The following is a 115,343-nucleotide window of genomic DNA, read 5'->3' as shown; positions in this document are numbered from 1 at the left end:
CTACGCAACCCGCTTGTTACCACAACTTATGGAACTGGCGAATTAATCAAAGCGGCGCTAGAGCGCGGTGTGAAGCACATTATTGTTGGTATTGGCGGCAGCGCTACCAATGACGGTGGTATAGGTATGGCGCAGGCTCTTGGTGCTAAATTGCTGGACCAACAAGGTAATGAACTTGGCTTTGGTGGTGGAGAACTCGATAAGCTAGCCAGCATTGACCTATCAGGCCTTGATGCTCGCCTGAAAGACATCCACTTGGAAGTCGCGTGCGACGTTGATAATCCTCTGTGTGGTCCTAAAGGCGCCTCGCACGTGTTTGGCCCACAAAAAGGCGCAACACCAGAGATCGTGGCAACTCTCGATAGCAACCTTGCGCATTATGCCAATGTCATCAAAGCTACTAACGGTCGTGATGTCATTGATACCGCAGGCGCCGGTGCTGCTGGTGGCCTCGGAGCAGCGCTACTTGGTTTGTTTGATGCATCACTACGTCCAGGTATCCAAATTGTGATGGATGCGGTGAACCTAAGCGAAGTGGTAAAAGATGCAGACCTTGTGATTACCGGTGAAGGCCGAATTGACAGCCAAACCATTCATGGTAAGACGCCTATCGGTGTGGCACGTACTGCGAAGCAATACGACATTCCTGTGATAGCCATTGCAGGTAGCACAGCAAAAGACTGCGCAGTGGTTCACGAACACGGTATTGATGCAGCGTACAGCGTAGTACTAGGTGCGACTGACCTGCCAACCGCCTTGAAAGAAGCGGCATTCAACGTTGAAATGACCTCTCGTAATATTGCAGCGGCAATGGCGATGAACTTCAGCAAATAATCCGCTTTAGAAACACAAAATGCCCACTCAATTGAGTGGGCATTTTTTATTATCATTCCTACCGTCGCGTTAAGCGCAAGAAATGCTATTAGAACTCGATGTTACGACCGAAGCTCATTGGCCATTCTGTTGGGTTTTTCTTACCTTCGCGGATGTGGCGACATTCAGCTAGCCATACTAGAAGCTCCCAACCAAATGCAGCAGTAAGCAGCGCATCTTTCTCGTCAGAGTTTTTCTGAGGCGCAAACTCGGCAATATCAGCACCCACTAAATTAATACGCTTAGTCGCGCGAAGTTTACGGAAGATGTCGTAATACATGCGAGCAGAAACACCAAATGGATCTGGGCTTGAGTTTGCACTGTGATCAAGAAGATCTAGGCCATCTAAGTCAAAGGTTAGGTACACCGGACGACCGTCACCTTGTTTCTCAAGGATCTGTTCTACGATGTAATCCACGCCTAAATCGTAAATTTCATCAGCCAAGTAGAAGTTACCGCCAATCGCCTTCGCTTTGCCTTGTTGAGATGCACACCAGCGACCGCGCATACCCATGCTGACACTGGTCGTTGGGTCGATAGCACCTTCTGATGCTAGGCGGCAATACCAGTTACCTGAATATGACTCGTAATCAAAGTCAGCACGTGTGAGTAGGTCAAAGTGACCATCAATATGAATAAGTGAAACCGGACCGTGCACTTTCGCCAGTGCCGCAGGCCCCGGGTAAGCAACAGTATGGTCGCCACCAAAGAAGAATGGAGTACAGCCGTGGTTGATCACCATGTCATCAACCACTTTCTGCGCATTGCGCATTTCTTCATCTAAGTTGAACTGACCAAGGCCATCCCAGTTTCCGTAATCGATGATGTTACATAGTTCAAATGGCATCGTGCCATCTTGGTGAATAAGGCCCATACCAGTTTTAGAGGCATCACGAATCGCACCAGGACCAAATTTATGACCACCAGCATTTGGTGAACACTTATCCATGGTCAAGCCATACATAACAATGTCCGCGTTTTCAAAGCTGTTCACATAAGGTGCGCCAAATGCACCAACATGCTCTTTACCCAGTAAACTGAATGCTTCTACACCTTGTTCCGCCATACGCTGCTGCATTGGAGCGATGTCTTCATTGATATAAAAGTCTGCATCCGACTTATTCCAATAAATATCTTGGTAAAGTTCGAGTTTCTCTTTTGAAATTTCTACACGTTTTGGCTTGAACATATTGTTGTCCTCATTGTTTTTTCTGCTTTTCAGCGATGTCTATATTGTATCCACTCACCTCGCTTACTATAATTACATTTCCGGCCAATGAGATTACATTTCAGGACAACAACATGAGCTCACTACATCAGCAGCAGTTTTTGCAAGCCATTGTTGGCCACTGGGAATCATTACTCAGAGATTTGGCGAAACAGCCACTGGCTATCGATCCGTTTCTTCGCCGCGCTAAAATCAGACGTATTAGCTATGGTCATTATGAATTGATGACGACTCAACAAGTGCTGACGTTAATGAAATTGTCCATGGAACAGTTGAACATCGATGGTATCGGATTACGCATCGCAAGTAGGCTTACCATTGAAGACACCGGAGCTTTGGGCTTTGCCATGCTAGGCTGTAAGACACTTAAGCAGCTATTAGAAACGATCATTCATATACCCTGGATGACCAGTGACTACGTGGATATTCGTATTGCCTACGACCGAGAATATGCCTATATCACTGCCGAAGATCGTTCCGCATTTTGGACGCCGCAGCCCTACACTATCGAAGACAGTATTGGTCATTACTACCTTGGAATAAAAAAGCTCTTGGGAGAGCAATTTGATAAAGATAAAGTCTCAATTTCCCTTAGTTATGCCGCGCCAAGTTATAAACACCTCTATCACCAGTATTTAGGTATCATGCCGACCTTCAACGCAGCGAGTAATCAAATTAGGCTCCCCATTGAGTGGATCGATATGCCCATCTCTGCGAATGAATCCTTAGTCGCCAATATCGCAGCGAAGCACAGTGCGGAGATGAACCAGCAATCACGAGCCAGCACCAGTTGCGATCAGATAAGAATGCGCCTGTACGCTCTTCTCTCTTCCGGAGTACCCACCATGGAACAAATGGCTGAAGATTTAGGCTTCACCGCAAGAACCTTACGACGACGACTTCATGATGAAGGTAAAACTTACAAACAACTCGTGCTCGACGTTCGAATGCAAATGGCCAATGAGTATTTACTGAAGACTTCATTATCGTTATCCGATATTGCCAACCTCCTCGACTATCACTCGGCACCACCGTTTATTCGCGCGTTCAAAGCTTATCATCAGGTTTCGCCTTCACAATTCAAGCTAGAAACGAAAAAAGCCCAGTCCGAGGGAGACTGGGCATAAAATCAAGTGCGTCTGATTTTAAAATTATTTGCGGATAGTCTCAGCTGCACGTTCAGCGCCAACTTTCGCTTCCCATTTCGCGTTCAACTCTTCGATAGAAGTGCCAGAGCGTTTTAGGAAGTCTTTGAAACCAACCCAGTGAGCGTCCATAACTTGGTGCTCATCGGTTGCCGTAGAGAGTGCTTTTAAGCCCCATTCATCTGGAATGTAAACTTCGTTGAAGCCGGCACGAGGACGGTTTTCTTTAATCGCTTTCACGAACATGTCGCTCTTACGTTTCACTTCTTCGATTGGGCCAAAGTGGCTTGGGTCGATGACTAGAATGTAAGAACCGCCTACTGGACATGGCGCATCTTCCATCGTAAAGAAGTCACTTGGCACTGCTGGAAGCTCAGGAGCAATCTTACCTTTCGGGTTGATGATTGCCGTCATTACTTCATTCCAGATGTTTAGAGAGTAAAGGCGTGGTGTTAGGAATGTCCATGGTGCTTTACAGTCAGCTACACGGCCGTAACCTTCGATTAGTGAGCCCCACTTACGAGCGTCAGCTGTTAGCTCACCAGTGTCTTGGTCAACAAGCGCTGCAACGTGTAGGTCGCGGTCGTTTACGATAGCGTCACAGATGTGAGAGTCGTAGCCTTCACCGATCATGATAGATGTGACTAGAGGTAGTTCTTCACCACCAACTAGAGCTGCATCGAACGGAGGGCAAGACATTGCTGGATCCATACCACCGAATGGTGCATTAAGAGGTACAGAGTTGTTTGAAGACATCGCAAACATGCCTTCTTTCATTGCCATCTGTGTGTAGTTAGAGAAGTTACCGCCGTCACAGTGGTCGTAACCAAATACGATTGAGATACCGTGTTTGCGTGCTTTCTCGATAGCCGTTTGAGCCATTAGCGTACAAACGTAGTGACCAGAAGATTTCTTACCGTTGTATACTGCCCAAGTATCACCTTCAGACTCTAGCTCTGGCGTCGATGTAGGATCTAGGATGCCTGCTTCGTATGGAATCGTTACTGCTTCGATAACGCCAAGACCTTGGTGAAGTTTACCTTGTAGGCCACCAACCAATAGGTTGTGAGCAAGGATATCAGCGTGAGTTTGGTCAGCACCGATGTGTTTCCATGACTCAGAAACAATGAATGAAAAATACTCGTTATTAAACGTAGTAGTAGGGCTGGTCACTTTAGCCATGATCTTTTCCTCTAGTAAGTAGGGATACGTTTTATTGAACTGTAATCACTTTAGCGCATCTGAGTTATTTCATAAGTAACATACTGGATACTGTTACTCCTTCGTTACCCCGTTGGATGTCCTATTCAATAATATTCAGGCATAAAAAAAGCCGCTCTATAAAGAGCGGCTTTACAAAAGCTATTTAAAAATCAGCGATTAAGCTTGACCTTTAACTTCTTTAAGACCGTTGTAAGGTGCTTTTTCACCTAGAGCTTCTTCGATACGAATTAGCTGGTTGTACTTAGCAACACGGTCAGAACGGCTCATAGAACCAGTTTTGATTTGACCTGCAGCAGTACCTACCGCTAGATCAGCGATAGTTGCATCTTCAGTTTCGCCAGAACGGTGAGAGATTACAGCTGTGTAACCTGCGTCTTTAGCCATCTTGATAGCAGCTAGAGTCTCAGTTAGAGAACCAATTTGGTTGAACTTGATAAGGATAGAGTTAGCTACGCCTTTCTCGATACCTTCAGCAAGGATCTTAGTGTTAGTAACGAATAGATCGTCACCTACTAGTTGAAGCTTGTCACCTAGTAGTTCAGTTTGGTGCTTGAAGCCATCCCAGTCAGACTCGTCTAGACCGTCTTCGATAGAAACGATTGGGAATTGGTTAGCTAGCTCAGCTAGGTAGTGGTTGAACTCTTCAGAAGAGAAAGTCTTACCTTCGCCTTTCATGTTGTAGATGCCAGCTTCTTTGTCGAAGAACTCAGATGCTGCACAGTCCATAGCTAGAGTAACGTCTTTGCCTAGTTCGTAACCAGCAGCTGCAACAGCTTCTGCGATAACTTCTAGAGCTTCAGCGTTAGACTTAAGGTTAGGAGCGAAACCACCTTCGTCACCAACTGCAGTGCTGTAGCCTTTAGACTTAAGAACTTTAGCTAGGTTGTGGAATACTTCCGCACCGATACGTAGACCTTCTTTAAGAGTCTTAGCACCAACTGGTTGGATCATGAACTCTTGGATGTCAACGTTGTTGTCTGCGTGCTCACCACCGTTGATGATGTTCATCATTGGAAGAGGCATAGAGAATACGCCAGCAGTGCCGTTAAGCTCAGCGATGTGCTCAAATAGAGGCATGCCTTTAGCAGCAGCTGCTGCTTTAGCGTTTGCTAGAGAAACTGCTAGGATAGCGTTCGCGCCGAACTTAGACTTGTTTTCAGTACCGTCAAGGTCGATCATCACTTGGTCGATCTCAGCTTGAGCTTTAGCGTCTTTACCAACTAGAGCTTCAGCGATTGCACCGTTAACAGCTTCAACAGCTTTAAGAACACCTTTACCTAGGAAACGTGCTTTGTCACCGTCACGTAGCTCAAGAGCTTCACGAGAACCAGTAGATGCGCCAGATGGAGCTGCCGCCATACCTACGAAACCGCCTTCTAGGTGTACTTCAGCTTCTACAGTTGGGTTACCACGTGAGTCGATGATTTCACGACCTAGAACTTTAACGATCTTAGACATTAATGTTTCCTCTCATTGAATATAAATGTCAAAATTAAGGGCAGCCGCACAACCTTCGCAACCGCCCGTATCCTTTTACTTTTCTTCAGTACCGCGCTGGAATTCGCCCGCCGCTTTCACAAAGCCTGTAAATAACGGGTGACCATCGCGAGGCGTTGAAGTGAACTCTGGGTGGAACTGCGCAGCTACAAACCATGGGTGAGCTGGGTTCTCAATCACTTCAACCAGTTTCTTGTCTGCTGACAGACCAGAAACTTTAAGACCTGCTTTTTCAATTTGTGGACGAAGTACGTTGTTCACTTCGTAACGGTGACGGTGACGCTCATGGATCTTCGCGTTGCCATATAGTTCGTACGCTTTTGTCCCTTTTTCTAGGTGACATAGCTGAGAACCAAGGCGCATTGTACCGCCAAGATCAGACGTTTCAGTACGTTCTTCAACTTTACCTTCACCATCTACCCACTCGGTGATCAAGCCTACCACAGGGTATTTAGTCTCTTTGTTAAATTCTGTTGAATGTGCACCTTCCATACCCGCAACGTTACGTGCGTATTCGATAAGTGCCACTTGCATACCTAGGCAGATACCTAGATAAGGTACTTTGTTTTCACGAGCGTATTTTGCAGCAAGGATCTTACCTTCAACACCACGGTCACCAAAGCCACCAGGTACAAGGATTGCGTCTAGACCAGCTAGAGCTTCTTCGCCTTTTGTTTCCACGTCTTGTGAATCAACGTACTTAATCTTCACACTCAGGCGGTTTTTAAGGCCTGCATGTTTTAGCGCTTCGTTTACAGACTTATAAGCATCTGGTAGTTCGATGTATTTACCTACCATACCGATAACTACTTCAGCCGTTGGGTTAGCTTCTTCGTAAATTACCTGTTCCCACTCAGAAAGATCAGCTTCTGGAGCAGAGATACCAAAGCGTGAACATACTAGGTCGTCTAGACCTTGCGCTTTAATTAGTTGAGGGATCTTGTAGATAGAATCTACGTCCTTCATTGAGATTACCGCTTTTTCTTGAACGTTACAGAAAAGCGCAATCTTCTTACGCTCGTTTGCAGGGATCATACGATCACTACGGCAAACAAGAATGTCTGGTTGGATACCGATAGACAGTAGCTCTTTTACAGAGTGCTGAGTCGGCTTGGTTTTCACTTCACCAGCTGCTGCTAGGTAAGGAACCAAAGTTAGGTGCATAAACATTGCACGCTCACGACCAAGCTCAACGGCTAGCTGACGAATGGCTTCCATAAACGGTAGTGATTCGATATCACCTACTGTACCACCAACTTCAACGATAGCGACATCGTGGCCTTCAGAGCCAGCGATCACGCGATCTTTAATAGCATTAGTAATGTGAGGGATTACCTGAATAGTTGCACCTAGGTAGTCACCACGACGCTCTTTGCGAAGAACATCAGCGTAAACACGACCAGCAGTGAAGTTGTTGCGTTTTGTCATCTTGGTACGGATGAAACGCTCGTAGTGACCAAGGTCAAGGTCAGTTTCAGCGCCATCTTCCGTGACGAACACTTCACCGTGCTGAGTTGGGCTCATTGTGCCCGGGTCAACGTTGATGTAAGGGTCAAGCTTCATCATGGTCACTTTAAGACCACGTGCTTCTAAAATTGCTGCAAGAGATGCTGCTGCAATACCTTTACCTAGAGAGGATACTACCCCGCCAGTAACAAAAATATAATTTGTCGTCATGTTTAACCTGAAGTTGGTTGAATGAGGGAAAATGGATTTCTTCTGGACGGGATGCAAATATACCAGAAGCCCTTTACCGCCACAACGTGAAACTTATCACATTCAAAATTTTTATTTTTTGCTTCAAATCAATTGTAGAAACTTACACCAATGAGAAGCGGTTCACAAATCCGAGGACTTTTCTTGTTTTTTTACGTCATTCCAAAACTGGTCAAGCTCTTGAAGGCTAAAGTCTGTAAGGGATTTACCATCTTCGCCAGCCCTTGCCTCAACACCTTTAAAGCGACGAGAAAATTTATTGTTCGCTTTTCTCAGCGCAACCTCAGGATCTTTTTTCAAATGTCGAGAAAGATTCACTACGGCAAACAATAGATCTCCGACCTCTTCTTCTAGCTTCTCTTCATCAACATCAACCTGAATCGCTTCCTGAACCACCTCTTCAACTTCTTCCTGAACCTTGTCAACGACAGGTCCTAACGCATCCCAATCAAAGCCATATTTAGCGCAACGTTTCTGGATTTTATTGGCCTTTGAAAGTGCAGGTAACGATTGTGGTATTGAGTCTAGAATACTTTCTTCGTTTTTGCCTACCTCAGCCTTTTCCTTCTTTTTCTCAGCTTCCCAATTGGCATTGATAGCGGCTTCATCTGCAAATTCCACATCAGAAAAAACGTGCGGATGACGTCTAGTGAGCTTGTCATTCAATCCCTCAACAACCTCGTTGAAGTCAAATAACCCTTGCTCTTTTGCCATCTGGCTATAGAAAATCACTTGAAACAACAGATCGCCCAGCTCTTCTTTTAGATTTTGCCAGTCTTGGTTATGAATAGCGTCGACCACTTCAAACGTTTCTTCGATGGTGTGCGGTACGATGGTTTCGAAGGTCTGTTTGCGATCCCATGGACAGCCATGCTGCTCATCTCGAAGCTGAGCCATAATAGTGAGAAGTTGTTCAATGGGTTGAGACATAGTTAGATTCCTAAACAAAAAGGTTGGAAAACCAACCTTTTATTATTGTTCAACATGATGTGATTACGTCAGTATAACGCTCACTTGAGTCTTGCTTAACCCAAGCGCTTCACACTCATGACGTCTTTAATTTGTTCAATACGCTTAGTCACGCGTGACAGCACTTCGATATTCGTCAGCTCTAGGTCAAAATCCATAATCGATAACTGACGCTTGTAATCACTGCGACTCTTCATAGTGGTCACTTTGATCTTTTCGTTAGTAAGCAGTGTGGTGATGTCTTTTAGTAATCCGCCACGTTCCATAGCTTCAACGCGAATAGTCAAAATATAAGAGCCAACAAAGCCACTGCCCCAAACGGTATCAATAATACGCTCTGGTGCGTGATGGCTGAGTTCTTCTAACTGCTCACAATCAGCTCGGTGAACCGAAATACCGCGACCTTGAGTAATATAACCTTTGATTTGATCGCCCGGAATTGGCTGACAGCAGCGTGCCAAATGCGTCATCAAGTTATCGACACCTTCCACGACAACTGCGTCTTTATGCGGTCGGCTTTGAGCTGGTGCTTTGCCTTCTGACTCTTGAAGTTTCTCAAGTGCTTGTTGATCTTCTTCTTCGGCCGTAGGCTTATTCACCAATGCGTTGATGTGATTAATGATTTGGTTTATTCGTAAATCACCACTACCAATACCAACATACAGCTCATCTGGAGTGTTAACGTTAAAACGCTTCAAGGCATATTGTTCAGCGTCTTTGATCGTTGCACCGATTTTGGCTAATTCATCTTCAAGAATTTCACGGCCAGCTTCTAAGTTCTTCTCACGACTTTGCTTTCTAAACCAAGCGTTAATTTTGGCGCGCGCACGACCAGAGTGAACAAAGCCAAGCGATGGGTTTAACCAGTCACGAGACGGGTTTGGCTCTTTGGCTGTAATGATCTCAACCTGATCACCCATAGATAGCTTATGAGTAAATGGAACAATGCGACCTGCCACTTTGGCACCGATACAGCGGTGTCCCACTTCGGAGTGAATGTGGTAAGCAAAGTCCAATGGCGTTGCTCCCATTGGCAAATCGACTACATCGCCACGCGGCGTAAAGGCATAGACGCGGTCATCAAATACTTGACTGCGCAGCTCATCCAGCATTTCGCCAGAATCTGACATCTCTTCTTGCCAATCAAGTAGCTTACGCAACCAGGTAATTTTCTCGTCGTAGCCACTGCGGCCGCCACTCGCACCCTCTTTGTATTTCCAGTGTGCTGCGACGCCTAATTCAGAATCCTCATGCATTTGCTTAGTTCGGATTTGAATTTCAATGGTTTTCCCTTCAGGGCCAAGGATAACTGTGTGAATCGATTGATAACCATTTGGCTTCGGGTTAGCCACATAGTCATCGAATTCGCTAGGAAGGTGTTTATATTTGGTATGAACAACACCAAGAGCTGCATAGCAATCTTGCAGTCGCTCAGCAATGATACGTACAGCGCGCACGTCAAAAAGCTCATCAAAATCGAGGCTTTTCTTCTGCATTTTTCGCCAAATGCTGTAGATATGCTTAGGGCGACCACTGACTTCAGCAAGGATGTTCGACACCTTCATTTCAGCCGTCAAATCATCCACAAAGTCTTTGATATATTGCTCACGAACAATGCGGCGCTCAGACAATTGTTTAGCAATCTGTTTATAAGTTTCGGGTTGCTGATAACGGAAAGCGTAATCTTCGATCTCCCATTTTAGCTGACCAATCCCTAAACGGTTGGCAAGAGGAGCATATATGTTGGCGCATTCTTTAGCGGCGGCTCGGCGAACTTCGTCAGACTCATCTTTGACTTCACGAAGGTTACAAATACGCTCAGCCAGCTTGATCACCACACAACGGAAATCATCCACCATCGCCAGCAACATTCTGCGGACATTATCGACTTGACCGGACGCCTCTGAGCCTTCTAGCGTCACGTTAAGTTGACCAATAGCCGCCATCTCTTCGACGCCATCAATCAGCTTAATGGTTTCTTTGCCATAGTTTTCTTCTAGCTGCTCTCTATCGTAGATGCCACTAGAAACAACAGGGTACAACTGAGCAGCCACCAGCGTGGCTTTATCCATCGAAAGGGTAATGAGGATCTCAATCATCTCTCTGCCGCGCCACAACAACAAGGACCCCTGTTCACTGCCAGCGACAATATCTTCGCACTGACGGTAAACTTCTTTAAGCCTTTTCGAGGTGTTCTTGTCTTGCTTTAGAGAAGCAATCCATTTGTCTAGCTCGAACTGTTCGTTAGGGTTCAAATGCGCGCTTCTTACCGCAACCATTTCTTTTTTCTTCCTAGTTTTATTGGTTAACTAACCTATCCCAGTTAGCTTGTTCTCATTTTAATTCAGCTACTTCTCAAACAGCGCCATGGATTCTAGATGACTGGTGTGAGGGAACATATCCATCATACCCAATCGAACCAACTTATAGCCCTGCTCAATCAAGCTTTGAGTATCTCTGGCAAGGGTAGCAGGATTGCAAGAAACATAAAGCACTCGCGTTGCTCCTAGCGCAGAAACTTGATCTATCACGCCGCTTGCGCCTGCTCTGGCAGGGTCAAGCAGGATTTTATCAAACTGTTGTTTTGCCCATGACATCTCAGAGAGATCTTGCTCGAGATTTGCTTGATAAAATTCAACATTCGTTAGGTGATTAAGCGCGGCATTTTGCTGCGCCCAATCCACCATATCTTGAATACCTTCAACACCTACGACACGTTGACATAGTTTCGCCAAAGGTAAAGTGAAGTTACCCAAGCCGCAAAAAAGATCGAGTACATTGTCACTGGATTTAGGCGCTAGCCACTCCAGTGCTTGAGCGACCATTTTGCTATTTATCTCGCGGTTCACTTGAATAAAGTGTGTCGGCAGGAAGGGTAATTCAACCCCTACTTCCGAATAATAAGGCTGTTCACCCGTTATTAGTTGTAACTGCCCTGACTCTGGCATCAGGTAAAGCGTGAGTGCCTGACTGTTAGCAAAATCGACCAAGCGTTTTTGATCGTGATTAGTCAAAGGTTTGATGTGCCTAACAACAACCACAGGTCCATTATCACCCATGACCAATTCAAGGTGGCCAAGTGACTGTTGCTGTTTAAAGCCTGCGAATATGTCTCGTAATGGCGGTATCAATGCGTTTAATTGCGCATTCAATACCGGACAGTGGTCAATCTCTACAATGTGATTGCTCTGCTTACGGCGGAACCCCATGACTAAGTTGCGCTGCTTATCGAGGTGAATACTTAAGCGAGCACGACGGCGATAACCAAGACCTTCTCCAGTGATAGAGGGAGCTAACGGCACAGATTGGCCTGCTAACTTATTCATCAATTGTGATAAAGCTACTTGTTTGTTTTCAAGCTGCTGCTGACGTTCTACATGCTGCTGATTGCAGCCGCCACACTCATGGTAATGAGGACAAAATGGCTTCACGCGTTGCTCAGAAGCTTCTAGCACTTTGATCAAGGTAGCCTTAGCAAACTTTGCTTTGCTTTCCGTTAACTGCACCAACACCTTCTCATCTGTGAGCGCGCCTTCAACAAATACCGGTTTGTTATTTAAGTAACCAATACCTGCACCATGATGGTCCATGCGTTCAATGTTCACCTCTTGGTGCTTTTTTGAGAATGAAGTTTTCTTTGTTGGTTTAAAAAAACGTGCCATTACTGTACCCAGTGAGCAGAGCGTAACGCGCTGCTTCGATAAAAATTTGTTAGAGTTTCACTATTCTTTATTTGAATGATTGTCGAACAGCGCTGCTTTGATTAAGCTTACGTCATCTTGAGGATGCAATACTGGCTATTGTCCCATATCCACCCAGCAGATGTAACTCTGTTGGCAAATAATGACTTCGAATTAAAATGACAAGATACGGCCTGCGCGCTCGCGTAATCACATTGACTTTGGCACCGACCTTAATTATCGGTCTCCTTTTGAGTGCCTTCTTCTCTTACAATCGCTACCACGACCTAGAATCACAAGTACTTAACGCCGGCTCCAGCATTATTGAACCGCTGGCGATTGCCAGTGAACAAGGTCTTATCAACCAAAGTCGTGAATCGGTTAGACGCCTGATTAGTTACGCCCACCGTAAGAATTCTAAATTCGTTCGCAGTATTGCGGTATTCGATGCTTCTCATGAGCTGTTTGTAACCTCAAACTTTCATCCCAACTTTGATACGTTAACCTACCCGAAAGATCAGCCGATTCCTTTTTTAAGCTCCTACGAAATTCACGACAATACGTTAATTTTGAGAGCCCCTATTCTAGCTGAAAGTCAGCTGGTATCAGATACGCGAGAATTGACCTCAACCAATAAGACGCTCGGTTATATCGCTGTAGAGCTCGACCTTTCTTCACTGCGTTTACAACAATATCAGGAAGTCTTCTCTGCGATTCTAGTCCTTGTTCTTGGTCTTATCCTATCGGGAATCTTTGCCTACCGTTTGATGTACGATGTGACGCGTCCAATTTCTCACATGAAAAATATGGTAGACCGTATTCGTCGTGGTCACTTGGATGTTCGTATCGAAGGCAAAATGCACGGCGAGCTGGACTCGTTGAAAAATGGTATCAATGCCATGGCAGTCTCGCTGTCCGAATATCATGTAGAAATGCAGCACAGTATCGACCAAGCAACGTCCGATCTACGTGAGACATTAGAACAGCTTGAAATTCAAAACGTTGAATTGGATATCGCCAAAAAGCGTGCGCAAGAAGCGGCACGAGTGAAGTCAGAGTTCCTTGCTAACATGTCTCATGAGCTAAGAACCCCACTTAATGGTGTAATTGGTTTTACTCGTCAGATGCTGAAAACTCAGCTGACCAACAGTCAAACAGACTATCTACAGACCATTGAGAAATCGGCAAATAACCTGCTTAACATCATCAATGACATTTTAGACTTCTCCAAACTCGAAGCCGGTAAACTGGCACTTGAGAATATTCCATTTGAGTTCCAAGACAGTCTTGAGGAAGTTGTCGCCCTTCAAGCAACCAGTGCCCATGAAAAAGGCTTGGAACTAACCTTAAAAGTTGACTCGAAAATTCCAAGCGGCCTTGTTGGTGACCCACTTCGTATTCAACAGATTTTGACCAACCTTGTGGGTAACTCCATCAAGTTTACTGAGCGTGGCAACATTGATATCAGCGTTGAACTCAAATCTCAGAAAGAAGACCGTGTTGAACTGCAGTTTATGGTTCGCGATACAGGTATTGGTATCTCAGAGCGACAACAAGCGCAGTTATTCCAAGCCTTCAGTCAAGCGGACGCCAGTATCTCTCGACGTTATGGCGGTACTGGACTTGGTTTGGTTATTACCCAAAAGCTAGTTGGACAAATGGGCGGTGAAATTAGCTTAACCAGTCGCCTGCACCAAGGTTCAACATTCTGGTTTACGGTTAAACTGAACTCTACAGATATTCCAATGATCGACCTTATCGATCCTGCGGTCATCCATAACAAGCGACTACTACTGATTGAACCAAATATGCAAGCGGCATCGGTATTACAACAGACCCTTACTAATGAAGGGGTAATGGTGACCTATCGCTCAACGTTGCCAGATAAAGTGGAAGCGTTCGACTACATCATTTTGTGTTTGCCTACCAATGAAGAAGTGCCATTGACGGTGATTGAAAGTTGGATCACCCGTTGTCAGGAAGCTACATCAAACATCATCATCGGTACTGCCAGCACCCAGCTCGCCCTATCTGACTACTTGATGCAAACCCATCAAGTACAGTGCTTAACCAAACCATTATCACGTAAGAAGTTGCTGCAATCGTTAGTGGAAAAACAGCCAGCAATACTCGCACCTGTTATGGAAGTTGAGTCTACCGAGAAGCGCGCACTCACCGTAATGGCAGTGGATGATAACCCTGCCAACCTCAAGCTCATTACAGCATTATTGTCGGAGCGTGTTGAGAGCGTGGTCTCTTGCACCAACGGCCAAGTATCGGTTGAGAAAGCCCAAGAGCAGCACTTTGATATGGTATTTATGGACATTCAAATGCCTCATATGGATGGGGTTACTGCCTGCAAATTAATTAAAGAGACCCAGCAGAACAGCCAGACGCCTGTCGTCGCCGTCACTGCCCACGCAATGACGGGTGAACGAGACCGACTTTTATCCGAAGGAATGGACGATTACCTCACCAAACCTATCGATGAAAAAATGTTGTTGCAAGTACTCAACAAATGGGTACCAGTTCGCAATCATGACACTGATGCCAGCTTAGATTTCGTTGCTCCAAATGAAGTGGACATAACATCTGATGAGCCAAGCATTCAGCCTAAAGCGGAAACGGAAACTAATTTGGTGATCGATTGGGGAGCGGCACTCAAACAAGCCGCTAACAAAGAAGACTTAGCCGTCGATATGCTGCAAATGTTAGTCGACTTTATCCCTGAAGTGTATGCACTTTCAGAGCAAGTGTTGGACACCGATTTCGATGATAAGGAACAGGTTATCCACCTAATCCACAAATTGCATGGCAGTTGCTCTTATTGCGGCGTGCCGAGACTTAAGTCTATCTGCGCGACCATAGAGAAAGCCTTGCGCGCTGGCGACAGCTTAGAAGATATCGAGCCAGAGCTCTTTGAACTGCAAGATGAAATGGAAAAAGTGCTAAAAACGTCTGAGCTTTACTTGAAAGGAAATAGAGAACCTAACGACTAGGTTAGGTTCTATCGTTTAGCTTTCGAAGATGACGGTAGCGACAGCGTAGTGACGCTCGTCAGAGATAGACAAATGATTGGACGTCACACCCATTGAAGCCGCAATTTCTGCGGCTTTTTTTGTCAGGGTGAGTATTGGCTTGCCGTTTTCGTCATTAGAGACTTCAAAATCTTGGAAAGTCACACCATGAGCAATCCCGGTCCCCAATGCCTTTGATGCCGCCTCTTTTACAGCAAAGCGCTTAGCAAGAAAGCGACCTTGCTGTTTCAATTGCTGAAACTGAACCAACTCATTATCGGTCAAAATACGCTGCGCAAACGCCTCGCCTGAACGCGCTAAGGCTTTCTCAACACGTTCTATTTCTGCGATATCGGTACCTAGACCTTGAATTGCCACGATTCATTAACCTCGACGAGCCGATTCCATGACCGCTTTCATATCTGCAACGGCTTTATGTAGGCCATCGAATACCGCGCGGCCAATGATAGAGTGACCAATGTTTAATTCATAAATCTCAGGTAATGCCGCAATAGGTGCGACGTTGTGGTAAGTCAAACCATGACCAGCATTTACTGTGATGCCGATATCTGCAGCGTAGCTTGCGCCTGCCGCGATTTTTTTCAGCTCGTCTTGCTGATCTTCTTCAGTTTCTGCATCCGCATAATGACCAGTATGCAGCTCAATGAATGGTGCACCAGCTGCTTTAGCGGCATCAATCTGCTCACGATCGGCATCAATAAATAGCGACACTTTAATGCCTGCTGCAGACAACTTCTCCGTTGCCGCTTTGATTTTTTCAAGCTGACCTTTTACATCTAATCCACCCTCGGTCGTCAGCTCTTCACGTTTTTCAGGTACTAAGCAAACAAACTCAGGTTGAGTTTTTAGGGCAATATCGATCATCTCATCGGTGACCGCCATCTCTAGGTTCATACGAGTCTGTAGTGTTTCGCGCAAAATGCGTACATCACGATCTAAGATGTGGCGACGGTCTTCACGAAGGTGAATAGTAATACCGTCAGCGCCAGCACGCTCGGCAATCTCTGCAGCATGAACTGGATCTGGATACTTAGTACCGCGCGCATTACGTAGCGTAGCGATATGGTCAATATTGATACCTAAAAGGATAGAACTCATCGATGTTTACTCCATGGTCAGAGCTGTTTCAGTCTCGGAAGAAACAACTCCCTGCTTTTTAATGGTTTCCCGCCAAGATACGGCTTTAATGCTATGCGTGTAAAGCGTTTTGCCGCTTGTAACTGTGTTTTACTGTTAAAACGACGCTCACTGATGGCAATCAATTCCTCACCGAGAAAGGTGAGATTGTCTTTACGCACACTAGCAATGAACCCCTTTTGCTCTCGATAACGATAAGTCATCGTTGGCTCAATAGGTTCACCTGTTCCGGCACAGTGAAGGAAGTCTACACCGTATCCCATTGCAGAAAGGAGAGCGAGTTCAAATCGCCGTAAAGCGGGCTCAGGATTGGTATTGTGAGCCAGTTCTGTTAAAGCTTGAAGATAGTCATGAAATAAAGCGGGAAACGGGATTTCACTGGCGAGAACACGGGCAATGAGTTCGTTCACATACATAGCTGAGTAAAGGTTGATACCAGATAAAGGTAACCCAAGGCTGATGGCTTCAGCTTGACGAAGGGTCTTCATGGAACCGCCGCCGGACCATTTTAACAGGAGAGGGGTAAAAGGTTGCAGCGCCCCTTTAAGGTTGGAGCGCTTACTTCTAGCACCTTTAGACAAAAGCGTAACTCGACCATACTCTTCACTGAATACGTCAAGAATAAGACTCGACTCACTGTAGGGTCTTCGATGCAAAACAAAACAGCGTTGTAATCCATCCATAACTTTATCTTGTCTAAGGTCTCGGAGCAGGACGCTCAGCGTCCTCGCTACCTAATAGTATTATTTGTTTTCGATATCGTCGATATAGCCCAATGAACGCAGAGCACGCTCATCATCAGCCCAGCCCGATTTCACTTTTACCCAAGTCTCAAGGTAAACCTTACGATCGAACAGCTCTTCCATATCTAGACGAGCCTCACGACCAATCGTCTTGATCTTTTCGCCGCCTTTACCAATAACCATTTTCTTCTGGCCGTTACGCTCAACAAGAATCAAAGCATTGATATGGAAGCCATCAGTGTCTGGGTTGTAATCAAAACGCTCAATCTCAACCGTCACTGAATAAGGCAGTTCATCACCCGTAAAACGCATGAGTTTCTCACGCAGGATTTCTGACGCCATGAAACGCTGAGAACGGTCCGTGACATACTCTTCAGGGAAATGATGTACCGCTTCAGGTAGATGTTCGCGTACATGCTTACGAAGCACATCTGTGTTCTTACCATGTTTGGCAGAAATAGGCACTACATCCACGAAGTCCATCTTCTTCGACAGCTCATGCATATGCAGCATTACGTCGTTACGATCTTTCACGTTATCAACTTTGTTCATACATAGGATGACTGGGAAGTCTGACTTACGCAGCTTATTAAGCACCATTTCGTCATCGTCAGTCCAGTGAGTGCCATCAACTAGGAATAACACTAGGTTCACATCACTCAATGAGCTATTAGCTGCACGATTCATCAAACGGTTAATCGCTCGCTTCTCTTCAATATGTAGCCCTGGCGTATCCACATAAATCGCTTGGTAATCCCCATCGGTATCGACACCCATAATACGGTGACGAGTAGTTTGCGGTTTACGCGATGTGATGGAAATCTTTTGCCCTAAAATATGATTTAGCAGCGTTGATTTACCTACATTTGGACGACCAACAATCGCAACAAAACCACAGTGTTGGTTTTCTGCGCTGGTTGTCGCTTCGCCAGATGATGCAAAGTATGCATCAATATCGAATTCTTGTTCAGACTCAGGTTTATCAGACATTGGTCACTTTCTCTAAAGCCAGTTCCGCAGCCGCTTGCTCTGCCTTGCGGCGACTGGTGCCTCGACCGATAACAGGTTCATCCACACCTGCCACTTCACAGGAAACGGTAAACTCTTGGTTATGCGCTTCCCCTTTAATATTAGTCACTGTATAGACTGGTAGTGGTTTTCTTCGACCTTGTAAGAACTCTTGCAAGCGAGTTTTTGGATCTTTTTGGGAAACACCTGGCTTAATTGCTTCTAAGCGAGTCATATACCAGCTCAATACAATTTTACGAACCATCTCTACATCGCTGTCGAGATAAATCGCGCCAATGATCGCTTCAACGGCATCCGCTAAAATTGAGTCACGACGGAAACCACCGCTCTTCAATTCGCCTGGACCTAATTTTAAGTAATCTCCCAAGACAAACTCGCGCCCTAGCTCAGCCAGAGTATTCCCTCTCACTAAGGTGGCACGCATTCGACTCATATCCCCTTCATTCACTTTAGGAAAGCGGTGATAAAGATCGTCAGCGATGACAAAACTTAAAATTGAATCGCCCAGAAATTCTAGTCGTTCATTATGGTTACCATTGGCGCTGCGGTGAGTCAGCGCCAACATGAGCAGCTCGCTATCATTGAAATGATAGCCGAGCTTTTTTTCTAATCGTTCAATAGAAGAATTCATGCTCTCTCGTTCAGTCTATTCCACCGATGCGATTAAATCTTACACCGGTTGGGATCCATGTAGGCAGAATGCTATCTGCGCCACGTTCAAATTCAAAACTAATCCAGATACCAACAGCTTTGCCCACTAAATTACCTTCTGGCACAAATCCCCAGTAGCGGCTGTCAGCACTGTTATCGCGGTTGTCACCCATTACAAAGTAATGACCTTCTGGAACCACCCATTCATTCACACCGTTACGTGGTTGATACTGGTCAACACGGTCACGACGCAAAGGGTTAACTAAGATTTGGTGTTCCACTTTACCCAGCTTTTCATCCATCTGAATCAGAGGGATACCATTTTGTACAAATGGGCTATCTTCCACATTGGATAGCTTCACAGGTTTACACGTCGATGTACCTTTGGTTTGGATGCAAATATCCTTACGCGCGCTATATCGAACAGTATCACCTGGTAAGCCAACAACACGCTTGATGTAGTCGATGCTTGGCTGAGGTGGGTATTTAAATACCACAATATCGCCACGCTCTGGTTTACCGGTTTCAACTAGCTGAGTACGCCATACTGGATCTTTTAGACCATAAGCATATTTCTCAACCAAGATGAAGTCGCCAACCAAAAGCGTCGGCATCATCGAACCAGATGGAATTTGGAATGGTTCATAAATGAATGAACGCAATACCAAAACAAAGGCGATAACAGGGAAAATAGAAACACTGTTCTCAACAAACCATGATGGGGCAACAGCTTTGTTTGCGGTTGCTTCATCGATTTGGGTAGCTTGAGCTTGGATATCCGCGAGCTTTTGCTCACGTTTTTTTCTCAATACGAGCTTATCCAGCACCCAAACGACACCTGTCACTAACGTCACGATGACGAGGATCAATGAGAAGGTATTTGCCATTTCATTCCCTTAATTTTCGTATCTATAAAAATAACGAAAGTGAAAGCACCACAACGGCACTTTCACTTCAAACTTAAATTATGTCGTCGTAAAACAAAGAATTAGTCTTTGCCAACGTGCAGAATTGCAAGGAACGCTTCTTGTGGCAGTTCGACGTTACCGATCTGCTTCATGCGTTTCTTACCTTCTTTCTGTTTCTTCAACAGCTTCTTCTTACGACTCACGTCACCACCGTAACACTTTGCAATTACGTTTTTACGTAGCTGCTTAACGGTAGAGCGCGCGATGATGTGGTTACCAATTGCCGCTTGAATCGCAATATCAAACATCTGGCGAGGGATAAACTCTTTCATCTTCTCAACAAGCTGACGACCACGACTTTGTGATTGGTCTTTGTGAGTGATGATCGCCAATGCATCAACTGTGTCACCGTTCAGCAACACATCAACACGAACCATGTTTGACGCTTCAAAACGTTGGAAGTTGTAGTCCAGTGATGCATAACCACGAGACGTTGATTTTAGACGGTCAAAGAAGTCCAATACCACTTCTGCCATCGGAATATCGTAAGTCACCGCAACTTGGTTTCCGTGATAAACCATATCAACCTGAGTACCACGTTTCTCAACGCATAATGTAATCACGTTACCTAGGTAGTCAGACGGCACTAAGATATTACAGCGTGCGATTGGCTCACGAATCTCTTCAATATCATTGGTAGCAGGTAGCTTAGCTGGGCTATCCACGTAGTGAAGTGAACCGTCGGTTTTCTCTACTTCGTAGACTACGGTTGGAGCTGTTGTAATCAGATCCAGATCGTATTCACGCTCTAGACGTTCTTGGATGATTTCCATGTGAAGCATACCCAAGAAGCCACAACGGAAACCAAAACCAAGTGCTGCAGAGCTCTCTGGCTCGTAGAATAGAGATGCGTCGTTTAGACTTAGCTTACCAAGTGCATCACGGAAGTTCTCATAATCGTCAGAGGAGACTGGGAACAGACCTGCATAAACCTGTGGTTTCACTTTTTGGAAACCAGGCAACGCTTGTTCACAACCGTTTTTCGCGGTAGTCAGCGTATCACCAACTGGCGCACCTAAGATGTCTTTAATACCACAAACAACCCAGCCTACTTCACCGGTGTTGAGCTCTGTCGTATCAATCTGTTTTGGTGTGAAGATACCTAAACGGTCTACACCCCAAACTTGACCAGTACTCATCACTTTGATCTTGTCGTTTTTCTTCAGTTTACCGTTTTTAATACGAACCAAAGAAACTACGCCAAGGTAGTTATCGAACCAAGAGTCAATAATCAGTGCTTGAAGTGGCGCTTCTGGATCGCCTTCTGGCGCAGGAATCGCTTTGACGATTTCTTCTAGAACATCGTCAACACCAAGGCCTGTTTTTGCTGAACAACGCACTGCTTCCATTGCGTCGATACCAACAATTTCTTCGATCTCTTCAGCGACACGCTCTGGTTCCGCAGCTGGTAAGTCGATTTTGTTCAATACTGGAACAACTTCCAGCTCCATTTCAATGGCTGTGTAGCAGTTCGCCAGTGTTTGTGCTTCCACACCCTGGCCCGCATCAACAACAAGAAGCGCGCCTTCACAAGCCGCTAGAGAACGAGATACTTCATACGAGAAGTCTACGTGCCCTGGAGTATCGATAAAGTTTAGCTGATAGGTTTCCCCATCTTTCGCTGTGTAATCCAGAGTAACACTCTGAGCTTTGATGGTAATACCGCGCTCACGCTCTAGGTCCATAGAATCAAGAACCTGGGCCGCCATTTCACGGTCGCTTAAGCCGCCGCAAACCTGGATCAAACGGTCCGACAAGGTTGATTTACCATGGTCGATGTGGGCGATAATCGAAAAGTTACGAATGTGCTTCATAGATTTGATGTAGCTAAACTCTTAAACAAAAAGGAATAGAAAATGCGGAAAAACGCGCATTTCAATTAAGTTGGCAGATTCTACCCAATTTCGATGCGGTTCGCACCTTATTTAGACAATGGGCTAGAGAATCGACTCACCAAGCACTCTGACCAACTTCACTTGCTGGAAAGAAGCTCGCTCCATTGGGGTAACCCACTTTTTGGCTAACCTAAAGCCAATAAAAGCAAAACACGCTGAAGTCAGTATGACCACCAGCTCGCCAGCACCTAATAATGGCGCTAACCACAATTGACCCACAATAGCTCCAATGAACAAAAACAGTAGCGGTAGTAGGTAAATCAACGCTGCGGATTGAAGTAAGCTCTTTTCCGGAAACGCAATTTCAACCACATCGCCTGCCTTTACAGGTTTAGACGTAGCAAGCTGCCAATGAAGTTGCTTCTTACCCACTGCTTTACTAATAATACCAGTTCCACAACTACTCTTTGACTGGCAGGAGCTACAACTGGTTTGCTGATCACAGCTTAGTTCAACGTGGAGCTGGTGACCCTGGGGTTCAACCGAGGTCACCGTCGCGAGTGCGGTCATCATGGGGTAATGCCTTCATCTGCCTTATTTACTTTGTTAAGTGTAACAGATTGTGCAATACGCTGCGCTGTGGCAGGAGGGATATCACCAACGACTGAAATTTGTTTGTCATTAAGAACAATGCTATGAACCGTACGTCGGCCTTGACGGATCAACTGACCTTTTAGAGAATTACTATCACGATCAGAGATATAGACCGAAAAGCTGAACAAACCATCAGTGAACATTTGGCTCTCAACCACATCTTCAGTTGCTAGCATACGGTAGCGATTAAGATCTTTAGGTTGAAAACCATTGGGAACCCAACCCACATGCCAAAATGTTTGCTCAATATTACCTTTCGGTAGTGATAGAACCGCCGGAAGCTGCACGTCATCAAGCGAGCTCAACATTGTGGCAATATGATCATTCACCGCATATGAGATCACACGATACTGCTCTAAAATTTCACCGTCACGATCCAATAGATCAGCACGTAACGGAAGCTTGCTCTTTTCATCCACCCACAATACATAAGAGTAACGCAGTCCATCTTTTGGAACGACTCTAAATACTTGTGTCGGCGCTCCCGCTTCACGCGCACGGCCTACTCGAACGTAATCATAGTATTCACTCAGCTGCTTTACATCGCTGTTGAGTAAAGGCATCAACGGAGCCACCATCTTGCCAGATTCAATCGTGAACGGATCGACACCCGGTTCGATGTAACTGACTTCATTACCACGTCGAATCACTTCTCTTACTGGACCACTTAGATAAACAAGATGGGCTAATTGTTGAGTATCGCTTTTCGCGTGTCGGTAAAGTAACGGCTCTATGCTGTTCTTTTTGATAAGGATGTAGGACAGTTCATAATTCAATTGCTGGCTGGCATCGTTCATTTGATGCAACAAAGCCTCCGCAGAAGACTCTTCTTCTGCAAAGGCTTGGGTACCAAATAAACTGAACAGCAATAATGAACTGGTCAGAAATTTTTTCATTCAATTACCGATTCTGTATCAGCAGAGTGCGAAGCATTATCTTCGCTGTTTAGTCTTAGCTGTAACTCGTAATCTTGCAGTAATGCGTTGATACGACGACGCTGTTCTTGCACGTTGACACTTTCATTCGAGCTTTTTGCAACCGAATCACGTGTCAAGCTGACTGGCTCAGCACTGCCCGCAAACGGAATAGTCTGCAAAACAGGTAATTGCTCAGCTTCAGGCTGTGCTGGATCTTGGCCAGAGTACTGCTGTACTCCTAAAATAACTGCCAAAGACACACACGCCGCTACCGCTACTTGACCAAACTGTGTTATCCAAGCTGGTAATAAGCGCTTCGCTTGTGAAGGCGTAGGTTGTGACTCGATAGGCATTACGATATCACTCGTATGCGCTGGCTCATTTTCGAGCGCAGACGCCACACTTTCAGCAATATTCCAATCTAAACTTTGTGGCTCATCACCACGCATGACATCACCAATAAGATGATAATTATGCCAAGTTTCTTTGCTCTCCTGATCTTTTTCCAACGCTTCAATAAGCGCGTCATCGATCAGGTCTCCATCCATGAATGCTGAAAGCTTCTGTTTGTCAGCCATTATATTCACCATAGTTGTAACTAGTTTTAGCGTTGAAGAAGAGGCTTAATCTTCTTCTCTACCGCTTCACGAGCACGGAAGATACGCGAACGTACCGTTCCTACTGGGCAATCCATTACTTCTGCAATTTCTTCGTAGCTCAAACCATCAAGCTCTCGAAGCGTCATTGCAGTCTTCAAATCTTCAGGTAACGCTTCAATTGCAGCGAAAACAGTTCGCTTCAATTCATTCGACAACGTTAAGTTCTCTGGGTTCGAAATTTCTTTCAAAGCGTTACCGGCTTCAAAAAATTCGGCATCTTCTGCATCAACATCGCTGGCTGGCGGCCTACGGCTCTGAGCCACAATGTGATTCTTTGCGGTGTTCACTGCTATGCGATACAACCAAGTATAGAAGGCACTCTCACCTCTAAACGTCGGGATCGCACGATACGCCTTTATAAACGCTTCTTGGGCGATATCCGCTACATCACCCGAATTGCTCACGTATCTTGATATGAGATTGCAAACCTTGTTTTGATAGCGCAAAACCAATAGGTTAAATGCTTGTTTATCTCCACTTTGAACGCGCTCAATCAACACCTGATCGGTCGGCTGCTCGTTCATGCGAGCGTTCACTCCTATTCGTTATTACCCTTACCTTCACAGATATGAGTATTAATTATGCATATTGTAGTCTTGACACCACCGCTAACATGAGCACTATTGTGACTCTAGGCAGATAGGAAAGTTCAAAACTTTCTCAGTTTTTTTGTCATTAATCATTCACAATGTGATTTGGCGTCAACTACAATGTTGTCAATTTACAAGAATGGATTACTTAGCTCCTTAACACAATCGATTTTTCAACGTGTTATCTCAGGTAGGTAATCCTTGATGCAAGTGCCCTTCGCCAGCTGTCTATGCAGCTTCCTATCGCGCACTTTTATCTAGGTAGAGTGATTTTACTCTACGATAGGTCAGGATTTTAAAGTAATTATGAACACAAACCGAGAGCATCTTTGTGATGTTTTAGTCATAGGAAGTGGCGCCGCAGGTTTATCGTTGGCTTTACGAGTCGCCGAACGCGCTAAAGTTATCGTATTAAGTAAAGGCCCAAGAAGTGAAGGGGCGACCTACTACGCCCAGGGTGGCATTGCTGCGGTATTCGATGAGACAGACAGCATCGAGTCTCACGTTAACGATACCAATATCGCTGGAGCCGGGCTTTGTGAACAAGACACCGTTCAGTTTATCGCAGAAAATGCGAAAGAGTGCGTGCAATGGTTAATCGATGGTGGTGTTCCTTTTGACCAAGTAGAAACCGCCAAAGACGAAGAACCTCGTTATCACCTGACTCGTGAAGGTGGTCATAGCCATCGTAGGATTCTGCATGCCGCCGATGCCACAGGCATGGCGATGCAAACCACTCTGCAAGATAACGTTAATAGCCATCCTAATATCGAAATCTTCGAACGCTACAACGCACTAGACCTTATTACTGAAGACAAGGTTGGCGGTGATAAAAACAAAGTGGTTGGCGCCTATATTTGGAACCGCAATAAAGAGCACGTTGAAACGGTACGCGCTAAGTTTGTTGTCTTAGCCACAGGTGGTGCATCAAAAGTGTATCAGTACACATCTAACCCTGATGTCTCTTCTGGTGACGGTATCGCTATGGCTTGGCGCTCAGGCTGTCGTGTTGCTAACTTAGAATTCAACCAATTCCACCCAACTTGTCTATTCCACCCTGACGCGCGAAACTTCCTGTTGACGGAAGCTTTACGTGGCGAAGGCGCTTACTTAAAACGCCCTGATGGAACGCGTTTTATGCCCGATTTCGATGAGCGTGAAGAACTTGCTCCTCGTGATGTTGTGGCTCGCGCTATCGACTTCGAGATGAAGCGTCTCGGTGCAGATTGCATGTATTTGGATATCAGCCATAAGCCTGAAGAGTTTATTATTAAACACTTCCCAACCATCCATATGCGCCTTCAAGACCTTGGCATCGATATGACGAAGGAGCCAATTCCAATCGTTCCGGCCGCTCACTATACCTGCGGCGGTGTCATGGTGGATAAGTCTGGTAAAACAGACCTTGAACAGTTGTACGCCATCGGTGAAGTAAGTTATACCGGACTTCACGGTGCGAACCGTATGGCATCAAACTCTCTACTTGAATGTGTGGTCTATGCTTGGGCTGCAGCCAATGACATTCTAGAGAAATTCGACGATGCAGCTCTGGTTGATGGTCTTCCAGCTTGGGATGAAAGCCAAGTTAGCTGTTCTGATGAAGAAGTCATTATTCAACATAATTGGCACGAGTTACGCCTATTTATGTGGGATTACATGGGTATCGTACGCACAGACAAGCGACTAGAGCGAGCACTTCGTCGTATTCAAATGTTGCAACAAGAAACACATGAGTACTACAGCAATTTCAAAGTGTCGAATAACTTACTTGAACTGCGTAACTTACTGCAAGTTGCCGAATTGATGGTGAGATGCGCAATGCAGCGTAAAGAAAGTCGCGGACTGCACTATACTCTCGACTACCCTGATATGTTAGAAAATAGCGGACCAACGATACTATCGCCTCAAGACCAAGCTCCAACGGTCTGATCTGGGGACCTATTTCGTCACCATGATATCGAAGCAGTCACTGATGTGACTGCTTTTTTATTACCAAAATCAAACGACGATACGCCGACTCATCACAACTATCCCGCCAGATTAAGCGCCAGCCATTGTCTTGATCATAAATTCCTATAAGCCAGTAGCGAAAAGCAAGAAAGTAACGGGGGGAGTTAAGCTCGATATTATTTAATGTGACCAAAGATGACTTCAAAATTAATTGGCCATTTAAGGCAGGATGCAACCAATAAGTCCGACCGAATATAGCGATGACGTAAAGTGTGAGTAAAAGCGGGGCGGACGACGCGATGCAAGTTGCCAATACTAGAATAGTAAGTGAACTATTAATAATCGCAGCGAGACATGAGGGATGAATCTGCAGGTAGGCATTATCGAGCGCAGCCTTACCTGCATGACTTGAAAAGAGCTTAGCGGACCTTGCTGAGGTTATGAGCAACGATTTTATCAACCATAGAGGCGTGTCCTAAGTTTTCACTACGACCATGGCCCATTACCCAAGTAAATAAATCTGGATCGTCACACTCTAACAGAGAGACAAAGTCTTTCTGTTCTTGATCGTTGAGAGTGTCAAAGCATTCCTCAAAGAACGGCATAATCACTACGTCCAGTTCTAACATACCCCGACGACATGCCCACTTAATTCGAGCTTTTTCTTCACTAGAGTACATTCCATTCTCCATCTACAACTAATATCGGCCGAGTGTAACAAGCAAGTTTATCGCTCACCACTGTCTGCATCACACAAACTCTACTTTCATCACAAGATTTCGTGCAACAACATTCAGCTGACAAAATCCATCCTGAAGATTAACATGGGTGATATGTTTACCAACGAGACCAAGAACTATGGATTGGCAACCAAACACACAGGCAATTGAAATAACACCTACCACAGAACTACCCGATTTGTTGTTTACCAAACTGAATCGTTGGGGTGCTCTCGAAATGACCGGCGACGATCGTAAGTCTTACCTTCAAGGTCAGGTTACCTGTGATGTGGTTTCGCTGGAGCAGAATCAATCCACCTTTGGAGCGCATTGTGACGCTAAAGGTAAAGTGTGGAGTGCTTTTAGACTGTGTCACATTGAGAACGGATACGCCATGATTCAACCTCAATCGGCACTAGAGAAAGAACTGACGGAGCTCAAGAAATATGCCGTTTTTTCTAAGGTAGAACTCATTATTAGCACCAAACCACTTATCGGTGTGATGGGAACAAGCGCTCAGCAATGGATTGATCAACAATTCCCAACCTCTGGTGCTGTGCGCCAAAACAAAGGCAGCACCGCTATTCAAATTAATGATGAGCGTTGGATGCTGTTAGTTGATGGTGACCTGCAATCATTACTTTCTTCTGATTCTGAGTTACTTTGGGTCGCGGAATCACTATGGACCAAGTTCGATATTGAGCAAGGGCTACCTATCTTAGAAACAGAGCAGCAAAATCAACACATACCTCAAGCCTTGAATTTACAAGCACTAGATGGCATTAGCTTCAATAAAGGCTGCTACACAGGTCAAGAGACCGTCGCAAGAGCGAAATATCGTGGCATCAACAAACGCATGCTGGCAAATGTGAGAGGTCTACTCGATTCTCCACTTAGCGATGACGACATTATTGACATCGAGCGTTCAGTGGGAGAGAACTGGCGTAAGGCCGGAGAGGTACTGGCACATTACCAGTACAGCAATGGCGAATTCGTTGCCGCTATGGTTATTGCCAACAATCTCGATGAAGATTCTCAGTTCCGTTTAGCTTCTCAACCAAACAGTCGTTTGAGCCTAGAATTGCCACCTTACCCACTCGACCAAGAGTAAGGGATGATTGATACACGCATAACTGCCTATCTGGATGAACGTGATATTTCCTATAGAGTCTTGATGCAATCCCGTGAGGCAGTGTCCATTGAGGATGCTGCCAAATTACGTGGTATCGAAACTCACAAAATGGTCAAAACCTTGTTACTGCGAGATATGGATAACCAACTTGTCCTTGCCTGCTGTCAGGGCAACAAACAAGTGGATCCGAAAAAAGTACGCGCTTTATTGAATACTCGTCGAATGACCTGTGTTTCCAGTGAACAAGTTGAAGCTCTTACAGGTTTTGCTATTGGCACAGTCACTCCCTTGCTGTTAAAAAACCCCATGCCTATCATTTTTGATAATGAATTAAAGCAAAATACCTTAGTCACCATCAGCAGTGGGCAACGCATTGCGGGTCTTGAGATCGCGCTCAGTGATCTCGTTGCTCACTGTTCTCCTCAATGGTCGGATATCACTCGGTAGCGGTTTCCGTAACCAATCGATGCAAATTAATGTCGTCTTAGATCATAGAAGCGTGAAATGGATCTAATTTAACACTTAGACACAATGAGATTTTATACATTTTTTAAGCATAAATAGTCATTGGTGTTTTTTTGGGGTATTGTACACATTGTCACCAGTTAGCACTTCAAGGCTACTGGTGGCAACACTAGAGTGAATCTCTGCTCAGGCAGTAACTCCACTTTTGTGTAATGCATCTGTGACATTTGGCCCGCTATGCGGGCTTTTTTTTCGAGTTCCCTTGCTACCTTCCACACTATCTCTCCCCTTTATGTCTAGGTTTTGTAAAAGAGTGTGTCCTCGTGACAACTTTTTCTGATTTGGTCGGTCTACATATACGTACCTATTAATAATAGCCAATGGAACAAACAGGTTGATGATTGCAGGGCGACTAAAAAGCTCGATTCATACCAGTGTCATACTAAGCTATTCAAATAGAGCAAAAATTGAGAATGGAAGACCCCAATCGAGGCTTTTGTGCTAAATATCACGGAGATATCGTGACATCGCAATGGAATTGCAAAACGCTCCACAAAACGCTCACTTGGTTGTATCAGCACGCTCGTAAAGCCCGTGCTATCACACATTTAGATTAGGGTTTTAACTATAATTCGTTCGCTAGGTAACATTATAAGGAAGGCTAAATGAGACTGTTTAAGCGCTATACACCAGGTATGATTGCTAAACATGTGAGTCGACTATTCAGAGGCAGAATCTATATTTATGGTTTAGGCGGATTTGAGTTTGACAATGGTAAATTGATCATTCCTGAACGCGCCGAAAAGCGTCATTTCCAAGCGGTAAAAGAGATAAACCAAGAGGTTATGAAACTTCGCTGCGCATACGCTTAAAGAACATTACAATCGAATAACGATAACAACCCTACGCTAAACTTAAGCCCACCAAGATGGGCAACAACTACAACCATCCAAAAGGGGCAGCCACGCTGCCCCTTTTTAGTTTTTAAATTTAACTCAGTGGTTAACTCTGACTGACTTCTGTCTTTGCTAGTTCTGGTAGGTGCCCCCTCATTCCCAAAGCACGGCTCATAATTTCTTGCTTCGCACCAGGCAACTGTCCTACCAAGCTCATACCGATACCGCGAATAAGTTTCTTCGCAGGGTTATCTCCTTCAAACAGGTCTTTAAAGCCTTGCATAGCAGCGATCATTTTAGCCGCCTCCGCTTTGCGCCAACGTTCATATTCACGCAGGTTACGCTTGCGACCAATATCTTTTCCTGCGCGCCATAACTTAAATATTTCTTGTGACAGACTGGCAGCATCAAGCAATCCTAGGTTAACACCTTGCCCTGCGAGTGGATGGATGGTGTGTGCAGCATCACCAACAAGTGCAACTCGCTCGGTAACAAAGTCACGCGCATAACGCATCTTCAAAGGGAAAACTCGTCGTTCAGACTTCACATGGCAGAGACCTAAGCGGCTATCAAATTCAGCTGTCAGCGCTTTGTTGAACTCCGCTTCCGACATTTTGGCAAGTTTTTCTGCTCGTTGTGGTTCGGTTGACCAAACGATAGAACATAGACTGCGGTCATCTAATGGTAGAAATGCAAGTGGCCCTTGCGGTGTAAACACTTGTCTCGCAACACAATCATGAAAGTCATCAACCGAGATATTCGCAACTAGGGCACTGTGTCCATAATCCCAATGAGTAAGTGGGATATCTTGCTGCTTTCTCACCCATGAGTTGGCACCGTCTGCACCCACTACCAATTTGCTAGTAAATGACTGCCCATTATCTAACGTCATCCACACTTCACTTTCGCCTACGGCCATTGACTGGCAACGATGCGGCATAAAGAGCGTCACGTTATTTTGTCCTTCAACTTGCTCTAACAAGACCAACTGAATGACACGATTTTCAACGATATGGCCAAGGTCTGGTTGAGACATCTGACTAGCAGAGAACTCAATACGAGCAAAGCTGTCCTGCTCCCAAACTTCCATAGCGTAATAAGGAGCACAGCGATGTTTCTGAATTGCATCCCATGCCCCGAGGTTTTTCAATATGGTCTCACTGGCACGGCTTAAAGCTGATACACGAATATCAGGGTCTCCTGAAATATCTTTGTCTGGAGTATTCCCTTCTACGACTGCGATTCGCAGATCGGTGTCTTTCAGTGCGCGGGCGAGAGCAAGGCCCACCATTCCGCCACCTATGATGGCTAAGTCAAAACTTTGCATATCTCTGTACTACCTATTCACAACCCCAAGTGCTCGATTAAAAATCGGCGACTTGAGCCGTGGAAAATTATCCATTAGCCCTAAACCTACATTTCGGCCTAATCGAAGGGCAAAAAAGTCATTTGAAAATATGTGTACTAACCCAGACGTCATGGTGATCGTCAGCTCTCGATCTTGCTGGCGATTGCTTTGGAATCTATTTAGATTAGCGTATTCACCTACATCTTGAAGGCTTTCAAGCAACGAATCGACCAAAGTCGCAATATCGCGAATCCCAAGGTTAAAGCCTTGCCCTGCAATAGGGTGTAGCGTCTGAGCTGCATTACCGACAGCAGCGACTCGATGTTTAACAATTTGTGGTCGATGACGTAGCAAAAGTGGGTAACTGGCAACCGCCCCTACCTTAGTAAAACGACCTAAACGCCAGCCGAATTCTTGTTGAAGAAGGGACAAGAAGTCAGTGTCAGGAAGGTTCACGACTTGCTGTGCACGCTCCGGAGTCATACACCATACTAAAGAACTTCGCTCATCAGACATAGGCAACAAGGCTAACGGACCATGTTCAGTGAAACGCTCGAAGGCGCGACCATTAGGATCTTCACTGGTTTTGACGTTAGCGATGATCGCAACTTGTCCGAAATCATGACTCAGCTGCTCTAAACCTACAGCTTGACAACTCTTTGAGTCTGCTCCATCAGCAGCCACAAGAAGTTTTGCTTCAAGTAGGCTGACGCTGCCAGACTCATCTTTGACTGAGACGGCAACATGATGCTGGTGTTGAGCCACATCCTCTACCGAGCAAGGGCAAAGGAAATCAATGTTAGAGCTACTGGTGAGTCTTTGATTAAATCGGCGCCCTAGCTCCGCAAGTTCGACCACATACCCCATTGCCTTTAACCCTTCTTTCGCCGCGTAGAAGTCAGTCATGGCGGCGTGACCGCGATCTGAGACATGAATATGAGTAATAGGTGTGGCATGGTCTTGAATCAACGACCACAACTTATACTGCTTGAGAATCTCTACGGTCCCATGGGAAAGAGCGATCGAGCGAGCGTCAAAGCCAGGGTGCGACTGACTGTCCGAAAGAAATGGTTCGATAACAGCAATCTTCAATGCATGATTACTGCAGTAGTCGAGAGCCATAGCTAGAGTCGCCCCTGCCATTGCTCCTCCTGCAATTACAACATCATACTTATTTGACACTGCCTTTCTCCTTGATAAGACGGACGAACTAATTAGTGAATGGTCGGTGTTTCTGACGGTTTACTTGGTTTTACGCCAAACTCAGCATGAATGGTCAATGCACACGCTTTTACGTGCTCGATAACCTGCTCTAAAAGCTGAGCTTGTTCTTCTAGATCATCATCTTCATCGATGCCCAGTCTTGCGATTTCTTCCAAATCAGCAAGCGCTTCTTTGGCATCAGCAGATGCCTTTTTTAGAGGCGCATTAATTAAGCCCAGTCCGGAAATAAAGTGGTTTACCCATTCACTCAAACCATCGGCAATTTCAAAGACACTTGCTTCAACCTCTTCTCCAGGGATAAGCAATGAAAGCTCAAAACCCTGTTCTGCCGTTAGTTCTTTGATTGAAAAAGCGAGTAGAGATTTCGCCGTAGCCAAATTGGATTGCGGCCAACCCATACCATCATTGGTGTAATCGAAAATAAGTGGCTGCCAGCTGTCATCGCTCAGCCCTAATCCACCACTTACCATACCCACAAGCAAGCCATGAAGTTCCGCTGGCGATACCGCCAACCCCGCCTGTTGCAGCTCAGTAGCAATCGTAATGTAATTAGGTAGTGTTGTTTCACTCATAGCAATACTCGTTTCAATGAATTAGCACCATGTTTATGAATAAGCTCGCTATTCATAACATAGATTTTTGAATCTGACCTGCAATGCTATCACTTCCCACCTCTGGCGAAAACGCCATCCCACACGTTTCTGAGTAGCTTTTGTGCGAATTGTCGATTTCGTGTGTTGTTAGCCACGCAATTGGCACCGACACTACAGAAAAGCTTGAATCTTAATGCTCGTTTACCTATAGTTTCTTCCTCAACATTACCTAATGTGGTGATACTTAAAAGAGTTCTTGTCATTATGGAAAATCAAGCTGTCGAAGTCGAAATCTTGGGAAAACTGACACGGGTGAATTGCCCCCCAGATCAGAGAGAAACCCTGATTAAAGCAGCCCAAGACCTAGATAATCGATTGCAAGAAATGTCCCAAAGGACTAAAGTAACCAACGAGCTTAAACTGCTTACCATTGCTGCATTGAACATGTCGTATGAACTCAATAATCGTAGCGATGAGTCACAACAAGAAGTGGCACAAATGAACGAGCGTATGGAACAGCTCGCCGCATCTCTAGAAGATGCAATTAGTAAAGTAAAGCAAGGACAGCAAACCTAATTTTACCCTGGGGTGTACGTCAGTGGATTTAAGTCCCTGAGCCGATAAGCAATACCAAAGGGTTAGTATTTGATAACTATTGAGCAAGCTCGGCTCGTACCGAGAAGCCTACGGTTAACATTGCTGATCCGCCTTGAACCAGCTGGTTCAAGGGCCACAATCCTCAACGGCACTCTGGGGTATTCCTAATGTCTCTTTCTACAAGACAACAAATACGTACTCTCGTACGCTCTCGTCGCCAATCGATAAACCAAGACCAACAATCCATTCACGCCAATAACTTAATGACAAGAGTTGGCGAATTGAGCATCCTTAGTACTGCCAGAAAAGTCGCTTTGTACCTAGCCACAGATGGTGAACTGGATACGTTACCGACCATTCAATCGTTTTGGCAACAGGGTATCGAAACCTATTTGCCAGTAATTCACCCCTTCTCAAAAGGTCAGTTACTTTTCCTTCGCTACGCTCAAGATACGCCTTTAGTCCTCAATCAATATAAGATTTTAGAGCCCAAGCTTGATCAGCGAGCTATTTGTCCAGTGTCCGAGTTGGATATTATCTTTACCCCTTTGGTCGCCTTTGATGATTCAGGTCAACGCTTAGGCATGGGAGGTGGATACTATGATCGAACGTTAGCTCCTTGGGAAAACACTGATTTAGGGCCGACTGCTATTGGCCTTGCGCATGATTGCCAACGAGTAGACACACTGCCTAGCAAGTCATGGGACATTCCACTAGCCACCATAGTCACACCAAGTAAGATCTGGCACTGGAACAAATAACTTCCTACTTCACCTCCAAAGAGAAACAGAGCAATCGATTGCTGTTTTTCGCAGTTTTTTGTCATATCGCTATTTTTTCAGCGCATTTGTCGTCGAAATTGATATATAATTCGCCCGCATTTTCACCTTAAATCAAAACTGGGATTCAACCATGACTCAAGACGAGATGAAGAAAGCTGCTGGTTGGGCGGCACTAAAGTATGTCGAAAAAGATAGCATTGTTGGTGTTGGTACAGGCTCAACTGTAAACCACTTCATTGATGCACTAGGCACAATCAAAGAAGATATCAAAGGTGCAGTATCCAGTTCGATTGCTTCAACAGAGAAGCTAGAAGCGCTGGGTATTGAAGTCTTCGACTGCAACGATGTGGCTTATCTTGATGTTTACGTTGATGGCGCAGATGAAATCAACCCAACTCGCGACATGATCAAGGGCGGTGGTGCAGCACTAACACGTGAGAAGATCGTAGCCGCTATCTCAGACAAGTTTGTATGTATCGTTGATGGTACTAAGGCCGTTGATGTTCTTGGCCAGTTCCCACTACCTGTAGAAGTTATTCCAATGGCACGTTCTTACGTGGCTCGCGAACTAGTGAAACTTGGTGGTGACCCGGTTTACCGTGAAGGCGTGATTACAGACAACGGTAACGTCATTTTAGACGTACACGGTATGCAAATCACTGATGCTAAAGATATGGAAGACAAAATCAACGCTCTAGCAGGCGTGGTAACGGTAGGTTTATTTGCACACCGTGGCGCTGATGTGATCATTACTGGCACTCCAGAAGGTGCAAAAATCGAAGAATAAAGACTAAACGGGTTCTAATAGCACCTAGCAAAGCTGGTCAATATATTAAACGCGATTACGTCGTTAGACTACAAACGGCACCTTAGGTGCCGTTTTTTCGTTTTTCTATAAGAAAATTATGCCTTATTCCGTAATTTTCTTACCCAACGTACAACTTTTTTGTTACTTTATTGGTCACAAGACGCACAAGGAAAACGTTTGCCTCAAGCAGTTGGAAGCTCCCTCCTCGATATTCTCACTGTCAAATGTGCGCTAATTAAGCCCGAATTTCCCATGTTAAGGATGAGTTAAATGGCCAAAGTTTCTCTGGAAAAAGATAAGATAAAGATTCTGCTACTTGAAGGTTTACATCCATCTTCAGTAGAAGTTTTGCAAGCGGCTGGATACACCAATATCACCTATCATAAAGGCTCCTTACCAGAAGAAGAGCTGATTGAAGCCGTTAAAGACGTTCACTTTATCGGGATTCGTTCACGAACTAACCTGACTGAAGAAGTGATTAATGCCGCAGACAAATTAGTCGCAATCGGCTGTTTCTGTATTGGTACCAACCAGGTTAACCTTGATGCTGCTGCGAAACGTGGCGTCCCTGTTTTCAACGCACCATTTTCTAACACGCGAAGTGTTGCAGAATTGGTTCTTGGTCAAATCCTGTTACTACTGCGCGGTATCCCTGAGAAAAATGCCCTTGCCCATCGTGGAATCTGGAAGAAGAGTGCCGATAACTCATACGAAGCGCGTGGTAAGCGACTCGGTATCATTGGCTACGGTCACATCGGTACCCAGCTTGGCATTATTGCTGAAAACTTAGGTATGCGTGTGTACTTCTACGATATTGAGAACAAACTATCACTTGGTAATGCAACTCAGGTTCATACCATGACTGAGCTACTAAATAAGTGTGATGTTATCTCTCTGCATGTACCAGAGACCCCAGGAACCAAGAATATGATGGGAGCCGCTGAGTTTGAAAGAATGAAGCCGGGTGCCATCTTCATTAACGCTGCTCGTGGCACAGTAGTGGATATCCCTGCTCTTTGCGATTCCCTCGAAGCAGGTCACCTTGCAGGGGCTGCAATTGATGTATTCCCTGAAGAACCAAAGACCAATGCAGACCCATTTGAGTCTCCATTGATGAGATTCGACAATGTGATCCTAACGCCGCACGTCGGTGGTTCTACGCAAGAAGCTCAAGAGAACATCGGTATAGAAGTGGCTGGAAAACTGGCGAAATATTCTGATAACGGCTCAACGCTTTCAAGTGTGAACTTCCCAGAAGTATCACTGCCAGAGCACACCGAGTGTTCACGACTATTGCACATTCACAAAAACCGCCCTGGTATTCTAACTCAGATAAACACCATCTTTGCGGATGAAGGTATCAACATCGCAGGTCAATATTTGCAGACAGCTTCAGATATCGGTTATGTGGTTATTGATGTCGAAACAGCACGCTCTGAAGAAGCGCTGGCTAAGCTAAAGTTGATTGAAGGCACACTACGAGCTCGTATTCTGCACTAAGCGAACAACAGCTAAAAAAAACGCCCTGACTAGTCAGGGCGTTTTTTTATTTTCCAATTTGATAGGTAACATCCACTCGGTCACGAATAGTAATTACCGAGTCTTGATAGCTATTAGACTCCATTTTACTATCCATCGCCATACTGCGCATCACTACGGGTTGGTTCATCGGCTGACGATATTCAATACGCCATACTTTGCCAAGATTTTGATCAAATCCTTTCGCTAGCGAAGCAGCTTTGCTTTGTGCATCTTTAATGGCCGCCATGCGTGCCGCTTCTTGGTACTGACCTTGGTCTTTCACTTTAAGTTGAATGTTGTCAACTTGGTTAATCCCTGACTCAAGCGCAAGATCGAGATAGTTATTAAGATTCTCTAAGTCCATCACCTGAACAGTCACTGTACGCGATGCACGATAGCCAACCAACTCAGGTTTACCTTTTTCTGGATAATGGTACTGAGGCGATAAGTACAGGTTTGAGCTCTGAATATCTTTCTTTTCGATGCCTTCAGACATCAAGCCAGAAAGAAACTTGTCTACCACAGAGTCAACACCTTGTTTCGCTTGGTCAGCATTCATTTGAGACTGTACAACTCGCACCGAAAACTCAGCCATATCTGGTGTTGCCTCTATCTCACCATAACCCGTGGTTGAGATATGGGGGAAATCTGGTTGGCTTGCAAAAACTGGCGTAGCAAACAGGGCAACGACTAATGTACCTAGTGCAAATGAGCGTTTCATTGAAGAATCCTCGTTCTGTTTTTAACCTTTATACTCAAGATTAGGCATAAGTTGAGAATATAGGTTCCCTAAAAAGTAAACACTGACACAAACATGACGTTCCACTACTGAGGCAAATACTGTCTCGCGTGACTAATAATGGCGTCTGAAACCTCACCAAGCACCCCACTTTCAAGTTGCCAGTGGTGCCAATAAATTTGATGAGACAGCAAAATATTAGGCGTAAGCTCAATTAACGCCCCCGATGCCAGTTCATCTTGAATTTGTAACTTGGGGATAAGACAGTAAGCCACACCCGCGACCGCAAGCTTCACAAAGGCTTCTGAGCTGCGCACCGTATGTTTGAGTATGCTGCCCGGAATAATATTAAAGTGTTGATTAACAAATCGCTGATGCATCTTATCATGTTGGTCAAAAGCCACTGCTGGCGCTTTAATTAAACTTTCTCGGTTCACTCCTTGGCTGAAGTAGCGTTTAATAAAGCTTGGGCTTGCCACACAAAGATAATCGACTCGCCCTAAATAGTCAGCCACACACCCAGGGATAGATTGCGACTCTAAACTTATTGCGCCGACTACTTCACCGTTTTTGAGCTTTTCGATGGTGCGACCTTCATCATCAACAATGAGATTGAGTTCAACTCGTTTCGCTTCCAAAAGCGGAAACAAACTCGGAAGCAGCCACGTCGCTAAGCTATCAGCGTTGGTTGCTAATGACACTGAAAGCGGTTTATCCCCCAAGTCAGCCGCGAGTTCTGGCACCAGTTCTTGCTCAAGTAGCCGCACTCGACGATATAAACCTAAGAGCTTTTTCCCTACAGCGGTCGGTCTTGGTGGTTGCTCTCGAACAAGGACAGGCTGAGCCAGCCATTTTTCTAATTGCTTAACTCGTTGAGACACGGCAGACTGAGAAATATACAGGTGCTCTGCCGCCTTATCGAAGCTTCGTTGCTCAACAATTGCGTCCAACGCTTCGATCCATTTGTAATCTAATCCGCGCATAAATCGCCCTCTTTTTCATCGCTTTGATTACAAATCACACATCATAAGTATGACTTATTTCTCATTAATATTATTAACTATCCTAATCATAAACGAATCGCTATTCTCACGCTCTCTTTTATGCTGCGGTGAGGAAATTAAAGTGAATTTTTGGGTGCTTCTTCAAGGTTTCGGATTGGGCGCGACAATGATTATCCCAATTGGCGCTCAGAACGCTTACGTTTTAAATCAAGGAATTAAGCGTAATCATCATCTTACGACGGCAACGGTTTGTAGCCTGCTAGATATGACGTTTATCTCTTTGGGGATCTTCGGTGGCGGTGCGATATTATCGCAAAATGAACTGTTGCTTACTGGGGTAACGTTAGGCGGCATTGCATTTTTAACTGGCTATGGTCTGCTCTCTCTAAAGAGCGCTTTTAAAAAGCCATCGGCTCAAGAGTCTTCAGGTGAAGTCTTAGCTCGCGGTCGCCGCACTGTCGTTCTAGGAGCATTAGCGGTTACGGTATTAAATCCTCACCTGTATCTGGATACCGTGGTCATTCTCGGCTCCATTGGTGGTCAGTTTGAAGGAAACGATCGTATCGCTTTTGCGATTGGCACAGTACTCGCATCGTTTGTTTGGTTTTATTCCTTATCGCTTGGAGCCGCAAAACTAGGACCAACCTTGTCTAAACCAAAGGTGAAGAAAGGTATCGACTTGGCAGTGGCCGCTATGATGTTTACTATCGCCTTGCTACTGACTAAAGGACTGATGGCCTAACGATGGATAATACCCAGCAGATATATTTGACCAATGTTGCCCTACTCAAAGAGCATGCTATTTCATTTAACCAGTGGCAACACGAGCCTATTCTTGACTTTGCCACTGATGAACGAATTGCCAAAGAGTTAGGATGGACAGGCACTCATAGTAAGAGTTTATTTTTGAAGAAGAAAGGAGGCGGGTTTGCACTCTTCCTCACCGATAAAGATACCCGACTCGACAAAGCTCTATTGAAGCAAGCGGTTGGAAAGCGCACTTCAATTTGCAGCAACGAAGATATGACTGAACAAATAGGTTGTGTACCAGGAGCGGTTTGTCCTATTGGGTTACCAGAAGAGATAATGATTGTCGTCGATAAGGCTATGTTTTCAGCTCAGGAAGTCTTATACACACCAGGTTTACCTGAATGGACTTTCGGTTTGTCAGGAGCAGATTTAAAACGAGTACTGTTTCTGCTGCCAAATGACATCATTGAACTAGACATGAAAAAAGGTGAAGCATAATGCTTCACCTTTTGCTTTATTGACAGTAAAACGCGGATTAGCTTTCAACTTTGTTCAAATGAACATCCATTTGAGGGAATGGAATTTCGATGCCTTCTGCGTCTAATGCTTCTTTGATCGCTTGGAGCGAGTCAAAATATACATCCCAGTACTGCTCGGTACGAACCCAAGGACGCACAACAAAGTTCACTGAAGAATCTGCAAGGGCGACGACACCAATTGTAGTGCCTGGCTCTTTTAGAATGCGCTCATCCGCTTCAAGGGTTTTGCGAATCACTTCTTGAGTCTTCTTCAGATCTGCACCGTAAGAGACACCGATAACATGGTCGATACGACGCGTGGCATGGCGAGAGTAGTTCGTGATCGGTGAGCCAATAACCGAGGCATTAGGCACAACAACCATCTTATTGTCTGGAGTAGTTAGAATCGTTTGGAATATTTGAATAGAGTCCACTGAACCAGCCACTCCACCGATCTCAACATAGTCACCTGATTTGAAAGGACGGAAACCCACAATCAAGACACCTGCTGCAAAGTTTGATAGTGAACCTTGCAGTGCTAGACCGATGGCTAAACCAGCGGCACCAATTACCGCTACCACTGACGCAGTTTGAACACCAATTCGGCTTAATGCGGCAATTAAAACAATAACGAATAATGTGTAGCGAACAATACCGTGGATAAACTCAACAACGGCCTTATCCATTTTCTTCTTATGCAGCAATTTAGAAACGCTATTAGCCACCGCTTTTACAACGATATTACCAATAAACAGAATCAGAATAGCTGAAATGATATTCACGCCATATTGAACAAGTAAATCGGAGTTGTTGGTTAACCACTGCTCCGCTTTCGACAATCCATCCACAATAGGTGCTTGGATATCAACTGACTCATTGGCCATATTGTTTACCTCTTGAAAATATAAATAGTGCGTAGCGAACCTTAGCTAATACCACTGTACTATTAGCAAAGGTGCACTTGGTGAGATGTATTGAGAGTATGAATACCAATACACATTACTTAACAAAAGGTTACGCAAACATATACGTTTATGCCAGTTTTTTTAAGCACAATCACATAATTTTCATCAGACACAAAAAAAGCCGCTCTAAAGAGCGACTTTTTTAATCTGACTATCAGTTAAATCTTATACGATTTAATCTTATAGTACGTCGATAGCGTTTAGGTCAGCGAATGCTTTCTCTAGACGAGCAACCATTGAAGATTGACCAGCACGTAGCCATACGCGTGGGTCGTAGTACTTCTTGTTTGGCGCGTCTTCACCAGTTGGGTTACCGATTTGACCTTGTAGGTAATCATGGTTCTCAGCTTCGTAAGAACGGACACCATCCCAAGTTGCCCACTGTGTATCAGTATCGATGTTCATTTTGATAACACCGTAGCCGATAGACTCTTGGATTTCTGCTTCAGTAGAACCAGAACCACCGTGGAATACGAAGTTTAGAGCGTTAGGTGCAATACCGAACTTCTCTGCACAGTATGCTTGAGAGTCACGTAGGATAGTTGGAGTTAGAACAACGTTACCTGGCTTGTATACACCGTGTACGTTACCGAAAGAAGCAGCGATAGTGAAACGTGGGCTAACAGCGTGTAGTTTCTCGTATGCGTATGCTACGTCTTCTGGAGAAGTGTAAAGCTCAGATGCGTCCATGTGAGAATTATCAACGCCATCTTCTTCACCACCAGTACAACCTAGTTCGATCTCAAGAGTCATACCCATTTTCGCCATGCGAGCTAGGTACTTAGCAGAGATTTCGATGTTCTCTTCTAGAGACTCTTCAGAAAGGTCGATCATGTGAGAAGAGAATAGTGGCTTACCAGTTTGAGCGAAGAACTCTTCACCCGCATCTAGAAGACCGTCGATCCAAGGTAGAAGTTTCTTAGCAGCGTGGTCAGTGTGAAGGATTACTGGGATACCGTAAGATTCAGCAACTGCGTGAACGTATTTTGCACCAGCAACTGCACCTAGGATTTGCGCGCCTTGACCTTCAAGCTTAACGCCTTTACCAGCGAAGAAGCCAGCACCGCCGTTAGAGAACTGAACAACAACTGGAGCTTTAACTTTAGCTGCTGCTTCAAGAACACCGTTGATAGAGTCAGTGTTAACTACGTTTACTGCAGGAAGAGCGAAGTTGTTCTCTTTAGCAACTTCAAATACTTTTTGAACGTCATCGCCAGAGATAACACCTGGTTTTACGAAGTCGAAGATCTTAGACATGGAATAAGTCCTATTTTCTGTCGTTTTAAATAAAAATTGGCAATCGTTTGCTCACAATGGGCGGCATTGTATCAAAGTTAATCACCCATTGCAGCATAGATAAAAGCGGACCAATAAGCCCGCTCTATAAAGATGATTATGCTTTAGCACGCTCTTCAAGCATTGCTACTGCTGGTAGTACTTTACCTTCAACGAACTCAAGGAATGCACCGCCACCTGTAGAGATGTAAGAAACGTCAGCTTTGATACCGAACTTGTCGATAGCCGCTAGCGTGTCACCACCACCTGCTACAGAGAAACCGTCTGATTCAGCGATCGCTTTAGAAATGCCTTCAGTACCTGCTTCGAAGTTCTTAAACTCGAATACACCTACAGGGCCGTTCCATAGGATAGTTTTAGCATCTTTTAGGATTTTCGCTAGTTCAGCAGTTGAGTCCGGACCTAGGTCGAAAATCATATCGTCGTCTTGAACTTCAGAAACGTGTTTGATTTCTGCTTCAGCGTTCTCGTCGAATGCTTTTGCACATGCAACGTCAGTTGCCACTGGAATTGCACACTCATCCATTAGCTTCTTAGCTGTGTCTACTAGGTCTGCTTCGTAAAGAGACTTACCTACGTTGTGACCCGCAGCTGCGATGAACGTGTTCGCAATACCACCACCAACAACAAGTTGGTCAGCGATTTTAGATAGAGATTCAAGAACTGTTAGCTTAGTAGAAACTTTAGAACCACCTACGATAGCAACCATTGGACGAGCTGGCTTATCCATTGCTTTACCTAACGCTTCTAGTTCGTTAGCTAGTAGAGGACCTGCACATGCAACTGGTGCGTTCATACCAACGCCATGAGTAGATGCTTGTGCACGGTGAGCTGTACCGAATGCATCCATAACGAAGATGTCACATAGTGCTGCGTATTTCTTAGATAGCTCTTCTTCGTTCTTCTTCTCGCCTTTGTTGAAGCGAACGTTTTCAAGAACAACAAGTTCACCTGTGTTTAGCTCAAGGCCTTCTAGGTAGTCTTTTGCTAGCTTAACTTCGCAATCAAGAGCGTCGTTTAGGTAGTTTACAACTGGTTGTAGAGAGAACTCTTCTGCGTACTCGCCTTCAGTAGGACGACCTAGGTGAGACGTAACCATTACTTTAGCGCCAGCTTCTAGGCAGTGCTTGATGGTTGGTAGAGACGCTAGGATACGCGCGTCAGAAGTTACTTTACCGTCTTTCACAGGTACGTTCAGATCCGCACGGATAAATACGCGTTTACCTGCTAGTTCCAGGTCAGTCATCTTGATTACAGACATGTTTAGTCCTCTCAACTAAAAAATAAATAAAGTTTTTGAAAACCCGGCTTCTTGCCAAGTTTTGGAATTCATCAACTGCTTACTTATATTGGGCTTATGAATATTAATTTCAAGCATCAAAATTAATATTTTCCCAAATTGCGCCCTTGATACTACTTGGACGCCTGCATCGCTAAAGCAGTGTCTAACATACGATTAGCAAAGCCCCACTCGTTGTCACACCAAACCAACATCTTGACCAAGCGACCATCGCTTACTCGGGTCTGTGTCCCATCGACAATGGCACTGTGTGGGTCATGGTTAAAGTCTATCGAAACCAGCGGTGCTTCAGTATAGTCAACAATGCCGTCTAATGTACACCGAGATGCGTTAATAATGACTTGATTTACGTCATTAACTTTCACATTCGTATTTATAGTTACACTTAAATCCATAGCGGTGACATTAATTGTTGGCACTCTGACAGAAATTGCTTCAAATTTGTTAGAAAATTTCGGAAAAATGCGTTCAATACCTTTATGCAACTTAGTATCAACTGGAATGATAGAATGGCTTGCTGAACGCGTTCTTCGTAAGTCACTGTGATAGGCATCAATAACTTGTTGGTCATTCATCGCCGAGTGAATAGTGGTAATGGTACCGGAATCGATGCCAAAGGCTTCATCTAACGCTTGAATGACAGGAACAATACAGTTAGTGGTACAAGAGCCGTTAGAAACAATAACCTGCTCTTGTGTCAAGGAGTCATGATTCACACCATAAATAATAGTGTTATCAAGATCGTGTGAACCAGGGTGAGAAAATAGCACTTTTTTAGCACCCGCAGCGATATGTTCCAGGCCATCGGCACGACAACCAAATACCCCGGTGCAATCCAAGACGATATCAACGTCCAAATTACGCCAAGGCAGCAAATTTATCTCAGCAGAGTGTAAAATTCGAATCGTATCGAACTTGCCATCGCAGTGATTAACATACAGGTGCTCTTGATCGTGAGAGATCTTCTTGGCAAATCGACCATGACTAGTATCGTATTGAAGCAAATGTGCCATTGCTTCAGGTTGAGCAAGCTCGTTGACCGCGACGACTTGTATTTTATCGTTTTTGCCGCTTTCATAGATTGCTCGAAGTACATTTCGTCCAATGCGACCAAAGCCATTAATAGCCACTTTTAACATCGCACTACATCCTTAGTTCACGTTATGAAGGTGTGCATAGTAACCGATCAACTGTCATTTCGCATTAACAGTTGCGAGGCAAGTCTCCAAAACACGCCATCCGCTAAAAATTCACTCTGCTACCATGGTTAAAGGTTTCATCTCTCGTGCCATTTAACGACCTCGTTTTCACTGCACAGGAGGTGTCCCATGTTTACTGGTCAGCATTACTGCCAATCATGTAATAAAGAAACTGTTCATAACGAAGTCTTGATACGTAAACCAAGTCGCTATGACAAAGACCCAAAGATCCTTGGTCGAATTAAGTTATTGCTGCACGCGTTTATCAATGGCGGGCACTACTATGATATGGACCGCTATGTCACTTGCCAAACCTGTGGCAGACGCGAGTTGGATAACAAAGGTAGTGAATTTGAATAGTCATAAAAAAGCCGAGCTCTAGGGCTCGGCTTTTCATGTACTAACGATGCTTATTGAGTCTTCTAAATTAAGCAAGTAGCTCTTTTGCTGTGTTTACAACGTTTTCAGTTGTGAAGCCAAACATCTTAAACAGCTCACCCGCTGGCGCAGATTCACCGAATGTTGTCATGCCGATAATCTTGCCACCGAAGCCAACATACTTGTACCAGTAATCCGCAATACCTGCTTCAACAGCAATACGCTTAGTCACTGCCGCAGGAAGAACCGCTTCACGGTATGCTTCATCTTGCGCATCAAATACGTCAGTAGAAGGAAGAGACACTACACGTACCTTTTTACCTTCAGCTGTTAGTTCAGCGTAAGCGTTTGTTGCTAGCTCAACTTCAGAGCCCGTAGCGATAAGGATCAGCTCAGGTGTACCTTCACAGTCTTTCAGGATGTAACCACCCTTAGCAACATTGGCTAGCTGCTCTGCGTCACGATCTTGTTGTGCAAGATTTTGACGAGAGAAGATTAGCGATGTTGGACCGTCTTTACGCTCAATCGCGTATTTCCAAGCAACCGCAGACTCTACTTGGTCACATGGGCGCCATGTGCTCATGTTCGGCGTTACGCGTAGTGATGCGATTTGCTCAACCGGTTGGTGTGTCGGGCCATCTTCACCCAGACCGATAGAGTCGTGAGTGTAAACTTGGATGTTTTGGACTTTCATCAGTGCAGCCATGCGCATTGCGTTACGAGCGTATTCCATGAACATTAGGAATGTTGCACCGTAAGGGACGAAACCACCATGCAGAGCGATACCATTGATGATCGCGGTCATACCGAATTCACGTACACCGTAGTGGATGTAGTTACCAGACGCATCGTCAGCCGTTAGCGACTGAGAGCCAGACCACATGGTGAGGTTTGATGGTGCTAGGTCAGCAGAGCCGCCCATGAATTCTGGAAGCATCTTACCGAACGCTTCTAGAGCATTTTGAGACGCTTTACGAGATGCAATGTTTGCTGGGTTAGCTTGAAGATCAGCAATGATCTTGCTTGCTTCTTGTTCCCACTGAGCTGGAAGCTCACCGTTCACACGACGCTTAAACTCAGCTGCTAGTTCTGGGTAAGCCGCTTCATAAGCCGCTAGCTTCTCGTTCCAAGCTGCTTCTTTTGCGCTACCCGCTTCGTTTGCATCCCACTCTGCTTTGATGTCAGCAGGGATTTCGAATGGACCGTGTTCCCAACCCAGGAATTCACGTGCTGCTGCAATTTCGTCGTGACCTAGTGGTGCACCGTGACAGTCGTGAGAGCCCGCTTTGTTTGGTGAACCAAAACCGATGATGGTTTTAGTACAGATAAGTGTTGGACGTGGATCCGCTTTTGCCGCTTCAATCGCTGCATTGATCGCGTCAGCATCGTGACCGTCTACTGCAGGAATTACGTGCCAGCCGTATGCTTCGAAGCGCTTAGGTGTATCGTCAGAGAACCAACCTTCGACTTCACCATCGATAGAAATACCGTTGTCATCCCAGAAAGCAATCAGCTTACCTAGACCTAGCGTACCTGCTAGAGAACATGCTTCGTGAGAGATACCTTCCATCAGACAGCCGTCACCCATGAAGACATAAGTGAAGTGGTCAACGATGTCGTGGCCTTCTTTGTTGAATTGTGCTGCAAGAGATTTCTCAGCAATCGCCATACCAACCGCGTTGGTAATGCCTTGACCTAGAGGACCAGTCGTCGTCTCGATACCTGGTGCATAGCCGTACTCTGGGTGACCTGGTGTTTTTGAGTGCAGTTGACGGAAGTTTTTCAAATCGTCAATTGATAGCTCGTAGCCGCTTAGGTGAAGCAGAGAGTAAATCAGCATTGAGCCGTGGCCGTTTGATAGTACGAAACGGTCGCGGTCAGCCCACTCTGGGTTTGACGGGTTGTGATTTAGGTGAGAACGCCAAAGAACTTCAGCGATATCAGCCATACCCATTGGCGCGCCTGGGTGACCTGAGTTAGCTTGTTGAACACCATCCATGCTTAGCGCGCGGATTGCATTAGCGAGTTGTTTACGAGAAGACATGTAGGCTCCTGAGTGCATTAAGCGAATTCCAAGTTTTTCATAAGCTGAACGAATAATCAGCGGCGCTATTGTCGCAAAGCCCCATACTCTCTGCAAACGTTTTACCGTCATTTTTTGGCTTTTTGCCGCGATAATGTCGTACTAAAGCGCGTTTCTTTGACAAAAATGGGCAAACGATTGGCTATAACTTAAAAGCAAAAATCGCTTGCTAATCGCACATTGATGAATAGAATAGACGTCTAGATGTAGATACACCTACAATATATCATTGAATTTTCTATAAGTGAGTACGATATGCTCGCTTTAAAATGTAATTGGAGCTCTCATGGCTAAGCACCTATTTACTTCTGAATCTGTATCAGAAGGCCATCCAGATAAAATCGCTGACCAAATTTCTGATGCGGTACTTGATGCAATCCTAGAACAAGACCCAAAAGCACGTGTTGCTTGTGAAACGTACGTTAAGACTGGCATGGTGATGGTAGGTGGTGAGATCACTACTTCAGCATGGGTTGATATCGAAGAATTGACTCGTGAAACTGTTCGTGAGATCGGTTACGTTCATTCAGATATGGGCTTTGACGCTGATTCTTGTGCGGTACTAAACACTATCGGTAAACAGTCTCCAGACATCAACCAAGGCGTTGATAAAGCAGATCCTAAAGAGCAAGGCGCTGGTGACCAAGGCATCATGTTCGGTTATGCAACTAACGAAACTGACATCCTAATGCCAGCTCCTATTACTTACTCTCACCGTCTTGTTCAAAAACAAGCGGAAGTGCGTAAGAACGGTACTCTACCTTGGTTGCGCCCAGACGCTAAATCTCAGGTAACGTTCCAGTACGATCAAGGTAAGATCGTTGGTATCGATGCCGTTGTTCTTTCAACTCAGCACTGTGATTCAATTTCTACACCAGACCTACGCGAAGCAGTGATGGAAGAGATCATCAAACCAGTACTACCATCAGAGTGGATCAACAAAGAAACTAACTTCTTCATCAACCCAACCGGTCGTTTCGTAATCGGTGGTCCAATGGGTGACTGTGGTCTAACAGGTCGTAAGATCATCGTTGATACATACGGCGGCGCTGCTCGTCACGGTGGTGGTGCATTCTCTGGTAAAGATCCATCAAAAGTAGACCGTTCTGCAGCATATGCAGCACGTTATGTAGCGAAAAACATTGTTGCTGCTGGCATGGCAGATCGCTGTGAAATCCAACTTTCTTACGCTATCGGTGTTGCTGATCCAACCTCTATCATGGTGGAAACATTCGGTACTGAAAAAGTATCTCACGACATCATCGTCGAAGCAGTACGTCAAAACTTCGACCTGCGTCCATATGGTCTGCAAGAGATGCTAAACCTTCTTCAGCCAATCTATAAGAAGACAGCAGCATACGGTCACTTCGGTCGTGAAGAGTTCCCATGGGAAGCGACAGACAAAGCAGCAATCCTACGCGACTTTGCTGGTTTATAATCTGCCAACTCTGAACTAATACTCTAAAAAGCCTTCAAAATATTTTTTGAAGGCTTTTTTGTATTTATTGCTAACCATTTCAAATACTTTGTTGCAATATTGTTAAAAGTTGATATTGCAGCACGTGATTTATACCCTTCTAAAAATTGTGTTTTCTCACAACTCGGTTAATAGTTAATCAAAAGTGCCCTTGCAAACAGACCTTTTCAGGTCTGAGGTTCGTACTGTAAATAGAGCACTTATGAGGGGAAGACGCTAAACAACGACATTTTGCTAGATCTGTTCGTGCTGAATAACCAGCATCGTTAGCGCCATGCCCTGAGAAACGTAGGCCAGTTTGTCAAATCAGGGAGGACATATGCCTCGAACTGTAAATACCGACGACTTCCACAAGAAACACGAAGTCAGGGATCAAGATTACGCTAAAACTATTCCTTGCAATCAACTGAGTGTGTCAGCACCATTTCACTGGTTAGCACTTGGTTTGCATGACCTTATTCGGATGCCAATTATCAGCGCATTTTATGGCTTATGCTTTACTGCTGCCGCTGTCGCGATTGTGCTATTAGTACAATGGCAAGGAACTCATCTAGTCATCATGCCGAGTTTGGTGGTTTATATGCTCATCGGGCCATTTTTGGCACTTGGGTTGTATGACGCAGCATGGGAAAGAGAAAAAGGACACAAACCCAGTCTGTTCCACTCCATGAAAGCCATCGGTAGAAATTCCACCTCACAGTGGGCATTTGCTGTTTTACTCGCTGTAGCGATGATTTTCTGGATGAGAATCGCAGCCTTGTTGCACGCTCTCTACCCTTCTGTGCAAGGCGCACCCTTGACTGATTTTGCACCATTTTTGATTACGGGTAGTGTTATTGGAGCTGTGATTGCTTCGATTATCTTCAGCATTTCAGCGTTCTCGATTCCACTCATGATGGAGAGACGCGTCGATGTGATGACCGCCGTGTTTACTAGCTTCAATGCGGTCAAATCGAATATACCAGCCATGATTGTTTGGGCTTTGGTAATCTGTGGCGGTATCTTGATTGGCTTCGCTACCTATGGCATTGGGATGATCATTACTATGCCAATCCTAGGCTATGGTACATGGCACGCTTATCACGAGACCATTAAGAAAAAACATCATCCTTAAGCCATCGAGCAATATATTGCAAACATAACCAATGTCTCTAGAATAACGCCCTCATTTGGGCGTTATTTTTTGATTGAGTTAAATGAAATCATCTCCATCCGAAGAGCTGCACTACCTCGCAGTAAAAAAACTAGCACAATGTATCGAAAAGGCTCGTCACTACTTTGAGCGAGACTTTCGCATGCCCGCGCTCAACTACCAACTTCGTGGCAAAGCGGCGGGAAAAGCCTACTTGCAAGCGTGGGAGATACGTTTAAATCCTGTCTTGTTTGCCGAGAACCAACAAGCTTTTATCAACGAAGTGATTCCACATGAAGTCGCTCACCTCATTACGTTTGCTTGCTTTGGTCGAGTGCGCCCACATGGAATGGAGTGGCAAATGGTTATGAACCAAGTCTTTTCGTTAACACCCAAGACCACACATTCTATGAATGTTCAATCCGTTCAAGGTCGTACCTTCGAATACCGCTGTCAGTGCGACACTTTCCCCGTCTCCATAAGAAGACACAACAAAGTGATGCGTCAGCAGGCCAGTTATCGTTGCCGAAAATGTGGCAGCCAAATTGAATTCACGGGCAAACAACTCAGTTAAATTGAGGGTCTTTGCCGAGTAATCTACATATCTATCGGTAGATTAGGCACTTTTTGCGAGTTAAACTAGGTTATCTCAACCTTTTTAAAGACTTGCAATGAATCGTTATTTATCTTTTGTCTTGGCGCTATTCATCGGTTTAACCTCATTCTCAGCGCTTAGTGCTCCACCTAGTAGCTTTAGCAAAGCGAAGAAAGAAGCCGTCAAAATCTATGCGGATCACCCTATCAGTTTTTACTGTGGGTGTGATATTCAATGGCAAGGCAAAAAAGGCGTTCCAGACCTGTCATCTTGTGGTTATCAAGTCCGCAAACAGCAGAAACGTGCGAGTCGTATTGAATGGGAACATGTCGTACCCGCATGGCAATTTGGCCACCAGCGCCAATGCTGGCAAGAAGGTGGCCGGAAGAACTGCACTCGAAACGATAAAGCTTTCAAATTAATGGAGGCAGATTTACACAATCTCACACCGGCTATCGGTGAAGTCAATGGCGACCGCTCCAATTACAACTTCTCTCAGTGGAATGGTATTGATGGCGTCAGTTATGGCCGTTGCGAGATGCAAGTTAACTTCAAACAACGCAAAGTCATGCCACCAGACCGAGCTAAAGGTTCCATCGCCCGCACCTACTTATATATGAGTAAAGAGTACGGGTTTAAGCTATCCAAACAACAAACACAGTTAATGCAAGCCTGGAATAAAACTTACCCTGTCGACACTTGGGAGTGCACTCGCAATGAACGCATCAAGCGTATTCAAGGCAACGATAACCCATTTGTGGCAGAAGCCTGTAAAAATCCTAGCTAAATCGAGACGCCAGCCCTTGTAATTTTATGGGCGGGCATCCATCTTATACCTCTATACAGTTTTGTTCTTTGGAAGTTTTTATGCGTATACCTCGTATCTATCACCCTGAACCAATCCACGCTTTAGGGACTCTTGCACTAAGTGAAGATGCCGCTGGCCATGTGGGCCGCGTATTGCGCATGAAAGAAGGTCAAGAAGTGTTGTTATTTGATGGCTCGGGCCATGAATTTCCAGCCACTATTACTCAGATTGGTAAAAAGAATGTGGACGTCGACATACAAGAAAAAGTGTCGGCCAGCATAGAATCACCTTTGGATCTGCATTTAGGTCAGGTCATTTCTCGTGGTGACAAAATGGAGTTCACTATTCAAAAGTCGGTTGAGTTAGGCGTCAATACCATCACCCCGCTTATCTCAGAGCGCTGCGGCGTTAAGCTCGATGCTAAACGCTTTGAAAAGAAACTGCAGCAATGGCAGAAAATTGCTATCAGTGCTTGTGAACAATGCGGGCGTAACACCATTCCTGAAATTCGACCGATTATGTCGTTAGAGCAATGGTGTGCAGAGCCATCGGAAGCCCTTAAGCTCAACCTACATCCAAGAGCGAAATATTCAATTAATACCTTGCCAGAACCTGTAACTAAGGTTCGCTTGCTTATAGGCCCTGAAGGAGGTCTATCGGCGCAAGAAATTGAAATGACAGAACAATATCAATTCGAAGAAACCCTGCTTGGTCCTCGTGTTTTGCGAACAGAAACGGCGGCATTAACGGCCATCACTGCACTGCAAGTACGCTTTGGCGATTTAGGTTAACGGGAGAAAAATAATGCTCAAACTCGGTATCGTGATGGATCCAATTTCATCCATCAACATTAAAAAAGATTCTAGTTTCGCAATGATGTTGGAAGCCCAACGTCGTGGTTATGAAATCCATTATATGGAAATGAACGATCTGCATTTAGATCAAGGCACAGCTGTTGCCGATACCAAGATTGTCACGCTGAAAGAAGACCCAACTGGTTGGTATGAATTCACTTCTGAGCAAACTATTGAGCTGTCAGAGCTTGATGCCGTATTGATGCGCAAGGATCCACCATTTGATACTGAATACATTTACGCGACATACATCCTCGAGCGCGCAGAGGAGAAAGGCACATTAATCGTTAACAAGCCACAAAGTCTGCGTGACTGCAACGAAAAGCTGTTCACAGCTTGGTTCCCAGAGCTCACTCCAACGACAATTGTGACCCGCAAAGCGGATAAGATTAAGCAGTTCCGTGACCAGCATGGTGACGTTATTCTTAAGCCACTAGATGGTATGGGCGGTGCCTCCATTTTCCGCGTTAAGCAAGATGACCCTAACGTGTCCGTTATTATTGAAACGTTGACTAATCACGGTCAAAATTACGCAATGGCACAGACTTTTGTTCCTGACATCAGCAATGGTGACAAGCGCATCCTCGTCGTTGACGGAGAGCCTATGCCATATTGCTTAGCTCGTATTCCAGCGAAAGGTGAAACACGTGGTAACCTGGCTGCAGGTGGCCGTGGTGAAGCTCGTCCCTTAAGTGAGACAGATAAGCAAATAGCCGAAGCCGTTGCTCCAACTTTAAAAGAGAAAGGCCTAATATTTGTAGGTCTGGATGTGATTGGCGACAAACTAACTGAAATCAATGTCACCAGCCCAACTTGCATTCGTGAGATTGAGGCCGCCTTTGACATCTCTATTACTGGCAAGCTGATGGATGCCATCGAGCGCCGTTTAGGGAAGTAACCGTGGGAGAGGCCATGATGAACCTAGCCAACCATTTTCTTGTTGCTATGCCAGGGATGCAAGACCCCTACTTTCAGCGCAGTGTCATTTATGTGTGTGAACATAATGAAGAAGGCGCAATGGGGATTATGATCAATACCCCTATTGATGTCACCGTTGCCAACATGCTCAAGCAAGTGCAGGTCGAGTTACCCATTGCCTCTCAAACCACTCACAGCAAGAGCCTCGATGAGCCGGTGCTAAATGGAGGCCCAGTGTCTGAAGATCGAGGTTTTATCCTCCATAAACCCAAAGATAAATATCAATCAAGCATACAGATCACGGACAAGGTTTCTGTCACGACCTCAAAAGATATTCTGGCGGTACTCGGTACTGATGCTCAGCCTGATAACTATCTGGTGGCTCTCGGCTACTCTGGATGGAGTGCCGGCCAACTTGAATCTGAGTTGGCTGAAAACTCTTGGTTAACCATTGAAGCTGATCCTAGCATCATTTTTGATACTCCAGTCGAAGAAAGATGGAGTACCGCCGTTGCTATGCTTGGCATTGATATTGCCCAGTTATCCACGCAAGTCGGGCATGCCTAACCTCCCGAATCGTTTACTGTACGACGTAAGAGACAAAACACTATGACATCCAGAACCATTATCGCCTTCGATTATGGAACCAAGAGTATTGGTAGCGCCATTGGTCAAGAAGTCACTGGCACCGCAAGTCCACTGAAAGCCTTCAAAGCCAAAGACGGCATTCCAAACTGGGATGATATTGAGGCTATGCTCAAAGAGTGGCAACCAGATCTGATCGTTGTTGGATTACCGACGGATCTGCATGGCAAAGCACTAGAGGAAATTACCGCACGAGCGAAAAAGTTTGCTAATCGAGTTCATGGCCGATTTGGGCTTCAAGTAGAGTTGCACGATGAGCGTCTATCCACCGCGGAAGCGCGAGCAGAATTATTTGAGATGGGCGGTTATAAAGCTCTATCGAAGGGCAATGTTGACTGTCAGTCAGCGGTAGTGATTTTAGAAAGCTGGTTTGAAGCGCAATGGGCTTAAGTTCAGTAACAAAAAAGGATGACCAATGAGTCATCCTTTTTAATCGATTATGTCTACTCAACCTACTAAGGTCATTAATTAAACACGTAATTAATCGACTTTCAATTCTTGAAGCATTGACTCTGGCAGAGCCAGTTCGTCGTTTTTGTTTACTTGAATACCCGCAGCAATAATCGCTTCCGCAATCGCTTTTGCCTCTTCTAAAGAGTGCATAGCCGCCGTACCACACTGATACTCATTTAGCTCAGGAATCTTGTTCTGGCTTTCTACTTTCAGAACGTCTTGCATCGCGCTTAACCAAGCGTCAGCTACTTGTTGCTCTGAAGGTGTACCAATTAAGCTCATGTAGAAACCTGTACGGCAGCCCATTGGAGAAATATCGATGATTTCAACAGCATCACCATTTAGGTGTGCACGCATAAAGCCAGCGTATAGGTGCTCAAGCGTGTGGATGCCTTTCTCAGAAAGGATATCTTTGTTTGGCGCCGTGAAACGTAAGTCAAACACCGTGATGGTGTCGCCTTTTGGGGTTTGCATTGTTTTCGCTACACGTACGGCTGGCGCGTGCATCTTTGTGTGGTCTACCGTGAAGCTATCCAGTAGTGGCATGATTGATTCTCCTTAGCGTTATTCACCGCAAAAGCCGTGAGTAAGTGATTAGTGGCTCGATTGTAAGGGGCTACACCTAGAGGTGCAACCACGCTTACTTGTTAATCGCCTGCATACGTTCTGGGGTGAGATACGCAAAATAGTTCGTTAAGAAATCATCGAAACTTTCTTTGTCTGAAGCTTCAATCACTTTCTGAACTTCAACCGAACGAATCACTTCCGTTTCCATAAGATCAGACGAATAAGCATGATATTGATGATCTAAGTTCTTCTGGCGGTATTCTTTACCAAGCTCGCAACCCACTTTACCTAGACCACCTAATGCCTTTGTTTTCTCAAGTAAACGGCCAGAAATGGACAGTTCAGGGTCGTCGTTCCAAGCTTCCAGTGTGTCACACACTTTTTGATATTCGTTGCCACCGTGAGCAGCATCCATATGTTTAGCGATTTCTCGAAGGTCCACAAACACACGTTTTACCCATGATTGGCTATCAAGCACTTCACCGTCACAACCGATTTTCAGTTCAAGACCAACTTGTCGGCCTTCAACAATCACTTTGTTCCAGTTTTCACGCCAGCATTCAAGTTCACAATTGTCCATAGGCTCAGAGTCTTTCAAAACGCACCAGGTTAAGAAGAGATCTAAGAAACGAATCTGATCCGCAGTAATTCCAATTGGACTAAATGGATTCACATCTAAAGAGCGAACTTCAATGTACTCAACACCTGCACGTGATAGCGCTTCTGATGGTTTTTCACCGCTTTGAGCCACACGCTTAGGACGAATCGGAGCATACAGCTCATTCTCAATCTGCAACACATAGTCGTTAAGCTGGCGATACTCACCATCCACTTTTACGCCAATCTTGGCGAAATCTTCAGAAGGAGTGTGGATCGCTTGGTTTAGCCCTTCAAGGTACTGGTCAAGGCTGTTAAAACCAATCTTAAGTGCACTCTGAGCGCTATTGGTATAACCCAAATCACTCAGTCTCAGCGACGTTGCTTTTGGCAAATAGAGCGTGCCGCCCACTTTTTCAAATGGCAGTTTAGTCTCCTTTCCTTGCAGGAAAGACGCGCAAATGGCCGGTGACGCACCAAAGAAATAAGGAATTAACCAGCCAAAACGGTAATAGTTTCGGATAAGACCAAAGTAGGCTTCCGATTTCGCATCTTGGCGTGCTTTTTCGTCTTGCTCACCAAATAGCGCATCCCAGAATGACTCAGGAAATGAGAAGTTAAAATGCACGCCGGAAATGATCTGCATTAAGCTACCGTAGCGATGCTTTAGTCCTTGACGATAAAGTGTCTTCATACGTCCAGAGTTCGAGCTGCCATATTGAGCTAAGGCGATATCATCTTCACTGCCCACATAGCAAGGCATAGACAGTGGCCACAATTTCTCGTTGCCTAATTTCGTCTGAGTAAAATGATGGATATCAGATAACTGATTGATCAGCGTATCAACATCACGAGAAACTGGTGTAATAAACTCCAGTAGTGACTCGGAGAAATCCGTCGTAATGTATTCGTTCGTTAGGGCTGAGCCTAGCGCCTCTGGATGCGGCGTTGTCGCTAAGTGGCCATCGTCGGTATAACGCAACGATTCCCTTTCCACACCTCGTCCAAACTGTTTAAAAATGGTTTGGTCTTTAGCAACTTGATCCAGTCGCGCAGCAAATTTAGTCACAATGCGATTCGCTTATAGTTCGTTATTCCAATTGAAGACTGGGGACACCATACACGCTATCTTATTGAATAAACAAGAGCCGATGCCACCCATCCCTTCTATATGGTCACTCTATTGTGTGATTTCAAGTTCTTCAATTGGAATATTCAGTTTCTCAAGTTGCGGTTTTAGACTCTTCGCGTCTCCCACAACTATGATTTGGTATTGGTTTGGATCGAACCACTTCGCAGCCAGCTCATTAAGCACCGATTTGTCGACCGATTCTACAATGTCATTGCGCTGCTGGAGGTAATCCTTATCCAAACTATAGGTTAAAATTGACGACAACAAACTGGCTTTTTGACTTGGTGTTTCGTAAGTCAATGCATCTTGTTGTCCCACAGCAAGGCGCATAAACTCTAGTTCTTCATCGGTCATACCATTTTGGCTGTAGTCTTTTAACTCTTTAATGAGCTCTTCAATTGAAGGAATCGTCGCGTTAGCTCTCACTTGAGCACTAAAGACAATCGCTCCAATTTCACGATTACTCGCGAAATAACCACTCGCACCATAGGTGTAACCTTTGTCCTCTCGCAAATTCTGATTGATCCTGCTATTGAAGTTACCCGCCAAATTAAAGTTAGCCAGTCGACTCAAATACAGCTCGCCCGTTGCGTCAAACGGCAACCCTCGGCGCACCAAACGTACAATACTTTGTGGTGCAGTTGGCTTATCTACCAAGAAGATATGTTGACCAGTTAAAGGCGCTACTGCTTCCGGACGAATCAATGGCGCCGCTTCTCCACTCCAAGACTGCCAAAATGCCAATTGCTTCTTGATCTGTTTCTGGGAAATATCGCCAACCACCACTATTTGAGCCCCTTGTGGTGTGTAGTGCTTGCGATAGAAGCGCTTCACGTCATCAAGCGTAATTGAAGCAATCGACGTTTCAGTACCATCAGATGAGCGGCCAAATACAGAGTCTCCAAACAACACCTCTCTTGTCGCTTGTGATGCCATCCAGCTTGGTTTCTGATGTTGGTAAACCAAGCCTTCTAGCGTTTGTGCTTTCCAGCGGTCAAAGTCTTCCTGTTTCATGGCAGGGTGGAATAGTGCATCCTCGAGCAGCGCTAAGGTCTCTGGCAAGTTCTTCGCTAGAGCCGAGACCGACACGCGTGTGGTGTAAGCTCCTGCGCTAAACCCAATTCGGCTACCTAATCGATCGAGCTCTGCTTGCAGTTCTTCCACGCTGCGTGTTGTGGTTCCTTCCTCCATCATGGAAGCTGTTAGCCCCGCTAAGCCCTCTTTTCCTTTCGCAACATAGCGATCGCCTGCAGGCAATTGGAAGTGAATCTCCACCGTTGGTGTTTCTCGTGTTTCTGTACCTAGTAGCTCACTGCCATTATCAAACTGCAAGCTGTAAAGTGCTGGCATCTTAGCTTTAACCCCTTCCGCTACTTTAGGCATAACGCTGCGATCAAAGGTGTCAACAGGTCGTCGGAATACCAATTGCTCTTCCGTCACTTTGCTATATTTCGGTAATGTTCTAGGCGGAGTCACGAAGTTAGCAGGCTCTACCGCCATATCTTTACGGCCTTTAGGCACCACACTCAAGGTTACTTTATGCTTATCGTTGATGAAGGTGTCGTAAGCATTAGCCACATCCTGAGGAGTAACCGCACGTATCTGCTTTAATTGCTGTTCTAAGCGATCTGGTTGCCCAAAGAAGGTTTCATTAGAGGCTAACTGAGAGACCTTACCTTTGACACTTTGCAGTGCGAAAACAGCACCTGATTCAGAAAGGCCAGTGATCTGTTTCAGCCTCTCTTCACTGATGCCTTGTTTTTCAAACTCATTTAACGTCGCTAACAACTCGTTGTATAGCGCTTTTAGACCATCTTTATCTGTTGAAGCGCCCATAGCGTACACGTAGAAGTTACAAGCTAGCTCATTACAATCGTTGAATGCCCCAGCATCGAGCGCCTTTTGCGTCTTGATTAGTTTTTGATACAACAAGCTATTGGTGCCACCACCGATGGCGTCAGCCATTGCCTCGAGCACGGCTTGATCTTTTGCGCCTCGATAGCTCGTCGTAGGCCAACCAATCACTACCATCGGCTGACGAATACGATCTTCTAACGTCACGTAACGATCGTTTGGCAACACTGCTGGCTGTTTTGGAGCTTTGTCGACTTCAGGTCCTCTAGGAATAGAACCGAAGTATTTTTCTACCCATGCCAATGTTTGTGCTTTATCGATGTCACCACCAATGGTGAGCACGGCATTGTTTGGTCCATACCAACGTAGGAAAAATGCTTTAAGATCATTCACGTCAACACGATCAAGATCTTCAACATACCCAATTGGCTGCCAAGAATAGGGGTGCCCTTCAGGGAACATGGCTTCACCCATTTTCTCCCATATCAGGCCATAAGGACGGTTATCGTAGTTTTGAGCACGTTCGTTTTTTACCGTATCACGCTGAATTTCAAACTTTTTCTGAGAAACTGCTCCAAGCAAAAAGCCCATACGATCCGCTTCAAGCCACAACATTTTCTCTAATTGGTTAGATGGAACAGTTTCAAAATAATTAGTGCGATCGCGCGTGGTCGTACCGTTTAAAGTGCCACCCGCTTCGGTAATGATCTTAAAATGTTGCTGATCACCGACGTGTTCTGAACCCTGGAACATCATATGTTCAAAGAAGTGTGCAAAACCGGACTTTCCGACCTCTTCACGAGCCGATCCCACATGATAGGTGACATCCACATGTACTAAAGGATCCGAGTCATCGGGCGCTAAGATAACAGTGAGGCCATTTTCCAAACGGTATTTAGAATAAGGAATCATGACCTTGTCTGGGTCAGCTTTGGCCTCTTCAATTAGAGTGACACCTTTAGGTAAAGCACTACTGGCTTGATTTGACGGTTCGTTACTACTGCAACCGTATAGAAAGACCAGCGATAGAACGCCGAGCCAGATCTTTTTCATAAATGCTCCTTAGAAAAGACCGTAGAAGATAGCGGTCAGCGCGATATAACGTAGCGCTTTACCAATCGCAATAAGCACAACACATGGCAGAAACTTCATCCGCAGCCAACCTGCTGCTAAACACAAAGGGTCGCCAATGACGGGTAACCAACTCAACAATAACGTCCAGTAACCATATTTCTGTATCCATGCCATGGCTTTATGACCATGTTTCTCTTCCTGAGTTCGATTTGGCAACCAAATACCAATCCAGTAGTTGGTTAACCCTCCAAGAGTATTCCCTATGGTAGCAACCAAAATCACCATGGCCGGAGTGTATTGTTGCAAACTTAAGGTTGCCACTAGCCCGGCTTCTGAGCCACCTGGAAGTAAGGTCGCACTTAAAAACCCAGAAATAAAAAGAACCGCGAGTGCGGAGTCGGCAAACCATGACTCCGCTAGGTATTGAGAAAATGTTTCTAGCATTGCATATCAAGTAAGACTTTGCCGCGAGTGCGGCTGGTTTCGACTTGTTGGTGAGCCTCAACCACTTGTGAATAAGGGAAAACGTGCTGAATTTCGGTTTTTAACAGTCCAACACCTACCATATACAGTAAGGTTTCCATTTGTTTGGTATCGGGAGACACTAGCATTCCACTCGCTTCAAAACCAAGAAGTTTGGCTTTTTCGCATACTAGCTCTGCTGTAATCGTCGGAATGGTGATAACTCTAGCATTATCTTTAAGACACTTAAGTGCATCTAACGCGACATCACCACCGACTAGGTCAATCAGTACATCGACATCGCTTAGTCGCTCTGAAGCTGGCGCGAATTCATAATTGATAGCATGAGCGCCTAATGTAGCCAAATAATCGAGATTGCGCTCACTGCAAGTGGTGTACACCTCTGCTTTAGTCGCCACTGCTAGTTGAACCGCGATGTGACCAACGCCACCTGCACCCGCTAGGATTAACACTCGCTCGCCCTCTTGCACCTGAGCTTTATTAATTGCTTGTGCTGCTGTTTGCCCAGCCAATGGCAACGCTGCTGCTGCCTCTAAGGCAACCGTGTCAGGCAACGCAGTAAGCTCTGTTTCGGGTACACACACATATTGACTATAACCACCCGCACGAAGAGGAAACCCAATAAATCCCACGACCTCTTGGCCTACTTCAAACGCCTGTGCGCCTTTACCTAAACCAGCAATTGAGCCCGAGATATCATAACCCGGTACCCAAGGTAAGTTATCTTTGTTTTCAGCTGCCGCCCACCCCAATCCAGCACGCGTCTTCACATCAATAGGATTAATGCCAGCATAGGCGACTTTTACCAGCACCTCACCGGCTTTTGGTTGAGGAATATCGACCTCCTGAAATGCCAATACTTCTGCTGAACCAAATTCTGGGATGACTATTTGTTTACACTTCATCGCGGCTTCCTCTTCCAATTTGAGATTCCATAGTAACGAAATACCTGTTTGAGTCTAGATTATCTTTTCATCAACCCACATCCAGTATGTAACAAATTCAATCACTTTTGTGACTCATTATCTTGGCCTGATAACCAAAGATAAAAAAGGGGGAGCCTAAGCTCCCCCGATTAATACAATATGGATTCGCATTTAGCCTACCAGAGCTAACAAGATACCTGCAGCTACTGCCGAGCCTAATACGCCAGCTACGTTAGGACCCATTGCATGCATCAAAAGGAAGTTTTGTGGGTTAGCTTGTAAGCCCACCTTATTTACGACACGCGCAGCCATAGGTACCGCAGAAACACCAGCTGCACCAATCAACGGGTTAATATCTTCTTTAGAGTATTTGTTAAGCAGCTTCGCCATTAACACCCCAGCCCCAGTACCGATACTAAAGGCAACAGCGCCGAGAGCGAGAATACCCAAGGTCTCAAAATTTAGGAACTCTTCTGCTTGAAGCTTCGAGCCCACACCAAGACCTAAGAAGATCGTCACAATATTGATGAGCTCATTTTGTGCCGTTTTCGATAATCGATCGACAACGCCCGCCTCTCGCATCAAGTTACCCAGACAGAACATACCCACTAAAGGTGTTGCTGAAGGGAGGAACAAGATAGTCATCAATAACACGGCCAATGGAAATAAGATCTTCTCACCTTTACTAACATGGCGAAGTTGCGCCATCTTAATAGTACGCTCTTCTGGCGTGGTCAGTGCTTTCATAATCGGTGGCTGAATAATAGGAACCAATGCCATGTAGCTATATGCTGCGACAGCAATTGCACCGAGAAGATCCGGCGAAAGTCGGCTTGCTAAGAAGATAGCAGTTGGGCCATCCGCACCACCGATGATGGCAATGGAAGCAGCATCTTGCATCGAGAACTCCATACCCGGTACATAGTTCAGCAAAATTGCACCAAACAAGGTGGCGAAGATACCAAACTGAGCCGCAGCCCCTAACCATAAGGTTTTCGGATTAGCGATTAATGCTCCAAAGTCAGTCATTGCTCCGACACCCATAAAGATGAGTAATGGGAAGACGCCAGACTCAATACCGATATAATAGACGTAGTACAGCAAACCACCCGGCTCGGTAAAACCAGCATTTGGAATGTTCGCTAAAATAGCGCCAAAGCCAATAGGTAAAAGTAGTAGTGGTTCAAAGCCCTTACGAATCGCTAAGAACAGCAAGGTGCATCCGACCAAGATCATGCAGATTTGGCCGAATTCAAAGTTAGCGATCCCTGTTTCTGACCATAAGGTCATCAATCCTTCCATGGTGCTCCCTTACGCTAAGCTAACAAGAGGTGCGCCTACAACAACAGCATCACCTTCTTTCACGTGTACATCTTGAACCACGCCGCTTTGCGCAGCACGCACTTCTGTTTCCATCTTCATCGCTTCTAAGATAAGTAGCACATCACCTTCTTGAACTTGAGCACCAGATGCAACATTAACTTTAAAGATATTCCCCGCTAACGGAGCAGAAACCGCTTCAACATTCGTTGCAGCAGCAGGTGCTGGAGTGGTGGCAGGTGCTACGGACGCAGGTGTCACTGAAGTAAGCTCACCTTTTGGACCCACTTCAACATCATAAACCTGACCATCGACTTTCACGCTATAAGACTCAATTCCCGCGGCACTTGCTGTTGGAGCTGCAACAGGGGCAGCAGGTTTTGCTTCTTCTTTACCAGGAGCAGGCTCAAACGCATCAGGGTTATGGCGATTTTTCAAGAACTTAAGCCCTACTTGAGGGAAGAGCGCATAAGTAAGAACATCATCCACTGTATCTTCGGCAAGGGAAATACCATCGGATTTTGCTTTTTGCAGTAGATCTTCCGTCAATGTGTCGAGTTCCGCTTCCAATAAATCAGCTGGACGACAGGTAATCGCTTGGGCACCATCGAGCACTTTTGCTTGAAGTTCAGCGTTAACTTCTGCTGGCGCCTTACCGTATTCCCCTTTAAGCACACCAGCTGTCTCTTTAGTAATACTCTTATAGCGCTCACCCGTTAATACGTTGATCACCGCTTGAGTACCAACGATCTGTGATGTTGGCGTCACCAAAGGAATAAAGCCAAGATCTTCACGAACTCTTGGGATTTCTTCGAGAACTTCATCAATACGATCCGCTGCACCTTGTTCTTTTAGCTGCCCTTCCATATTGGTCAGCATGCCACCTGGAACTTGCGCAATAAGGATACGTGAATCAACACCTTTCAGTTGACCCTCCCATTTCGCATACTTCTTACGAACTTCACGGAAATACGCTGCGATAGGTTCAATCTGCTCGAGCTTAAGATTAGTATCACGTTCAGTGCCTTGCAGCATTGCCACAACGGTCTCTGTAGGCGTGTGGCCATAAGTCTGACTCATTGAAGAGATAGCCGTATCTAGAATATCTATCCCAGCTTCGACTGCTTTAACCGCCGTTGCCGTTGATAGCCCGGTTGTTGCATGACAGTGCAGCGCAAGTGGCACTTCACATGATGATTTTATGCGTGAGATAAGTTCTTCGGCTTCATAAGGTTTAAGTAAGCCAGACATGTCTTTAATACATAAAGAATGGCAACCTAAGTCTTCTAAGCGCTTGGCTAAATCAACCCATGTATCCGTATTATGTACAGGGCTTGTTGTATAAGACAGTGTACCTTGCGCGTGAGCACCAACATCAACAGCAGCTTTTACTGCTTTTTCAAAGTTGCGTACATCATTCATCGCGTCAAAAATACGAAACACGTCCATACCATTGGCATGGGCACGTTCAACAAATTTTTCCACCACATCATCAGCATAGTGGCGGTAACCCAATAGGTTTTGTCCACGCAATAGCATCTGCATTGGTGTGTTTGGCATGGCTTTTTTAAGTTCGCGTAAGCGTTCCCAAGGATCTTCCCCTAAGAAACGAATACACGCATCAAAGGTTGCGCCCCCCCAAGTTTCTAAAGACCAATACCCCACTTTATCGAGCTCAGCTGCGATAGGTAACATATCTTCAATACGCATCCGCGTTGCGAACAGAGACTGGTGGGCGTCACGAAGTACCACGTCCGTGATAGCTAGTGGTTTAGACATGCTCATTAACTCCTTTTAAGCTTTAACTCAATCTATTTAGCGGCCGAAGTGCGGTATTGATGAACAGCGGCAGAAATCGCTGCAACAACACTTGGGCTAACACCATTTGAGGGGGATTGTTGTGTTTTAATTTTTGTAGGAACTGCGATCGGTTCGGGCACTTCTTCTGGTACCAATTTCGACATTAACCGAACGAGATAAACGAGGATTGTTAGGAATACAAATACAACAGCCATACCCGTGAACATTAGGGCGGCTGCGTCTCCTAGCAGGCTTCCAATATTAGTCATGTTGCGTCCTTTCTTTGTCATCCTGACAAGTTACTCAATCATAAAACGTGGCGTCACTGCACACAGATTGACAAGCAATGGTTCTTGCATTGATCCATTGCAAGAGGTCTAGGATTATCTCGATTGGTGAAAGTTTGTCAATTTTGTTTAATCTACAGTCGTCATTAAAACGTCATTCAAATGAAAAACTATGATGAGCACGACAATTTATGGTGTATTTGTACTTACACAGAACTTCATACTATGACTCAACCATAGATTTCAACATAAACAAACTGGGGTTGGAAAACTGAGACAGGCTTAAAATTACCGCGATTTATCCTTAAAAAACATCACGTTGTAATCATAAGGTTATTGATATGATAAATTTTTGTTAATAAAAAACCCCGCCTAAGCGAGGTTTCTAAATAATGGCGCGCTCGGAAGGATTCGAACCTTCGACCGCCTGGTTCGTAGCCAGGTACTCTATCCAGCTGAGCTACGAGCGCGCAACAGGTCTTTGTACAGCTTATGCTATAACAGGCGTTGAATTAAGTTCTCACTTAAGTCTTTTACCTAAATAAATGGCGCGCTCGGAAGGATTCGAACCTTCGACCGCCTGGTTCGTAGCCAGGTACTCTATCCAGCTGAGCTACGAGCGCGCAACAAGTCTTTGTACAGCTTATGCTATAACAGGTGTTGAATTAAGTTTTCACTTAAATCTTTTACCTAAATAAATGGCGCGCTCGGAAGGATTCGAACCTTCGACCGCCTGGTTCGTAGCCAGGTACTCTATCCAGCTGAGCTACGAGCGCGCAACAAGTCTTTGTACAGCTTATGCTGTAACAGGTGTTGAATTAAGTCTCACTTAAATCTTTTACCTAACCTATCATTCGAAAAGAATGGCGCGCTCGGAAGGATTCGAACCTTCGACCGCCTGGTTCGTAGCCAGGTACTCTATCCAGCTGAGCTACGAGCGCGCAAGGTTGTGAAGCATATCACATTTAATTTCTTTTTGAACAAAAAAATTGACTGAAACAGTCAATAAATGGCGGTGAGGGAGGGATTCGAACCCTCGATACGGCTACAAACCGTATACTCCCTTAGCAGGGGAGCGCCTTCAGCCTCTCGGCCACCTCACCGCAGTATTTCTTTCCTAAGAGAGAAATGGCGCGCTCGGAAGGATTCGAACCTTCGACCGCCTGGTTCGTAGCCAGGTACTCTATCCAGCTGAGCTACGAGCGCGCAATATGTTCAATAAGAACAGCGTTATACAACACTTCGCAAGAATGGCGGTGAGGGAGGGATTCGAACCCTCGATACGGCTACAAACCGTATACTCCCTTAGCAGGGGAGCGCCTTCAGCCTCTCGGCCACCTCACCGTCTTGCGGAGGCACATATTACGATTTACCAAAAATAAGTCAAACATTTTCTTGGCAAAATTAGGAAAAAACAGACTAAGCGTTGGCAAATTAACCAAACCACCATTTAATCGTAGCTTTCCTACACAAAATCCGACTTAGTGCCTCTATTAAGCGACGAATTTTGCGCAACAAAAAGGCCGGCATAACGCCAGCCCTCTCAGTTTGGATTAGTAGTTGCCTGAAGCAACGTTACCATTTCCTTTTTCCGCCTGAATGCGCATGTAAATTTCTTCACGATGCACTGAAACTTCTTTGGGAGCGTTAACACCAATGCGAACTTGGTTACCTTTAACACCTAGTACAGTAACAGTGACTTCATCACCAATCATCAACGTTTCGCCAACACGGCGAGTCAGAATCAGCATTCTTTGCTCCTTGAGTATTCTCTAATTATCTTGCTACGAAACTTATTATCCAACAAAAGTTATATTTTCGTAAACTATCTTATGAAAAGTATTTACCCCAAATGTACCTGTTTTTCTTCTCTCATAACGGATTCACTGGTGATAATGTAGTTATCATGCAGTACGTTAGCCGCTTTGTCGATAGCTCCCGGTTCCATTACTAACGTAATTGAGTGCTTATCCTCACAAAAGTGTAGAACAGATATGTCTGATAAGTTGAGAAGTTGTTGATATTGTGATGCTTGCGCCTTTGCATCGGCGCCAACAAGCGTCAATAACGCAACCTCTTTAGTCGCTACCACTTTCTCATCAATAACCAGTCGAAGCTTATCGCAACACTCTTGCCCCACTAACAATTGCTTGTAGGTGGAATCTGTCACCCAATGGCAATCATCAACCCCTAGCATTTGGCGCTGTTTATCAACGATATCAGCGTGCTCTGCCATCATACATAGAGCCATTATTTGTTTTCGTATTGCTAAGCCACTAATTCCAGGCCTTGATTCCATGCCCGCGACTAAGGTCCCTTCGCCCGGTTCGAAACTCGACAACACACGAAGCGGCACTTGATGTTTCCATGCATAAGCAACACAAGGTAAATGTAAGACTTTCGCCCCTTTGTGTGCCATTTCATGCATGGTAGGAAAATCAATGGTATCAAGCCTTTCTGCTTTGCTGACAATTCTTGGGTCGCAACTGTAAACGCCATCAACGTCTGTGAATATCTGACACTCTTGAGCTTCAAGCGCTCCGGCTAACGCGACCGCCGTCGTATCAGAGCCACCCCGACCTAAAGTCGTAATGTCACCAATTTCATTCACACCTTGAAAGCCCGCCACAATGACAATTTTGTCCTGAGCCAAATAGTCATCAATCACACTGGTATCAATACTACTAATCGTTGCGTTGTTGTGGTTGTTGTTAGTGGTAATTCTTGCCTGTCCGCCAGTAAGAGAAACCGCTGCGTGTCCAAGTTTACTTAACGTCATGGATAGTAATGCCATAGAAATTTGCTCACCAGCAGATAACAAGACATCCAGTTCACGAACATTGGGTACTTTGTCGATCTGTTTAGCCAGTTCAACCAATCGATTGGTTTCTCCTGACATCGCAGATACGACAACAACAACTTGTTTGCCCGACGCTTTAGCTCGGATTACGTGCTCTGCAACATTATGAATGCGTTCTACAGAGCCAACAGAAGTTCCACCGAACTTTTGCACGATTAGTGGTCTTTTCACCAGTCTTCACCTTCCCAAGACAACTTTACGTTGTCGATTTTTGAAATTACGGCCAATTTAGCCGCTCCCTTATATTAAGCGACGTCCACACGCACACTTATTAAATCAGCTCTTCAGCAGGTATTATGCAATTGGTACTTTAAATGCACCGAGACCAAAAGCAACAATGCCCAATCAACGTACATTGATTGGGCATTTTATGATGTCGATTAAAGAGTTATAGACGCTCTTCTAACCAGCTACGAATCGATTTTAACGCTTCAGGTAGCGCTTCAACATCGGAGCCCCCTGCTTGCGCCATATCAGGACGACCACCGCCCTTACCGCCAACTTGCTCGGCAACCATCTTAACAAGGTCGCCTGCTTTTACTTTGCCCGTAAGGTCTTTCGTCACACCTGCAATCAAACCAATTTTGCCATCTGCTACGTTCGCAATAAACGCAATACCGCTGCCCATTTGGTTTTTCGCATTGTCCATCATAGTACGAAGGTTCTTGCTATCTGCACCTTCTAGAGCTGCAACAAGAACTTGCGTACCCGCAATCTCTTCTACTTTGCCCATAATGTTGGCACTTTCAACCGCTGCAAGTTTATCTTTCAGTTGCTGAATCTCTTTTTCTAATGACTTAGCTTTACTTGCCGCATCAGTTAGTTTCTCTTCATATTGAGAAGCTTGAGCTTCGATAGCGTCTAGTGCCGCTTCACCAGTGACGGCTTCGATACGACGAATACCAGCAGCAATACCACCTTCCGATGTAATCTTGAACAGACCAATATCACCCGTATTGCTTGCGTGAATACCACCACAAAGCTCAGTTGAGAAGTCGCCCATAGATAGTACACGAACTTCATCATCGTACTTCTCACCAAACAGAGCCATCGCTCCCTTGGCTTTCGCTGATTCAATATCCATCACGTTAGTTTCAATAATGTGGTTAGTGCGAATCTGCGCGTTAACCAGACGTTCAACTTCTTTGATCTCTGCTTTCGTCATCGCTTCTAAGTGAGAGAAGTCGAAACGTAAGTTATCAGGCTTCACCAAAGAACCTTTCTGTGTAACGTGCTCACCAAGTACTTGGCGCAGTGCAGCGTGCAACAAGTGAGTTGCAGAGTGATTCAATGAAATAGCAGCACGACGCTGTGCATCAACAATCGCATCGACTTCATCACCTTTTGCTAGAACACCTTCGACAAGCTCACCATGGTGTGCAATCGCGTTGCCCAGTTTTTGGGTATCTTCTACTTTGAATAGACCAGCCGCTGTTTTCAGTACACCTGCATCACCACACTGACCACCTGACTCTGCATAGAACGGCGTTTGTTCTAGCACCACAATTGCTTTGTCGCCCGCTGATAGCGCATCAACTTCTGCGCCTTCAACAAACATAGCAGCAACAGAACTTGAACCTTCTGTGCCTGTGTAACCGCAGAATTCAGTGTCAGTATCGACTTTAATCGCAGCATTGTAGTCCGTGCCAAACTGACCGGCTTCACGAGCACGCTGACGCTGTGCTTCCATCGCTTTCTCAAAGCCTTCTTCATCGATAGTAAACTCACGTTCACGAGCCACATCGTTAGTTAGATCTGCTGGGAAGCCGTAAGTGTCATAGAGCTTGAATACTGTCTCGCCATCAAGAACCTTTTCATCACCAAGGTTATCAAGAGCTTCTGTCAGGATTGTCATACCACGTTCAAGAGTACGCCCGAAGTTCTCTTCCTCGATGCGAAGTACTTTTTCAACAACGGCTTGTTGCTTCTTAAGTTCTTCGCCCGCACTCCCCATAACAGAGGAAAGAGTACCAACAAGCTTGTGGAAGAATGCACCTTGCGCACCGAGCTTGTTACCGTGACGAACTGCACGGCGAATGATACGACGTAGTACGTAACCACGACCTTCGTTAGATGGCATCACACCGTCAACGATTAGGAATGAACATGAACGGATATGATCTGCAATTACGCGTAGAGATTGGTTTGATAAATCTTGGTAACCAATAACTTCAGCTGCAGCTTTGATCAATGTTTGGAACACATCGATTTCGTAGTTTGAGTGAACGCCTTGCATGATGGCAGAAATACGCTCAATACCCATACCAGTATCAACCGATGGTTTAGGTAGCGGTTCCATAGTACCGTCTGCATGACGGTTGAACTGCATAAATACGTTGTTCCAGATCTCGATGAAGCGGTCACCATCTTCTTCAGGAGTACCAGGACGACCGCCCCAGATGTGCTCACCGTGATCATAGAAAATTTCTGTACATGGACCACAAGGACCAGTATCACCCATTTGCCAGAAGTTGTCTGACTCGTATGGCTTGCCGCCTTTCTTGTCGCCAATGCGAACAATGCGATCCGCTGGCACGCCAATTTGCTTGTTCCAGATTTCAAACGCTTCATCGTCGGTTTCATAAACCGTTACAAGTAGGCGATCTTTTGGTAGTTTCAACGTTTCTGTTAAGAACTCCCAAGCAAAGCTGATAGCATCTTCTTTGAAGTAGTCACCAAAGCTGAAGTTACCCAGCATCTCAAAGAAAGTATGGTGACGAGCGGTGAAGCCAACGTTCTCAAGGTCGTTGTGCTTACCACCAGCGCGAACACAACGCTGGGCCGTAGTGGCACGAGTGTAGTTACGCTTTTCTAAGCCAAGGAAACAGTCTTTAAACTGGTTCATACCGGCGTTGGTGAAAAGCAGAGTTGGGTCATCGTGTGGAACCAACGATGAACTGTCTACGATTTGGTGCCCTTTGCTCTCAAAGAACTTAAGGAACGCGTTGCGAACCTCATCTGTGCTCATGTACATGCAGCTCTTCCTGAAATAATTCGAGTTAGATTTTGGGGACGTATTGTAACCCCATGAGTAAGGATTCGCCTAGTATTCTGGTAAAAAAGGCAGGAAACTGGAAGAAATTAGAGATTAATCGCGTTAGGACAAGTGGTTGCAGGTGAACTAAAGATTCTCAAGGGCATTTAGTGCATAGTTAATCTGTTCAAATGTGTAACCTCGATACTGCAAAAAACGCACTTGTTTGGCGTATTCTTTCGGATCTTTTGATTTTCCGAGTCGAAACTTTTTCTCCGCCGTTGTTTTAGCCAACTCGAACCAGTCCACTTGCTCCTCTAACATCGCTTCATCAACGACAGAACCTGAGACGCGCTTTTGGTTTAATTCTTGGCGAATTCTACGCTCACCATGACCTTTGTATACATGCTGACGAATTTGGCTCTTGGCAAAACGCAAGTCATCCAAATAGCGACAATCACGACAAAAATCTAACGCCGCTTCTACTTCAGATTCTTCGTAGCCTTTAAAAGCAAGTTTTTGATAAAGCTCATACTCACCATGGTCTCGACGACTCAACAATTGAATCGCGGCTTCTTTCGCTGACAATGATGGTGGTTTTCGTTGAAACATAGTCACTCGACGAACAAAGTACAGATACAACAAAGCCCTGCTCTGCAGGGCTTATCTCAATGAGGTTGTTAACGCTTACAACTCTTCAGCTGGCGCCTCACCTTGCTCTGGAGCTTCTTCCAGTGCTGGTGTTAGTAGCATTTCACGAAGCTTCGCATCAATCGTTTGTGCCGCTTCTGGGTTTTCGCGAAGGAATTTACATGCGTTCGCTTTACCTTGACCAATCTTATCGCCGTTGTAGCTGTACCATGCACCCGCTTTTTCAACAAGCTTGTGCTTAACGCCTAGGTCAATAAGCTCGCCATAACGGTTGAAACCTTGGCCGTATAGAATTTGAGTCTCAGCTTGTTTAAATGGTGCTGCAATCTTGTTCTTAACAACTTTGATGCGAGTTTCGTTACCAACAACCTCGTCACCTTCTTTGATAGAACCAGTACGACGAATATCAAGACGAACAGACGCGTAGAACTTAAGTGCGTTACCACCTGTTGTCGTTTCTGGGTTACCAAACATCACACCAATCTTCATACGGATTTGGTTGATGAAGATACACATACAGTTAGACTGCTTAAGGTTACCAGTTAGCTTACGCATCGCTTGAGAAAGCATACGCGCTTGAAGACCCATGTGGCTATCGCCCATTTCACCTTCAATCTCTGCTTTTGGCGTTAGAGCCGCAACAGAGTCGACTACCATCACGTCAATAGCACCAGAGCGTGCTAGTGCATCACAGATTTCTAGAGCTTGCTCACCTGTATCTGGTTGAGAGACAAGTAACGAATCAATATCAACACCAAGCTTCTTCGCGTAGATTGGGTCTAGGGCATGTTCTGCATCGATAAACGCACATGTTTTACCTTGCTTCTGTGCCGCGGCAATACACTCTAGCGTTAACGTTGTTTTACCTGATGATTCAGGACCGTAGATTTCTACGATACGACCCATCGGAAGACCACCAGCACCTAGAGCGATATCTAGAGAAAGTGAACCTGTTGAAATGGTTTCAACGTCCATGGTGCGGTTATCACCAAGGCGCATAATCGAGCCTTTACCAAATTGCTTTTCAATCTGACCTAATGCAGCGGCTAACGCCTTTTGTTTATTCTCGTCCATTACTTTCTCCACAACTATCCTTTACGGATATAGGCTCTACGCAAGTTACTTGCTTTGGCAGTTTTCTAATTAGTGAGCGATGCATAAAAGCATCGCGATATGGTTTTATTATACTGTTGATTCATACAGTGTCTATACCTGTATGAAAATTTTTCCGACACAAACAGCAAATCGTTGATGCCGCGAGTGTTATTTTGTTAACAGTAAGGCTCGTCTTCCAATACGTGACGATACAATATCAATAGCGCATGCATTACAGCTTGCTGACGTACTGCGGCTCGGTCACCTTCAAACAAACAGGTTTCGACCTTGAGCCAACCTTGTTGTGAAGCCCACGCAAAGCAAACGGTTCCTACCGGTTTGTCTTCACTCCCCCCTCCAGGACCAGCAATTCCACTAATGGCAACGCTAAGCGTCCCTTTAGAATGTTGCAGCGCACCCTGTGCCATTTCAACAACAACGGCTTCACTCACCGCTCCATTCTGTCCAAGGGTTTCAGTTGCGACGCCAAGCATATCGATTTTTGCGTCGTTGCTGTAAGTAACAAATGCTCGATCAAACCACGCAGAGCTACCAGCAATATCAGTGATTGCCGTCGCCACACCGCCACCAGTACAAGACTCCGCGGTCACAAGGATATGATCTTTCTGTTCGAGTAACGCGCCTAGGTTGAAACTTAACTCTTCAATAGTGTTCATCTAGCAAACTCCTAAACAACTCAATGTTTGACAACGACCCCAAGCCATAGAGCCACTTTTTTATATTCTCTTTTCGCTCACGTCGGTTTCACGTATCCTAAGCAGCAATTGAAACAAGCAGCTAAAGATGTGACAGTGAAAGCGGAACAAAAACATACGCCAATGATGCAGCAATATCTGAAACTCAAAGCCGAGAATCCAGATATCCTGCTTTTCTACCGAATGGGTGATTTTTACGAGCTCTTTTATGACGACGCGAAACGTGCGTCTCAACTGCTCGATATTTCTCTAACCAAACGGGGCGCATCCGCGGGCGAGCCTATTCCAATGGCCGGTGTCCCTTTCCATGCCGTGGAAGGCTACTTAGCAAAACTGGTTCAACTGGGCGAATCTGTCGCTATCTGCGAGCAAGTTGGCGACCCTGCTACCAGTAAAGGTCCAGTAGAGCGTCGCGTGGTTCGAATTGTCACGCCAGGAACCGTTTCAGATGAAGCCTTACTATCGGAACGATTGGATAACCTAATTGCCGCAATCTACCACCAAAACGGTAAATTTGGCTATGCCACGCTAGATATTACCTCAGGTCGCTTTCAACTTTGTGAACCTAGTACCGAAGAAGCGATGTTGGCAGAACTGCAACGCACGGCACCTAAAGAGTTGTTATTCCCTGAGGATTTTGAACCCGTTGAACTGATGGCTAACCGCAATGGTAATCGCCGTCGTCCAATTTGGGAGTTTGAGATTGATACGGCAAGGCAGCAACTGAATCAGCAGTTTGGTACCAAAGATCTTATTGGGTTTGGGGTCGAGAAATGCCAACTTGGACTCTGCGCTGCAGGTTGTTTAATTCAGTATGTTAAAGATACTCAGCGCACGGCTCTACCACACATCCGTTCATTGACGCTAGTGAGCCAAGACCAATCTGTAGTACTTGATGCAGCCACGCGTCGCAACCTTGAGCTAACTCAGAATTTGTCGGGCGGACAAGACAACACGTTAGCCGAAGTCTTGGATCACACCGCAACAGCAATGGGTAGCCGAATGCTGAAGCGCTGGATCCATCAACCGATGCGCTGTATTAAGACTTTGAACTATCGCCTTGATGCTATCTCAGAACTCAAACAAGATGCGTTGTATACCGAGCTTTCGCCTACGTTGAAACAAATTGGTGATATCGAGCGTATCTTGGCACGTTTGGCACTTCGCTCTGCAAGGCCACGAGATATGGCTCGATTACGCAGTGCTCTGAACCTCTTGCCCGAGCTGGCACTAAGTCTTGAAACCGTTGCTCACCCATACTTGCTGCAACTGGCTCAATACTCCGCACCTATGGACAGCATGGCAGAACTGCTTGAGCGCGCTATCAAAGAAAACCCACCCGTAGTAATTCGCGATGGTGGCGTCATTGCTGATGGCTACAATGCCGAATTGGACGAGTGGCGTGATTTAGCTAACGGTGCGACGGCTTACCTTGAGAAACTGGAGCATGATGAACGAGATCGCCACGGTATCGACACACTGAAGGTTGGTTACAACAATGTACACGGCTTCTACATTCAAGTCAGTCGCGGTCAAAGTCACCTAGTACCACCGCACTATGTGCGCCGCCAAACCTTGAAGAATGCCGAACGCTATATTATTCCAGAGTTAAAAGAGCATGAAGATAAAGTGCTTAACTCTAAGTCTAAAGCGTTGGCAATTGAGAAGAAGCTATGGGAAGAGCTGTTTGATTTGTTGCTGCCACAGTTGGAACAACTGCAAAATCTAGCTTCAGCGCTATCGCAATTAGACGTTTTGCAAAACCTAGCTGAGCGTGCTGAAAGTCTCGATTATTGTCGCCCAGCCCTCAGTGAAAATGCCGGTATTCTGATTCAAGGTGGCCGCCACCCTGTCGTTGAACAGGTGATGGATGAGCCATTCATTGCCAACCCTATCTCGCTCAACCCAGAGCGAAAAATGTTAATCATTACCGGTCCGAATATGGGTGGTAAGTCGACCTATATGCGCCAAACGGCACTGATTGCACTGATGGCTCACATTGGCTCTTATGTCCCTGCAGAGTCCGCTGAAATCGGTTCACTGGATCGCATCTTTACGCGTATTGGGGCATCCGATGATCTTGCCTCTGGTCGTTCTACGTTCATGGTCGAGATGACCGAAACGGCGAACATCTTACACAATGCGACAGAAAACAGCTTGGTGTTAATGGATGAAATCGGCCGTGGTACCAGCACCTATGACGGTCTATCGCTAGCGTGGGCAAGTGCTGAATGGCTAGCGACCAAAGTTGGCGCTATGACCTTGTTTGCGACCCACTATTTTGAACTGACAGAAATGCCAAACCAGCTACCACATCTCGCTAACGTTCACCTTGATGCGGTAGAGCATGGTGACTCCATCGCCTTTATGCACGCGGTTCAAGAGGGAGCGGCGAGTAAATCCTACGGCCTTGCTGTCGCCGGATTGGCTGGTGTACCAAAAGCGGTAATAAAGAATGCGAGACAAAAACTCACTCAGTTGGAACAATTAGGTCAAAAACCAACGACCAACGATTCTCCACAAGTAGACATTGCCAATCAGTTGAGTTTGATTCCAGAGCCAAGCGAAGTGGAAGAAGCTCTGGCACAAATCGACCCTGACGATCTAACACCGAGACAGGCATTGGAAGAGCTATATCGTCTGAAACGTTTGTTATAGAAGTAACGACTTGCTCTCTTGTTGAGATTTTTAGCAAGAGAGCAAACTTGATTATGCACTCATGATTGTTATAACTAGCAATGTTGAATGCCAGATAACAAATAAGACTATATCGCTACATAACTTCATAGCTACATAACTTCATAGCTACATAGCTACATAGCTACATGAGTCACGCAAAGTGATTGACTTAACGCCACATCAAATTCCTGCACTTGCCCATCTAAATTTACTATCAGACTGTACAAGTCATCTGGATTAGGCTGCGCCGGATCAGCATATTTAGGTGCTTCAACCTGAAACAGAGCCGATGCTTGATGTGCTCGAACATCAATAGGCAAATGTAATGTCATACAGTTAAATCTGACTGACGCTGATACTAAACCTGCACGGTAGGTACGATAATGAAGGTCGACTTTAAACTCACAGCCACCACCATGGTGCCAGATCTGTTCCATTGCTACATGCTCTAACCTAACATGTGGAATAAATTGCAAATAAGGCATTTGCCATACACCGATACGTGTCTCGGTTGCAGGTTTGGTAACAGATAAAGAACACTGCGGCGCTTCATCAAGATCAATCAACAAGTCTTCTTCATCATACTCTAAGAACAAGATTTCAATGCGATTGGGTCCCTGTTGTAAATGGGCTCTTACTTCGCGACGATACGTCGCTTCACTGCCATCACAATCCAACACTGCACGACCATTAATACGAATTTCTGCATAATGCTCAACACCACCGATCACCAAATCGACCGCCGGATTCTGCAATTCTTCTTCCGTTAACTCAAAGTCATGCATGAGGTGCCATTCTTGGTTGGCAATCATTTCTTCGGTAAGCTCTGAAGGTAAGACCTGACTTAAAGCGCCTGGGAAAGAGAGATCATCTTGAGGTATAGAGAGATCAGTAAGTGGGGACAGCTGCCATAGGCCAGCCAAATTCTTTTTCATGGTGTGAATTGACCTAGATCATATTTAGCGCAGTATAATCAAATCCGTTATCGAAAGATAGTTGAACCCACCAGATAGCAAAAAGGCCAGCTAAGCTGGCCTTTCAACAACAATTAAGGCTTACTCTTCGTCGCCTTCATCTTCATCGGTATAAAGAGCATCTTCGCCCTCGTAGTATGTACCCCAACCGTCATAGATGATGTCGTACTTCTCAGCTAAGTGCACTAGCTTTTCAACTTGTGCGTCAATCTGCTCTGCATTCAGAGTCGATTCCATTGTCGCGTCGCAGCACAACAGTTTGTTACCGTCTTCGTCTTCGGTCTCTTCCGCTTCTAGCACTTCGAAGCCCATTTTGAACGCTTCAACAACCGCCTTCTCCAGACGATCGAAATCTTCAGCAAACAGGTGGTGTTCGATCTCATACAATGCCTCTGGATCACTTCCATCTTCAATTAAGGCCTGAATGATATCGCGAGTTTCTTCCTTTTGAATTTCGATCAAATCTTCAACGGACATATACTCATCTTGTTGAGACATAAAGTGCTCCAGCTATAAATAGGTTATCGGCATGAATGATACGAGAAGTCAGCTGAAATCGAAAGATCAAACCGAGATCTTTCCTGACTATTTTTCAGTTATCGAACTCAAACCGAGCAAGATCGAGATCACAGAAACATAATTTTAACATTTCATTGCTTACCTCTGATTTCAGCATAAACTTAGACAAAAGCCATAGCTAATCAACAACAATCGCCCAGAAAGTTTATGAGGCAATTTTGCATATCAAACACTCTATTCTTAAGTTTAACCTGGTTTTGCTTTAGTCACTATGCCCAGTATTTTCTGCAAATTTGCGTTTTTTTATGCACATATCACTCATGAATATTGTATTAAAACTGCTCAAGAGGCCTGCATACTCAAGCAAGAATTCACAGAAACTAGCACAACTCTCTCATAAAAACTTTATCTGCATTTCTCTACTTAAATCCACAATATCACTGCAATTTTAAGCTTTCGCAGTAACAAACACTGACATTTTGACTTGCATCTTGATAACAAGCTTGTCATAAATAGCGCAATCAAAACTGAAAGGAATCACAATGAGTAAGTTGTACGTTGGGTCGGAAGTAGGCCAATTACGCCGTGTATTGTTAAACCGTCCAGAACGCGCCCTAACCCACCTCACGCCATCAAACTGCCATGAACTACTGTTTGATGATGTACTGGCTGTAGAAGCCGCTGGTGAAGAGCATGACGCTTTTGCCAATACATTACGCAGCCAAGATGTGGAAGTACTGCTGCTTCACGATTTATTAGTAGAGACTCTTGCCGTCCCTGAAGCGAAGGAATGGCTTCTCGAAACGCAGATTTCTGATTTCCGTTATGGTCCTATCTTCGCTAACGAACTTCGTAACTATCTGACAGAAATGGACGACGAGCACTTAGCAACTATTTTGTTGGGCGGCCTCGCATACTCTGAGCTACCAATAAAAACCCCTTCTATATTACAAAAGATGAGTAAGCCGCTTGATTTTGTCATTGAGCCACTGCCAAACCACCTTTTCACCCGTGATACCTCTTGCTGGGTCTATGGTGGCGTATCGTTGAACCCAATGATGAAGCCCGCTCGTCAACGCGAGACAAATCATCTAAGAGCTATTTATCGCTGGCATCCAACCTTCGCAGGTCAAGACTTCATTAAATATTTCGGCGATGAAGATCTTCATTATGATAACGCCAACATCGAGGGCGGTGACGTTCTTGTTATTGGTAAAGGTGCTGTATTAATTGGTATCTCTGAGCGCACCACCCCACAGGGCGTGGAAAACTTGGCGGCGAATCTATTTAAATCCGGACAAGCGTCTCAGGTCATTGCCATTGACCTTCCGAAACATCGCTCTTGCATGCATCTTGATACCGTTATGACTCATATGGACGTGGATACCTTCTCAGTTTACCCAGAGATCATCAACGACAAACTGGATACTTGGCGTCTAACCGCCGACAGCAAAGGCCAAATGCAAGTTGAAAAATTACCTAACTATCTTAAAGCCCTAGAAAGTGCGCTTAACGTTGATCAATTGAAGATCATCACAACGGGTGGTGATAACTACGAAGCAGAGCGTGAGCAATGGAACGATGCTAACAATGTGCTCACCGTCAAACCCGGTGTCGTTATCGGCTACGAGAGAAATGTGTATACTAATGAAAAGTATGACAAAGCGGGCATTCAGGTCCTAACCATCCCAGGTAATGAGCTAGGACGTGGTAGGGGCGGAGCCCGTTGTATGAGCTGTCCAATCGAACGAGATGGCATTTAAACATAATTATTTATCAAAAGCCCCTATTAGGGGCTTTTTTTGCATTAAATTAAAATACTTATTCACAATAAAAGAATTTTTATGTATAAATAAACCAAGAAACTAAATAAAAGGGTACGAATCATGGCTTACAACTTACGAAATAGGAATTTTCTCAAGCTTCTCGACTATTCACCAAAAGAGATTCAGTTTCTTCTCGACCTGTCTAAAGATCTTAAAGCCGCTAAATATGCCGGCACAGAGCAAAAAAAACTGGTAGGGAAAAACATCGCACTGATCTTCGAAAAAGCCTCGACTCGTACCCGATGTGCTTTTGAAGTTGCCGCTTTTGATCAAGGTGCTCAAGTCTCTTACATCGGCCCTTCCGGATCCCAAATAGGCCATAAGGAATCGATGAAAGACACGGCTCGTGTACTAGGTCGTATGTACGATGGCATTGAGTATCGTGGTTTTGGACAAGATATCGTTGAAGAGCTAGGTACTCACGCTGGCGTACCTGTTTGGAACGGTTTAACCAATGAATTCCACCCAACGCAAATTCTCGCTGACTTTTTAACCATGCTAGAGCACGGCAAAGGCAAGTTATTACACCAAATTAAATTTGCCTACTTAGGGGATGCTCGCAACAACATGGGGAACTCTCTAATGGTCGGTGCCGCAAAAATGGGAATGGATATTCGTTTGGTTGCGCCAAAAGCTTTTTGGCCAGAGCAAAGCCTCGTTGATGAATGTCAAACTATCGCACTATCAACAGGTGCTTCGATTACTCTCACCGAGGACGTACAACAAGGTGTAGCCGATTGTGACTTCTTGTATACGGACGTTTGGGTCTCTATGGGCGAGTCAGCCTCGGCGTGGGAAGAGCGTATTGCCTTAATGAAACCGTATCAGGTAAACATGGATACGATTAAAGCTACCAATAACAAAGATGTGAAATTTATGCACTGCTTACCTGCATTTCATGATGACCAAACCTCAATAGGTAAAGAAATCGCCGAAAAATATGGCTTGAATGGTCTCGAAGTCACAAATGATGTATTCGAATCGGATTACTCCATCGTATTCGATGAAGCCGAAAACCGAATGCACACCATCAAAGCCGTCATGGTCGCCACATTAGGCAGCTAGTCAAATTCACTTGCAGTTTAACGATAAACCTTTGATGTAATCGCTTGCGCTCACGATTTTTAGGCGTATAATTCTCCGCAATTTGTCTGGGGAACAATCAATGGCGCAAGCGAGTTTTACAACACATCACGCTCTCGATAAGCTTTTTGCTTATCACGCACCGTTATTATTTCCTGTTGATTACTAAACCTCCCATTATGGGGGGTTTTTTTATGCCTGCATTCCTAGCTGTGATTGAGCACGCTCCTTTCGCACTTGGAATATCCATCTGGTCTGGTTTTAACTATAGGGAAGATAAACATGGCGAATACGCTCTTTCAAAAGCACATTATCTCAATTCCAGAGTTGTCACGTGACGAGCTAGAACTCATTGTACAGACAGCCGGTCAACTAAAATCAAACCCTCAACCTGAACTCATCAAAAACAAGGTTGTTGCTAGCTGTTTCTTTGAACCTTCAACACGTACGCGTCTGTCATTTGAAACCGCCATTCAACGTATCGGCGGAGACGTGATTGGTTTCGATAGCGGTGGTAATACCTCGCTTGCTAAAAAAGGTGAAACACTGGCAGATTCAGTTCAGGTTATTTCGTCTTATGTTGATGCGTTTGTCATGCGTCACCCACAAGAAGGTGCGGCACGTCTGGCTTCTGAATTCTCAAACGGTGTACCAGTTATCAACGCAGGTGATGGTGCCAACCAACATCCAACACAAACACTGCTAGACCTATACAGCATCTACGAAACCCAGGGTCGTTTAGATGATATTAACGTTGCCTTTGTTGGTGATTTGAAATACGGCCGCACGGTACACTCGTTAACGCAAGCCCTAGCGAAATTCAATAACGTTCGCTTTTTCTTTATCGCTCCCGATGCACTTGCGATGCCTGACTATATCTGTGAAGAGCTTGAAGAAGCTGGCATCCAATTTAGCCTGCATACCGACATGGAAAGTGTAGTATCTGAACTGGATGTTCTATATATGACGCGAGTACAGAAAGAGCGTTTTGATGAGTCTGAGTACGCACACATTAAATCGGCTTATATTCTCTCTGCTGATACATTGAAAGGCGCACGCGATAACCTAAAAGTGCTTCATCCATTGCCACGAGTTGACGAGATTACTGTCGACGTAGATAAAACGCCTTATGCGTATTATTTCCAACAAGCTGAAAACGGTGTGTACGCCCGTGAAGCTCTACTCGCTCTAGTTCTAAACGAAACGCTTTAAGGAGGATTGATCATGTCTAAAGAAACCCAGTTGCAAGTAGAAGCAATTAAAAACGGCACGGTTATCGACCATATCCCAGCAAACATTGGCATCAAAGTTCTCAAACTGTTCGCTATGGATCAATCCAAACAGCGTGTCACGATTGGTCTAAACCTTCCTTCTTCAGCATTAGGTTGTAAGGATCTATTAAAGATAGAGAACGTGTTTATCACTGAAGAACAAGCGAACAAGCTGGCACTCTATGCACCACATGCTACCGTCAACCAAATTGAAAACTATGAAGTGTGTAAAAAGCTGGCGTTAAAACTGCCAGAAACAATCACGGGAGTATTCGAGTGCCCTAATAGCAACTGCATTACTCACAATGAACCCGTAGACAGTAGCTTCAAGGTGTTCGAGAAACATCAAGACATTCGTCTCAAATGCAAATACTGCGAAAAAGTCTATTCGCGTGAGATCGTTACTGAAAGCTAAGAATGACACGATTATTAAACAAGCCTACACATTGTAGGCTTGATTTTTATTGAGCCTAGAGGCAGTCTAGACTCTCTTTGAATTCACAGAACAATGGATAAAACGATGACAAAAGTACTTCATACAGAATCTGCACCAGCAGCAATCGGTCCTTACGTACAAGGTGTCGACCTTGGTAACATGGTACTGACTTCAGGTCAGATCCCAGTAAATCCGCAAACGGGTGAAGTGTCAGAAGATATCGCTGAGCAAGCACGTCAGTCTCTAGACAACGTAAAAGCGGTTGTTGAAGCATCTGGCCTAACGGTTTCAGACATCGTAAAAATGACGGTTTTCGTTAAAGATCTCAACGACTTTGGTACAGTAAACGAAGTGTATGGTAAGTTCTTTGACGAGCACCAAGTGGCTAACTACCCTGCGCGTTCTTGTGTTGAAGTTGCTCGTCTTCCTAAAGATGTGAAGATTGAAATCGAAGCTATCGCAGTACGTAAGTAAGTTCTGCTATGTATTAAAAAAGGGTTGTCATTGACAACCCTTTTTAGTGTTATTTTTTGCTGTTTAACTCAGCCACTTCAGCATCAAGCTGCTCTAGCTTCTCTGCCATCTGCTCTCGGCATACATTCGCCAGTTTTCTCACATCTTCTTTGCCGTAGCCTTCGATCGAGATAGGTGGCAGCATCTCAACGATGATATGACCATTATCCCACTTATTAAGCTTTAGATGGCTCGTACTGCTACACACAATAGGAATGATTGGTGTCTTTGCCCCAATCGCTGCATGAAAAGCACCCGTTTTAAATGGCAATAAGCCGCGTCCGCGAGAGCGTGTACCTTCCGGAAACATCCAAACTGAAAGGTTACTTTTCTTCATGCTATCAACAACTTGGTCAATCGTACCTTTCGCTTTACTACGGTTAGCACGATCAATCAGAATATTACCTGTTAAATAATAAAGCTGACCAAAGAATGGCATCCATAGCAGGCTCTTTTTACCAACAGTTACCACATTAGGTGTAACGGCAGAAGATACCGTAAACAAATCCCAGTTGTTCTGGTGATTAGCGATATAGATGTGTTGACCGCGTTTGTAGGCATCTTCAGGTAAACGAAGATCGAGTTTAATACCAAAGATCTTCGACATAGCGCCAAAATAACGCCCAAACGTAAACACGTGTTTAGGATTTCTCGGACTAAGTAAACAGTAACCACATCCAAATACGAACATAATTACCGCAAATATCGCCACTGCAATGCAGCGTAGGAAAGCAACCATTTTGGTCTCCGCTAATGGCTTCAAAAAAAAGCCGAAACCTTAAGATTTCGGCTATTTATAATCTATCGTTATTATTCAGCAGAACCCGCGATACGTGTGATGTTAGCACCTAGTGCAGACAGCTTATCTTCAATACGCTCATAACCACGATCGATATGATAAATACGGTCTACAATTGTCTCACCATGCGCAATACAACCAGCGATAACCAAGCTTGCCGAAGCTCGCAGGTCAGTCGCCATCACTTGTGCACCACTCAATGATTCAACATCACCACAAATCACAGTGTTGCCTTCAATTTCTGCTTTTGCGCCCATACGCATTAGCTCAGGAACGTGCATAAAACGATTTTCAAAAATCGTTTCGGTAATCACACCGCCACCTTTTGCCATCATATTAAGCAAAGTAAACTGAGCTTGCATATCTGTAGGGAAGCCAGGGTGTGGAGCAGTACGAATTGAAACCGCTTTAAGCTCTCTATCGGTCATATCCAATGAGATCCAGTCATCGCCAGTCTCGATCTTAGCCCCAGCTTCTTCTAACTTAGCTAATGCCGCTTCTAATAGATGAGCATGCGTATTGCGACAAACAATCTTACCGCCTGATACCGCTGCCGCTACTAGGAAAGTGCCTGTTTCAATGCGATCTGGAACAACAGAGTGCTTGCCACCACCAAGACGTTCTACACCTTCGATAGTGATAGTATCGGTACCTGCTCCAGTGATTTTTGCGCCTAGCTTGTTCAAGAAATCAGCGGTATCGACGATTTCAGGTTCACGAGCCGCATTATCAAGTACAGTAGTACCTTCAGCCAATGTTGCAGCACACATTATCGTGATAGTCGCACCAACGCTCACTTTGTCCATCACAATGTGAGCACCCTTCAATCGACCTTCCACTTCCGCTTTCACATAACCATCTTCTAATGTGATGGTGGCACCGAGCTGCTCAAGACCATGAATATGTAAATCTACCGGACGCGCACCAATGGCACAGCCACCAGGAAGTGAAACTTGTCCTTTGCCAAAACGAGCAACCAGTGGACCTAATGCCCAAATCGATGCACGCATGGTTTTCACCAAGTCATAAGGTGCACACAACTCGTTAATCTGGCTACCATCAACATGAACAGAACCGTTGCGATGCACTTTGGCACCTAAACGGCTAAGTAGTTTCATAGTCGTATCAATGTCACGAAGATGTGGTACGTTGGCCACTTCTACAGGCTCCTCAGCCAGAATAGAAGCGAATAAAATAGGCAGTGCTGCATTTTTAGCACCTGAGATCGACACTTCGCCAGATAACGGCTGATCCGATCCAATAACTCGAAACTTATCCATTAATAAACCTTACAAAGACATCAGCTTTTTATCACGAGCCCACTCTTCTGGAGTATAGGCTTTAATTGAAACTGCGTGGATGTCATTACGCTGAATATAATCCATCAGAGGACCATAGATCATCTGCTGCTTTTTAACTCGGCTCATGCCTTCAAATTGAGCATCTACCGCAATCACTTCGTAGTGGCTACCTTCACCTTTTACGTGTAGCTCTTCTAGGTTCAATGCGTTTTGTAATAGTTCCTGTACTTTTGTGCTATCCACAAGATACTCCTAAATGTGTTTCTCAATAACTGATTCAACGTTATACAGCTGAAACAGTATTTTCAGCTCATCGGGCACGAAGCTGAGCATTATATGACACTTTCGATTTTTTGCATGCTCTAATAAGTGAATTAGCATCACCAATCCCGCAGAATCGAACCGTTTTACTTTATCTAACGCCAATTCCATCTCAGGCTCATCAAAATTAACGCTTTGAATAGTATTCCAAAGCTCTGGTACAGTATCACGATCAACGTTACCAATTAGCTCTAATACACCTTCGTTACGAACCACTAATTTAGTGTCCATTATTTTTTGCTGCCTTCAAAACGAATCGGCGCCTGTGCCAACTGCTCAAGTTCTTCTGCTACCGCTAATATGCCATCTTGACGAATTTTGCTGTTCCATTCAGATTGCTTGCTAGAGAGCAAACTAATGCCTTCTGCAATCATATCAAAGGCCTTCCATTCGCCTGTTTTCTTATCCTTTCTGAGTTTAAACTCGAGATTAATATTAGGTCTCGGTGAGTCCATAATTGTCACACGAACACCGATAATGGTCGTCTTATCATCAATTTTTGGTTCTGGACCAAATTGAACATCCTGTCCAGTATATTGGGTTAAAACTTGCGCATAAGAAGTAATCAAGTACTCTCGAAATGCTCTGGCAAACTCTAACACATCTTCTCGTTTAGCACCTTTTAAGTTAGGACCCAGTAGCTTCAACGCCGCATAGCGATCGTTCACGTAAGGCATTAGTTCCTCTTCGACTACCACCTTAAGATAGTCAGGATTTTTCTGAATTTGCTCTTGCTCATTCGCTAAACGAGTAAACGCTTTATCGGCGACTTTCTGCATCATGTCATAGGGCTTGGTGGCATCAATCTCATTAGCATGTAGACCAAATGAGAGCATCAAGGCACTAAATATCAGTAAACATTTGTTGAACATCACTTTACTCCTTTTTCTCATCGGAACCGCCAATGCTATAGAGCACTTGACCTATCATATCTTCGAGCACCAACGCTGATTTGGTGTCTTCAATTCTGTCACCATCGGCTAGATAACCTTCATCATCAAAGATAAACCCAGGCACTAGACCTATATATTGCTCACCAATCAACCCTGATGTTAGCACTTGTGCACTCGAGGTATCTGGGAAACGGTAGTCCGAGCTAATAGATAAGGTTACCACCGGTAAATAGCTCTCCTTATCAAGACTAATATCACTGACTCGGCCAATAACGACGCCACCAACTTTCACAGGAGAACGAACTTTTAGGCTACCGATATTATCGAACCTTGCTTCCAGCTTATAAGTATCCCCTGAGCCCAACCCTTTCACGTCAGCAACCTGAAAAATCATAAACAAGATTGCGCAAAGTCCGATGATGACAAAACTGCCTACCCACAATTCTAACTTTCTGGTTTGTTGCATTGAATTGTCCTTTACTCTTAATTGCCAAACATCAGTGCTGTAAGCACAAAATCTAAACCTAATACCGCCAAAGATGAGTGCACGACGGTTCTCGTTGTCGCCTGACTAATACCTTCCGAAGTCGGTATGGCATCATACCCATTAAATAGCGCAATCCACGTCACCGTAATCGCAAACACCAAACACTTAATGACGCTATTACCAATGTCTCGACCCAGCTCTACGGACGATTGCATCGCTGACCAAAAACTGCCGTGATCGATACCTTTCCAGTCCACACCAACCAGTTGGCCCCCCCAAATACCTATCGCCATAAAGATCATAGCCAATAGCGGCATGGAAATAACCCCGGCCCAAAAACGAGGCGAGATCACTCGTTTAAGAGGATCAACGGCCATCATTTCCATGCTCGATAACTGTTCAGTGGCTTTCATTAAGCCAATTTCAGCGGTTAGTGCCGAGCCTGCACGCCCAGCAAATAATAGTGCAGTAACAACTGGACCCAACTCTCTTAATAGCGATAACGCCACCATCTGTCCTAAACTGCCTTCCGCCCCATAATCGACGAGAACTACATACCCTTGCAGGCTGAGGACCATTCCAATAAACAGCCCTGATACCATAATAATGGCCAATGATTGCACACCAACGTTATGTAGCTGTTTTATTAATAGTGGAAAGTGCTTTTTGGGCTGTGGTTTGGAAAACAGGACACCAAATAGCATAAAGGTTGCCCTACCCCATGATTGGCAAAGAGATAAGGTTCGCTGACCGACTTTTTGAATCCATACTGAAGGAAACGACATATTAGAACAGCTCCTCAGTTAATGCTTTTGCTGGATAACGGAATGGAACGGGTCCATCGGCTTCGCCGAGCAAGAACTGTTGGACTCGAGTATCAGGGTTACTTCTCAATTCATCAGGAGTACCACAAGCAACAACTTTTCCATCAGCGAGCAAGTAAACCCAATCTGCGATGGACATAACTTCAGGAACATCATGAGAAACAACAATAGAGGTAAGGTCTAGTGCCTTGTTCAACTTGCCAATAAGCTCCACCAGCACTCCCATCGTTATAGGGTCCTGACCAACAAAGGGCTCATCGTACATGATTAATTCAGGATCAAGCGCAATAGCTCTTGCGAGCGCCGCACGTCTTGCCATGCCTCCAGAAAGTTCACTTGGCATAAGTTGAGATGCTCCACGTAATCCGACAGCCTCTAACTTTAGCAGCACTAAAGTACGAATCATCGACTCACTCAGTTCTGTATGCTCACGCAAAGGAAACGCGACATTGTCAAAGACGTTAAGGTCGGTAAATAGTGCACCCGATTGGAATAGCATGCTCATTTTCTTGCGAACATGGTAAAGACGTTTTCTAGAAAGCGTAGGAATATTGTCGCCTTCGAACCAAATCTCCCCATGGTCAGGCGAGATTTGTCCACCGATCAGACGAAGTAATGTTGTTTTACCAATTCCCGATGGTCCCATGATGGCTGTTATCTTACCTTTTGGTACATGCAACTCGACGTCATCAAAAATGACGTGTGAGCCACGCGCAAAAGTCAGTCCCTTAACGGAAACCAAGTCATTGTTTGACATACATTTCCTTATCATCCTAACAGTAGTCCTATGCTAAACAATAATAATGATACAAGCGGACAATTAAAACCCTTATATCCAAATGGTTGGATAATTACAGAGTCAAACCCCATTACAACAAACTTGCGTCATTACGCGCATTTATGACTTCGATCCTAACCTTAGTCTATCTATTAGCGTATTAGCTTCGGCGCACTATTGTTATTTTATTTGTTGATTAGCTTCCATTTTGGCCGACAAACCGTCAAAATTAGCCGCCAAATGTCTCAGAAAAATAGAAGTGGATAAAAACATGCTTGAAGCCGTAGTGTTTCTGATAATTGGACTGGTTTTTCTCGTTTGGAGTGCTGATAAATTAGTATTCGGCGCCGCGGCACTGGCACGCAATGTGGGTATTTCGCCACTAGTTATCGGTATGACTATTCTTGCTATGGGGTCATCAGCGCCAGAAATGATGGTTTCGGCCACCGCCGCCCTAGAAGGGAAAACGGATACTGCGGTTGGTAACGTACTAGGCTCCAACATCGCCAATATTGCGCTTATTCTTGGTATTACGGCCATGATTAAGCCTCTTTCTATTTCATCTGCGGTTCTGAGACGCGAGCTACCTTTAATGATCGCGGTAACGCTTATCGCGGGTCTTATTCTTTGGGATAGCCACCTTGGTTTCTATGAAGGTATTATTCTGTTTGCCTTATTTGGCGCATTTATCCTTGCCATGCTTCGTATCAGCAAAGCAGAAAAAGAGAGTGGTAACAATGACGCCATGCTAGAGGACCAAGAGTCCGAAATTCCAGAAGGTGTGAGTAACGCTAAAGCAGCCATGTGGGTGGTGATTGGCCTAATCATCCTTCCTATCGCAGCAGATAGACTGGTAGATAGCGCCGTAACGATCGCCCAGTATTTTGGTATGAGCGACCTTGTTATTGGTCTAACGATTATCGCGATTGGTACCAGCCTACCAGAACTGGCCGCTTCTCTTGCTGGTGTACTAAAAGGCGAAGATGATATGGCGGTAGGTAACATCATAGGTTCAAACGTCTTCAACATCCTCGCCGTTATGGGTATTCCAGGTATCATTAACCCTTCTATACTCAGTGAACATGCTATGGGCCGTGATTTCTGGGTTATGCTGGCCGTTTCGCTATTACTGGTTGTAATGGCACTGGGCAAATCTAAGAGCATTAATCGAATCGAAGGCTTTGTTTTGTTCGTGCTATTCCTTGGTTATCAGGTTTATCTATTCGCTAATATGGCAGCTTAGGAGCGGTTATCATGTCTGGTTTTGATTATGTTAGCGCGGCAAAGCGTGTTTTAGATACCGAAGTACAAGCACTTCAACACCTTGAGCGCTACTTTGACGAGCAATTTGAATCGGTATGTGATGCGATTCTCAACCACCAAGGCAAGGTTATTGTCATGGGGATGGGTAAATCAGGACACATTGGTAAGAAAATTGCGGCTACGCTTGCTAGCACTGGCACATCAGCGTTTTTTGTCCACCCAGGAGAAGCTGCTCACGGCGATTTGGGTATGATTGAAGCTCGCGATCTCGTTATCGCCATCTCTAACTCTGGTGAGTCACACGAAATCATTAGTTTGTTCCCTGTCTTTAAGCGCCTTGGTATTACTACCGTAAGTATGACTGGAAAACCTGAATCTAACATGGCAAAGCTCTCTGATTTTCATTTGCAAATCACTGTTCCTAAAGAAGCGTGCCCACTTGGCCTAGCACCTACTTCTAGCTCGACGGCAACTCTGGTTATGGGAGATGCATTAGCCATCGCCTTATTAGAAGCTCGTGGCTTCGGTGAAGAAGACTTTGCCCTGTCTCATCCGGGCGGCGCATTGGGTCGTAAGTTACTACTTAAACTGAGTGATATCATGCATTCAGGTAAAGCGCTGCCTGTCGTCGGTCCGCAGACCTTGGTACGCGACGCACTACTAGAAATTTCCGATAAAGGACTTGGCATGACAACTATCGTGGACAACGATATGAACTTGCTAGGTATCTTTACCGATGGAGACTTGCGACGTATTCTTGATAAACGAGTCGATATTCATGACACCACCATTGGTGAGGTCATGACCGTTAACCCAACCACTGCTGCGCCTAATATGCTAGCGGCTGAAGGGTTAAACTTAATGCAATCGAAGAATATTAACGGTCTTGTACTACTCGATGATAACAAAGTCGTGGGTGCACTCAATATGCATGACTTATTAAAAGCAGGAGTAATGTAGTGTCTAAACAAGTTGAAACGCTCTATGGTTTGGTGGCTTCATCCACTTACGATAAAGCAGCAGACATCAAACTCCTGATTTGCGACGTGGATGGCGTCTTCTCCGATGGCTTGATTTATATGGGCAACCAAGGTGAAGAGCTAAAAACCTTTCATACTCGTGACGGTTACGGTATTAAAGCTTTAATGAGTGCGGGTGTAGAAGTAGCCATCATTACAGGCCGTCGCTCACAGATCGTTGAAAATCGTATGACTGCACTGGGTATTTCTTTGATTTACCAAGGGCAAGATGACAAAGTCACCGCATACCAAGATATTTGTCAAAAGCTTGCTATCCCAGCATCGAAAACGGCTTACATCGGTGATGATCTTATTGATTGGCCTGTCATGGCGCAGGTCGGCTTAAGCATCTGCGTGGCGGATGGACATCCACTGCTAGCCAGAAAAGCGGATCACGTCACTACGATTCCGGGTGGACGCGGTGCAGTTAGGGAAGTTTGTGATCTGATCCTAGAATCAAAGGGCGAACTAGAGCTTCACAAAGGTCTTAGTATATGAGTTTGTCTCGTATTCTTTATAGTCTACTTGCCATTATTTCTATTGGGTGTGCGGTTTATTTGTACACCAAGGATGAATCGAGCACGATTCAGATTGTCCCTGATATTGAACTGCCAGCTTTCAGTGGAATAAATGTCCATAACATTTCTTACTCTGATACCGGCATTCGAAGCTATACGATCAACTCCGTACATCTGGAACATTTCGCTCAAAAAGGGAATACTATTTTTGAAAGTCCTGTATTGTCTATTTACGCGAATGGTACAACAAAAGAGTGGGAAATTTCCGCAGATAAAGCCATTTTAGACAAGGATGAAGTACTCACTTTATACGACAATGTTCTAGCTCAAAATCTATTACCAGAGTCAGGATTTGATACACTATCAACACAGAAGATGAGCATTAAACTAACCAACAGAGACTTTTGGTCCGATACCAAAGTCATTATGCTCGGCCCTCAATTTGAAACACGCGGCGAAGCGATGAAAGGAAATTTCGCAGACAATATCGCCGAGGTTTATAACAAAGTGAACAGTAGATATGAAACTCTCACACCTTAGTTTAGGTATTTGCTTACTTTTACCTATATCAGCAATGGCATTATCAACAGACTCAGAGCAACCGGTGTATATTGACTCTGACTCTCAGCAGCTTGATATGAAAAGCAACCAAGTAACCTTCGAAGGCGATGTAAAGCTTAAACAAGGTAGTATTAACATCAATGCCGATAAAGTGATTGTTACACGTGAAGCAGAAACGGGCACAATTCAGGTTATCGAAGGTTTTGGCGATCTAGCGACATTTTCGCAACTTACTGACGACGGCAAAACCTTATATGGTGAAGCAAAACAGTTACATTACTCACTGAAAAACGATCAATTGACCATGACAAATAAAGCGATGCTATCTCAAGACGACAGTATCATTCGTGGCAGTGTCATTAAGTACAGAATCTCATCACAAAAACTCATCGCTGATGGCGACTCGAAAGGAAGAGTATCTACTGTGCTTCAACCACAACAGATTCAAGAGAAGTAATTGTATTTATGGCGTTATTGAAAGCGACACATTTAGCAAAAAGCTATAAAAACCGTAAAGTGGTCTCAGACGTTAGTCTTTCGGTTGAGTCTGGTCAGATAGTGGGATTGCTGGGCCCTAACGGCGCAGGTAAAACTACGTCGTTTTATATGATTGTTGGTCTGGTTGCCCGTGATGAAGGCACCATCACTATTGACGGAGAAGATATTAGTATTCTCCCAATGCATAGCCGCGCCAAAATGGGCATTGGCTACCTGCCACAAGAAGCCTCCATTTTCAGAAAGCTCAGTGTTGAAAACAACATTATGGCAGTGCTTGAGACTCGTAATGAGATCACTCAAGAAGAGCGACAAGATAAGCTAGAGGACCTGCTGGATGAGTTCAATATTCAGCACATTCGAAAAAGTGCTGGGATGGCGTTGTCTGGCGGCGAACGTCGACGTGTCGAAATTGCTAGGGCTCTAGCCGCTAACCCACAATTCATCTTACTGGATGAGCCGTTTGCGGGTGTCGACCCAATTTCAGTGATTGATATTAAGAAGATCATCGAGCACTTACGCGATAGAGGCTTAGGAGTTCTTATCACCGACCATAACGTTCGTGAAACCTTAGATGTGTGTGAAAAAGCATACATTGTGAGCCAAGGTCATCTAATTGCTGAAGGAAGTCCTGAAGATGTTCTCAATAATGAACACGTAAAACAGGTTTATCTCGGTGAACAATTCAGACTATGATTTAATAGGCTTGGATAAAATTTTAATAATAGGCTAGCAATACTGCATGAAACCCTCATTACAACTCAAGCTAGGTCAACAGTTAGCAATGACGCCCCAGTTGCAACAAGCAATTCGCTTGCTGCAATTGTCGACGCTCGATCTGCAACAAGAGATTCAAGAGGCCCTAGACTCAAACCCATTACTTGACGTGGAAGAAACCGTGGAAGAAGCACCGCCTTCTAATGAGGAAAAGTCGAGCCCTGAAAGTAAAGAAGAAGTATCTGCAGAGCCAGTTAGCGAACCAGAACCGAAAGATAGCTCTGAGCAAATTGAAAGTTCTGAAATATCGACAGAACTTGAAATGGATACCACTTGGGATGATGTCTATAGTGCCAATACCGGTAACACGGGTATTGCCGCTGATGATGACATGCCAATATATCAAGGTGAAACCACACAGTCTCTTCAAGACTACTTAGTTTGGCAATTAGACCTCACGCCATTTACTGAAACAGATCGTGCCATCGCCTTAGCCATCATTGATGCTGTCGATGATTACGGCTATCTGACCCTGTCCTGTGAAGAGATTCTCGATAGTGTCGATATTGAGGATGTTGAGCTTGATGAAATTGAAGCGGTAAGAAAACGCGTTCAGCAATTCGATCCACTAGGCGTTGCATCTCTTAATCTGCAAGATTGCCTATTACTGCAACTCGCGACTTTCCCTGAAGACACTCCATGGCTCGCTGAAGCTAAGTTGGTCTTGTCTGATCATATCGATCAACTGGGTAACCGTGATTACAAACTCGTGATTAAAGAGACGAAGCTTAAGGAAGCGGATCTTCGAGAAGTTTTGAAGCTAATCCAACAGCTTGACCCTAGACCAGGCAGTAAGATAACACCTGATGAAACTGAGTACGTAGTGCCTGATGTCTCCGTATTTAAAGACCGCGGAAAATGGATAGTTCAGATTAACCCGGACAGTGTTCCAAGACTGAAAGTGAATCAACAATACGCGAAGCTCGGTACAGGCAACAGTGCTGACAGCCAATATATTCGCTCTAATTTGCAGGAAGCGAAATGGTTGATTAAGAGCCTTGAAAGTCGCAATGAAACTTTACTCAAAGTCGCTAAATGCATTGTCGAACATCAGCATGACTTTTTTGAATACGGTGAAGAGGCAATGAAACCTATGGTTCTCAACGATGTTGCCCTTGCTGTAGACATGCATGAATCGACGATTTCTCGAGTGACCACTCAGAAATATATGCATACCCCACGCGGCATTTTTGAGCTGAAGTATTTCTTCTCAAGCCACGTATCGACTGACAATGGCGGCGAGTGTTCCTCGACAGCCATTCGAGCACTAATCAAGAAGCTTGTCGCTGCTGAAAATCCAGCCAAGCCATTGAGCGATAGTAAAATCGCAGCGCAACTAGCTGACCAAGGAATTCAGGTTGCTAGACGAACAATAGCGAAATACCGTGAGTCGTTGGGCATCGCCCCTTCCAGTCAGCGTAAACGCCTACTTTAAGGCCAATAACTAAGAAGGAAAGTCTATGCAAATTCAAATTGAAGGCCACCACGTCGATGTCACTGAGTCAATGCAGGACTACGTTCAGAGTAAATTCCAAAAACTGGAACGTTTTTTCGATCATATAAATAGCATTAACGTCATATTAAAAGTTGAAAAATTAAACCAGATCGCAGAAGCTACGCTCCACGTTAATCAAGCTGAAATTCATGCGGCGGCAAATGATGAAAGTATGTATGCTGCCATTGACGCGCTAGTCGATAAGCTCGTCAGACAATTGAACAAGCATAAAGAAAAATTAAGTAATCACTAAAATGCAAATAAGTGAAGTATTAACTCTGGACTGCACCAAAAGTGCAGTCCCTTGTACGAGTAAAAAACGCGCCTTAGAAATTATTAGCGAAATCGCTGCAGAGCATACTGGTCAAAACTCTACCGAACTGTTCGAATGCATGTTGAGCCGTGAAAAAGTGGGTAGCACTGGTATTGGCAATGGTATTGCTATTCCTCATGCTAGAATGCATGACAGCGATAAAGCGGTTGCGGTGTTACTTCAGTGCCAAGCGCCCGTTGACTTCGACTCTATTGATAACCGCCCAGTTGACCTTATGTTCGCACTGCTAGTTCCAGATGCGCAGTGTAAAGAACATTTAAAGACTTTGTCATGTATGGCAGAGCGATTAAATGATAAAACTGTCCTAAAGCAACTTCGTAATGCTCAATCCGATCAAGAGCTTTACGATATTATTGTTAGCCATTAGAACAAGCTGAGAAAAAATGCGATTAGTCGTTGTAAGTGGACATTCAGGCGCAGGTAAAAGTGTGGCGTTGCGAGTGCTAGAAGATTCTGGTTACTACTGCGTTGATAACCTACCAATCGATTTACTAGAAGCCTTTGTGGATTCATCGAAAGATTCCCAACAAAGTGTTGCCGTCAGTATTGATATTCGTAACCTGCCTGACAACCTGAATAACTTAACCTCTAAGTTGAAACAATTGTCTAAACAACATGACGTCAAAGTGCTTTTCCTTGATGCGTCAAAGCCAGTGTTGTTAAAACGCTACAGTGAAACTCGTCGTATCCACCCTCTTTCTCAGCGTAAAGATAAACTGTCACTTGAACAGGCTATTGATGTAGAGCACACACTTCTCAAACCCATCAAAGAGCATGCTGACTACATCATTGATTCGAGTGAACAATCCATACACGACTTAAGCGAAGCTATTCGTTTTGAATTAGAAGGCCAAGAGAAGAAAGATCTTGTCATGGTTTTCCAATCGTTTGGGTTTAAATACGGTATGCCAAGTGATGCAGATTACGTATTTGATGTTCGTTTTCTCCCCAATCCACATTGGCAGCCAGAATTAAGACCTATGACTGGGTTAGATGCACCGATTAAGTCTTTCCTAGAAGCTTATCCTGACGTCATCGAGTTGAAACAACAAATTCAAGGCTTTGTTGAACGTTGGCTACCTCAACTGGAAAAGAACAATCGCAGCTATCTAACAGTCGCAATTGGTTGTACCGGCGGTAAACACCGCTCTGTTTATATCACTCAGCAGATTGGTGAATATTTTGCTCAGCTCGGCCATCAAGTAAAAATTCGTCACGCATCGCTAGAGAAAAACAACTAACAGGAATCCAAATGTCACTATCTCGCACTGTTCTCATTCAAAATCGTCTTGGTTTGCATGCTCGTGCTGCGGTCAAGTTAGTAGAATTAGCACAGAGCTTCGAGGCAACCGTGACGATTTGTAATCATGAACAGAAAGAAGCGACAGCAGATAGCGTGATGGGTCTTCTTATGCTCGAGTCTGCTCAAGGTGAGAACATCACCATTAAAGCGTCAGGAAACCAGGCTGAGGATGCTCTGCAAGCGGTATGCGAGTTGGTTGAACACCGTTTTGACGAAGACGAATAGATTCCGCACACTTTTCTGTTTTATTTCCACTCTCCGATAACTTCTTCGCGCCCTGTAGGTTACTTGAACCCAAAATTAAGCTACTATTCAATACATTAAAAAGCAGTTGAGTGTAGGGGGCATCCATGGCGGAGCAAATAGAATTCGATCAAGCTCACCAAACCCTCCAAGAAGTTAGTGAAGCGCTAGAAAATGGCCGCTTCGTTTACGTAAGAAGACAACTTCAGGACATGGAGCCTGAAGATATTGCCCATCTTCTAGAAGCCTCTCCACGTAAAAGTCGTGAAGTCCTGTGGCAACTCACCGACCCTGAAGACTATGGTGAAATCCTTGATGAACTCAATGAGGACGTCAAAGATAGTCTAGTCTCCAAAATGGCGCCAGAAAAACTGGCTGAAGCAACGGAAGGCATGGACACCGATGACGTAGCTTATGTCCTACGTAGTCTGCCTGATACCGTATCGCGCGAAGTCCTGTCACAAATGGACACCGCAGACCGTTTGCGTGTCGAGACTGCCCTTTCTTACCCAGAAGATACCGCCGGCGGTATCATGAATACCGATGTAATCACTATTCGTGGCGATGTCGATGTCGATGTGGTTCTGCGTTACCTGCGCATGAAAGGTGAGCTACCGGAAGCGACAGACGCACTGTATGTGATAGACGAAGAAGATATGCTGATTGGTCACCTTTCTTTGACCACACTTTTAACCACTCAGCCCGATGTCAAAGTCGTCGATGTCATGGACGATGCCGATGAGGCAATCCATGTTGAAACTAGCGATTCGGACGTTGCCTCGTTATTTGAACGACGCGACTGGGTCTCTGCCCCTGTTGTCGATAGCGAACACCACCTAGTCGGTCGTATCACCATCGATGACGTGGTCGATATTATCCGAGAAGACGCCGAACACTCAATGATGAGTATGGCGGGCATGGATGACGATGAAGATACCTTTGCGCCGGTTGTGAAATCTGCTCGTCGACGCAGTGTTTGGCTAGGCGCCAACGTACTTGCCGCTTTAGCAGCAGCATCTGTCTCCAATATGTTTGAGGCCACATTAGAGCAGATGGCAGCGATAGCAGTCTTGATGACTATTGTACCTTCCATGGGAGGGGTTGCAGGTAACCAAACCGTTGCCCTCGTAATCCGAGGCTTAGCTTTGGGTCATATCGGTGACAGTAACCGTCGAGAACTGCTACTCAAAGAAGCCGCCATCGGCTTTCTCAATGGTGTCCTCTGGGCTCTAATTATCGGTGGTATCGTAGTAGCTTGGAAAGGTGATTGGATGTTAGGCGGGATTATCTCTGCCGCCATGATGACCAATTTACTGGTTGCTGGCATTGCTGGCGTTACCATCCCTATTCTGCTCAAAAAAATGAATATCGACCCTGCCTTAGCGGGCGGAATGGCTCTTACGACCATTACCGATGTTGTTGGTCTTTCGGTCTTCTTAGGCTTAGCTACCATAATGATCAGCTAATGCTAGATACAAAAAGGGCGTAACCAGCAGGTTACGCCCTTTTTCTCTATTTGAGATTTACTCACCAGCGACTTTCATTGATTCCAACAGGATAGAGCCCGTTTGAATTTGTGAGCGCGTTTCAACATCACTACCAACTGCTACAATTTGCTTGAACATTTGCGCCAGATTACCAGCAACGGTAATTTCCGAGACTGGGTATTGGATTTCTCCATTTTCGACCCAGAATCCTGCTGCACCGCGAGAGTAATCACCAGTCACGATATTTACCCCTTGCCCCATCACTTCGGTTACCAGCAGGCCAGTGCCAAGCGTTTTCAACATGGCATCAAAATCTTGCCCTGTCGACTTAACAAACCAGTTATGAATACCTCCAGCATGCCCTGTTGGCGTCATATTCAGTTTGCGCGCAGCGTAACTGGTCAGTAAGTAGGTCGCCAACTTACCGTCAGTGATAATATCTAAATCTTGAGTTGCCACACCTTCGTTATCAAACGGACTAGATGCTAAGCCTTTAAGTAGGTGAGGTTTTTCTTCAATAGCAAACCAATCTGGCAGAATCTGTTCACCCAGTTTATCTAGCAAGAATGACGACTTACGGTATAAATTACCGCCGCTAATCCCCATTACTAAGTGTCCCATGAGGCCAGTCGCAACATCGTTGGCAAAAAGCACTGGGTATTGACCCGTTTTAACTTTTCTAGGGTCTAGACGCTCAACTGTTTTGATAGCAGCCTTTTCTCCGACCGATTCTGGTGTCCACAAATCATCACGGTGACGAGCAAGGGTATAACTGTAATCACGCTCCATATCGCCATTTTGGCCTTGGCCAATGACGCTACAGCTAATGCTATGACGGCTAGACGCATAACCGGCCAACAGACCATGAGAGTTACCATAGACCTTAACGCCATAGTGGCTGTCGTAACTAGCACCATCACTCTGCTTTATTTTGTCACTGTAAGCTAATGCTGCTTTCTCAGCAGCAATCGCTTTTTGCGCAGCTACATCGGGATTTGGCTCATCTGGATGGAAGAGATCAAGGTCTGGGATATTCGTTACCAACAACTCTTTTGGAGCTGGCCCTGCAAATGGGTCTTCGGAGGTGTACTGGGCAATATCCAGTGCAGCAGCTACCGTTTGTGCAATGGCTTTTTCACTCAAATCAGAGGTTGAAGCACTGCCCTTACGCTGTCCACGGTATACCGTGATACCCAGCGCACCGTCACTATTAAACTCTACGTTTTCCACTTCACACATGCGCGTGGAGACGCTTAAGCCAGTGCTTTTAGTAATAGCGACCTCAGCGGCATCTGAATTTACTGAAGCCATATCCAGCGCTTTAGCAACAGCGGCTTCTAGCTCAGCTTGCTGCTGAGCAACTTGCTCTCTTACATCCATAATTCATCTAACTTTTATCGTTTAATTGAGACTAGAATAACAAGGTTTTCGCATTCTCCCCAGATTTCTTGCTAAAATAGCCAATATTCGTAATGAGATAGTGATATAGGCAGTAAACATGGCCCGCAAAAATCAGAAAGCGCCTTGGGAAGAGGAAGAAGAAATCATTTGGGTGAGCAGAACCGAAATGAAAAACGACATGGAAGAGTTGCAAAAACTCGGTGAAGAGTTAGTTGGACTAAAGCCTGCTGTGTTGGATAAGTTTCCTCTTAGTGAAGATCTGAGAGAAGCGGTCGCCGATGCCCAGCGCTTCAAGAACGAAGCTCGACGTCGCCAACTGCAATACATTGGTAAGCTGATGCGTACCGAAGACCCAGAGCCAATTCAAGCGGCTCTCGACCGTGTACGTAACAAGCACTCACAGTCTACTGCGGCACTTCACAAACTTGAGCAACTGCGTGATCGTATTGTAGAACAAGGTGATGAGGCCATCGCGGATGCACTTGAGTTGTACCCAAACCTCGACCGTCAGCGTCTACGCCAACTTGCTCGTCAAGCCAACAAAGAAAAGAAAGCTGGAAAGCCTGCGAAAGCATTCCGTGAAATTTTCCAAGCACTTAAGCACGAAGAAGAACAAGAATTCTAACTTCAACGCTCAATTTAAGACCGTAAGGGCAGCGTAAGCTGCCTTTTTTATATCCGCAAAACGCTAATGCGCCGCTTTTACAAACCGCGCGAGCTCTTGATTGTCATGCTGCGCCGTCAACGCCGAGATGTCTCCTTCAACAGTGATGATGCCATGACTAAGGTAGGCAAACCGGTTGGCAATGGCTTTGGCATCACTAAGGTGATGCGTCACCATAATAACTGTCGCTTGTTTTTCTTGAGCTAGAGAGTGAACAACCGACAGCATTTCTTTACGAAGTACCGGGTCTAACGCCGAAAACGGCTCGTCAAGTAGCCAAATCGGGTGAGGCTGAACAAAGCAACGAGCTAAAGCCACTCGCTGCCTCTGCCCACCGGAAAGCTCAGACGGTAACCGTTGAATCTTATCAATAAGACCCACCTTGTCTGCCGCATCTCGCACTCGCTGTTGATCTTCTGCAGTTAGTTTTAGGGCTGGATTGAGTCCTAGAGCAATATTATCGAACACTGAAAGGTGCTCGAATAAGTTGTGCTCTTGAAACAACATTGATAAAGGCCGCTGATGCGGCTGCTTAGATTGAATCTCTTCATCATCGACAGATATCATTCCCGATTCAGGCTGACAAAAACCCGCTATAAGCGCCAACAGTGTCGATTTACCTGCACCACTGGGGCCAATCAACGCCAACACATCACCTTTTTCTACTGAGATAGAAAACCGAAACCAATCACTGTGGTAGCGATAATCGACATGATCCATTGTTAACATTATGATTTCTCTCGCTCGTTCGCTACAGGCCCTAACAACGACTCCGTTAAGGTAAATACACCAATACTCAAAATAAACAGCACTAGGGATACTACAGCCGCTGCTTGCAGTTGATAGCTGCCCATCAGCTGATAGAGGTAAAGCGGTAAGGTATTAAAGTTCTGACTTCCAAATAGCGCGATAACGGTAAGATCGCCCATGGAAAGGACAAAGCTAATCGAGAAAGCATGCAATATCGGTGCGCGGATTGCTCTCCATTCCATTAACCAAAATCGTCGAATGCCATGCAGTCCTAAACTTTGCCAAAGCAGGTGATATTGCTTGGCTAACCTCAACATTGGCTGATTAAGTGTTTTGATAACATACGGCAGCGCCATCAAAGCATTCACAACGACAACGATCCCAAACGCAAGACTAAACACATTGGTCATTCCGCGAAGCATTAGAAAAGTCGCTGTACTCAATACCAACGCGGGTGTCACCAAAATAACCGTACCAACAAACTCCACGCCATCCGCACGGCCATAGTGAGACTTTATTCGTAACATTCGTGAACTACTCAATAGCACAATGCCAACCACTAACGCGATACTAGCAGCCATGATTGCCACTTGTAACGAGGTCATAACTGCCGACCAGAACTTGCTATCAGCAAGCACTGACCACAATTTCTCATTCAGTCCACTTGCAACAATGGCAATAAGTGGCGGAATGACCAGCATTAGGGTTGCCATGATCCAAAAGCTATCCCAGCACTTTTTCAACCATGAGTCTTGAGGTTGAATGGTTGGCATGTCGCTATAATTGGTTTTACCCTCCAAGTCTCGACTGAATTTGCCAATAAACAGCACCAGTAATGCGCAAATTAACATTTGCCATAATGCCAGAACCGCTCCGGTTTGTAGGTCAAAATCAAACTTGATCGCTTGATAAATCGCTAGTTCAATCGTAGTGGCTTTCGGACCGCCACCTAACGCCATGACGGTTGCAAAACTGGTAAAACACAACATGAAGACTAAGCCAATAACATGAGGTAAATGTGCTTTTAGTCGTGGCCACTCCACTAATCTAAAACACTGCCAGCTGTTCATTCCCAAGTGCAGTGCTAACTTGCGCTGCTCTAGTGGAACACTTTCTATCGTCACTAAAAGCAAACGGGTTGAAAAAGGTAAATTAAAGAATACGTGTGCGAGCAAAATACCGTTTAAACCATAGAGGGGAAACGGCATAGAATCGTTCGAAGTGAGCCACCATTGAGCAATAACGCCTTGATTGCCATAAATGGCGACAATGCCAAACACACCGACCAGTACTGGCATCACCAAGGTGGTCGCAAACAATTTGAGCAACCATGATCTTCCCCAAAAATGGCGACGAGAAAACGCATGTGCCACTGGGATAGCAAGCCCTACACTTAGCAACGTTGATAGACTTGCTTGCCAAAAGCTAAATTTGGCTACGTGCTGGTAGTATGGGTCAGTAAACAGCAGAGCAATATCAGTCATTGACGAGTAGGAAAGCAGTGTCCACAACGAAGCCAGCACATATATGGCAATGAGCAAAGCAATCACTAAACCTGATTTTGGTATTTGGGTCACAATAACCTCAATGGAGAAGTAGACACGAGAACGATTCGTCACACCGGTGAAGCTCTGGTACAGTATTGGCTTGCCCCTGCTTGTACAGGGGCGATAATCTGTAGATTTTCTTAGATGCCAATACTACTTAATCAGCGCAGACTGCCACTCGCGAATCCAAGCCTTACGCTTATTCGCCACTTCATCAGGACTAAATGTTAGCGCTTCACTTGGAATGGTTAAGCTATCAAAACCTTCAGGCAGCTTGCTCTCAACAACAGGATACATCCAGTTGCCTGTAGGGATTTTTGATTGAAAGTCTTCTGAAACGATAAATTGCATAAATTCATCAGCTAACTTTTGCTTGTCACTGCTGGCCACTTTAGCCGCCACTTCCACCTGAGTGTAATGGCCTTCCGAAAAGTCTGCGGCAGCAAATCGCTTATCTTGCTCGGCAATAATATGGTAAGCCGGAGAGGTCGTGTAAGAGAGAACCAAGTCAGACTCTCCCTCAAGGAACATAGAGTACGCTTCCGACCAACCTTTGGTCACAGTTACGGTCTTTTTCGCTAGCTTTTGCCATGCCTCACTGGAGTCATCACCATAAACAGACTTCATCCAAAGTAAGAGTCCTTGACCCGGAGTTGAAGTGCGCGGATCTTGATAAATCACCTTAAGGTCATCACGTTGCTCAACCAACTCTTTCAGGCTTTTCGGTGGATTCTTTACCTTTTCTTTGTTGTAAACAAACGCAAAGTAACCGTAATCGAAAGGAACAAAAACATCGTCACTCCAGCCGTTTGGTAACTCAAGCGCAGAAAGATCAGCATTGTGTTTAGCCAACAAGCCAGAGGCTTTCGCTTCACTCATTAAGTTATTATCGAGGCCAAGTACGACATCGGCTTGGGAGCTGGAGCCTTCTAGACGCAGGCGGTTTAGAATCGAGACACCATCATCTAGTGCAACAAAGTTGAGATCGCATCCACATTTAGCTTCAAATGCTTTTTCAATCGCTGGACCAGGGCCCCAATCTGAAGCAAACGAATCATAGGTATAAACGGTAAGTGTATTCGCCGCAGCGAGTTGAGAGGCACTTAGAAGTGTCGTTGCCAAAGCAAGTTTAGCGAGTTGATGTACTTTCACTGGTTCTATCCTTAGATATATATTTTTATATTATATGATCCAGAAAAAGCCTCCATAGAACGGAGTTCTCATCCCTACGCCAGCATTATCTGGATCAGGTATACGGGTGTCAGGTATTACCTTCTCTCAGCACCACTGCTAGTGCACCCCGTGAGTCACAACCTTTAGAAAGCGAATTGTAACCTTTTCGTCACAGATTCGCCAAATCTATCCCTAAACTCATTTGATTGATGTGGATTTATCGCTGATCGTAGCCCCAGCGAGGCACGAGAGTTTGGTCGATACCCATATGGTCAAGCACACGAGCCACAATAAAGTCGACTAAATCCTCAATAGATTCTGGCTGATGATAAAAGCCAGGCGCAGCTGGCATGATGGTCACGCCCATTTGCGAAAGTTTGTGCATGTTTTCTAGGTGTATGGTTGAAAATGGCGTCTCGCGTACCACTAGGAGAAGTTGACCACGCTCTTTCATTACCACGTCAGCAGCACGCTCAATTAAGTTATCAGACATCCCATGAGCAATCGCAGCCACACTGCCAGCCGAGCATGGGCAGACGATCATCTGTTTAGGCGCTGCTGACCCGGAAGCCACTGGTGAAAACCAATCTTCTTTACCACACACCACCAGCTTATCTGGCGAGCAATTCAGTTTTTGTACTAGTGCTTTGTGCGCGGCATCCGGACCGCTCGGCAGTTTAATATTATGTTCAGTCGCCAACACCACTCTCGCAGCGGAAGAGATCAATAAGTACACGGTATAATCTTGAGCTAACAAACACTCAAGGAGGCGCATCCCATAAGGAGCGCCAGATGCACCAGTAAATGCCAGCGTGATCGCTTTCTCTACGGGTTTCATTACGCTAATGCCTCTAATAATTTTTGATGAATACCACCAAAGCCACCATTGCTCATCACCAGAATTTGATCGCCTGGTTGAGCCTGTTCAACAATGGCCTGCACCAGCTCATCAATAGAGTCACTGACTGTGGCTGGTTGCGAGCATGAGTGCGCAATCTCTTCTACTGACCAATCAATATTGTCGGGTTGGAATAAGAACACCGCATCGGCTTGAGTGAGCGATTGCGCTAATGTCTCTTTGTGCACGCCGCGTTTCATGGTGGCACTGCGTGGCTCTAAAACAGCTAGGATTCGCTGCTTGCCGACCTTGTTACGTAAACCGCCTAAAGTCAGTTCAATTGCCGTTGGATGATGGGCAAAATCATCGTATACCGTGACTTGATTCACTTCGCCCTTCAGCTCCAAGCGTCGCTTGGTATTGATAAACTTGCCTAATGCTTCGCACCCAAGATCCGGAGTCACGCCAACATGCCTTGCTCCAGCAATAGCCATCAGGGCGTTATCGACATTATGGTCCCCCACTAGCTCCCACTTAACTTCCCCGACTTTGCTGCCATGTAGGTACACTTCAAAATGCGAACCATCACTCTTTAACTTGTTAGCATGCCAATCCGCATTCTCTCCCGTGTGTTCCACTTCACTCCAACACCCTCTTCCTAGTACGTCACCCAACGCCTTATCTTTACGTGGAGCAAGGATGCGGCCGTTTCCAGGAACAGTGCGAACTAAATGATGGAATTGTCGTTTGATGGCTTCAAGATCGTCAAAAATATCCGCATGATCGAACTCAAGATTGTTCATAATGAGAGTGCGTGGATGGTAGTGAACGAACTTAGAACGTTTGTCAAAAAAAGCACTGTCATACTCATCCGCTTCCACCACGAAAAACATAGATTCACCCAAACGAGCTGACTGACCGAAGTTGCCTAATACCCCACCAACTAAGAATCCCGGTTGATAACCACAATCTTCAAGAATCCAACTTAACATGCTGGATGTGGTAGTTTTTCCATGAGTCCCTGAAACAGCCAGCACCCAACGATCATGCAAAAGAAACTCTTGTAACCATTGTGGGCCAGAAGTGTATTTCAGATTATGGTTAAGCACGTACTCAACGCAAGGGTTGCCACGACTCATCGCATTCCCAATGACGACAAGGTCTGGAGCAGGATCGAGCTGAGCTGGGTCAAACCCTTCGATAATCTCTATGCCTTCCGACTCCAATAATGTGCTCATTGGTGGATAAACGTTAGCATCACTGCCTGTAACTCGGTGTCCCAACTGCTGGGCCAATACCGCAGCGCCTCCCATGAAGGTACCGCAAATACCCAGAATATGAATGTGCATAGTTCGCTCTCTTAACTCTTTGCGTCTAATTTTACGCTATTGTCGCTATATATACCCAAAGCGTGCGTCAAAAGCGAGAAAGTTAGCGGTTAGGGAAATAAATGTGACATTCATCATACAAAACGGAGCGTGTCAGGGTTACTTCATTACCATTAAAAAGTTCTGCCACCTACAATACACATGTGTGTTGATGAATACCCCCAATAAACGCAATCGTTTGGTTGCCACATTTCTCTCACACACTACCCCCAAGAAAATAAGCAGAAAAGTTAAGGATATAACATGTCTGAAATGCGCACCCTTGGCGAATTCATTGTTGAGAAACAAACTGATTTCCCCCACGCTAGCGGTGATTTATCTTCCCTTTTGTCTTCGATTCGACTCGCTGCCAAAATCGTAAACCGAGAAATTAACAAGGCAGGCCTTGCTGATATTACTGGTTCTGTAGGCTCTGAAAACGTTCAAGGTGAAGCTCAACAAAAACTCGATGTCTATGCTAACGACAAATTTAAAGCCGCTTTAGAAGCGCGTGACCAAGTTTGTGGTGTTGCCAGTGAAGAGGAAGATGAGGCAGTAGCCTTTAACAAAGAGCTCAACAAAAATGCCAAATACGTCGTACTAATGGACCCACTTGATGGTTCATCGAACATTGATGTCAATGTATCAGTAGGTACCATCTTCTCTATCTATCGTCGCGTTTCACCGGTTGGTACTCCTCCGACTCAAGAAGACTTCCTACAACCGGGCAACAAGCAAGTTGCAGCGGGCTATGTAGTGTACGGCTCGTCGACTATGTTGGTTTATACCACGGGTAAAGGCGTAAACGGATTTACTTACGACCCATCGATCGGTACCTTCTGCCTATCTCATGAAAATATGATGATCCCTAAAGATGGCACCATCTACTCCATTAACGAGGGCAACTATATTCGCTTCCCTATGGGCGTGAAAAAGTACATCAAATACTGCCAAGAGAATGTGCCAGAAGAGAAGCGTCCGTATACCTCTCGCTACATTGGCTCCTTGGTATCTGACTTCCACCGCAACCTGCTTAAGGGCGGCATCTACTTGTACCCAAGCACGCAAAGTCACCCAAGTGGTAAACTGCGCCTACTGTATGAGTGCAACCCAATGGCTTTCATCATGGAGCAAGCAGGCGGCTTAGCATCGGATGGTACTCAGCGTATCATGGACATCAAACCTACCGAACTACACCAGCGAGTCCCATTCTTTGTTGGCTCAAGCCGAATGGTTGAAAAGGTCGAATCTTTCCTAGAAGAATATAAAGACCAATAACTTCGAAGTGCCTCTCAATAGAGGCACTTTTTGTTTTAAAACTAACCAAGTATACTCTTTGTAAACGATTCGTGTTTCAGCCCTCTATTCCCTCCTCAAAGGAATAATGAATAAAGAAAAGGAAAGTCAAAATGAGCTTGAACAATGTCCCTGCAGGTAAATCATTGCCTGATGATATCTATGTAGTGATTGAAATCCCTGCTAACGCCGATCCAATTAAGTACGAAGTCGACAAAGACTCTGGTGCTGTTTTCGTTGACCGCTTTATGTCAGCACCTATGTTCTACCCATGTAACTATGGTTACGTAAACGAAACGCTTTCTCTTGATGGTGATCCTGTTGACGTGTTGGTACCGACACCTTATCCGTTGATGCCTGGTTCAGTAATTCGGTGCCGTCCAGTAGGCGTACTTAAGATGACCGACGAATCTGGTGAAGATGCAAAAGTCTTTGCCGTTCCTCATAGCAAGCTTTCTAAAGAGTACGACCACATTCAAGATGTAGGTGATATCCCTGAGCTGCTCAAAGCCCAGATCACGCAGTTCTTTGAGCGCTATAAAGAACTCGAAGCGGGTAAGTGGGTCAAAGTCGATGGCTGGGCCGATGTTCAAGCGGCAAGAGAAGAGATTGAAACTTCCTTTGAGCGCGCTAAGTCAAAATAGCGCTCGCTGAATACATGAAAAAGCTCTCTAAATTAGAGAGCTTTTTACTTTGGCTTAGAGTAAAGGAGCTAATAGCCGTAGCGGCCACGAGAAGCTTTGCCATTGTTATACCAGGTTCGAAAAGTTGGTTTGATGTCATCACAAATGCCACGATACATTTCCCCTCGCTTTCCCAGAATGCTTGGGTCTTGTTGACAGTATGCGATACGACCTTCCTCATAGCCGTTAGAATAGGCCTGGTATAAATCTTCCGTGAAATCTATGGTAGTCGAAGATTGTAACTGTTGAACTGACAGTTTCTCATACCCTATAAGAGCTTGCTCCTGACCGTACTGCTGCCAGTCTTGAGGCATAACAGAAGTAAGAGAAATTTGTTGAGCACAACCCGACATGATTAGTAAGCCAATGATGAATAACAGCCTCATACGATCCCCCCAGCACTAATTGCTAGCGCTTAGCGCGAGCATTTTTACCACGCCAATACTCATCGAGATACATTCGGTCTACATCGTTACAAATACCGTAATAGATTTTTCCATTTCTTCCTAAGACAAACGGATCTTGTTTACAGTATTCACTCTTACCTTCTTGATATCCTTTGAGATACGCTTTGTATTGACTAGCTGTGACGTCAGGCACTTTAGAGCGTAGCTTCGTTTCTGGTTCAACAATATAGCCCTTCAACGCCCATTGCTCGCCAAACTGTTGCCAGCTCATATCACTCTTGTCAGTGGGAGGCTGTAGTTGGACACAACCCGCTAACAGCCCTCCAATTATTAACAACAACCAAGGCCTCATATTACCCTCTCTATTCCGCTTGTTACTTCATAAGTATACGAGAAAAAGCGCGAATCGATTACGTTGTGCGGCGGCGCAGCAACGGCTCGTGTTAATCCACTTCAAACTGATACAGGAAGGTTACAGAGCTATAAAGCCCAGACACCGCTTCAACGTAAAAGTCTTCAATGATTCGATAGCGTATGGTGAATTCACCGAGGGAGTTAAAAATACCTACCCCATATTTCACTTGTAGCCCTGGCAGAACATACCCACTCACGGTTACTTGAGAGTCATTACCACTACCTGCAGTATCAAGCTGTAAGTCTTGTACACCAAAAGCTTGGCCAATATCGCCGACCACTTTACCACTGCGAGCTAAACTCAAACCAATCAAGGTCGTGGTTAGTGCATTACCACCTGTTTCGCCATCAATATCTTGGCCACGTAACAAGTAAGAAAGGGCATTTGCTTGTGGCATAGTTGGATCAGAGAAAATCTCGATTTTAGGCTCTGATGCCAAACCGGTTACTTTTACCCCAGCTTTAACATCATCAGCTGTGGTCTCTGGGTTTCGTATCGCGGTAATATTGACGTAAGGCTGATCAACAGGCCCAGTCATTAGGATTTTACCTTCTTCAATCAACAAGTCTTGACCAAATGAAGTATACGAACCGTTGATGATATTGACTTCACCTTGAACAAATGGCCCTTTATCTTTTTGGGAAACTTGTAATCGCCCTCTTAGGTCACCCTTTAAGCCAAATGCAGATACACGAAAATCATTACCGATGTTAATCACAACATCACTTTCGATATTGAAAGGAACCACTGCTTCTTTGTCGATAGGCGTCATATCAGGGTTGAGTAGTACTTGGTCACTGGATACCGACACTGCACTCTGGGGCAGTTCCTCAACCAAAATTCGTCCCCAGGGCAAGCCGATCGTACCCGTTACTTTCGCCAGCTGTGGGTTGGCCTCGATGGTCATATCCGGGACAACCTTAACTTTCACCATCGGTGGCACTTCGACATTCAACTCATCGGCAAACACTCTCAATTTGGTGCGCCATGCATTGAGATCCTGCCAATTACCCTCACCGGATAATTGCAGTTCGCCATCATCAGTCTGAATTTTCGCATCTAAGTTGGCGTCATAACCATTGAAAGCAATGTTCACACCACCCGACTTCACTTGAATTGGCGAAATGTCACCTTGAAGGGAAAGATCCGAAATGGAAAAGTCACCAAACAACTGCGGATGTAGAGCATCCCCTTTAATTTTGATGTTTGAATCAAGGTTCGCTTTGAGCTTATTGAACTCACCAATAACAGGCTGCAGGAAGTCCAAGTTAAACGTAGAAAGGTTGATCTCACCCTCTATCTTTTTATTGTCTGCGAGCACATCAGGTAAGGTCACTTGACCAGAAAGATCGCCGTTATCTGTTACGTCTACTAACCAACTAGCTTCGAGCTTATCATCCGCTAAATTCGCCGATACATTCACCTTATCCCAGCCTATGACAAGAGGCGCTTCTAGTGTTTGCGTGACCTTGCCCTTCGGCAGGCTAACATCCAGCTTAACTTGCGGAGCTGCCTCTGGTGCCCATTTGGCCCACACCGTCACATTGGCGGTCCCTTCCACATTGGTATTTTTAGGAATGTAAGCATCAAGCTGTTTAAAGTTGAAATTCTTCACGGTGACTAAAGCTTCACCTGACGTCCCAGCTTGGATGTCTTTTTCCAAACACACTTTCGAGTCAGCTTGCGCCCAACAGTGCGCCGAGACATCTGCCACTTGTTTATCGATATCCACTTTGATATCGATAGGATCCACTAAATCAAGCGGCCCTTGTTCTGACTCTAAATGAACATCAGCAAGCCTCCCAGTCCAAACAAGACTTGGCTTATCCTGAAGAGAACCGTCTAAGTCAATCTTTGCAGACAGGAGGTTGGAAACAAGATCCAATGACAGTGTATGGCTTGCTTGAGTGCCACTTAAGGCGAGATCCACACTCTCGACAACCTGTTCTTGATAAGTAATCCCAGAAGCCTTTAAAGAGAGTTTCGCCTGAGCTTGCTCAAGAGGTAAGGGTTTCGCAGTACCGGACAAAGATAGGCTATCGATACTGGCTTCTTGCTTCCATTTTACTTTTTCTACTTTTAGGTCGGTGGCGATATCAGGTTCTAGCATCGCCCCTTTAATGCCCACAGTCCCCTTCAGAAGACCAGTGAGATCTGGAACCGATTTCGCTAAGTCAGGAAAATCGATCCGAACATCCATATTCCAGTCCTTATCAAGCGTTCCTTTTGCACTTAGTTGGTTTGGGCCATGAGCGACTGACAGCCCTTCAGTTCTAACTTTATACTTACCCTTGCCCGAAGTATCTGCAGCTTCTAGCTGCCCTTTAACATTTAGAGGGTAATTACGAAGTACACCAACAATGTCGAGGGTAGGAACCGATACATCCCAGCCACCAGCTTCTGTAAGTTGGCCGCTGGTGACAATATGGCCACTAATGTCACCTTCTGCCTCCGGCCATTGAAGACCTGGTTGAATGTGCGTAAGGTTAATATCCCCTTTCCAGTTTATCGGCGACTCCCAGTTCGCCATAACCTGACCAGTAATGTTGCCACCTAAGCTATCAATAGAGAGCTCACTTAGGTCAATTTGCTTCAAGTCACCCTTACCAATCAACTGGACTGCCACATCTGGAATGTCCTTACCTGATGCTTGAGCGTTTAGAGCAACGTCATACCCTTCCAATGAGCCTTTCGCTTTCAAGCTTTCAATAGCAACTTGATAATCACTTTTACCGGTTAATGGCCACGTCGCTTTTGCATCACTGATCGTGGCATCAAACGGAAGTGTTGGTTCCAGTGGCTGCAACTCTCCATTTAAAGCACCAGTGATTAGCCCGGAAAACTGACTATCTAGAGATAGCTTTTCAACGCTTCCTTTAGCCTCTAGTCGTAACCTCTGACCCGCCAAATCTGTTTGTTTGAGATGAGCCGTAAGGAACAGGTCTAATGGGTAGTCCTGATTTAAGGTGATATCTCCATTAAGAAGGGCATCCACTTGCGGCATGTCTAACTGCAGTTTATCTACATGAACATCGTGTTCACCTGCTCGGCCCACCAACTGCAAATTATTGACAATGACAGGTTCATCTTGCTCAAGTTTAAAGTCTTGAATTTCGATTCCCGCAATATTAACGAAGAGCGGAATTAACACTTCTGGCAGCTCAATGGCCTGAGGCTTGTTCTCCTGTTGAGGCTCTTGTGGTTCTGCACTGGTCTCATCCGACGGCGCTAACGCTACTCTCGGTGATTTTAGCAAGGTATCACCGACCGTGAGTTTAGAACCGGTCATTGCAAGAGACGTAGAAAAGACATCCCAATTCACTTTAGTGCCTAAGATATCCAAATTGATATCACTAAAATTCACCTTACCGATCGCAATTGGAATGGGTGTTAAGATTGACGTTAGCGGCTCACTTGGCTCGGTAGAAGGCTCACTTGGTGCAACTTCAGGCATCGAAAAGTTCAAACCTGTTATCGCCAGTTCATTAATACATACCCTAGGATCACTCAAGCAGTTGAGATCAACGGCCAACGTCAATGACTGAGCGTTAAGATCAATATGGAGACTCTCGTCAACAAAACTGACTTGGTTAAGGGTAAACCTGGGGAATAGTGAGCCCTTGGCTTCCGACACCTGTAACTGAGGCAGCGCTTTGTTTACTCCCCAAAGAATGCTGTTCAACCCAGCATTAGTGAACATAGCGAAGGCCAGCGTTGCCACGATAAGTAGTATCAACGTCGCAAAGCCGATAGAGATCCACTTGGTCAATCGCCAAACTTTTAACATCATAATTCTGGCCCTAAACTAAAGTGAATACGCCATTCTGCTTGCGGTTTCTGATCTAACCCCTTCGCATAATCAAATTTCACTGGACCAACAGGCGACACCCAGCGAATACCGAAACCGGCACCACGTTTCCACTCTGGACTATCATTAAATGCATCACCAACATCGAAAAACGTCGCTGCCCACCAATTTCCAGTAATACGATATTGATACTCTAGTGTACTGGTCGCCAAGTATTGGCCACCGGTTTTATTACCGACATCATCCTCGGGAGAAATACTCTCATAGTCGTAACCTCGGATACTGTTATCACCACCCGCATAGAATCGTAGTGACGGTGATAATTTAGAAGGGTCGCTAGCAATATTGGCACCAACATCCACTTTAAAAATACCACGATGATTTTCACCAATACTGGAAATCCATGTGGACGTTCCACGCATGCGGAACACGGACGTTTCTGAGAGGGCACGCTCGTCGCCGACTTCAAACATGATGGTCTGTTTGTTACCACTCATCGGCAGTACACCACCTCGAGATACCACTCGTGAATACGATAGACCAGGTAAGACGAACTGACCTAATTCGCCTTGCGTATTGAACTCGTAGTTCTCCACCAAATAACGCAAGTAAGCTGTGCGATGCCAACCGCTATCGAGCACCCAATGACGCTCGAAGGCCAAGTTAGATTCCAAAGTCTTTTTATCACTTCGGTTTACGTTTTTTAGACCATATTGAATGAGATAATAATCTTTCAGCACATCATCCAAAGGGATCTTGTAGCTCGCTGTCACCTGTTGTTCAGGAATAGAGAGATCAAGACTAGTATTAAAGCTGTGGCCATGTTCGTTCAACCATGGTTTTTTCCACTTGAACTTAACTTTTGCCCCCACGTCAGTGGAGTAACCAAGACCCGTTTCAAATTGGTTTCTTACTTGCGGGGCCAGTGACACCTTCATAGGTAACTCTCGCCCTTTACCTACTTGCGATAAGTCAGGCTCAACAAATACCGATGAAAACCATTCGGTATTAGATAAGTTCTGGTTATGGATACCGACTTTAGAGGCAAGATAATCATCACCCGTTTTATATGGTTGTAATGATTCTACTTTTTGAATATCGATCTGACTGCCGGTGATAGTGGTTTTGCCGAATTGATAGCGGATACCACTATCGTAATGCAATCGAATAAAAGCTTGGTTAAGTTCAGGGACCACTTCGAGTCGGCTCAGCACATATCCGCCATCGAAGTAACCTTTTTGCAAAGCAAGATTACGAATGCTTGATTTCATCGCATCGTATTGGCTGTGGTTTAAAATGACACCTTCTTTAAGTGGTGTCAGTCGGATAAGACGCAGAAAATCTTCATCGCTCTTCGCTTCACCAGAGATATCAATATCAACCAATTTGATTCTCGTCGGCTCACCTGCATTGACGTTAACAATCAATTCAGAGTCCTTATCGTCCACAGAGAACTCAATGCGGGCATTGTAATAACCTACAGCATTCAGGGCTGTATTGATTTCTTTAGTAAGGCGAGATTGAAATCGAAGTGACGTTGAGTATTCACTGGGCTCAATAGCGGATATGTAGGCGTCAACATTATCCTTCAATGCGCCACTTAAACCATTAATATCCAATGACACACCATCTTTTGCCATCGCTAAACTCGACGACAGCAACAGAATTAGCGGTGGTAATACTCTCTTTATCATGCTTTATTGTTGAGACTGTGATTCGTTGTTTTTGTATTGAACTGGAATGATAACCCCGATCAATTTAGAAGTCTGTAGTCACCACCCACATGATGGCAGATTAGCGTTATTTTATTGATGGTTTTCAGAAACTTCGTACACCCAATAATAGTCTAAAAAGGAGCCTATGATGCGTAAAACGGAAATGATATCAGCAGACCAAGCTCTACCGGGGCGTGACCATGCTATCGCAAAAATGGAGCCTCACTTCATCAATCAATCTGACCTCAATGCATCACTTCAAGAGCATCAACAGTCTGTCGTTATCGGCCTTGGTTGCTTTTGGGGAGCTGAGCGTGTGTTTTGGCAGCTGGACGGTGTTATCTCGACTTCCGTCGGCTATGCAGGTGGCTACACGCCAAATCCGACCTATGAAGAGGTCTGTTCTGGAAATACAGGGCATACTGAAGTGGTGCGTGTTGTGTTCGACAGTCGGATAACCTCTTTGACTGACATACTCAAAGTCTTTTGGGAGAAACACGACCCAACGCAAGGGATGCGTCAAGGAAACGATATTGGTACTCAGTACCGCTCTGCTATTTATGTTGATGATGAGCAACAGCTTTTGACGGCGCAACAGACTCAGCAACAATACCAACAAGCACTTGGTGATACTTCCATCACAACGGAAATTGCCTTACTCAATCACTACTACCTTGCTGAGGTATACCACCAGCAATATCTCGCTAAGAACCCCAATGGGTATTGTGGAATTGGTGGTACAGGCGTCTGTTTTCCTCCTCAATAACCAGACGGCGCACAACAAAAAACGCTCTTGGTTTCACACCAAGAGCGTTTCTAAAAAATTCTATTGATATATCTGTTCTACATCGCGAGCGCAGCAATCTCGATGTTAATCTCTTTAAATGCATCGAGTTTTTGTTTGTCACCGACTTCTGGTAGTAACACTTTGCCGTTATCGAACCGAAACACCCCGATACCCGCAATGAAAAACTGTCCCTTAAAAAGCGTTTTAACAAATTTAGCAATTTGTCTCGGACGATAAACCGTAAACTTTCGCAGCATAACCTAACCTCAATATCCGTTTGAGTACAACCATCATGTTCTCGCTTTATGCGAGTGTTGTCGCAATATTTTTTGCGCTCGTGACAAGTATACAGCATATTTATTCGTTCACAAAAGATAAATTAACATCTTTGCAACAAGCTATAAATTACTGTTATGCTTGGTATGATTTTATCAAGTAAAGGACATCTCTTGGTCAAATCGCACCAATAACATTGTGGTAATTCCTAGGTTAACCTATGGTATGCCGCTCAACACAAAGTAATGGAAACAATTACAATGAAACTAAAGCCTCTCCTAACAATAGCAATGCTGTGTTTACCCACTCTTGCTATGGCCACGAATTTACAAGTTGGTGGTAACGCACGCTCAATATCTGTGAAGGATCATGGTGAGCTTATTCTCAACAATGACGCAATTACTTACCAAGCGTGGAGCAGTAACGATATGCTTGGCAAAGTACGAGTTATTCAAGCCATCGCTGGCCGTAGTAGCTCAAAAGAGATGAACGCCCCACTAATGAAAGCCATTACGGATGCGAAATTTCCAGAAGACAGCTACCAAACCACGACGATCATCAACCAAGATGATGCAATGTGGGGCACAGGCTCCTTTGTCAAATCTTCAGCTGAAGACAGCAAGCAAGAATTCCCATGGTCATCCATGGTGCTCGATAAACACGGCCTAGTTGCCAACGCGTGGCAACTCAAAGAAGATAATTCAGCAATTATCGTTCAAGATAAGCAAGGCAAGATTCTGTATGTTAAAGAAGGCGCTTTAACAGATAGTGAGGTTCAAGAAGTGCTGACAATGATCAGCGATAACCTATAACCTCTCGCTATGTTGAAATCATAATGGGAGCAAAGTCGCTCCCATTGTTTTTTTCCTGTTAGAAACCCAAAGCGGACCATTGTTTACGTTGGTAAATATTTTGATTTGTTATAACATAACAAATCAAAATTAAACGAGAACAAGTCGCATGTCGCTGATTCAACTGATGAAAACAGGTTCTAAGCTAAGAGCTGCATTGTGCTTAAGCTTGCTGCTGTTTGCTCTCAATGCCCTATCCATCGAGCACAGCTACGATTCTCACATCGACCACCAGGAACATCATTGCCCTTTATTTACCAAAGGCACCCATTCACTTCCCGTCAGTCTTTTCCATGCAGCGTCAGTAGTTGTTTCTCATTCCAGATTGATCAATATAGATAATAGTGTCTGCCATTCAAAGCCGGAGTGCATCAGTGCACGCTCACCGCCTTTGCTTACCTAGATTCACTAAAATCATCTATTGTTATCACAGACTAAAATTTAAGGAATCCCAATGAAACTCAAGATGACTCTATTAGCTGGACTCGTAGTCTCCCAATTTGCAGTGGCAGAAGAAAACTTCCGACAACACGATGCCCATGTTCACGGCCATGTCGAGTTCAATATTGCTCAAGATGGAAAAGACCTTTTGGTGGAGATTACGGCTCCTGGCGCGGATGTAGTCGGCTTCGAGCATGCCCCAAAAACTGACGCAGAAAAAGCGGCGCTTACCAAAGCCAAGGCGACACTTAACGACGTGAATAACCTACTGATCCTACCAAAGGCTGCTGGATGCCAACTCGTGGATGCGGATATTGATAATACGTTAGAGTCTCATCAAGGCCATGATGACCACGATGACCATCACAACCATAAAGATCATGATGATCACAAAGGTCACGACGACCACCACGATCATGACCATGACCATGACGGACACGATGATCATAAGGGCCATGACGACCATCATGACCATAAAGAACACGATGATCACAAAGGTCATGACGACCACGACCACGACCACGACCACGACCACGACCACGACCACGACCACGACCACGACCATCATGATGGACATGGCGAGTTCAACGTGCAATACCAATTTACCTGTAGTGATTTCAGTGAGTTAAACCAAATTGACACAAAATGGTTTAGCTACTTCCCTGCAACTGAAAAAGTCTCTGTTAA

The 115,343-nt window shown here is 45.0% G+C and carries 111 protein-coding genes, 7 tRNA genes, 1 other RNA gene and 1 riboswitch (2 of these 120 cut by a window edge); of the genes, 48 read left to right on the top strand and 71 right to left on the bottom strand.

The features are described from left to right. A protein-coding gene (locus HOP38_RS01525; RefSeq protein WP_198557285.1) for a glycerate kinase crosses the window boundary here: on the top strand, window positions 1-834 show its 3' portion. 306 nt of this gene lie to the left of the window's left edge; 834 of the gene's 1,140 nt are visible here — the last part of the coding sequence; its start codon lies off the left edge, out of view; its stop codon occupies window positions 832-834. An 88-nt stretch (window positions 835-922) separates the two neighbouring features. Here the strand turns inward: HOP38_RS01525 and HOP38_RS01520 are convergent, their stop codons facing one another. Further along, a complete protein-coding gene (locus HOP38_RS01520; protein WP_006075617.1) occupies window positions 923-2,062 on the bottom strand; it encodes an arginase family protein in 1,140 nt (379 codons plus the stop codon). Window positions 2,063-2,175: 113 nt separating this feature from the next. Between HOP38_RS01520 and HOP38_RS01515 the strand changes: the two genes are divergently transcribed. Further along, entirely contained in the window at window positions 2,176-3,228 is a 1,053-nt protein-coding gene (locus tag HOP38_RS01515; protein WP_006075618.1) for an AraC family transcriptional regulator, read from the top strand. 24 nt (window positions 3,229-3,252) lie between these two features. Here the strand turns inward: HOP38_RS01515 and HOP38_RS01510 are convergent, their stop codons facing one another. From HOP38_RS01510 to rlmD, 6 genes are all read right to left on the bottom strand, one after another. Further along, window positions 3,253-4,428 (bottom strand): Ldh family oxidoreductase, encoded by a 1,176-nt coding sequence (locus tag HOP38_RS01510; RefSeq protein ID WP_006075619.1) that lies wholly within the window; start codon window positions 4,426-4,428, stop codon window positions 3,253-3,255. A 198-nt stretch (window positions 4,429-4,626) separates the two neighbouring features. Beyond that, window positions 4,627-5,928 carry a phosphopyruvate hydratase gene (gene eno, locus HOP38_RS01505; protein WP_063605881.1) on the bottom strand — a complete coding sequence of 434 codons (1,302 nt, stop codon included), beginning with the start codon at window positions 5,926-5,928 and terminating at the stop codon, window positions 4,627-4,629. 75 nt (window positions 5,929-6,003) lie between these two features. Beyond that, a complete protein-coding gene (locus HOP38_RS01500) occupies window positions 6,004-7,644 on the bottom strand; it encodes a CTP synthase (protein WP_038228988.1) in 1,641 nt (546 codons plus the stop codon). A gap of 162 nt (window positions 7,645-7,806) precedes the next feature. Continuing rightward, the gene (gene mazG / locus HOP38_RS01495; RefSeq protein WP_031493536.1) at window positions 7,807-8,613 is read right to left on the bottom strand and encodes a nucleoside triphosphate pyrophosphohydrolase; all 807 of its coding nucleotides are present in this window, start codon (window positions 8,611-8,613) and stop codon (window positions 7,807-7,809) included. A gap of 95 nt (window positions 8,614-8,708) precedes the next feature. Further along, window positions 8,709-10,931, bottom strand: coding sequence for a GTP diphosphokinase (gene relA / locus HOP38_RS01490; RefSeq protein ID WP_198557284.1), 2,223 nt, complete (start codon window positions 10,929-10,931; stop codon window positions 8,709-8,711). Between the two features lie 69 nt (window positions 10,932-11,000). After that, window positions 11,001-12,314 (bottom strand): 23S rRNA (uracil(1939)-C(5))-methyltransferase RlmD, encoded by a 1,314-nt coding sequence (gene rlmD / locus HOP38_RS01485; protein WP_198557283.1) that lies wholly within the window; start codon window positions 12,312-12,314, stop codon window positions 11,001-11,003. A gap of 197 nt (window positions 12,315-12,511) precedes the next feature. On the opposite strand from rlmD, the gene barA reads away from it, so the two are divergent. After that, window positions 12,512-15,331: a two-component sensor histidine kinase BarA gene (gene barA / locus HOP38_RS01480; protein ID WP_006075283.1), complete on the top strand. Its 2,820-nt coding sequence runs from the start codon at window positions 12,512-12,514 to the stop codon at window positions 15,329-15,331. Window positions 15,332-15,346: 15 nt separating this feature from the next. Here the strand turns inward: barA and acpS are convergent, their stop codons facing one another. The 11 genes from acpS to rpoE form a co-directional block, all read right to left on the bottom strand. After that, on the bottom strand, window positions 15,347-15,727 hold the full coding sequence (acpS, locus tag HOP38_RS01475) for a holo-ACP synthase (protein WP_006075282.1): 381 nt from the start codon (window positions 15,725-15,727) through the stop codon (window positions 15,347-15,349). Window positions 15,728-15,733: 6 nt separating this feature from the next. After that, on the bottom strand, window positions 15,734-16,468 hold the full coding sequence (pdxJ, locus tag HOP38_RS01470; protein ID WP_006075281.1) for a pyridoxine 5'-phosphate synthase: 735 nt from the start codon (window positions 16,466-16,468) through the stop codon (window positions 15,734-15,736). A gap of 17 nt (window positions 16,469-16,485) precedes the next feature. After that, window positions 16,486-17,190 (bottom strand): DNA repair protein RecO, encoded by a 705-nt coding sequence (gene recO / locus HOP38_RS01465; protein WP_006075280.1) that lies wholly within the window; start codon window positions 17,188-17,190, stop codon window positions 16,486-16,488. Window positions 17,191-17,250: 60 nt separating this feature from the next. Further along, window positions 17,251-18,240 (bottom strand): GTPase Era, encoded by a 990-nt coding sequence (gene era, locus HOP38_RS01460; RefSeq protein ID WP_006075279.1) that lies wholly within the window; start codon window positions 18,238-18,240, stop codon window positions 17,251-17,253. Further along, entirely contained in the window at window positions 18,233-18,910 is a 678-nt protein-coding gene (gene rnc / locus HOP38_RS01455) for a ribonuclease III (protein WP_006075278.1), read from the bottom strand. The genes era and rnc overlap by 8 nt, the downstream gene beginning before the upstream one ends. A 10-nt stretch (window positions 18,911-18,920) precedes the next feature. Beyond that, window positions 18,921-19,817 (bottom strand): signal peptidase I, encoded by an 897-nt coding sequence (gene lepB / locus HOP38_RS01450; RefSeq protein WP_031493910.1) that lies wholly within the window; start codon window positions 19,815-19,817, stop codon window positions 18,921-18,923. A gap of 101 nt (window positions 19,818-19,918) precedes the next feature. Then, window positions 19,919-21,712 (bottom strand): translation elongation factor 4, encoded by a 1,794-nt coding sequence (gene lepA / locus HOP38_RS01445; protein ID WP_006075276.1) that lies wholly within the window; start codon window positions 21,710-21,712, stop codon window positions 19,919-19,921. Window positions 21,713-21,835: 123 nt separating this feature from the next. Further along, window positions 21,836-22,306: a SoxR reducing system RseC family protein gene (locus HOP38_RS01440; RefSeq protein ID WP_198557282.1), complete on the bottom strand. Its 471-nt coding sequence runs from the start codon at window positions 22,304-22,306 to the stop codon at window positions 21,836-21,838. Next, the gene (gene rseB, locus HOP38_RS01435) at window positions 22,303-23,283 is read right to left on the bottom strand and encodes a sigma-E factor regulatory protein RseB (protein WP_006075274.1); all 981 of its coding nucleotides are present in this window, start codon (window positions 23,281-23,283) and stop codon (window positions 22,303-22,305) included. Before rseB ends, HOP38_RS01440 begins: the two co-directional genes overlap by 4 nt. Continuing rightward, window positions 23,280-23,882, bottom strand: coding sequence for an RseA family anti-sigma factor (locus HOP38_RS01430; protein ID WP_038228972.1), 603 nt, complete (start codon window positions 23,880-23,882; stop codon window positions 23,280-23,282). Before HOP38_RS01430 ends, rseB begins: the two co-directional genes overlap by 4 nt. Window positions 23,883-23,908: 26 nt before the next feature. Continuing rightward, window positions 23,909-24,487 carry an RNA polymerase sigma factor RpoE gene (gene rpoE / locus HOP38_RS01425; RefSeq protein ID WP_038228970.1) on the bottom strand — a complete coding sequence of 193 codons (579 nt, stop codon included), beginning with the start codon at window positions 24,485-24,487 and terminating at the stop codon, window positions 23,909-23,911. Window positions 24,488-24,859: 372 nt separating this feature from the next. Here rpoE and nadB point away from each other — a divergent pair, with 372 nt between their 5' ends. Then, entirely contained in the window at window positions 24,860-26,482 is a 1,623-nt protein-coding gene (gene nadB, locus HOP38_RS01420) for an L-aspartate oxidase (protein ID WP_198557281.1), read from the top strand. Window positions 26,483-26,922: 440 nt separating this feature from the next. Here the strand turns inward: nadB and HOP38_RS01415 are convergent, their stop codons facing one another. Then, window positions 26,923-27,183, bottom strand: coding sequence for an FAD assembly factor SdhE (locus HOP38_RS01415; RefSeq protein ID WP_006075514.1), 261 nt, complete (start codon window positions 27,181-27,183; stop codon window positions 26,923-26,925). A gap of 178 nt (window positions 27,184-27,361) precedes the next feature. Between HOP38_RS01415 and ygfZ the strand changes: the two genes are divergently transcribed. The 3 genes from ygfZ (at window position 27,362) to HOP38_RS01400 (ending at window position 29,691) form a co-directional block, all read left to right on the top strand. Next, window positions 27,362-28,333, top strand: coding sequence for a tRNA-modifying protein YgfZ (gene ygfZ, locus HOP38_RS01410; RefSeq protein WP_198557280.1), 972 nt, complete (start codon window positions 27,362-27,364; stop codon window positions 28,331-28,333). A 3-nt stretch (window positions 28,334-28,336) separates the two neighbouring features. Beyond that, window positions 28,337-28,801, top strand: a complete 465-nt coding sequence (locus HOP38_RS01405; RefSeq protein WP_198557279.1) for an aminoacyl-tRNA deacylase — start codon at window positions 28,337-28,339, stop codon at window positions 28,799-28,801. Between the two features lie 683 nt (window positions 28,802-29,484). After that, window positions 29,485-29,691, top strand: coding sequence for a DUF1107 domain-containing protein (locus tag HOP38_RS01400; RefSeq protein WP_006075511.1), 207 nt, complete (start codon window positions 29,485-29,487; stop codon window positions 29,689-29,691). Between the two features lie 130 nt (window positions 29,692-29,821). Here the strand turns inward: HOP38_RS01400 and HOP38_RS01395 are convergent, their stop codons facing one another. Genes HOP38_RS01395 through HOP38_RS01385 form a run of 3 tightly spaced genes read right to left on the bottom strand, consistent with a single transcriptional unit; the run spans window position 29,822 to window position 32,859 of the window. Next, window positions 29,822-31,042 (bottom strand): FAD-dependent 2-octaprenylphenol hydroxylase, encoded by a 1,221-nt coding sequence (locus tag HOP38_RS01395; RefSeq protein ID WP_198557278.1) that lies wholly within the window; start codon window positions 31,040-31,042, stop codon window positions 29,822-29,824. A gap of 9 nt (window positions 31,043-31,051) precedes the next feature. After that, window positions 31,052-32,245: a 2-octaprenyl-6-methoxyphenyl hydroxylase gene (gene ubiH / locus HOP38_RS01390; protein WP_198557277.1), complete on the bottom strand. Its 1,194-nt coding sequence runs from the start codon at window positions 32,243-32,245 to the stop codon at window positions 31,052-31,054. A 32-nt stretch (window positions 32,246-32,277) separates the two neighbouring features. After that, the gene (locus tag HOP38_RS01385) at window positions 32,278-32,859 is read right to left on the bottom strand and encodes a YecA/YgfB family protein (protein WP_006075507.1); all 582 of its coding nucleotides are present in this window, start codon (window positions 32,857-32,859) and stop codon (window positions 32,278-32,280) included. A gap of 285 nt (window positions 32,860-33,144) precedes the next feature. Between HOP38_RS01385 and HOP38_RS01380 the strand changes: the two genes are divergently transcribed. The 5 genes from HOP38_RS01380 to serA all read left to right on the top strand — a co-directional run bounded on the left by HOP38_RS01380 (window position 33,145) and on the right by serA (window position 36,567). Next, entirely contained in the window at window positions 33,145-33,456 is a 312-nt protein-coding gene (locus tag HOP38_RS01380; protein WP_031494009.1) for a cell division protein ZapA, read from the top strand. A 1-nt stretch (window position 33,457) separates the two neighbouring features. After that, a non-coding RNA gene (ssrS, locus tag HOP38_RS01375) (6S RNA) lies at window positions 33,458-33,641 on the top strand. A gap of 3 nt (window positions 33,642-33,644) precedes the next feature. Beyond that, entirely contained in the window at window positions 33,645-34,238 is a 594-nt protein-coding gene (locus tag HOP38_RS01370; protein WP_006075607.1) for a 5-formyltetrahydrofolate cyclo-ligase, read from the top strand. A gap of 151 nt (window positions 34,239-34,389) precedes the next feature. After that, window positions 34,390-35,046, top strand: a complete 657-nt coding sequence (gene rpiA / locus HOP38_RS01365) for a ribose-5-phosphate isomerase RpiA (protein ID WP_006075606.1) — start codon at window positions 34,390-34,392, stop codon at window positions 35,044-35,046. Window positions 35,047-35,337: 291 nt separating this feature from the next. Further along, entirely contained in the window at window positions 35,338-36,567 is a 1,230-nt protein-coding gene (serA, locus tag HOP38_RS01360; RefSeq protein ID WP_198557276.1) for a phosphoglycerate dehydrogenase, read from the top strand. A 46-nt stretch (window positions 36,568-36,613) separates the two neighbouring features. Here the strand turns inward: serA and HOP38_RS01355 are convergent, their stop codons facing one another. After that, complete coding sequence (locus tag HOP38_RS01355) at window positions 36,614-37,309, bottom strand: oxidative stress defense protein (protein WP_006075603.1); 696 nt, start codon at window positions 37,307-37,309, stop codon at window positions 36,614-36,616. A 104-nt stretch (window positions 37,310-37,413) separates the two neighbouring features. Then, window positions 37,414-38,310 (bottom strand): LysR family transcriptional regulator ArgP, encoded by an 897-nt coding sequence (locus tag HOP38_RS01350; RefSeq protein ID WP_198557275.1) that lies wholly within the window; start codon window positions 38,308-38,310, stop codon window positions 37,414-37,416. A 142-nt stretch (window positions 38,311-38,452) separates the two neighbouring features. Between HOP38_RS01350 and HOP38_RS01345 the strand changes: the two genes are divergently transcribed. Together HOP38_RS01345 and HOP38_RS01340 are read left to right on the top strand one after the other, a co-directional pair. Next, the gene (locus HOP38_RS01345) at window positions 38,453-39,073 is read left to right on the top strand and encodes a LysE/ArgO family amino acid transporter (protein WP_038228950.1); all 621 of its coding nucleotides are present in this window, start codon (window positions 38,453-38,455) and stop codon (window positions 39,071-39,073) included. A 2-nt stretch (window positions 39,074-39,075) separates the two neighbouring features. After that, the gene (locus tag HOP38_RS01340; RefSeq protein WP_198557274.1) at window positions 39,076-39,579 is read left to right on the top strand and encodes a YbaK/EbsC family protein; all 504 of its coding nucleotides are present in this window, start codon (window positions 39,076-39,078) and stop codon (window positions 39,577-39,579) included. Between the two features lie 37 nt (window positions 39,580-39,616). Here the strand turns inward: HOP38_RS01340 and mscS are convergent, their stop codons facing one another. From mscS to epd, 4 genes are all read right to left on the bottom strand, one after another. Next, window positions 39,617-40,483: a small-conductance mechanosensitive channel MscS gene (gene mscS / locus HOP38_RS01335; RefSeq protein WP_124940583.1), complete on the bottom strand. Its 867-nt coding sequence runs from the start codon at window positions 40,481-40,483 to the stop codon at window positions 39,617-39,619. A 261-nt stretch (window positions 40,484-40,744) separates the two neighbouring features. Then, complete coding sequence (fbaA, locus tag HOP38_RS01330) at window positions 40,745-41,821, bottom strand: class II fructose-bisphosphate aldolase (protein WP_124940582.1); 1,077 nt, start codon at window positions 41,819-41,821, stop codon at window positions 40,745-40,747. Between the two features lie 136 nt (window positions 41,822-41,957). Further along, window positions 41,958-43,121, bottom strand: coding sequence for a phosphoglycerate kinase (locus HOP38_RS01325; RefSeq protein ID WP_006075685.1), 1,164 nt, complete (start codon window positions 43,119-43,121; stop codon window positions 41,958-41,960). A gap of 152 nt (window positions 43,122-43,273) precedes the next feature. After that, window positions 43,274-44,299, bottom strand: coding sequence for an erythrose-4-phosphate dehydrogenase (epd, locus tag HOP38_RS01320; RefSeq protein ID WP_124940581.1), 1,026 nt, complete (start codon window positions 44,297-44,299; stop codon window positions 43,274-43,276). A 189-nt stretch (window positions 44,300-44,488) separates the two neighbouring features. Here epd and HOP38_RS01315 point away from each other — a divergent pair, with 189 nt between their 5' ends. Continuing rightward, window positions 44,489-44,719 carry a hypothetical protein gene (locus HOP38_RS01315; protein WP_063605860.1) on the top strand — a complete coding sequence of 77 codons (231 nt, stop codon included), beginning with the start codon at window positions 44,489-44,491 and terminating at the stop codon, window positions 44,717-44,719. Window positions 44,720-44,786: 67 nt separating this feature from the next. On the opposite strand, the gene tkt is transcribed toward HOP38_RS01315, so the two are convergent. After that, entirely contained in the window at window positions 44,787-46,799 is a 2,013-nt protein-coding gene (gene tkt / locus HOP38_RS01310) for a transketolase (RefSeq protein WP_062457019.1), read from the bottom strand. Between the two features lie 307 nt (window positions 46,800-47,106). On the opposite strand from tkt, the gene metK reads away from it, so the two are divergent. The 8 genes from metK (at window position 47,107) to ruvX (ending at window position 53,639) form a co-directional block, all read left to right on the top strand. Then, window positions 47,107-48,258 carry a methionine adenosyltransferase gene (gene metK / locus HOP38_RS01305; RefSeq protein WP_006075173.1) on the top strand — a complete coding sequence of 384 codons (1,152 nt, stop codon included), beginning with the start codon at window positions 47,107-47,109 and terminating at the stop codon, window positions 48,256-48,258. A gap of 358 nt (window positions 48,259-48,616) precedes the next feature. Continuing rightward, window positions 48,617-49,411 (top strand): DUF2189 domain-containing protein, encoded by a 795-nt coding sequence (locus HOP38_RS01300; RefSeq protein WP_006075172.1) that lies wholly within the window; start codon window positions 48,617-48,619, stop codon window positions 49,409-49,411. Window positions 49,412-49,493: 82 nt separating this feature from the next. Next, window positions 49,494-50,003 carry a SprT family zinc-dependent metalloprotease gene (locus HOP38_RS01295; RefSeq protein ID WP_006075171.1) on the top strand — a complete coding sequence of 170 codons (510 nt, stop codon included), beginning with the start codon at window positions 49,494-49,496 and terminating at the stop codon, window positions 50,001-50,003. Window positions 50,004-50,100: 97 nt separating this feature from the next. Further along, a complete protein-coding gene (locus HOP38_RS01290; protein ID WP_006075170.1) occupies window positions 50,101-50,811 on the top strand; it encodes an endonuclease in 711 nt (236 codons plus the stop codon). 80 nt (window positions 50,812-50,891) lie between these two features. Further along, entirely contained in the window at window positions 50,892-51,623 is a 732-nt protein-coding gene (gene rsmE / locus HOP38_RS01285) for a 16S rRNA (uracil(1498)-N(3))-methyltransferase (protein WP_171390471.1), read from the top strand. 13 nt (window positions 51,624-51,636) lie between these two features. After that, window positions 51,637-52,584 (top strand): glutathione synthase, encoded by a 948-nt coding sequence (gene gshB, locus HOP38_RS01280; protein ID WP_198557273.1) that lies wholly within the window; start codon window positions 51,637-51,639, stop codon window positions 52,582-52,584. Window positions 52,585-52,601: 17 nt separating this feature from the next. Further along, window positions 52,602-53,171, top strand: coding sequence for a YqgE/AlgH family protein (locus HOP38_RS01275; RefSeq protein ID WP_031493705.1), 570 nt, complete (start codon window positions 52,602-52,604; stop codon window positions 53,169-53,171). Between the two features lie 42 nt (window positions 53,172-53,213). After that, the gene (gene ruvX / locus HOP38_RS01270; protein WP_006075166.1) at window positions 53,214-53,639 is read left to right on the top strand and encodes a Holliday junction resolvase RuvX; all 426 of its coding nucleotides are present in this window, start codon (window positions 53,214-53,216) and stop codon (window positions 53,637-53,639) included. 90 nt (window positions 53,640-53,729) lie between these two features. Here the strand turns inward: ruvX and luxS are convergent, their stop codons facing one another. The 21 genes from luxS to pncC form a co-directional block, all read right to left on the bottom strand. Beyond that, window positions 53,730-54,248: an S-ribosylhomocysteine lyase gene (gene luxS, locus HOP38_RS01265; protein ID WP_031493706.1), complete on the bottom strand. Its 519-nt coding sequence runs from the start codon at window positions 54,246-54,248 to the stop codon at window positions 53,730-53,732. 94 nt (window positions 54,249-54,342) lie between these two features. Beyond that, entirely contained in the window at window positions 54,343-55,935 is a 1,593-nt protein-coding gene (gshA, locus tag HOP38_RS01260) for a glutamate--cysteine ligase (RefSeq protein ID WP_124940576.1), read from the bottom strand. A 111-nt stretch (window positions 55,936-56,046) separates the two neighbouring features. Continuing rightward, window positions 56,047-58,905: a M16 family metallopeptidase gene (locus HOP38_RS01255; RefSeq protein ID WP_198557272.1), complete on the bottom strand. Its 2,859-nt coding sequence runs from the start codon at window positions 58,903-58,905 to the stop codon at window positions 56,047-56,049. A gap of 9 nt (window positions 58,906-58,914) precedes the next feature. After that, window positions 58,915-59,370: a YqaA family protein gene (locus HOP38_RS01250; RefSeq protein ID WP_031495418.1), complete on the bottom strand. Its 456-nt coding sequence runs from the start codon at window positions 59,368-59,370 to the stop codon at window positions 58,915-58,917. Further along, window positions 59,364-60,314, bottom strand: a complete 951-nt coding sequence (locus HOP38_RS01245; protein WP_198557271.1) for an NADP-dependent oxidoreductase — start codon at window positions 60,312-60,314, stop codon at window positions 59,364-59,366. The genes HOP38_RS01250 and HOP38_RS01245 overlap by 7 nt, the downstream gene beginning before the upstream one ends. 192 nt (window positions 60,315-60,506) lie before the next feature. Next, window positions 60,507-61,637: a sodium ion-translocating decarboxylase subunit beta gene (locus HOP38_RS01240; RefSeq protein WP_006075160.1), complete on the bottom strand. Its 1,131-nt coding sequence runs from the start codon at window positions 61,635-61,637 to the stop codon at window positions 60,507-60,509. A 9-nt stretch (window positions 61,638-61,646) separates the two neighbouring features. Then, the gene (oadA, locus tag HOP38_RS01235) at window positions 61,647-63,434 is read right to left on the bottom strand and encodes a sodium-extruding oxaloacetate decarboxylase subunit alpha (protein WP_124940573.1); all 1,788 of its coding nucleotides are present in this window, start codon (window positions 63,432-63,434) and stop codon (window positions 61,647-61,649) included. 32 nt (window positions 63,435-63,466) lie between these two features. Further along, the gene (locus tag HOP38_RS01230; protein WP_006075158.1) at window positions 63,467-63,724 is read right to left on the bottom strand and encodes an oxaloacetate decarboxylase subunit gamma; all 258 of its coding nucleotides are present in this window, start codon (window positions 63,722-63,724) and stop codon (window positions 63,467-63,469) included. 411 nt (window positions 63,725-64,135) lie between these two features. Next, window positions 64,136-64,212: transfer RNA gene (locus tag HOP38_RS01225), tRNA-Arg, on the bottom strand. A 76-nt stretch (window positions 64,213-64,288) separates the two neighbouring features. After that, a tRNA-Arg gene (locus HOP38_RS01220) sits at window positions 64,289-64,365 on the bottom strand. A gap of 76 nt (window positions 64,366-64,441) precedes the next feature. After that, window positions 64,442-64,518: transfer RNA gene (locus tag HOP38_RS01215), tRNA-Arg, on the bottom strand. A gap of 88 nt (window positions 64,519-64,606) precedes the next feature. After that, window positions 64,607-64,683 (bottom strand) — tRNA-Arg (locus HOP38_RS01210). Between the two features lie 69 nt (window positions 64,684-64,752). After that, window positions 64,753-64,845 (bottom strand) — tRNA-Ser (locus tag HOP38_RS01205). A 26-nt stretch (window positions 64,846-64,871) separates the two neighbouring features. After that, window positions 64,872-64,948 (bottom strand) — tRNA-Arg (locus tag HOP38_RS01200). 45 nt (window positions 64,949-64,993) lie between these two features. Continuing rightward, a tRNA-Ser gene (locus HOP38_RS01195) sits at window positions 64,994-65,086 on the bottom strand. Window positions 65,087-65,295: 209 nt separating this feature from the next. After that, the gene (gene csrA / locus HOP38_RS01190) at window positions 65,296-65,493 is read right to left on the bottom strand and encodes a carbon storage regulator CsrA (protein WP_004415691.1); all 198 of its coding nucleotides are present in this window, start codon (window positions 65,491-65,493) and stop codon (window positions 65,296-65,298) included. Window positions 65,494-65,585: 92 nt separating this feature from the next. Further along, the gene (locus HOP38_RS01185; RefSeq protein WP_198557270.1) at window positions 65,586-66,773 is read right to left on the bottom strand and encodes an aspartate kinase; all 1,188 of its coding nucleotides are present in this window, start codon (window positions 66,771-66,773) and stop codon (window positions 65,586-65,588) included. Window positions 66,774-66,990: 217 nt separating this feature from the next. After that, a complete protein-coding gene (alaS, locus tag HOP38_RS01180; RefSeq protein ID WP_198557269.1) occupies window positions 66,991-69,576 on the bottom strand; it encodes an alanine--tRNA ligase in 2,586 nt (861 codons plus the stop codon). A gap of 147 nt (window positions 69,577-69,723) precedes the next feature. Next, window positions 69,724-70,188 (bottom strand): recombination regulator RecX, encoded by a 465-nt coding sequence (gene recX / locus HOP38_RS01175; RefSeq protein WP_198557268.1) that lies wholly within the window; start codon window positions 70,186-70,188, stop codon window positions 69,724-69,726. A gap of 75 nt (window positions 70,189-70,263) precedes the next feature. After that, a complete protein-coding gene (recA, locus tag HOP38_RS01170; RefSeq protein ID WP_006073329.1) occupies window positions 70,264-71,301 on the bottom strand; it encodes a recombinase RecA in 1,038 nt (345 codons plus the stop codon). Between the two features lie 197 nt (window positions 71,302-71,498). Continuing rightward, window positions 71,499-71,999 carry a nicotinamide-nucleotide amidase gene (pncC, locus tag HOP38_RS01165; protein WP_006073327.1) on the bottom strand — a complete coding sequence of 167 codons (501 nt, stop codon included), beginning with the start codon at window positions 71,997-71,999 and terminating at the stop codon, window positions 71,499-71,501. Window positions 72,000-72,134: 135 nt separating this feature from the next. Between pncC and mutS the strand changes: the two genes are divergently transcribed. Next, a complete protein-coding gene (mutS, locus tag HOP38_RS01160; RefSeq protein WP_198557267.1) occupies window positions 72,135-74,696 on the top strand; it encodes a DNA mismatch repair protein MutS in 2,562 nt (853 codons plus the stop codon). A gap of 155 nt (window positions 74,697-74,851) precedes the next feature. Here mutS and HOP38_RS01155 read toward each other — a convergent pair whose 3' ends face one another. Further along, window positions 74,852-75,652 carry a glycosyl hydrolase 2 galactose-binding domain-containing protein gene (locus tag HOP38_RS01155; protein WP_198557266.1) on the bottom strand — a complete coding sequence of 267 codons (801 nt, stop codon included), beginning with the start codon at window positions 75,650-75,652 and terminating at the stop codon, window positions 74,852-74,854. Between the two features lie 120 nt (window positions 75,653-75,772). Further along, window positions 75,773-76,189 carry a ribonuclease E inhibitor RraB gene (gene rraB, locus HOP38_RS01150; RefSeq protein WP_006073319.1) on the bottom strand — a complete coding sequence of 139 codons (417 nt, stop codon included), beginning with the start codon at window positions 76,187-76,189 and terminating at the stop codon, window positions 75,773-75,775. A gap of 563 nt (window positions 76,190-76,752) precedes the next feature. Between rraB and arcA the strand changes: the two genes are divergently transcribed. The 5 genes from arcA (at window position 76,753) to HOP38_RS01125 (ending at window position 81,300) form a co-directional block, all read left to right on the top strand. Beyond that, on the top strand, window positions 76,753-77,973 hold the full coding sequence (arcA, locus tag HOP38_RS01145; protein ID WP_006073318.1) for an arginine deiminase: 1,221 nt from the start codon (window positions 76,753-76,755) through the stop codon (window positions 77,971-77,973). Between the two features lie 123 nt (window positions 77,974-78,096). Then, window positions 78,097-79,101, top strand: coding sequence for an ornithine carbamoyltransferase (gene argF / locus HOP38_RS01140; protein ID WP_198557265.1), 1,005 nt, complete (start codon window positions 78,097-78,099; stop codon window positions 79,099-79,101). Window positions 79,102-79,401: 300 nt separating this feature from the next. Then, the gene (gene pyrB, locus HOP38_RS01135; RefSeq protein ID WP_006073315.1) at window positions 79,402-80,331 is read left to right on the top strand and encodes an aspartate carbamoyltransferase; all 930 of its coding nucleotides are present in this window, start codon (window positions 79,402-79,404) and stop codon (window positions 80,329-80,331) included. Between the two features lie 12 nt (window positions 80,332-80,343). Then, window positions 80,344-80,805 carry an aspartate carbamoyltransferase regulatory subunit gene (pyrI, locus tag HOP38_RS01130; protein ID WP_006073314.1) on the top strand — a complete coding sequence of 154 codons (462 nt, stop codon included), beginning with the start codon at window positions 80,344-80,346 and terminating at the stop codon, window positions 80,803-80,805. Window positions 80,806-80,910: 105 nt separating this feature from the next. Next, the gene (locus HOP38_RS01125; RefSeq protein ID WP_038228906.1) at window positions 80,911-81,300 is read left to right on the top strand and encodes a RidA family protein; all 390 of its coding nucleotides are present in this window, start codon (window positions 80,911-80,913) and stop codon (window positions 81,298-81,300) included. Between the two features lie 49 nt (window positions 81,301-81,349). Here HOP38_RS01125 and HOP38_RS01120 read toward each other — a convergent pair whose 3' ends face one another. The 8 genes from HOP38_RS01120 to mlaF form a co-directional block, all read right to left on the bottom strand. After that, window positions 81,350-82,078: a 1-acylglycerol-3-phosphate O-acyltransferase gene (locus tag HOP38_RS01120; protein WP_006073311.1), complete on the bottom strand. Its 729-nt coding sequence runs from the start codon at window positions 82,076-82,078 to the stop codon at window positions 81,350-81,352. A 71-nt stretch (window positions 82,079-82,149) separates the two neighbouring features. After that, the gene (gene murA, locus HOP38_RS01115; protein ID WP_006073309.1) at window positions 82,150-83,418 is read right to left on the bottom strand and encodes a UDP-N-acetylglucosamine 1-carboxyvinyltransferase; all 1,269 of its coding nucleotides are present in this window, start codon (window positions 83,416-83,418) and stop codon (window positions 82,150-82,152) included. Between the two features lie 9 nt (window positions 83,419-83,427). Further along, on the bottom strand, window positions 83,428-83,682 hold the full coding sequence (ibaG, locus tag HOP38_RS01110; protein ID WP_006073308.1) for a BolA family iron metabolism protein IbaG: 255 nt from the start codon (window positions 83,680-83,682) through the stop codon (window positions 83,428-83,430). Window positions 83,683-83,691: 9 nt separating this feature from the next. After that, window positions 83,692-83,994 (bottom strand): STAS domain-containing protein, encoded by a 303-nt coding sequence (locus HOP38_RS01105; RefSeq protein ID WP_420883067.1) that lies wholly within the window; start codon window positions 83,992-83,994, stop codon window positions 83,692-83,694. Continuing rightward, a complete protein-coding gene (gene mlaC / locus HOP38_RS01100; protein WP_006073300.1) occupies window positions 83,991-84,632 on the bottom strand; it encodes a phospholipid-binding protein MlaC in 642 nt (213 codons plus the stop codon). The genes HOP38_RS01105 and mlaC overlap by 4 nt, the downstream gene beginning before the upstream one ends. A 4-nt stretch (window positions 84,633-84,636) precedes the next feature. After that, window positions 84,637-85,119, bottom strand: coding sequence for an outer membrane lipid asymmetry maintenance protein MlaD (gene mlaD, locus HOP38_RS01095; protein WP_006073296.1), 483 nt, complete (start codon window positions 85,117-85,119; stop codon window positions 84,637-84,639). Window positions 85,120-85,136: 17 nt separating this feature from the next. Next, window positions 85,137-85,925 carry a lipid asymmetry maintenance ABC transporter permease subunit MlaE gene (gene mlaE / locus HOP38_RS01090; RefSeq protein ID WP_006073293.1) on the bottom strand — a complete coding sequence of 263 codons (789 nt, stop codon included), beginning with the start codon at window positions 85,923-85,925 and terminating at the stop codon, window positions 85,137-85,139. A gap of 1 nt (window position 85,926) precedes the next feature. Then, window positions 85,927-86,721: a phospholipid ABC transporter ATP-binding protein MlaF gene (gene mlaF, locus HOP38_RS01085; RefSeq protein WP_006073291.1), complete on the bottom strand. Its 795-nt coding sequence runs from the start codon at window positions 86,719-86,721 to the stop codon at window positions 85,927-85,929. Between the two features lie 292 nt (window positions 86,722-87,013). Between mlaF and HOP38_RS01080 the strand changes: the two genes are divergently transcribed. From HOP38_RS01080 to mgtE, 12 genes are all read left to right on the top strand, one after another. Further along, window positions 87,014-87,985, top strand: coding sequence for a calcium/sodium antiporter (locus HOP38_RS01080; RefSeq protein WP_198557264.1), 972 nt, complete (start codon window positions 87,014-87,016; stop codon window positions 87,983-87,985). 8 nt (window positions 87,986-87,993) lie between these two features. Next, window positions 87,994-88,965: a KpsF/GutQ family sugar-phosphate isomerase gene (locus HOP38_RS01075; RefSeq protein WP_086027636.1), complete on the top strand. Its 972-nt coding sequence runs from the start codon at window positions 87,994-87,996 to the stop codon at window positions 88,963-88,965. Beyond that, window positions 88,965-89,522: a 3-deoxy-manno-octulosonate-8-phosphatase KdsC gene (kdsC, locus tag HOP38_RS01070; RefSeq protein ID WP_006073282.1), complete on the top strand. Its 558-nt coding sequence runs from the start codon at window positions 88,965-88,967 to the stop codon at window positions 89,520-89,522. Before HOP38_RS01075 ends, kdsC begins: the two co-directional genes overlap by 1 nt. Beyond that, window positions 89,519-90,082 (top strand): LPS export ABC transporter periplasmic protein LptC, encoded by a 564-nt coding sequence (gene lptC / locus HOP38_RS01065; RefSeq protein ID WP_006073281.1) that lies wholly within the window; start codon window positions 89,519-89,521, stop codon window positions 90,080-90,082. Before kdsC ends, lptC begins: the two co-directional genes overlap by 4 nt. Then, complete coding sequence (gene lptA, locus HOP38_RS01060; protein WP_006073277.1) at window positions 90,063-90,560, top strand: lipopolysaccharide transport periplasmic protein LptA; 498 nt, start codon at window positions 90,063-90,065, stop codon at window positions 90,558-90,560. Before lptC ends, lptA begins: the two co-directional genes overlap by 20 nt. An 8-nt stretch (window positions 90,561-90,568) precedes the next feature. Beyond that, entirely contained in the window at window positions 90,569-91,294 is a 726-nt protein-coding gene (gene lptB, locus HOP38_RS01055) for an LPS export ABC transporter ATP-binding protein (protein ID WP_006073275.1), read from the top strand. A 46-nt stretch (window positions 91,295-91,340) separates the two neighbouring features. Further along, a complete protein-coding gene (locus tag HOP38_RS01050) occupies window positions 91,341-92,810 on the top strand; it encodes an RNA polymerase factor sigma-54 (protein ID WP_198557263.1) in 1,470 nt (489 codons plus the stop codon). Between the two features lie 25 nt (window positions 92,811-92,835). Next, a complete protein-coding gene (hpf, locus tag HOP38_RS01045) occupies window positions 92,836-93,123 on the top strand; it encodes a ribosome hibernation promoting factor (RefSeq protein ID WP_006073271.1) in 288 nt (95 codons plus the stop codon). Between the two features lies 1 nt (window position 93,124). Next, window positions 93,125-93,571 carry a PTS IIA-like nitrogen regulatory protein PtsN gene (gene ptsN, locus HOP38_RS01040; protein WP_006073263.1) on the top strand — a complete coding sequence of 149 codons (447 nt, stop codon included), beginning with the start codon at window positions 93,125-93,127 and terminating at the stop codon, window positions 93,569-93,571. 16 nt (window positions 93,572-93,587) lie between these two features. After that, a complete protein-coding gene (gene rapZ / locus HOP38_RS01035; RefSeq protein WP_124940563.1) occupies window positions 93,588-94,445 on the top strand; it encodes an RNase adapter RapZ in 858 nt (285 codons plus the stop codon). Window positions 94,446-94,456: 11 nt separating this feature from the next. Beyond that, a complete protein-coding gene (locus HOP38_RS01030; protein WP_006073260.1) occupies window positions 94,457-94,732 on the top strand; it encodes an HPr family phosphocarrier protein in 276 nt (91 codons plus the stop codon). Window positions 94,733-94,857: 125 nt separating this feature from the next. Continuing rightward, entirely contained in the window at window positions 94,858-96,216 is a 1,359-nt protein-coding gene (gene mgtE / locus HOP38_RS01025; protein ID WP_124940562.1) for a magnesium transporter, read from the top strand. A 57-nt stretch (window positions 96,217-96,273) separates the two neighbouring features. On the opposite strand, the gene pmbA is transcribed toward mgtE, so the two are convergent. After that, window positions 96,274-97,617, bottom strand: coding sequence for a metalloprotease PmbA (gene pmbA / locus HOP38_RS01020; RefSeq protein WP_006073258.1), 1,344 nt, complete (start codon window positions 97,615-97,617; stop codon window positions 96,274-96,276). 118 nt (window positions 97,618-97,735) lie between these two features. On the opposite strand from pmbA, the gene yjgA reads away from it, so the two are divergent. Further along, window positions 97,736-98,263 carry a ribosome biogenesis factor YjgA gene (yjgA, locus tag HOP38_RS01015; protein WP_006073257.1) on the top strand — a complete coding sequence of 176 codons (528 nt, stop codon included), beginning with the start codon at window positions 97,736-97,738 and terminating at the stop codon, window positions 98,261-98,263. A gap of 63 nt (window positions 98,264-98,326) precedes the next feature. Here yjgA and thiQ read toward each other — a convergent pair whose 3' ends face one another. The 5 genes from thiQ to mpl form a co-directional block, all read right to left on the bottom strand. Further along, window positions 98,327-99,031 (bottom strand): thiamine ABC transporter ATP-binding protein, encoded by a 705-nt coding sequence (gene thiQ / locus HOP38_RS01010; RefSeq protein ID WP_198557262.1) that lies wholly within the window; start codon window positions 99,029-99,031, stop codon window positions 98,327-98,329. Further along, window positions 99,031-100,629, bottom strand: a complete 1,599-nt coding sequence (thiP, locus tag HOP38_RS01005; protein ID WP_198558235.1) for a thiamine/thiamine pyrophosphate ABC transporter permease — start codon at window positions 100,627-100,629, stop codon at window positions 99,031-99,033. Before thiP ends, thiQ begins: the two co-directional genes overlap by 1 nt. Window positions 100,630-100,752: 123 nt before the next feature. Further along, window positions 100,753-101,751: a thiamine ABC transporter substrate binding subunit gene (thiB, locus tag HOP38_RS01000; protein ID WP_088876616.1), complete on the bottom strand. Its 999-nt coding sequence runs from the start codon at window positions 101,749-101,751 to the stop codon at window positions 100,753-100,755. A 54-nt stretch (window positions 101,752-101,805) separates the two neighbouring features. Next, a riboswitch (TPP riboswitch) is annotated at window positions 101,806-101,912 on the bottom strand. Between the two features lie 77 nt (window positions 101,913-101,989). Then, the gene (locus tag HOP38_RS00995) at window positions 101,990-102,610 is read right to left on the bottom strand and encodes a flavin prenyltransferase UbiX (protein ID WP_063604622.1); all 621 of its coding nucleotides are present in this window, start codon (window positions 102,608-102,610) and stop codon (window positions 101,990-101,992) included. Then, window positions 102,610-103,959 carry a UDP-N-acetylmuramate:L-alanyl-gamma-D-glutamyl-meso-diaminopimelate ligase gene (gene mpl, locus HOP38_RS00990; RefSeq protein ID WP_198557261.1) on the bottom strand — a complete coding sequence of 450 codons (1,350 nt, stop codon included), beginning with the start codon at window positions 103,957-103,959 and terminating at the stop codon, window positions 102,610-102,612. Before mpl ends, HOP38_RS00995 begins: the two co-directional genes overlap by 1 nt. A 282-nt stretch (window positions 103,960-104,241) precedes the next feature. Between mpl and fbp the strand changes: the two genes are divergently transcribed. Next, on the top strand, window positions 104,242-105,255 hold the full coding sequence (gene fbp, locus HOP38_RS00985; RefSeq protein ID WP_006073244.1) for a class 1 fructose-bisphosphatase: 1,014 nt from the start codon (window positions 104,242-104,244) through the stop codon (window positions 105,253-105,255). Between the two features lie 131 nt (window positions 105,256-105,386). Continuing rightward, window positions 105,387-105,917, top strand: a complete 531-nt coding sequence (gene ppa / locus HOP38_RS00980) for an inorganic diphosphatase (RefSeq protein ID WP_031494627.1) — start codon at window positions 105,387-105,389, stop codon at window positions 105,915-105,917. Window positions 105,918-105,985: 68 nt separating this feature from the next. On the opposite strand, the gene HOP38_RS00975 is transcribed toward ppa, so the two are convergent. The 4 genes from HOP38_RS00975 to tamA all read right to left on the bottom strand — a co-directional run bounded on the left by HOP38_RS00975 (window position 105,986) and on the right by tamA (window position 112,280). Then, window positions 105,986-106,342, bottom strand: coding sequence for a DUF2799 domain-containing protein (locus HOP38_RS00975; RefSeq protein ID WP_124940556.1), 357 nt, complete (start codon window positions 106,340-106,342; stop codon window positions 105,986-105,988). A 22-nt stretch (window positions 106,343-106,364) separates the two neighbouring features. Further along, the gene (locus HOP38_RS00970) at window positions 106,365-106,715 is read right to left on the bottom strand and encodes a DUF2799 domain-containing protein (protein WP_006073240.1); all 351 of its coding nucleotides are present in this window, start codon (window positions 106,713-106,715) and stop codon (window positions 106,365-106,367) included. A gap of 91 nt (window positions 106,716-106,806) precedes the next feature. Continuing rightward, complete coding sequence (tamB, locus tag HOP38_RS00965) at window positions 106,807-110,568, bottom strand: autotransporter assembly complex protein TamB (protein ID WP_423250076.1); 3,762 nt, start codon at window positions 110,566-110,568, stop codon at window positions 106,807-106,809. Continuing rightward, window positions 110,565-112,280 (bottom strand): autotransporter assembly complex protein TamA, encoded by a 1,716-nt coding sequence (gene tamA, locus HOP38_RS00960; protein ID WP_198557260.1) that lies wholly within the window; start codon window positions 112,278-112,280, stop codon window positions 110,565-110,567. Before tamA ends, tamB begins: the two co-directional genes overlap by 4 nt. Before the next feature lie 166 nt (window positions 112,281-112,446). On the opposite strand from tamA, the gene msrA reads away from it, so the two are divergent. After that, window positions 112,447-113,067, top strand: coding sequence for a peptide-methionine (S)-S-oxide reductase MsrA (gene msrA, locus HOP38_RS00955; RefSeq protein ID WP_124940553.1), 621 nt, complete (start codon window positions 112,447-112,449; stop codon window positions 113,065-113,067). Between the two features lie 77 nt (window positions 113,068-113,144). Here the strand turns inward: msrA and HOP38_RS00950 are convergent, their stop codons facing one another. Next, a complete protein-coding gene (locus tag HOP38_RS00950; RefSeq protein ID WP_006073236.1) occupies window positions 113,145-113,345 on the bottom strand; it encodes a DUF1107 family protein in 201 nt (66 codons plus the stop codon). 279 nt (window positions 113,346-113,624) lie between these two features. Here HOP38_RS00950 and HOP38_RS00945 point away from each other — a divergent pair, with 279 nt between their 5' ends. The 3 genes from HOP38_RS00945 to zrgA form a co-directional block, all read left to right on the top strand. Beyond that, a complete protein-coding gene (locus tag HOP38_RS00945) occupies window positions 113,625-114,176 on the top strand; it encodes a YtfJ family protein (RefSeq protein WP_198557259.1) in 552 nt (183 codons plus the stop codon). Window positions 114,177-114,324: 148 nt separating this feature from the next. Further along, entirely contained in the window at window positions 114,325-114,618 is a 294-nt protein-coding gene (locus tag HOP38_RS00940; RefSeq protein WP_198557258.1) for a DUF2607 family protein, read from the top strand. Between the two features lie 51 nt (window positions 114,619-114,669). Continuing rightward, window positions 114,670-115,343, top strand: partial view of a zinc uptake protein ZrgA gene (zrgA, locus tag HOP38_RS00935; RefSeq protein ID WP_198557257.1) — the 5' portion only. It continues 67 nt past the right edge of the window; the window shows 674 of its 741 coding nt (coding positions 1-674); the start codon lies at window positions 114,670-114,672; the stop codon falls past the right edge of the window.

It is taken from the genome of Vibrio mediterranei, from assembly GCF_013364395.1.
Taxonomy (GTDB): Bacteria; Pseudomonadota; Gammaproteobacteria; order Enterobacterales; family Vibrionaceae; genus Vibrio; species Vibrio mediterranei.
Note: the sequence above shows the minus strand (reverse complement) of the source record. Positions and strands in the feature narration are given on the sequence as shown.

Excerpts from the sequence above, each read along its gene's own strand:
- HOP38_RS01520 (WP_006075617.1), bottom strand. The coding sequence starts at position 2,062 with ATGTTCAAGCCAAAACGTGTAGAAATTTCAAAAGAGAAACTCGAACTT.
- HOP38_RS01515 (WP_006075618.1), top strand. The coding sequence starts at position 2,176 with ATGAGCTCACTACATCAGCAGCAGTTTTTGCAAGCCATTGTTGGCCAC.
- HOP38_RS01510 (WP_006075619.1), bottom strand. The coding sequence starts at position 4,428 with ATGGCTAAAGTGACCAGCCCTACTACTACGTTTAATAACGAGTATTTT.
- eno (WP_063605881.1), bottom strand. The coding sequence starts at position 5,928 with ATGTCTAAGATCGTTAAAGTTCTAGGTCGTGAAATCATCGACTCACGT.
- HOP38_RS01500 (WP_038228988.1), bottom strand. The coding sequence starts at position 7,644 with ATGACGACAAATTATATTTTTGTTACTGGCGGGGTAGTATCCTCTCTA.
- mazG (WP_031493536.1), bottom strand. The coding sequence starts at position 8,613 with ATGTCTCAACCCATTGAACAACTTCTCACTATTATGGCTCAGCTTCGA.
- relA (WP_198557284.1), bottom strand. The coding sequence starts at position 10,931 with ATGGTTGCGGTAAGAAGCGCGCATTTGAACCCTAACGAACAGTTCGAG.
- rlmD (WP_198557283.1), bottom strand. The coding sequence starts at position 12,314 with ATGGCACGTTTTTTTAAACCAACAAAGAAAACTTCATTCTCAAAAAAG.
- barA (WP_006075283.1), top strand. The coding sequence starts at position 12,512 with ATGACAAGATACGGCCTGCGCGCTCGCGTAATCACATTGACTTTGGCA.
- pdxJ (WP_006075281.1), bottom strand. The coding sequence starts at position 16,468 with ATGAGTTCTATCCTTTTAGGTATCAATATTGACCATATCGCTACGCTA.
- recO (WP_006075280.1), bottom strand. The coding sequence starts at position 17,190 with ATGGATGGATTACAACGCTGTTTTGTTTTGCATCGAAGACCCTACAGT.
- era (WP_006075279.1), bottom strand. The coding sequence starts at position 18,240 with ATGTCTGATAAACCTGAGTCTGAACAAGAATTCGATATTGATGCATAC.
- rnc (WP_006075278.1), bottom strand. The coding sequence starts at position 18,910 with ATGAATTCTTCTATTGAACGATTAGAAAAAAAGCTCGGCTATCATTTC.
- lepB (WP_031493910.1), bottom strand. The coding sequence starts at position 19,817 with ATGGCAAATACCTTCTCATTGATCCTCGTCATCGTGACGTTAGTGACA.
- lepA (WP_006075276.1), bottom strand. The coding sequence starts at position 21,712 with ATGAAGCACATTCGTAACTTTTCGATTATCGCCCACATCGACCATGGT.
- HOP38_RS01440 (WP_198557282.1), bottom strand. The coding sequence starts at position 22,306 with ATGATGACCGCACTCGCGACGGTGACCTCGGTTGAACCCCAGGGTCAC.
- rseB (WP_006075274.1), bottom strand. The coding sequence starts at position 23,283 with ATGAAAAAATTTCTGACCAGTTCATTATTGCTGTTCAGTTTATTTGGT.
- HOP38_RS01430 (WP_038228972.1), bottom strand. The coding sequence starts at position 23,882 with ATGGCTGACAAACAGAAGCTTTCAGCATTCATGGATGGAGACCTGATC.
- rpoE (WP_038228970.1), bottom strand. The coding sequence starts at position 24,487 with ATGAACGAGCAGCCGACCGATCAGGTGTTGATTGAGCGCGTTCAAAGT.
- nadB (WP_198557281.1), top strand. The coding sequence starts at position 24,860 with ATGAACACAAACCGAGAGCATCTTTGTGATGTTTTAGTCATAGGAAGT.
- HOP38_RS01415 (WP_006075514.1), bottom strand. The coding sequence starts at position 27,183 with ATGTACTCTAGTGAAGAAAAAGCTCGAATTAAGTGGGCATGTCGTCGG.
- ygfZ (WP_198557280.1), top strand. The coding sequence starts at position 27,362 with ATGGATTGGCAACCAAACACACAGGCAATTGAAATAACACCTACCACA.
- HOP38_RS01405 (WP_198557279.1), top strand. The coding sequence starts at position 28,337 with ATGATTGATACACGCATAACTGCCTATCTGGATGAACGTGATATTTCC.
- HOP38_RS01400 (WP_006075511.1), top strand. The coding sequence starts at position 29,485 with ATGAGACTGTTTAAGCGCTATACACCAGGTATGATTGCTAAACATGTG.
- HOP38_RS01395 (WP_198557278.1), bottom strand. The coding sequence starts at position 31,042 with ATGCAAAGTTTTGACTTAGCCATCATAGGTGGCGGAATGGTGGGCCTT.
- HOP38_RS01385 (WP_006075507.1), bottom strand. The coding sequence starts at position 32,859 with ATGAGTGAAACAACACTACCTAATTACATTACGATTGCTACTGAGCTG.
- HOP38_RS01380 (WP_031494009.1), top strand. The coding sequence starts at position 33,145 with ATGGAAAATCAAGCTGTCGAAGTCGAAATCTTGGGAAAACTGACACGG.
- HOP38_RS01370 (WP_006075607.1), top strand. The coding sequence starts at position 33,645 with ATGTCTCTTTCTACAAGACAACAAATACGTACTCTCGTACGCTCTCGT.
- rpiA (WP_006075606.1), top strand. The coding sequence starts at position 34,390 with ATGACTCAAGACGAGATGAAGAAAGCTGCTGGTTGGGCGGCACTAAAG.
- serA (WP_198557276.1), top strand. The coding sequence starts at position 35,338 with ATGGCCAAAGTTTCTCTGGAAAAAGATAAGATAAAGATTCTGCTACTT.
- HOP38_RS01355 (WP_006075603.1), bottom strand. The coding sequence starts at position 37,309 with ATGAAACGCTCATTTGCACTAGGTACATTAGTCGTTGCCCTGTTTGCT.
- HOP38_RS01350 (WP_198557275.1), bottom strand. The coding sequence starts at position 38,310 with ATGCGCGGATTAGATTACAAATGGATCGAAGCGTTGGACGCAATTGTT.
- HOP38_RS01340 (WP_198557274.1), top strand. The coding sequence starts at position 39,076 with ATGGATAATACCCAGCAGATATATTTGACCAATGTTGCCCTACTCAAA.
- mscS (WP_124940583.1), bottom strand. The coding sequence starts at position 40,483 with ATGGCCAATGAGTCAGTTGATATCCAAGCACCTATTGTGGATGGATTG.
- fbaA (WP_124940582.1), bottom strand. The coding sequence starts at position 41,821 with ATGTCTAAGATCTTCGACTTCGTAAAACCAGGTGTTATCTCTGGCGAT.
- HOP38_RS01325 (WP_006075685.1), bottom strand. The coding sequence starts at position 43,121 with ATGTCTGTAATCAAGATGACTGACCTGGAACTAGCAGGTAAACGCGTA.
- epd (WP_124940581.1), bottom strand. The coding sequence starts at position 44,299 with ATGTTAAAAGTGGCTATTAATGGCTTTGGTCGCATTGGACGAAATGTA.
- HOP38_RS01315 (WP_063605860.1), top strand. The coding sequence starts at position 44,489 with ATGTTTACTGGTCAGCATTACTGCCAATCATGTAATAAAGAAACTGTT.
- tkt (WP_062457019.1), bottom strand. The coding sequence starts at position 46,799 with ATGCACTCAGGAGCCTACATGTCTTCTCGTAAACAACTCGCTAATGCA.
- metK (WP_006075173.1), top strand. The coding sequence starts at position 47,107 with ATGGCTAAGCACCTATTTACTTCTGAATCTGTATCAGAAGGCCATCCA.
- HOP38_RS01300 (WP_006075172.1), top strand. The coding sequence starts at position 48,617 with ATGCCTCGAACTGTAAATACCGACGACTTCCACAAGAAACACGAAGTC.
- HOP38_RS01295 (WP_006075171.1), top strand. The coding sequence starts at position 49,494 with ATGAAATCATCTCCATCCGAAGAGCTGCACTACCTCGCAGTAAAAAAA.
- HOP38_RS01290 (WP_006075170.1), top strand. The coding sequence starts at position 50,101 with ATGAATCGTTATTTATCTTTTGTCTTGGCGCTATTCATCGGTTTAACC.
- rsmE (WP_171390471.1), top strand. The coding sequence starts at position 50,892 with ATGCGTATACCTCGTATCTATCACCCTGAACCAATCCACGCTTTAGGG.
- gshB (WP_198557273.1), top strand. The coding sequence starts at position 51,637 with ATGCTCAAACTCGGTATCGTGATGGATCCAATTTCATCCATCAACATT.
- HOP38_RS01275 (WP_031493705.1), top strand. The coding sequence starts at position 52,602 with ATGAACCTAGCCAACCATTTTCTTGTTGCTATGCCAGGGATGCAAGAC.
- ruvX (WP_006075166.1), top strand. The coding sequence starts at position 53,214 with ATGACATCCAGAACCATTATCGCCTTCGATTATGGAACCAAGAGTATT.
- luxS (WP_031493706.1), bottom strand. The coding sequence starts at position 54,248 with ATGCCACTACTGGATAGCTTCACGGTAGACCACACAAAGATGCACGCG.
- HOP38_RS01255 (WP_198557272.1), bottom strand. The coding sequence starts at position 58,905 with ATGAAAAAGATCTGGCTCGGCGTTCTATCGCTGGTCTTTCTATACGGT.
- HOP38_RS01250 (WP_031495418.1), bottom strand. The coding sequence starts at position 59,370 with ATGCTAGAAACATTTTCTCAATACCTAGCGGAGTCATGGTTTGCCGAC.
- HOP38_RS01245 (WP_198557271.1), bottom strand. The coding sequence starts at position 60,314 with ATGAAGTGTAAACAAATAGTCATCCCAGAATTTGGTTCAGCAGAAGTA.
- HOP38_RS01240 (WP_006075160.1), bottom strand. The coding sequence starts at position 61,637 with ATGGAAGGATTGATGACCTTATGGTCAGAAACAGGGATCGCTAACTTT.
- oadA (WP_124940573.1), bottom strand. The coding sequence starts at position 63,434 with ATGTCTAAACCACTAGCTATCACGGACGTGGTACTTCGTGACGCCCAC.
- HOP38_RS01230 (WP_006075158.1), bottom strand. The coding sequence starts at position 63,724 with ATGACTAATATTGGAAGCCTGCTAGGAGACGCAGCCGCCCTAATGTTC.
- csrA (WP_004415691.1), bottom strand. The coding sequence starts at position 65,493 with ATGCTGATTCTGACTCGCCGTGTTGGCGAAACGTTGATGATTGGTGAT.
- alaS (WP_198557269.1), bottom strand. The coding sequence starts at position 69,576 with ATGTACATGAGCACAGATGAGGTTCGCAACGCGTTCCTTAAGTTCTTT.
- recX (WP_198557268.1), bottom strand. The coding sequence starts at position 70,188 with ATGTTTCAACGAAAACCACCATCATTGTCAGCGAAAGAAGCCGCGATT.
- recA (WP_006073329.1), bottom strand. The coding sequence starts at position 71,301 with ATGGACGAGAATAAACAAAAGGCGTTAGCCGCTGCATTAGGTCAGATT.
- pncC (WP_006073327.1), bottom strand. The coding sequence starts at position 71,999 with ATGAACACTATTGAAGAGTTAAGTTTCAACCTAGGCGCGTTACTCGAA.
- HOP38_RS01155 (WP_198557266.1), bottom strand. The coding sequence starts at position 75,652 with ATGAAAAAGAATTTGGCTGGCCTATGGCAGCTGTCCCCACTTACTGAT.
- rraB (WP_006073319.1), bottom strand. The coding sequence starts at position 76,189 with ATGTCTCAACAAGATGAGTATATGTCCGTTGAAGATTTGATCGAAATT.
- arcA (WP_006073318.1), top strand. The coding sequence starts at position 76,753 with ATGAGTAAGTTGTACGTTGGGTCGGAAGTAGGCCAATTACGCCGTGTA.
- argF (WP_198557265.1), top strand. The coding sequence starts at position 78,097 with ATGGCTTACAACTTACGAAATAGGAATTTTCTCAAGCTTCTCGACTAT.
- pyrB (WP_006073315.1), top strand. The coding sequence starts at position 79,402 with ATGGCGAATACGCTCTTTCAAAAGCACATTATCTCAATTCCAGAGTTG.
- pyrI (WP_006073314.1), top strand. The coding sequence starts at position 80,344 with ATGTCTAAAGAAACCCAGTTGCAAGTAGAAGCAATTAAAAACGGCACG.
- HOP38_RS01125 (WP_038228906.1), top strand. The coding sequence starts at position 80,911 with ATGACAAAAGTACTTCATACAGAATCTGCACCAGCAGCAATCGGTCCT.
- HOP38_RS01120 (WP_006073311.1), bottom strand. The coding sequence starts at position 82,078 with ATGGTTGCTTTCCTACGCTGCATTGCAGTGGCGATATTTGCGGTAATT.
- murA (WP_006073309.1), bottom strand. The coding sequence starts at position 83,418 with ATGGATAAGTTTCGAGTTATTGGATCGGATCAGCCGTTATCTGGCGAA.
- mlaC (WP_006073300.1), bottom strand. The coding sequence starts at position 84,632 with ATGTTCAACAAATGTTTACTGATATTTAGTGCCTTGATGCTCTCATTT.
- mlaD (WP_006073296.1), bottom strand. The coding sequence starts at position 85,119 with ATGCAACAAACCAGAAAGTTAGAATTGTGGGTAGGCAGTTTTGTCATC.
- mlaE (WP_006073293.1), bottom strand. The coding sequence starts at position 85,925 with ATGTCGTTTCCTTCAGTATGGATTCAAAAAGTCGGTCAGCGAACCTTA.
- mlaF (WP_006073291.1), bottom strand. The coding sequence starts at position 86,721 with ATGTCAAACAATGACTTGGTTTCCGTTAAGGGACTGACTTTTGCGCGT.
- HOP38_RS01080 (WP_198557264.1), top strand. The coding sequence starts at position 87,014 with ATGCTTGAAGCCGTAGTGTTTCTGATAATTGGACTGGTTTTTCTCGTT.
- lptC (WP_006073281.1), top strand. The coding sequence starts at position 89,519 with ATGAGTTTGTCTCGTATTCTTTATAGTCTACTTGCCATTATTTCTATT.
- lptA (WP_006073277.1), top strand. The coding sequence starts at position 90,063 with ATGAAACTCTCACACCTTAGTTTAGGTATTTGCTTACTTTTACCTATA.
- lptB (WP_006073275.1), top strand. The coding sequence starts at position 90,569 with ATGGCGTTATTGAAAGCGACACATTTAGCAAAAAGCTATAAAAACCGT.
- HOP38_RS01050 (WP_198557263.1), top strand. The coding sequence starts at position 91,341 with ATGAAACCCTCATTACAACTCAAGCTAGGTCAACAGTTAGCAATGACG.
- hpf (WP_006073271.1), top strand. The coding sequence starts at position 92,836 with ATGCAAATTCAAATTGAAGGCCACCACGTCGATGTCACTGAGTCAATG.
- ptsN (WP_006073263.1), top strand. The coding sequence starts at position 93,125 with ATGCAAATAAGTGAAGTATTAACTCTGGACTGCACCAAAAGTGCAGTC.
- rapZ (WP_124940563.1), top strand. The coding sequence starts at position 93,588 with ATGCGATTAGTCGTTGTAAGTGGACATTCAGGCGCAGGTAAAAGTGTG.
- HOP38_RS01030 (WP_006073260.1), top strand. The coding sequence starts at position 94,457 with ATGTCACTATCTCGCACTGTTCTCATTCAAAATCGTCTTGGTTTGCAT.
- mgtE (WP_124940562.1), top strand. The coding sequence starts at position 94,858 with ATGGCGGAGCAAATAGAATTCGATCAAGCTCACCAAACCCTCCAAGAA.
- pmbA (WP_006073258.1), bottom strand. The coding sequence starts at position 97,617 with ATGGATGTAAGAGAGCAAGTTGCTCAGCAGCAAGCTGAGCTAGAAGCC.
- yjgA (WP_006073257.1), top strand. The coding sequence starts at position 97,736 with ATGGCCCGCAAAAATCAGAAAGCGCCTTGGGAAGAGGAAGAAGAAATC.
- thiQ (WP_198557262.1), bottom strand. The coding sequence starts at position 99,031 with ATGTTAACAATGGATCATGTCGATTATCGCTACCACAGTGATTGGTTT.
- HOP38_RS00995 (WP_063604622.1), bottom strand. The coding sequence starts at position 102,610 with ATGAAACCCGTAGAGAAAGCGATCACGCTGGCATTTACTGGTGCATCT.
- mpl (WP_198557261.1), bottom strand. The coding sequence starts at position 103,959 with ATGCACATTCATATTCTGGGTATTTGCGGTACCTTCATGGGAGGCGCT.
- fbp (WP_006073244.1), top strand. The coding sequence starts at position 104,242 with ATGTCTGAAATGCGCACCCTTGGCGAATTCATTGTTGAGAAACAAACT.
- ppa (WP_031494627.1), top strand. The coding sequence starts at position 105,387 with ATGAGCTTGAACAATGTCCCTGCAGGTAAATCATTGCCTGATGATATC.
- HOP38_RS00975 (WP_124940556.1), bottom strand. The coding sequence starts at position 106,342 with ATGAGGCTGTTATTCATCATTGGCTTACTAATCATGTCGGGTTGTGCT.
- HOP38_RS00970 (WP_006073240.1), bottom strand. The coding sequence starts at position 106,715 with ATGAGGCCTTGGTTGTTGTTAATAATTGGAGGGCTGTTAGCGGGTTGT.
- tamB (WP_423250076.1), bottom strand. The coding sequence starts at position 110,568 with ATGATGTTAAAAGTTTGGCGATTGACCAAGTGGATCTCTATCGGCTTT.
- tamA (WP_198557260.1), bottom strand. The coding sequence starts at position 112,280 with ATGATAAAGAGAGTATTACCACCGCTAATTCTGTTGCTGTCGTCGAGT.
- msrA (WP_124940553.1), top strand. The coding sequence starts at position 112,447 with ATGATGCGTAAAACGGAAATGATATCAGCAGACCAAGCTCTACCGGGG.
- HOP38_RS00950 (WP_006073236.1), bottom strand. The coding sequence starts at position 113,345 with ATGCTGCGAAAGTTTACGGTTTATCGTCCGAGACAAATTGCTAAATTT.
- HOP38_RS00945 (WP_198557259.1), top strand. The coding sequence starts at position 113,625 with ATGAAACTAAAGCCTCTCCTAACAATAGCAATGCTGTGTTTACCCACT.
- HOP38_RS00940 (WP_198557258.1), top strand. The coding sequence starts at position 114,325 with ATGTCGCTGATTCAACTGATGAAAACAGGTTCTAAGCTAAGAGCTGCA.